Origin of the sequence: Burkholderia sp. Bp9004 (genome assembly GCF_003858025.1) — a bacterium.
Lineage (GTDB): Bacteria > Pseudomonadota > Gammaproteobacteria > Burkholderiales > Burkholderiaceae > Burkholderia > Burkholderia diffusa.
The window spans coordinates 1-111462 of the sequence record NZ_QTQD01000012.1; the positions used below are offsets into that span (position 1 = coordinate 1).

General features: G+C 68.0%; 109 protein-coding genes and 1 riboswitch (1 of these 110 only partly in view). Of the genes, 52 read left to right on the forward strand and 57 right to left on the reverse strand.

Going from position 1 to position 111462, the window contains the following annotated elements; all coding sequences use genetic code 11:
- The 3 genes from DIE08_RS15295 to phaR form a co-directional block, all read left to right on the forward strand.
- Positions 1-96 (forward strand): hypothetical protein (locus DIE08_RS15295; protein WP_146123790.1); only part of this gene is annotated, 96 nt, incomplete at its 5' end.
- 119 nt (positions 97-215) lie between these two features.
- On the forward strand, positions 216-956 hold the full coding sequence (locus tag DIE08_RS15300; RefSeq protein WP_059606930.1) for a 3-ketoacyl-ACP reductase: 741 nt from the start codon (positions 216-218) through the stop codon (positions 954-956).
- A gap of 118 nt (positions 957-1074) precedes the next feature.
- Positions 1075-1641, forward strand: a complete 567-nt coding sequence (phaR, locus tag DIE08_RS15305; RefSeq protein WP_011549704.1) for a polyhydroxyalkanoate synthesis repressor PhaR — start codon at positions 1075-1077, stop codon at positions 1639-1641.
- A gap of 355 nt (positions 1642-1996) precedes the next feature.
- Here the strand turns inward: phaR and DIE08_RS15310 are convergent, their stop codons facing one another.
- Positions 1997-2251, reverse strand: a complete 255-nt coding sequence (locus DIE08_RS15310; RefSeq protein ID WP_059537455.1) for a hypothetical protein — start codon at positions 2249-2251, stop codon at positions 1997-1999.
- Between the two features lie 281 nt (positions 2252-2532).
- Between DIE08_RS15310 and rimO the strand changes: the two genes are divergently transcribed.
- The 4 genes from rimO (at position 2533) to DIE08_RS15330 (ending at position 6777) form a co-directional block, all read left to right on the forward strand.
- The gene (gene rimO, locus DIE08_RS15315; protein ID WP_124629400.1) at positions 2533-3894 is read left to right on the forward strand and encodes a 30S ribosomal protein S12 methylthiotransferase RimO; all 1362 of its coding nucleotides are present in this window, start codon (positions 2533-2535) and stop codon (positions 3892-3894) included.
- 3 nt (positions 3895-3897) lie between these two features.
- The gene (locus DIE08_RS15320) at positions 3898-4824 is read left to right on the forward strand and encodes a sugar kinase (RefSeq protein WP_124902383.1); all 927 of its coding nucleotides are present in this window, start codon (positions 3898-3900) and stop codon (positions 4822-4824) included.
- A 111-nt stretch (positions 4825-4935) separates the two neighbouring features.
- On the forward strand, positions 4936-5478 hold the full coding sequence (locus DIE08_RS15325; RefSeq protein WP_124902384.1) for a hypothetical protein: 543 nt from the start codon (positions 4936-4938) through the stop codon (positions 5476-5478).
- A 114-nt stretch (positions 5479-5592) separates the two neighbouring features.
- Positions 5593-6777, forward strand: coding sequence for a cystathionine beta-lyase (locus tag DIE08_RS15330; protein ID WP_124902385.1), 1185 nt, complete (start codon positions 5593-5595; stop codon positions 6775-6777).
- Positions 6778-6861: 84 nt separating this feature from the next.
- Here DIE08_RS15330 and serB read toward each other — a convergent pair whose 3' ends face one another.
- Both serB and DIE08_RS15340 read right to left on the reverse strand, forming a co-directional pair.
- On the reverse strand, positions 6862-7707 hold the full coding sequence (serB, locus tag DIE08_RS15335) for a phosphoserine phosphatase SerB (protein ID WP_059606921.1): 846 nt from the start codon (positions 7705-7707) through the stop codon (positions 6862-6864).
- Between the two features lie 189 nt (positions 7708-7896).
- Positions 7897-8838, reverse strand: coding sequence for a LysR family transcriptional regulator (locus tag DIE08_RS15340; protein ID WP_124629403.1), 942 nt, complete (start codon positions 8836-8838; stop codon positions 7897-7899).
- 123 nt (positions 8839-8961) lie between these two features.
- On the opposite strand from DIE08_RS15340, the gene DIE08_RS15345 reads away from it, so the two are divergent.
- From DIE08_RS15345 to DIE08_RS15355, 3 genes are all read left to right on the forward strand, one after another.
- On the forward strand, positions 8962-9978 hold the full coding sequence (locus DIE08_RS15345; RefSeq protein ID WP_124902386.1) for a zinc-binding alcohol dehydrogenase family protein: 1017 nt from the start codon (positions 8962-8964) through the stop codon (positions 9976-9978).
- Between the two features lie 249 nt (positions 9979-10227).
- A complete protein-coding gene (locus DIE08_RS15350) occupies positions 10228-10779 on the forward strand; it encodes a DUF6013 family protein (protein ID WP_124629404.1) in 552 nt (183 codons plus the stop codon).
- Between the two features lie 250 nt (positions 10780-11029).
- The gene (locus tag DIE08_RS15355; protein ID WP_124902387.1) at positions 11030-11503 is read left to right on the forward strand and encodes a PliI family lysozyme inhibitor of I-type lysozyme; all 474 of its coding nucleotides are present in this window, start codon (positions 11030-11032) and stop codon (positions 11501-11503) included.
- 42 nt (positions 11504-11545) lie between these two features.
- On the opposite strand, the gene DIE08_RS15360 is transcribed toward DIE08_RS15355, so the two are convergent.
- Both DIE08_RS15360 and DIE08_RS15365 read right to left on the reverse strand, forming a co-directional pair.
- Positions 11546-12349: an ABC transporter permease gene (locus tag DIE08_RS15360; protein ID WP_059606916.1), complete on the reverse strand. Its 804-nt coding sequence runs from the start codon at positions 12347-12349 to the stop codon at positions 11546-11548.
- Positions 12346-13047: an ATP-binding cassette domain-containing protein gene (locus tag DIE08_RS15365; RefSeq protein ID WP_124902388.1), complete on the reverse strand. Its 702-nt coding sequence runs from the start codon at positions 13045-13047 to the stop codon at positions 12346-12348. Before DIE08_RS15365 ends, DIE08_RS15360 begins: the two co-directional genes overlap by 4 nt.
- A gap of 153 nt (positions 13048-13200) precedes the next feature.
- Here DIE08_RS15365 and DIE08_RS15370 point away from each other — a divergent pair, with 153 nt between their 5' ends.
- Positions 13201-15498 (forward strand): AsmA family protein, encoded by a 2298-nt coding sequence (locus DIE08_RS15370; protein ID WP_124902389.1) that lies wholly within the window; start codon positions 13201-13203, stop codon positions 15496-15498.
- A gap of 132 nt (positions 15499-15630) precedes the next feature.
- A complete protein-coding gene (locus tag DIE08_RS15375; protein ID WP_059683550.1) occupies positions 15631-17223 on the forward strand; it encodes an ABC-F family ATPase in 1593 nt (530 codons plus the stop codon).
- A 211-nt stretch (positions 17224-17434) separates the two neighbouring features.
- On the opposite strand, the gene DIE08_RS15380 is transcribed toward DIE08_RS15375, so the two are convergent.
- Positions 17435-18481: a zinc-dependent alcohol dehydrogenase family protein gene (locus tag DIE08_RS15380; protein WP_124629408.1), complete on the reverse strand. Its 1047-nt coding sequence runs from the start codon at positions 18479-18481 to the stop codon at positions 17435-17437.
- Between the two features lie 133 nt (positions 18482-18614).
- Between DIE08_RS15380 and DIE08_RS15385 the strand changes: the two genes are divergently transcribed.
- Positions 18615-19079: an Lrp/AsnC family transcriptional regulator gene (locus DIE08_RS15385; protein WP_059606908.1), complete on the forward strand. Its 465-nt coding sequence runs from the start codon at positions 18615-18617 to the stop codon at positions 19077-19079.
- A gap of 34 nt (positions 19080-19113) precedes the next feature.
- On the opposite strand, the gene DIE08_RS15390 is transcribed toward DIE08_RS15385, so the two are convergent.
- Positions 19114-19479 (reverse strand): hypothetical protein, encoded by a 366-nt coding sequence (locus DIE08_RS15390; RefSeq protein ID WP_059606906.1) that lies wholly within the window; start codon positions 19477-19479, stop codon positions 19114-19116.
- 268 nt (positions 19480-19747) lie between these two features.
- Here DIE08_RS15390 and DIE08_RS15395 point away from each other — a divergent pair, with 268 nt between their 5' ends.
- From DIE08_RS15395 to DIE08_RS15405, 3 genes are all read left to right on the forward strand, one after another.
- Positions 19748-21184, forward strand: a complete 1437-nt coding sequence (locus DIE08_RS15395; protein ID WP_124902390.1) for an aldehyde dehydrogenase family protein — start codon at positions 19748-19750, stop codon at positions 21182-21184.
- A 129-nt stretch (positions 21185-21313) separates the two neighbouring features.
- A complete protein-coding gene (locus DIE08_RS15400; protein ID WP_059606903.1) occupies positions 21314-22504 on the forward strand; it encodes a nitronate monooxygenase family protein in 1191 nt (396 codons plus the stop codon).
- A 66-nt stretch (positions 22505-22570) separates the two neighbouring features.
- Positions 22571-23212 carry an OmpW family protein gene (locus DIE08_RS15405; protein WP_059683537.1) on the forward strand — a complete coding sequence of 214 codons (642 nt, stop codon included), beginning with the start codon at positions 22571-22573 and terminating at the stop codon, positions 23210-23212.
- Positions 23213-23286: 74 nt separating this feature from the next.
- On the opposite strand, the gene DIE08_RS15410 is transcribed toward DIE08_RS15405, so the two are convergent.
- Entirely contained in the window at positions 23287-23490 is a 204-nt protein-coding gene (locus DIE08_RS15410) for a DUF1289 domain-containing protein (protein ID WP_027784516.1), read from the reverse strand.
- Between the two features lie 362 nt (positions 23491-23852).
- Here DIE08_RS15410 and DIE08_RS15415 point away from each other — a divergent pair, with 362 nt between their 5' ends.
- The 4 genes from DIE08_RS15415 to DIE08_RS15430 all read left to right on the forward strand — a co-directional run bounded on the left by DIE08_RS15415 (position 23853) and on the right by DIE08_RS15430 (position 27935).
- A complete protein-coding gene (locus DIE08_RS15415) occupies positions 23853-24947 on the forward strand; it encodes a polyamine ABC transporter substrate-binding protein (protein ID WP_059524232.1) in 1095 nt (364 codons plus the stop codon).
- A gap of 86 nt (positions 24948-25033) precedes the next feature.
- Positions 25034-26194: an ABC transporter ATP-binding protein gene (locus DIE08_RS15420; protein ID WP_124902391.1), complete on the forward strand. Its 1161-nt coding sequence runs from the start codon at positions 25034-25036 to the stop codon at positions 26192-26194.
- Positions 26191-27117 (forward strand): ABC transporter permease subunit, encoded by a 927-nt coding sequence (locus tag DIE08_RS15425; RefSeq protein ID WP_124902392.1) that lies wholly within the window; start codon positions 26191-26193, stop codon positions 27115-27117. The genes DIE08_RS15420 and DIE08_RS15425 overlap by 4 nt, the downstream gene beginning before the upstream one ends.
- Positions 27114-27935 carry an ABC transporter permease subunit gene (locus tag DIE08_RS15430; protein WP_059606893.1) on the forward strand — a complete coding sequence of 274 codons (822 nt, stop codon included), beginning with the start codon at positions 27114-27116 and terminating at the stop codon, positions 27933-27935. The genes DIE08_RS15425 and DIE08_RS15430 overlap by 4 nt, the downstream gene beginning before the upstream one ends.
- Before the next feature lie 96 nt (positions 27936-28031).
- Here the strand turns inward: DIE08_RS15430 and DIE08_RS15435 are convergent, their stop codons facing one another.
- Genes DIE08_RS15435 through DIE08_RS15445 form a run of 3 tightly spaced genes read right to left on the reverse strand, consistent with a single transcriptional unit; the run spans position 28032 to position 31447 of the window.
- Positions 28032-28838, reverse strand: a complete 807-nt coding sequence (locus DIE08_RS15435; RefSeq protein ID WP_124902393.1) for a sulfite exporter TauE/SafE family protein — start codon at positions 28836-28838, stop codon at positions 28032-28034.
- Between the two features lie 18 nt (positions 28839-28856).
- On the reverse strand, positions 28857-30548 hold the full coding sequence (locus tag DIE08_RS15440) for a bifunctional protein tyrosine phosphatase family protein/NAD(P)/FAD-dependent oxidoreductase (protein ID WP_124902394.1): 1692 nt from the start codon (positions 30546-30548) through the stop codon (positions 28857-28859).
- A gap of 29 nt (positions 30549-30577) precedes the next feature.
- A complete protein-coding gene (locus DIE08_RS15445) occupies positions 30578-31447 on the reverse strand; it encodes an MBL fold metallo-hydrolase (protein WP_409360398.1) in 870 nt (289 codons plus the stop codon).
- A gap of 264 nt (positions 31448-31711) precedes the next feature.
- On the opposite strand from DIE08_RS15445, the gene DIE08_RS15450 reads away from it, so the two are divergent.
- Positions 31712-33109, forward strand: coding sequence for a sigma-54-dependent Fis family transcriptional regulator (locus DIE08_RS15450; protein WP_124902396.1), 1398 nt, complete (start codon positions 31712-31714; stop codon positions 33107-33109).
- 68 nt (positions 33110-33177) lie between these two features.
- On the opposite strand, the gene DIE08_RS15455 is transcribed toward DIE08_RS15450, so the two are convergent.
- The 4 genes from DIE08_RS15455 to DIE08_RS15470 all read right to left on the reverse strand — a co-directional run bounded on the left by DIE08_RS15455 (position 33178) and on the right by DIE08_RS15470 (position 40187).
- Positions 33178-34206: a MerR family transcriptional regulator gene (locus tag DIE08_RS15455; protein WP_124902397.1), complete on the reverse strand. Its 1029-nt coding sequence runs from the start codon at positions 34204-34206 to the stop codon at positions 33178-33180.
- A gap of 124 nt (positions 34207-34330) precedes the next feature.
- Positions 34331-35929 (reverse strand): efflux transporter outer membrane subunit, encoded by a 1599-nt coding sequence (locus DIE08_RS15460; RefSeq protein WP_124902398.1) that lies wholly within the window; start codon positions 35927-35929, stop codon positions 34331-34333.
- Between the two features lie 2 nt (positions 35930-35931).
- Entirely contained in the window at positions 35932-39081 is a 3150-nt protein-coding gene (locus tag DIE08_RS15465) for an efflux RND transporter permease subunit (protein ID WP_124902399.1), read from the reverse strand.
- Positions 39078-40187, reverse strand: a complete 1110-nt coding sequence (locus DIE08_RS15470) for an efflux RND transporter periplasmic adaptor subunit (protein ID WP_124902400.1) — start codon at positions 40185-40187, stop codon at positions 39078-39080. Before DIE08_RS15470 ends, DIE08_RS15465 begins: the two co-directional genes overlap by 4 nt.
- A 191-nt stretch (positions 40188-40378) precedes the next feature.
- Here DIE08_RS15470 and DIE08_RS15475 point away from each other — a divergent pair, with 191 nt between their 5' ends.
- Positions 40379-40999, forward strand: coding sequence for a TetR/AcrR family transcriptional regulator (locus tag DIE08_RS15475; protein ID WP_059606875.1), 621 nt, complete (start codon positions 40379-40381; stop codon positions 40997-40999).
- Positions 41000-41080: 81 nt separating this feature from the next.
- Here DIE08_RS15475 and DIE08_RS15480 read toward each other — a convergent pair whose 3' ends face one another.
- A complete protein-coding gene (locus DIE08_RS15480) occupies positions 41081-42814 on the reverse strand; it encodes a ClcB-like voltage-gated chloride channel protein (protein ID WP_208450412.1) in 1734 nt (577 codons plus the stop codon).
- 115 nt (positions 42815-42929) lie between these two features.
- Positions 42930-44006, reverse strand: coding sequence for a YeiH family protein (locus DIE08_RS15485; RefSeq protein WP_124902402.1), 1077 nt, complete (start codon positions 44004-44006; stop codon positions 42930-42932).
- 111 nt (positions 44007-44117) lie between these two features.
- On the opposite strand from DIE08_RS15485, the gene DIE08_RS15490 reads away from it, so the two are divergent.
- The 8 genes from DIE08_RS15490 (at position 44118) to DIE08_RS15525 (ending at position 52134) form a co-directional block, all read left to right on the forward strand.
- The gene (locus tag DIE08_RS15490) at positions 44118-45011 is read left to right on the forward strand and encodes a LysR family transcriptional regulator (RefSeq protein WP_124902403.1); all 894 of its coding nucleotides are present in this window, start codon (positions 44118-44120) and stop codon (positions 45009-45011) included.
- Between the two features lie 153 nt (positions 45012-45164).
- Entirely contained in the window at positions 45165-45929 is a 765-nt protein-coding gene (locus tag DIE08_RS15495) for a TIM barrel protein (protein ID WP_124902404.1), read from the forward strand.
- Between the two features lie 28 nt (positions 45930-45957).
- The gene (locus DIE08_RS15500; RefSeq protein WP_124902405.1) at positions 45958-46950 is read left to right on the forward strand and encodes a sugar kinase; all 993 of its coding nucleotides are present in this window, start codon (positions 45958-45960) and stop codon (positions 46948-46950) included.
- 347 nt (positions 46951-47297) lie between these two features.
- Positions 47298-48578 (forward strand): MFS transporter, encoded by a 1281-nt coding sequence (locus tag DIE08_RS15505; protein ID WP_059606864.1) that lies wholly within the window; start codon positions 47298-47300, stop codon positions 48576-48578.
- A 5-nt stretch (positions 48579-48583) separates the two neighbouring features.
- Entirely contained in the window at positions 48584-49549 is a 966-nt protein-coding gene (locus tag DIE08_RS15510; protein ID WP_124902406.1) for a D-glycerate dehydrogenase, read from the forward strand.
- A gap of 322 nt (positions 49550-49871) precedes the next feature.
- Positions 49872-50915, forward strand: coding sequence for a LacI family DNA-binding transcriptional regulator (locus DIE08_RS15515; RefSeq protein ID WP_124902407.1), 1044 nt, complete (start codon positions 49872-49874; stop codon positions 50913-50915).
- A 54-nt stretch (positions 50916-50969) separates the two neighbouring features.
- The gene (locus DIE08_RS15520; RefSeq protein WP_124902408.1) at positions 50970-51758 is read left to right on the forward strand and encodes a YhfC family intramembrane metalloprotease; all 789 of its coding nucleotides are present in this window, start codon (positions 50970-50972) and stop codon (positions 51756-51758) included.
- Between the two features lie 13 nt (positions 51759-51771).
- Positions 51772-52134, forward strand: a complete 363-nt coding sequence (locus DIE08_RS15525; protein WP_124902409.1) for a DUF3022 domain-containing protein — start codon at positions 51772-51774, stop codon at positions 52132-52134.
- A gap of 52 nt (positions 52135-52186) precedes the next feature.
- Here the strand turns inward: DIE08_RS15525 and DIE08_RS15530 are convergent, their stop codons facing one another.
- Both DIE08_RS15530 and DIE08_RS15535 read right to left on the reverse strand, forming a co-directional pair.
- Positions 52187-52618, reverse strand: coding sequence for a PGDYG domain-containing protein (locus tag DIE08_RS15530; RefSeq protein ID WP_124629430.1), 432 nt, complete (start codon positions 52616-52618; stop codon positions 52187-52189).
- 129 nt (positions 52619-52747) lie between these two features.
- Complete coding sequence (locus tag DIE08_RS15535) at positions 52748-53293, reverse strand: Spy/CpxP family protein refolding chaperone (RefSeq protein ID WP_124902410.1); 546 nt, start codon at positions 53291-53293, stop codon at positions 52748-52750.
- Positions 53294-53619: 326 nt separating this feature from the next.
- Here DIE08_RS15535 and DIE08_RS15540 point away from each other — a divergent pair, with 326 nt between their 5' ends.
- Together DIE08_RS15540 and DIE08_RS15545 are read left to right on the forward strand one after the other, a co-directional pair.
- The gene (locus DIE08_RS15540; protein ID WP_006481526.1) at positions 53620-54084 is read left to right on the forward strand and encodes an Lrp/AsnC family transcriptional regulator; all 465 of its coding nucleotides are present in this window, start codon (positions 53620-53622) and stop codon (positions 54082-54084) included.
- A 442-nt stretch (positions 54085-54526) separates the two neighbouring features.
- Entirely contained in the window at positions 54527-55627 is a 1101-nt protein-coding gene (locus DIE08_RS15545; RefSeq protein ID WP_040144221.1) for a saccharopine dehydrogenase family protein, read from the forward strand.
- 108 nt (positions 55628-55735) lie between these two features.
- On the opposite strand, the gene DIE08_RS15550 is transcribed toward DIE08_RS15545, so the two are convergent.
- Both DIE08_RS15550 and cydX read right to left on the reverse strand, forming a co-directional pair.
- Positions 55736-56353, reverse strand: coding sequence for an ATP-binding protein (locus tag DIE08_RS15550; RefSeq protein WP_124902411.1), 618 nt, complete (start codon positions 56351-56353; stop codon positions 55736-55738).
- Positions 56350-56496: a cytochrome bd-I oxidase subunit CydX gene (gene cydX / locus DIE08_RS15555; protein WP_082729050.1), complete on the reverse strand. Its 147-nt coding sequence runs from the start codon at positions 56494-56496 to the stop codon at positions 56350-56352. Before cydX ends, DIE08_RS15550 begins: the two co-directional genes overlap by 4 nt.
- Positions 56497-56675: 179 nt before the next feature.
- On the opposite strand from cydX, the gene corA reads away from it, so the two are divergent.
- Positions 56676-57653 (forward strand): magnesium/cobalt transporter CorA, encoded by a 978-nt coding sequence (corA, locus tag DIE08_RS15560; protein ID WP_124629433.1) that lies wholly within the window; start codon positions 56676-56678, stop codon positions 57651-57653.
- A 12-nt stretch (positions 57654-57665) separates the two neighbouring features.
- On the opposite strand, the gene DIE08_RS15565 is transcribed toward corA, so the two are convergent.
- Positions 57666-57953 carry a YciI-like protein gene (locus DIE08_RS15565; RefSeq protein ID WP_059606847.1) on the reverse strand — a complete coding sequence of 96 codons (288 nt, stop codon included), beginning with the start codon at positions 57951-57953 and terminating at the stop codon, positions 57666-57668.
- 454 nt (positions 57954-58407) lie between these two features.
- Between DIE08_RS15565 and DIE08_RS15570 the strand changes: the two genes are divergently transcribed.
- The gene (locus tag DIE08_RS15570; RefSeq protein ID WP_044848239.1) at positions 58408-58896 is read left to right on the forward strand and encodes an aminoacyl-tRNA deacylase; all 489 of its coding nucleotides are present in this window, start codon (positions 58408-58410) and stop codon (positions 58894-58896) included.
- Positions 58897-59241: 345 nt separating this feature from the next.
- Here DIE08_RS15570 and DIE08_RS15575 read toward each other — a convergent pair whose 3' ends face one another.
- On the reverse strand, positions 59242-60015 hold the full coding sequence (locus tag DIE08_RS15575) for a HEAT repeat domain-containing protein (RefSeq protein WP_185715866.1): 774 nt from the start codon (positions 60013-60015) through the stop codon (positions 59242-59244).
- A 685-nt stretch (positions 60016-60700) separates the two neighbouring features.
- Here DIE08_RS15575 and DIE08_RS15580 point away from each other — a divergent pair.
- A complete protein-coding gene (locus DIE08_RS15580) occupies positions 60701-61414 on the forward strand; it encodes an SDR family NAD(P)-dependent oxidoreductase (protein ID WP_124626264.1) in 714 nt (237 codons plus the stop codon).
- 112 nt (positions 61415-61526) lie between these two features.
- On the opposite strand, the gene DIE08_RS15585 is transcribed toward DIE08_RS15580, so the two are convergent.
- Complete coding sequence (locus DIE08_RS15585; RefSeq protein WP_124902413.1) at positions 61527-62459, reverse strand: LysR family transcriptional regulator; 933 nt, start codon at positions 62457-62459, stop codon at positions 61527-61529.
- A 355-nt stretch (positions 62460-62814) separates the two neighbouring features.
- Between DIE08_RS15585 and DIE08_RS15590 the strand changes: the two genes are divergently transcribed.
- The 5 genes from DIE08_RS15590 (at position 62815) to DIE08_RS15610 (ending at position 65661) form a co-directional block, all read left to right on the forward strand.
- Positions 62815-63279 carry a RidA family protein gene (locus DIE08_RS15590; protein WP_124902414.1) on the forward strand — a complete coding sequence of 155 codons (465 nt, stop codon included), beginning with the start codon at positions 62815-62817 and terminating at the stop codon, positions 63277-63279.
- Between the two features lie 274 nt (positions 63280-63553).
- Entirely contained in the window at positions 63554-63973 is a 420-nt protein-coding gene (locus DIE08_RS15595; RefSeq protein ID WP_124626258.1) for an organic hydroperoxide resistance protein, read from the forward strand.
- A 66-nt stretch (positions 63974-64039) separates the two neighbouring features.
- Positions 64040-64366, forward strand: a complete 327-nt coding sequence (locus tag DIE08_RS15600) for a DUF4148 domain-containing protein (RefSeq protein ID WP_124626256.1) — start codon at positions 64040-64042, stop codon at positions 64364-64366.
- A 72-nt stretch (positions 64367-64438) separates the two neighbouring features.
- Positions 64439-64768: a DUF4148 domain-containing protein gene (locus tag DIE08_RS15605; RefSeq protein WP_124902415.1), complete on the forward strand. Its 330-nt coding sequence runs from the start codon at positions 64439-64441 to the stop codon at positions 64766-64768.
- A gap of 149 nt (positions 64769-64917) precedes the next feature.
- A complete protein-coding gene (locus DIE08_RS15610; RefSeq protein ID WP_124902416.1) occupies positions 64918-65661 on the forward strand; it encodes a GNAT family N-acetyltransferase in 744 nt (247 codons plus the stop codon).
- A 111-nt stretch (positions 65662-65772) separates the two neighbouring features.
- On the opposite strand, the gene DIE08_RS15615 is transcribed toward DIE08_RS15610, so the two are convergent.
- The 7 genes from DIE08_RS15615 to DIE08_RS15640 all read right to left on the reverse strand — a co-directional run bounded on the left by DIE08_RS15615 (position 65773) and on the right by DIE08_RS15640 (position 71897).
- On the reverse strand, positions 65773-66228 hold the full coding sequence (locus tag DIE08_RS15615) for a MarR family winged helix-turn-helix transcriptional regulator (protein WP_059606835.1): 456 nt from the start codon (positions 66226-66228) through the stop codon (positions 65773-65775).
- A gap of 120 nt (positions 66229-66348) precedes the next feature.
- A complete protein-coding gene (locus DIE08_RS35675) occupies positions 66349-66492 on the reverse strand; it encodes a hypothetical protein (RefSeq protein ID WP_170296424.1) in 144 nt (47 codons plus the stop codon).
- A complete protein-coding gene (locus DIE08_RS15620; RefSeq protein ID WP_124902417.1) occupies positions 66489-66860 on the reverse strand; it encodes a GFA family protein in 372 nt (123 codons plus the stop codon). The genes DIE08_RS35675 and DIE08_RS15620 overlap by 4 nt, the downstream gene beginning before the upstream one ends.
- 168 nt (positions 66861-67028) lie before the next feature.
- Entirely contained in the window at positions 67029-68129 is a 1101-nt protein-coding gene (locus tag DIE08_RS15625; protein WP_124902418.1) for a nitronate monooxygenase family protein, read from the reverse strand.
- Between the two features lie 264 nt (positions 68130-68393).
- Positions 68394-69653, reverse strand: coding sequence for an MFS transporter (locus DIE08_RS15630; protein ID WP_124902419.1), 1260 nt, complete (start codon positions 69651-69653; stop codon positions 68394-68396).
- Entirely contained in the window at positions 69650-70852 is a 1203-nt protein-coding gene (locus DIE08_RS15635) for a YbfB/YjiJ family MFS transporter (protein ID WP_124902420.1), read from the reverse strand. The genes DIE08_RS15630 and DIE08_RS15635 overlap by 4 nt, the downstream gene beginning before the upstream one ends.
- Positions 70853-70970: 118 nt before the next feature.
- Positions 70971-71897, reverse strand: coding sequence for a LysR family transcriptional regulator (locus DIE08_RS15640; protein ID WP_124902421.1), 927 nt, complete (start codon positions 71895-71897; stop codon positions 70971-70973).
- A gap of 296 nt (positions 71898-72193) precedes the next feature.
- Between DIE08_RS15640 and DIE08_RS15645 the strand changes: the two genes are divergently transcribed.
- Entirely contained in the window at positions 72194-73219 is a 1026-nt protein-coding gene (locus tag DIE08_RS15645; protein WP_260436530.1) for a hypothetical protein, read from the forward strand.
- A gap of 70 nt (positions 73220-73289) precedes the next feature.
- Here the strand turns inward: DIE08_RS15645 and DIE08_RS15650 are convergent, their stop codons facing one another.
- The 13 genes from DIE08_RS15650 to DIE08_RS15710 form a co-directional block, all read right to left on the reverse strand.
- Positions 73290-74117 carry an alpha/beta hydrolase gene (locus tag DIE08_RS15650; RefSeq protein WP_124902423.1) on the reverse strand — a complete coding sequence of 276 codons (828 nt, stop codon included), beginning with the start codon at positions 74115-74117 and terminating at the stop codon, positions 73290-73292.
- A 381-nt stretch (positions 74118-74498) separates the two neighbouring features.
- Positions 74499-74711, reverse strand: coding sequence for a hypothetical protein (locus tag DIE08_RS15655; RefSeq protein WP_059606822.1), 213 nt, complete (start codon positions 74709-74711; stop codon positions 74499-74501).
- A gap of 250 nt (positions 74712-74961) precedes the next feature.
- Positions 74962-75399 (reverse strand): hypothetical protein, encoded by a 438-nt coding sequence (locus tag DIE08_RS15660; protein ID WP_124626236.1) that lies wholly within the window; start codon positions 75397-75399, stop codon positions 74962-74964.
- Positions 75400-75590: 191 nt separating this feature from the next.
- On the reverse strand, positions 75591-76514 hold the full coding sequence (locus DIE08_RS15665; protein ID WP_059606820.1) for an ABC transporter permease: 924 nt from the start codon (positions 76512-76514) through the stop codon (positions 75591-75593).
- The gene (locus DIE08_RS15670) at positions 76514-77386 is read right to left on the reverse strand and encodes an ABC transporter permease (protein WP_059606956.1); all 873 of its coding nucleotides are present in this window, start codon (positions 77384-77386) and stop codon (positions 76514-76516) included. Before DIE08_RS15670 ends, DIE08_RS15665 begins: the two co-directional genes overlap by 1 nt.
- A 46-nt stretch (positions 77387-77432) precedes the next feature.
- Positions 77433-78512 carry an ABC transporter ATP-binding protein gene (locus DIE08_RS15675; RefSeq protein ID WP_124902424.1) on the reverse strand — a complete coding sequence of 360 codons (1080 nt, stop codon included), beginning with the start codon at positions 78510-78512 and terminating at the stop codon, positions 77433-77435.
- 49 nt (positions 78513-78561) lie between these two features.
- Positions 78562-79728, reverse strand: coding sequence for an ABC transporter substrate-binding protein (locus tag DIE08_RS15680; protein WP_059606816.1), 1167 nt, complete (start codon positions 79726-79728; stop codon positions 78562-78564).
- Positions 79729-79990: 262 nt separating this feature from the next.
- Entirely contained in the window at positions 79991-80566 is a 576-nt protein-coding gene (locus DIE08_RS15685) for an alpha/beta hydrolase (protein WP_124626230.1), read from the reverse strand.
- 22 nt (positions 80567-80588) lie between these two features.
- Positions 80589-81917, reverse strand: coding sequence for an MFS transporter (locus DIE08_RS15690; protein WP_124902425.1), 1329 nt, complete (start codon positions 81915-81917; stop codon positions 80589-80591).
- Positions 81918-82073: 156 nt separating this feature from the next.
- Positions 82074-83129: a 3-keto-5-aminohexanoate cleavage protein gene (locus tag DIE08_RS15695; protein ID WP_124626226.1), complete on the reverse strand. Its 1056-nt coding sequence runs from the start codon at positions 83127-83129 to the stop codon at positions 82074-82076.
- A 119-nt stretch (positions 83130-83248) separates the two neighbouring features.
- Positions 83249-84097: a TauD/TfdA family dioxygenase gene (locus tag DIE08_RS15700; protein ID WP_124902426.1), complete on the reverse strand. Its 849-nt coding sequence runs from the start codon at positions 84095-84097 to the stop codon at positions 83249-83251.
- 10 nt (positions 84098-84107) lie between these two features.
- The gene (locus tag DIE08_RS15705) at positions 84108-85088 is read right to left on the reverse strand and encodes a quinone oxidoreductase (RefSeq protein ID WP_124902427.1); all 981 of its coding nucleotides are present in this window, start codon (positions 85086-85088) and stop codon (positions 84108-84110) included.
- Between the two features lie 33 nt (positions 85089-85121).
- Positions 85122-86018, reverse strand: a complete 897-nt coding sequence (locus DIE08_RS15710; protein WP_124902428.1) for a universal stress protein — start codon at positions 86016-86018, stop codon at positions 85122-85124.
- A 253-nt stretch (positions 86019-86271) separates the two neighbouring features.
- Between DIE08_RS15710 and DIE08_RS15715 the strand changes: the two genes are divergently transcribed.
- From DIE08_RS15715 to DIE08_RS15725, 3 genes are all read left to right on the forward strand, one after another.
- Entirely contained in the window at positions 86272-88965 is a 2694-nt protein-coding gene (locus DIE08_RS15715; RefSeq protein WP_124902429.1) for a LuxR C-terminal-related transcriptional regulator, read from the forward strand.
- A 249-nt stretch (positions 88966-89214) separates the two neighbouring features.
- A complete protein-coding gene (locus DIE08_RS15720; protein WP_124902430.1) occupies positions 89215-90339 on the forward strand; it encodes a porin in 1125 nt (374 codons plus the stop codon).
- Between the two features lie 223 nt (positions 90340-90562).
- A complete protein-coding gene (locus tag DIE08_RS15725; RefSeq protein WP_124902431.1) occupies positions 90563-91267 on the forward strand; it encodes a glutathione S-transferase N-terminal domain-containing protein in 705 nt (234 codons plus the stop codon).
- Positions 91268-91401: 134 nt separating this feature from the next.
- Here the strand turns inward: DIE08_RS15725 and DIE08_RS15730 are convergent, their stop codons facing one another.
- Entirely contained in the window at positions 91402-91914 is a 513-nt protein-coding gene (locus DIE08_RS15730) for a MarR family winged helix-turn-helix transcriptional regulator (RefSeq protein ID WP_124902432.1), read from the reverse strand.
- Positions 91915-92045: 131 nt separating this feature from the next.
- Between DIE08_RS15730 and DIE08_RS15735 the strand changes: the two genes are divergently transcribed.
- Positions 92046-93230, forward strand: coding sequence for an MFS transporter (locus tag DIE08_RS15735; RefSeq protein ID WP_124902433.1), 1185 nt, complete (start codon positions 92046-92048; stop codon positions 93228-93230).
- Between the two features lie 208 nt (positions 93231-93438).
- Here DIE08_RS15735 and cobM read toward each other — a convergent pair whose 3' ends face one another.
- Genes cobM through cbiE form a run of 4 tightly spaced genes read right to left on the reverse strand, consistent with a single transcriptional unit; the run spans position 93439 to position 97262 of the window.
- Positions 93439-94167: a precorrin-4 C(11)-methyltransferase gene (gene cobM / locus DIE08_RS15740; RefSeq protein WP_124902434.1), complete on the reverse strand. Its 729-nt coding sequence runs from the start codon at positions 94165-94167 to the stop codon at positions 93439-93441.
- Between the two features lie 43 nt (positions 94168-94210).
- On the reverse strand, positions 94211-94942 hold the full coding sequence (locus tag DIE08_RS15745) for a cobalt-precorrin-6A reductase (RefSeq protein WP_124902435.1): 732 nt from the start codon (positions 94940-94942) through the stop codon (positions 94211-94213).
- Positions 94939-96027, reverse strand: coding sequence for a cobalt-precorrin-5B (C(1))-methyltransferase (locus DIE08_RS15750; RefSeq protein WP_059606787.1), 1089 nt, complete (start codon positions 96025-96027; stop codon positions 94939-94941). Before DIE08_RS15750 ends, DIE08_RS15745 begins: the two co-directional genes overlap by 4 nt.
- Positions 96027-97262, reverse strand: a complete 1236-nt coding sequence (gene cbiE, locus DIE08_RS15755; protein ID WP_124902481.1) for a precorrin-6y C5,15-methyltransferase (decarboxylating) subunit CbiE — start codon at positions 97260-97262, stop codon at positions 96027-96029. The genes DIE08_RS15750 and cbiE overlap by 1 nt, the downstream gene beginning before the upstream one ends.
- 204 nt (positions 97263-97466) lie before the next feature.
- A riboswitch (cobalamin riboswitch) is annotated at positions 97467-97659 on the forward strand.
- A 106-nt stretch (positions 97660-97765) separates the two neighbouring features.
- Between cbiE and cobG the strand changes: the two genes are divergently transcribed.
- From cobG to DIE08_RS15780, 5 genes are all read left to right on the forward strand, one after another.
- Positions 97766-99127, forward strand: coding sequence for a precorrin-3B synthase (cobG, locus tag DIE08_RS15760; protein WP_124902482.1), 1362 nt, complete (start codon positions 97766-97768; stop codon positions 99125-99127).
- Complete coding sequence (locus DIE08_RS15765) at positions 99120-99746, forward strand: precorrin-8X methylmutase (RefSeq protein WP_059606783.1); 627 nt, start codon at positions 99120-99122, stop codon at positions 99744-99746. Before cobG ends, DIE08_RS15765 begins: the two co-directional genes overlap by 8 nt.
- The gene (locus tag DIE08_RS15770) at positions 99743-100477 is read left to right on the forward strand and encodes a precorrin-2 C(20)-methyltransferase (protein WP_124902436.1); all 735 of its coding nucleotides are present in this window, start codon (positions 99743-99745) and stop codon (positions 100475-100477) included. Before DIE08_RS15765 ends, DIE08_RS15770 begins: the two co-directional genes overlap by 4 nt.
- Positions 100474-102198: a precorrin-3B C(17)-methyltransferase gene (gene cobJ / locus DIE08_RS15775; RefSeq protein WP_124902437.1), complete on the forward strand. Its 1725-nt coding sequence runs from the start codon at positions 100474-100476 to the stop codon at positions 102196-102198. Before DIE08_RS15770 ends, cobJ begins: the two co-directional genes overlap by 4 nt.
- A gap of 252 nt (positions 102199-102450) precedes the next feature.
- Positions 102451-103806, forward strand: a complete 1356-nt coding sequence (locus DIE08_RS15780; protein WP_185715867.1) for a chitinase — start codon at positions 102451-102453, stop codon at positions 103804-103806.
- Between the two features lie 109 nt (positions 103807-103915).
- On the opposite strand, the gene DIE08_RS15785 is transcribed toward DIE08_RS15780, so the two are convergent.
- From DIE08_RS15785 to DIE08_RS15800, 4 genes are all read right to left on the reverse strand, one after another.
- A complete protein-coding gene (locus DIE08_RS15785) occupies positions 103916-104659 on the reverse strand; it encodes an IclR family transcriptional regulator (RefSeq protein ID WP_124626201.1) in 744 nt (247 codons plus the stop codon).
- Positions 104660-104712: 53 nt separating this feature from the next.
- On the reverse strand, positions 104713-105879 hold the full coding sequence (locus DIE08_RS15790) for an acyl-CoA dehydrogenase family protein (protein ID WP_124902439.1): 1167 nt from the start codon (positions 105877-105879) through the stop codon (positions 104713-104715).
- A gap of 104 nt (positions 105880-105983) precedes the next feature.
- On the reverse strand, positions 105984-107285 hold the full coding sequence (locus tag DIE08_RS15795) for a CitMHS family transporter (RefSeq protein ID WP_124902440.1): 1302 nt from the start codon (positions 107283-107285) through the stop codon (positions 105984-105986).
- 102 nt (positions 107286-107387) lie between these two features.
- The gene (locus DIE08_RS15800; RefSeq protein WP_124626195.1) at positions 107388-108554 is read right to left on the reverse strand and encodes a CaiB/BaiF CoA-transferase family protein; all 1167 of its coding nucleotides are present in this window, start codon (positions 108552-108554) and stop codon (positions 107388-107390) included.
- Between the two features lie 270 nt (positions 108555-108824).
- Between DIE08_RS15800 and DIE08_RS15805 the strand changes: the two genes are divergently transcribed.
- Positions 108825-109070 (forward strand): hypothetical protein, encoded by a 246-nt coding sequence (locus tag DIE08_RS15805; protein WP_059606767.1) that lies wholly within the window; start codon positions 108825-108827, stop codon positions 109068-109070.
- Between the two features lie 160 nt (positions 109071-109230).
- Positions 109231-109659, forward strand: coding sequence for an NUDIX hydrolase (locus tag DIE08_RS15810; protein ID WP_124902441.1), 429 nt, complete (start codon positions 109231-109233; stop codon positions 109657-109659).
- Between the two features lie 15 nt (positions 109660-109674).
- Here DIE08_RS15810 and DIE08_RS15815 read toward each other — a convergent pair whose 3' ends face one another.
- The 4 genes from DIE08_RS15815 to DIE08_RS15830 all read right to left on the reverse strand — a co-directional run.
- Entirely contained in the window at positions 109675-110001 is a 327-nt protein-coding gene (locus tag DIE08_RS15815; RefSeq protein ID WP_059683377.1) for a low molecular weight protein tyrosine phosphatase family protein, read from the reverse strand.
- Between the two features lie 36 nt (positions 110002-110037).
- Positions 110038-110610, reverse strand: coding sequence for a DUF1993 family protein (locus DIE08_RS15820; protein WP_124902442.1), 573 nt, complete (start codon positions 110608-110610; stop codon positions 110038-110040).
- 120 nt (positions 110611-110730) lie between these two features.
- A complete protein-coding gene (locus DIE08_RS15825) occupies positions 110731-111183 on the reverse strand; it encodes a YaiI/YqxD family protein (protein WP_124902443.1) in 453 nt (150 codons plus the stop codon).
- Between the two features lie 75 nt (positions 111184-111258).
- A protein-coding gene (locus DIE08_RS15830) for a VWA domain-containing protein (protein ID WP_124902444.1) crosses the window boundary here: on the reverse strand, positions 111259-111462 show its end. The gene runs 405 nt beyond the window's last position; only the last 204 of its 609 coding nucleotides appear in the window; the start codon falls outside the window, past its right edge — the gene reads right to left on this strand; it ends in the stop codon at positions 111259-111261.

Here is a 111462-nt window from a genome sequence, read left to right on the forward strand (position 1 = left end):
CTGCACGAGATGGTCAAGCGCGATGCGAAGCGCGGGCTGGCGTCGCTGTGCATCGGCGGCGGGATGGGCGTCGCGCTTGCGGTCGAACGTCCGTAACCGGTCGTTGGTCACTGCCAAACCAATCCGTGCGCCGGCCGATTGCGGCTTCGGCCGGCGCACGTGAAGTCAGAGGGGGCCTCCGGCGGCTCTCGAAACCAAAAAATGGAGTGAGATTTATGTCTCAGCGAATTGCGTACGTAACGGGCGGGATGGGCGGCATCGGCACCAGCATCTGCCAGCGTCTGTCGAAAGACGGCTTCAAGGTGGTCGCGGGTTGCGGCCCGAATTCGCCGCGCCGGGTGAAATGGCTCGAGGAACAGAAGGCGCTCGGCTACGATTTCATCGCGTCGGAAGGCAACGTGGGCGACTGGGACTCGACCAAGGCAGCGTTCGACAAGGTCAAGGCCGAAGTCGGCGAGATCGACGTGCTGGTCAACAACGCGGGCATCACGCGCGACGTCGTGTTCCGCAAGATGACGCATGAAGACTGGACGGCCGTTATCGACACCAACCTGACGAGCCTGTTCAACGTGACGAAGCAGGTGATCGACGGGATGGTCGAGCGTGGCTGGGGCCGGATCATCAACATTTCGTCGGTGAACGGCCAGAAGGGGCAATTCGGCCAGACGAACTACTCGACCGCGAAGGCCGGCATCCACGGTTTCACGATGTCGCTCGCGCAGGAAGTCGCAACGAAAGGCGTGACGGTCAACACCGTGTCGCCCGGCTACATCGGCACCGACATGGTGAAGGCGATCCGGCCGGACGTGCTCGAGAAGATCGTCGCGACGATCCCGGTGCGTCGTCTCGGCGGGCCGGAGGAAATCGGTTCGATCGTCGCGTGGCTCGCGTCGAATGACTCCGGCTTCGCGACGGGCGCCGACTTCTCGCTGAACGGCGGCCTGCATATGGGCTGAACGTCCGGCCGCGCGCGCCGCTGCGGCCGCGCGGCCTGGCGTTTCCGAAGGCCCCCGCTTCCCGGATCCGGGAGGCGGGGATTTGTCACTTGCGCTACGCTGCACCGAAAGGCGTTACATGACTACTACAAAGAAAACGGCCGAGCGGCTCATCAAGAAGTACCCGAACCGCCGGCTCTACGATACCGAGACGAGCACGTACATCACGCTGACCGACGTCAAGCAGCTCGTGCTGGAACAGGAGGACTTCAAGGTCGTCGACGCGAAATCCAACGAGGACCTGACGCGGAGCATCCTGCTGCAGATCATCCTCGAGGAAGAGAGCGGTGGCGTGCCGATGTTCTCGTCGTCGATGCTGTCGCAGATCATCCGTTTCTACGGTCATGCGATGCAGGGCATGATGGGAACGTACCTGGAAAAGAACATCCAGGCGTTCATCGACATCCAGAACAAGCTCGCGGATCAATCGAAGAACCTGTACGAAGGCAACGCGATGAATCCGGAAGTCTGGTCGCAGTTCATGAACATGCAGGCGCCGATGATGCAAGGGATGATGACGAGCTACATCGAGCAGTCCAAGAACATGTTCGTGCAGATGCAGGAGCAGATGCAGAACCAGGCGAAGTCGATGTTCAGCACGTTCCCGTTCAAGCAACCAGGCGCGCCGGAGCCGGAGAAGAAGTAACGCGTGCGCGGCAGGCCGGTCGCGGCGGCACCCGCCGCCCGACGCCTGGTTTGGCGCCGCGACGCGCGGCTGTGCGATGCGGCCGATCGTGTGCCCGGGCACGACGATGGCCGCTGCCGCAAGATGTTGCCGACGGTCGCTCCTGATCGTCGGCACCGAATGCCCGTACCCTCGCGTGGGGGCGGGCATGATCGTGATCTGGTCGCCCCGACCTCATCCAGACAGTCATCAGCGAATCGATACCCGGGCGTGTCGCGCCTCATGGCGTGCGTTTGTGCCATTGCGGCCGATCGCCGTTGCGTCTGGCCTTGTGATGACGGGCAGCGGCAAAGTGCCCGCGGTTCGCCGGCTTACCTCAGAGTGCCGGATCGAAATCCTGGTGATCGTCTGCGGGAGGAAGGTCGAGCACGAGCTTCACCGCGCAGTAGTTCGCTTTCAGCGAAAACACCCGGCCGATCACGAGAAACGTCTGCCGCGAATTCTCGAGTTCGACGAAGTCGCCCGGCTGCGGCACGTGGGCGCCCTGGTCATAGGAAAAACTGGTGCTGGTCTGCTCGCCGATGGTCTCGGCGGCGTGCTCGGTGAATTCGATCGTGATGTGGGTGGTCATGCGAACCCCATTGGGTAAGTGAAGGGAGCGGATGCAGCGATTTTCGCATAGGGGCGAAGTGAGGCCGGGGCGATTGTCGTGCACGACGTGCGGTGATCGTGCCCATCGTTTCATCATCTCGGTCTGAAAGGACTGGATCACCCGCCGGTGGCGGTCCGATGCGCCTGCGTGCGCTGCGTATTGAGGGCGCCATCCACGGCGTCTTGATCGCCGGTTTTGCCTCGCGGACCCATAAATAGCTGTAAACTCACGCTTTTGCCGCCACGCCCCCCACATTCCAGATGTCCCAGTCCCCCAAAGTAGGCTTCGTGTCGCTCGGGTGCCCCAAGGCGCTCGTCGACTCCGAACAAATCATCACCCAACTGCGCGCCGAAGGTTATGAAATCTCCGGCACCTACGACGGTGCCGACCTCGTCGTCGTCAACACTTGCGGCTTCATCGACGAGGCCGTGCAGGAAAGCCTCGACGCGATCGGCGAAGCGCTGACCGAGAACGGCAAGGTGATCGTCACCGGCTGCCTCGGCGCGAAGTCGAGCGCCAGCGGCTCGAACCTCATCGAGGAAGTCCACCCGAAGGTGCTCGCCGTCACCGGCCCGCACGCGGTGGGTGAAGTGATGCAGGCCGTGCACTCGCATCTGCCGAAGCCGCACGACCCGTTCGTCGACCTCGTGCCGGCCGCCGGCATCAAGCTCACGCCGCGCCACTATGCGTACCTGAAGATTTCCGAAGGCTGCAACCACCGCTGCACGTTCTGCATCATTCCGTCGATGCGCGGCGACCTCGTGTCGCGCCCGGTCGCGGAAGTGATGCTCGAGGCGGAGAACCTGTTCAAGTCGGGCGTGAAGGAACTGCTCGTGATCTCGCAGGACACGAGCGCGTACGGCGTCGACGTGAAGTACCGCACGGGCTTCTGGAACGGCAAGCCGATCAAGACGCGCATGACCGACCTGGTCGCAGCGCTCGGCGAACTCGCCGCGCAGTACGGCGCATGGGTGCGCCTGCACTACGTGTATCCGTATCCGAGCGTCGACGAAGTCATTCCGCTGATGGCCGAAGGCCCGTTCAAGGGCCACGTGCTGCCGTATCTCGACGTGCCGTTCCAGCACGCGCATCCGGAAGTGCTGAAGCGCATGAAGCGCCCGGCGAACGCCGAGAAGGTGCTCGAGCGCGTGCAGAAGTGGCGCGAGATCTGTCCGGACCTGACGATTCGCAGCACGTTCATCGCCGGCTTCCCCGGCGAGACGGAAGAGCAGTTCGAAACGCTGCTCGACTTCATCCGCGAGGCGGAACTCGATCGCGTCGGCTGCTTTGCCTATTCGCCGGTCGAAGGCGCGACGGCGAACGACCTCGACGGCGCACTGCCGGACGACGTTCGCGAAGAGCGCCGCGCGCGCTTCATGGAAGTCGCCGAGGAAGTGTCGGCGCAGCGCATCCAGCGCAAGGTCGGCAAGACCCTCAAGGTGCTGATCGACGAAGTCAGCGAGGAAGGCGGCATCGGCCGCACGGCGGCGGATGCGCCGGAGATCGACGGGGTCGTTTACGTCGAACCGGCGACGAAGGCGTCGAAGCGCTACAAGGTCGGCGATTTCGTATCGGTGAAGATCACCGGCGCGGACGGCCACGACCTGTGGGGCGAGGTTTAAGCGATGACCGCTGCGTTTCCGCAGATCCTCGCGCTCGGCGAGGCGATGATCGAATTCAACCAGTCGCAGCCGGGGCGTCCGGAGTTCCTGCAGGGCTTCGGCGGCGACACGTCGAACTTCTGCATCGCCGCGGCGCGCCAGGGTGCGTCGACGGGCTTCGTGTCCGCGATCGGCGACGATCCGTTCGGCCGCTTGCTGGCCGACATGTGGGCGGCGGAGCGCGTCGACACGACGTACGTGCGGATCGACTGCTCGGCGCCGACCGGCGTGTATTTCGTCACGCACGGCGCCGAGGGTCACCAGTTCGACTATCTGCGCGCGGGCTCGGCGGCGAGCCGCTATGCGGTGGCCGACCTGCCGCTCGATGCGCTGGCGGCGGCGAAGGCCGTGCACCTGTCGGGCATCAGCCTCGCGATCAGCACGGCCGCATGCGACGCCGCGTTCGCGGCGATCGATCACGCGCGCAGCAACGGTGCGCAGGTCAGCTTCGATACGAACCTGCGCCTGAAGCTGTGGCCGCTGCCGCGTGCCCGCGCGGTGATGCGCGAAGCGCTGCGCCAGACGGACATCTGCCTGCCGAGCTGGGACGACGTCACGGCGCTCACGGGCGCGAACGATCGCGACGCGATCGTCGATGCGATGCTCGAACACGGGCCGCGGGTCGTCGCGCTGAAGCTCGGCAAGGAAGGCGCGTACGTGGCGACCCCGAACGAACGGCGTGTGGTGCCGGGCTTCGCGGTCGAGGCCGTCGACGCGACGGGCGCGGGCGACTGCTTCGGCGGCGCGTTCGTTGCACGGATCGTCGCGGGTGACGATCCGTTCGCGGCCGCGCGTTATGCGAACGCGGCGGCGGCACTGTCGACGACGGGTTACGGCGCGGTCGCACCGATTCCGTTGCGCGAGGCGGTGGAACGCCTGATGCAGGGCTGACGCGGCTCACGCATGCCGGTCGTGGCCTCGCGTACGTGACGATGGCCATCGGCGGCTGGCAGCATGCCGCCGCGTTTTTTCGAGCGAATCTGAAGCAAGGAGCAACACAAGGTGGGTCGATATTCCGAATGGCAACGGGCGCTGGTGATCGCCAGTGTGCTGGCGGCGGGCCTCGCGATGCCGGGCGTGGTCGCGGCGCAGGCCGTCGCGCCGGGCGCGCAGCAGGATGAAGCGGCGCCCGCGCGGCCGCTGCGGCCGAATCCGGAATTCGCCCGCCTGCCGCGCTACGAGGGCACCCTCGGCGACCGGCCGATCGTCGTGCATCTCGGGCCGAAGACGGACGAGGAAGGCGTGCACGGCGAATACCAGTTCGCGGACACGGGCGAGGTGGTGCTGCTCGCCGGCGATCGCGACGGAGACACGCTCGAAATCGAGGAATCGAACGACGGCACGAACATCACGGGCGTGTGGATTGGCCGCTTCGACGCGACGGGCGACCTGAAGGCCGACCGGATGAACTCGGACGAATCGGATCCGCAACCCGTCGTGCTGCGCCCGGCGCCGGGCAAGCGCGCGGCGCTGCAGGTGCGCGACGGCCGCGTACGGGAAATCGAGACGGTCGGCGGCATCGTCGACCTGCGCACCACCAACTGAGCGCGCGCTGGCTCGGTGCGCGCGGCGCGCATTGTACCGGGCCAAGCGCGCCGATTTTGGCTACTCTAGCGACATATTCCGCAACCGAACGGCCTTTCCCCCCGGTGTCCAGCCATGACTGCATCCACTTCGAAGCGCGCACTCCAGACCCGCATCGTTCAACCCGACGACATCATTCCGGAAGGCTTCCGTTCGTTCGTCCCACCGGTCGAGCGTGCATCGACGGTCGTGTTCCCCGATCTCGCGACGATGCGCGCGCTGGTCTGGCACAACGACAACCAGTGGCGCTATGGACTGCACGCAACGCCGACGTCGCTCGCGCTCGCGCAGCGGCTCGCCGAGATCGAGGGCGGCACGCATGCGCTGCTGCAGCCGTCGGGCCTCGCGGCGATCATGAACGTCTATTTCGGGATCGTGAAGGCGGGCGACGACGTGCTGATCCCGCACAACGTCTACGGGCCGAACGCCGATTTCGGCAACTGGCTCGCGAAGGATTTCGGCATCGTCGCGCGCTTCTACGACCCGCTCGTCGGCGCCGGCATCGCCGACCTGATCCAGCCGAACACGCGGTTGATCTGGATCGAGGCGCCGGGCTCGGTGACGATGGAAGTGCCCGACGTGCGCGCGATCACGACGGTCGCGCAGGCGCGCGGCATCGTCACCGCGATCGACAACACGTATTCGGCCGGCCTCGCGTTCAAGCCGTTCGAGCATGGCGTCGACATCTCGGTGCAGGCGCTGACCAAGTATCAATCGGGTGGCAGCGACGTACTGATGGGCGCGACCATCACCGCGAACGCGGACCTGCACGCGCAACTGAAGCTCGCACGGATGCGCTGCGGGATCGGCGTCTCGGTCGATGATTGCTCGCTCGTGCTGCGCAGCCTGCCGAGCATGCAGGTGCGTTTCGACGCGCACGGCAAGAGCGCGCTCGCGCTCGCGCAATGGCTGAAGGCGCGCCCGGAGATTGCGGCCGTGCTGCATCCGCAGCTGCCCGACTGTCCGGGGCACGCATCGTTCGTGCGCGACTTCACCGGCGCGGGCGGGCTGTTCTCGGTGGTGTTCGATGAGCGCTACAGCTGCGAGCAGATCGATCGTTTCGTCGAGGCGCTCGAGCTGTTCGCGATCGGCTGGAGCTGGGGCGGCGCATGCAGCCTCGCGATGCCTTACGACGTGGCGTCGATGCGTGCGGAGTGGCCGCATCGCGGCACGCTGGTGCGCTTCTATGTCGGTCTCGAGGACGAAGCCGACCTGCGTGCGGACATCGAGCGCGCGCTGCAGGCTACGCTCGGCCGATAACGGAACCGAAGCGGAAAACGAAACGCCCTCGCGATGCAACATCGCGCGGGCGTTTTTTCATGGGCGGTGCGCGCAGACCGGAAATCAGAACAGCCGCAGCAACCCGTCGAGACCCACGTGGTCGAATGCGACGGTGGCCGCGTCGCGCACGACGGGCTTTGCGTGGAACGCGACCGACAGCCCGGCTTCGGCCATCATCTTCAGATCGTTCGACCCGTCGCCCATCGCGATCGCGCGGCGCGGCTCGAGGCCGAGCGATGCACAGGTATCGCGCAGCATGCGCGCCTTCACGTCCGCGTTGACGATTTCGCCGAGCACCTTGCCGGTCAGCTTGCCGTCGACGATCTCGAGCGTGTTGGCGTGCGCGTAGTCGAGGCCGAGGCGCGCCTTCAAGCGCTCGGTGAAGAACGTGAAGCCGCCCGACACGAGCAGCGTTTTCAGTCCCGCGGCCTTCACGCCGGCGAGCATCGTCTCCGCGCCCGGCGACAATTGCAGCCGTTCCTCGTACACGCGCTCGAGCGCCTGCGCATCGAGCCCCGCGAGCAGCGCGACGCGACGCGTGAGGCTTTCGTTGAAGTCGCGGATCTCGCCGCGCATCGATGCCTCGGTGATCTCCGCGACCTGCGTCTTCAGCCCGCAGAAATCGGCGATCTCGTCGATGCATTCGATCGTGATCAGCGTCGAATCCATGTCCATCACGACGAGCCCGAACTCGCCGAGCGTACGGCCGGCTTCGACGAAGCCGAAGTCGAGCGCGTGCGTGCCGCAGTACGCGTCGATGTCGAGCCGCTGCGCGGGGTTTGCGTTTTCGATACGCAACGCGTGATCGTCGGTCTGCACGATGCGGGTGCCGCGCGAGAGCGCGAGCAGCGGTTTGTGATGCGCGTCCGACAACGGCGCGAGACTCTGGATGACGAGGTTGTGGGTCATGACGGAATGATTGGAAGCGAATGAAACGCGTGCGCGGCCGGCATGCGGCCGCCTGCGAACGCGGGCCCCGTCCGGCGTCGGGCCATCGCGTCGCGAACGCGCCATTGTAGCCGGTTGGTGTCCGGGCGCGGCCGGATCGCCGCGGATGCCCGTCCGGCGCCGCCGCGAGCTCCGCTCACGGGATGGCGCCTATCGTTCATCCGCGCGATCCCAGTAAGGCGGATCGCCGAAGTGTTCGGCCAGGAACGCGATGAACGCGAGCGTCTTGAGCGGCACGTGCGCGCGGCTCGGATAGACGGCCCAGATCGCGACGTCGTTCGCGAACGGGTAATCGTCGAGCACCGTGACGAGCGCGCCGCTCGCGAGCAGCGGGCCGACGTCCCAGGTCGACTTGATCGCGATGCCGAAGCCGTCGACGAGCGCTTCGCGGATCGCCTCGCCGTTGCTCGCGACGAGCCGGCCGCCGACCCGCACGGTGAGCGGGCCTTGCGGCGTGACGAACGACCAGTCGCGCTGGTCGCCGAGGATCACGCATTCGTGCTGCGCGAGATCGGCCGGATGGCGCGGCGTCCCGTGTTCGGCGAGATACGCGGGCGAGCAGCACAGCACGCGCCGGTTCGCGGCGAGCTTGCGCGCGACCAGCGTCGAGTCCTTCAGCGCGCCGAGGCGGATCGCGACGTCGTAGCCGTCGTCGACGAGGTCGACGATCTCGTCGGATAGCCGCAGGTCGAGCGACACGGACGGGTAGCGGCGCAGGAATGCGGGAATCACGGGCGCGACGTGCTGGCGGCCGAACGACGACGACATCGACACCTTCAGCCGTCCGTACGGCTCGCTGCGGCCGTGGCCGACTGACGCGCGCGCGGCGTCGGCCGCCGACAGCAGCGCCTCGGCGCGGGCCATGAAGACTTCGCCGTCCTGCGTGAGGCTAATGCGGCGCGTGGTGCGATGCAGCAACCGCGCGCCGAGCTGGCGCTCCAGCTGCGCGATGCGCGCGCTTGCGACCGCGGCCGACACGCCGAACTCGCGTCCGGCCGCGCTCACGTTCGCGAGCAGCGCCGCACGCACGAACAGGCCGACGTCGAGCAGGTCGAGCGGCTTGTCGGGGGCTGGAATCGGATCGGACGTCATTATTCTGAAATTCCTGAAAATGTTTCAGGAAATATAGCGGTTTTCTCGAATGATCGGGCCGCCTACGATGACATGCGTGGGGCTGCGCCGCAGCCCGCCCGATTTCCCTGAAGGAGTTTCGTGATGAAAGCTGTTGGGCTGACCCGTTATCTGCCGATCGACGACCCGCAGGCGCTCGTCGACGTGGAACTGCCGCAACCCGTGCCGGGCCCGCGCGACCTGCTGGTGAAGGTCGAGGCGATCTCCGTGAACCCGGTCGACACCAAGGTGCGCGCGCCGAAGCCGCAGGTCGAGGAGACCCCGCGCGTGCTCGGCTGGGACGCGGCCGGCACGGTCGTCGCGGTCGGCGCCGAGGTGACGATGTTCCGGTCCGGCGACGAGGTGTTCTACGCGGGCAGCATCACGCGCCCCGGCGCGAACAGCGCATTCCACACGGTCGACGAGCGGATCGCGGCGATCAAGCCGCGCTCGCTCGATTTCGCGGCGTCGGCTGCATTGCCGCTCACCGCGCTGACCGCGTGGGAGGCGCTGTTCGACCGGCTGCGCGTGTCGCCGCAGGGCGCGGACGCAGGCAAGTCGGTGCTGATCATCGGCGGTGCGGGCGGGGTGGGTTCGATCGCGATCCAGCTTGCGAAGACGCTCGGCAAGCTGCACGTGATCGCGACCGCGTCGCGGCCGGCGTCGGCCGAATGGGTGCGCTCGCTCGGCGCGGACGACATGGTCGACCATTTCGGCGACTTGCCTGCGCAACTGCGCGAGATCGGTCATGCGAACGTCGACTACGTGCTGATCTTCAACGACACGGATCGTCATTTCCCTGCTGCGGCGGAAGTAATCCGGCCGCAGGGCGGCATTTGCACGATCGTCGAGAACGAGAAACCGATTCCCGTCGAGCTGCTGAAGGCGAAGAGCGCCGCGTTTCACTGGGAGTTCATGTTCACGCGCGCAATGTTCGAGACGCCGGACATGATCGAGCAGCACAAGATCCTGAGCGAGGTGGCGAGGCTCGTCGACGGCGGCACGCTGCGTACGACGCTCGGCGAGCAGCTCGGCACGATCAACGCCGCGAACCTGCGGCGCGCGCACCAACTGCTCGAGGCCGGGCGCGCGATCGGCAAGCTGGTGCTGAGCGGCTTCTGAGTGCCCCCGAACCTGTCGCTTTGCGCCGGGCCCCCGAAGGTGCTTCCTTCGGGGCGGAAGACGCGAGGCGGCCCGGCGTTTTCTTGAGCGCCGGCATCGCACGTACGGGATACGGCTTCGCGAACGCAAGCGGGGTAACACCCGATGCGTTTGCGGCGCATTGCATGCCGCTTGGCGGTAGACTGGCAACGCATCATGCATCGAAAACCGCGCGGCACGCGCGTGCCGCCGCATTACAAGGAGGTCAGCATGAGCCAACGCAGCTTGTCAGTCGCCGCATCGTGGTCTGCCGTGTTCGCGGCGGCGTGCGTCAGCGCGAGCGTATTCGCGGCGCCGCCTGTCAAGGGCAGCCTGAAGGGCGGCGGGACGGGGCAGCTCGAATACACCGTCAAGGTCGACTCGAAGACCTTCGGCAATACGCAGGAGACCCGCAAGATCCGCTCGGGCGAAACGGATGACTTCAACTGGAAGTCGGTGCCGCCGGGCGGCGCGGTCGCGATGCCCGACGGTTGCCCGAACGCCGACAATCTGCCGCGCGACGCGAACGGCGCGATGGTGCGCCAGACCCAGGTGCGGCTGGCGCCGTCGGTCGACGCGAAGGGGGTCGCGAACGTGCAGATGAGCTTCCAGGCCGCCGCGCCGAAAGGCACGCGCAACGTGAGTGCGGGCGGCAAGTCGCTGCAGTGCCCGGACGTCGTGTCGGTGAGCCAGGTCAAGTGGGTGTCGATTTCGACCAATGGCGGGTCGAAGTCCGTCACGATGAGCGACGGCACGAAGGTGACGGTGTCGATCAAGCACTGAGCGGGGCGCGCGGCCGGTGAGGCGTCCGGTGCGCGCGCAACCATCGCGATGCGCATCCGGGCGATCCGGGGATGGTCGCGCGTGGCGGTTCGTGGCGCGTGGCTTCGGGCCTTCCCGTTGAGCGATGTTCGACTTCGTCGCGCCCGGCACGAGCCGGTTGCGCGGCCATTCGCGCGGCGGCCTGCGTGACGTCATGCGGATGCCACGCTATCCTTCCGGCATGCTCCATCTTCCCCCGAACGACATTTCGATGAAACATTGCATGCGCGTGCTGCTGTCGGCGGCTGCGTTCGTCGCTGTCCATGCGCAGGCAGCCGACGATTGCAGCTTCGTGAAGAAAGTCGAGCTGCCGTCGCGACAGCAGTCCGCCGTCGTGTCGAGCGGCGCGCTCGAACCGTGCTCGACCGGCAGTTATGCGGTGCGCGTGTATTCGACCGCGCATGCCGCACCCGGCTTCGATACGGACGACTACGTGACCGGTGTGCTGCATGCGCGTGACGGCACCGTCGCCGATGCATTCACGGCGGACCTCGGCGCGCGTGCGCCGCAGGCGCTCGTCGTTACGACGCGCTCGGCCGGCAGCGGCGGTTACGTCGGTGCGCAGGCCTATGTGACGACGCCGCGCGCGGTTCGGCTCGTCGCATCGGTCGACGGGCTGGCACCCGACGCCGACGTCACGGCCGCGTTGCGCCGGGCCATCGGCAAACGCCGCGCTGCCCGCTGACCGCATGCCACGCGGATGCCGCGTATGTCGCGGCGCCGCGGGTCAATGCACGCGTTCCTCGAGCCGCGATGCAAGAAACCGGTGATCGGCCGAGAACAACCGGCGATACGTCATCAGCACTGCGCCAACGGTGCCGAGCGCGGACGCCGCGGCGATCAGGAACATGATGACGATCTGATAGCGCACGGCCTGCAGCGGCGACTGGCCGGCCAGCACCTGGCCCGTCATCATCCCCGGCAGGCTCACGACGCCGACGACGGCCATCTGGTTGAGCGTCGGCAGCATGCCCGCGCGCACGGCCTGGCGCGCGGCGTCCTGCGCGGCTTCCCAGCGTGTCGCACCGAGCGCCAGTGCCGTCTCGACGCGGTCGCGTCGCGCGGTCAGTTCCTCCATCATCCGTTCGACGCCGAGCGACACGCCCGTGAGCGTATTTCCGAGGATCATCCCGAGGATCGGGATCGCATATTGCGGCGTGTACCACGGATGAATGCGGATCACGACGAACAGGCCGACGGCCGCGACGAACCAGCTGCTGAACCAGATCGACGCGATGCTGTCGACACGCTGTCCGCGATACGTGTGCTTGCCGCGGCCGGCGCCCGCGAAGCCTGCGATCAGCGTCATCAACGCGGTGAGTGGCAGCACGACGGTCCAGTGCGGATGACCGAACACCCAGCCGAGCACGTAGCCGATCGCCAGCAGCTGCACGACGGTGCGCACGGCGGCGAGCGCGAGCTTGCGCCCGAGGCCGAGCGACAGCGCGGCCGAGATCGCGCCGTTGACCGCGACGAGCGCGGCGGCGATCCCGACGTCGACGAGGCTCAGGTCCTGCAGTGCGGGGCTCATTGCTGCGCCTCCATCGCGTTCGCGGCGTGCAGCACGCCGGCCTGCATCACGAGCCGCATCGTGCCGATCCGGGCGGCTTGCGCCGGATCGTGCGAGATCCACATGTAGGCACGTGCATCGGGTGCCGCGTCGAACCAGGCGCCGACAAGCGCTTCGATCGCGCGCGTCGAGTCGGGGTCGAGCGCGGACGTCGGCTCGTCGAGCAACAGCACGTCGGGGTCGAGCTGCAGCACGCGCAGAAGCGCGGCGATCTGCGCTTCGCCGCCCGACAGTTCGCTCGCCCGCTTGCCGAGAAAATCGGCGCCGCGACCGGCGCGTGCCGCGAGCGCTTCGGCGCGTGCGCGGTCGAACGTCACGTCGCGGTAGATCGCGAGTGAATACGGGTAGCGCAATTGCGCTTCGACGGTCCCGTCCATCTGCGCGGGCCGCTGGCGCACGTAGGCAATGCTGCGCCGGTAGCGCGGAATCGCGCCGCGCCTGATCCGCTTGCCGCGCCACAGGATATGACCGCCGTCGAGCGGGTCGAGCAACGCGAGCGCGCGCAGCAGCACGCTCTTGCCGGAGCCCGACGGTCCCGTGATAGCAATTCGCGATCCCGCGGCGAGGCTGAAGTCGGTCGGCGCGAGCAGTGTCTTGCCGCTGCTGGCGTCGCGGCGCGTGATGTGCTGCGCATCGATGAGGCCGTTTGGGGCTGTCATGTCACAAATGAAAAAAAGCGTTAATGGCGCCGAAGCGTTGCTGCGGCGTGCGCCATAATACCGATTGAAAAGCCGCCGGTGTCGTGCTCCGTTCACTCACGCAAGTTGGCCCGACATTGTGCGCAAACTCTGCAGAACAACAACGGAACCGCCATGACGCTAGCACGAGCCATCGGCAAATCGGCTGCATGGATCGTCGGTATCGTCGCATTGGTCATTGCGGCGGCCGGCATCTTCATCTTCACGTTCGACTGGAACCACGCGAAACCGTGGGTCAACGAACATGTGAGTACCGCACTTGGCCGCCCGTTCGCGATCAATGGCGATCTCAAGGTCGGCTGGCGCCGCCCCGACGGCGAGACCGGCTGGCGCGCATGGGTGCCCTGGCCGAGTTTCTCCGCCACGCAACTCGAGATCGGCAACCCGGATTGGGCGAAGGGGCCCAAGTTCGTCACGCTCGATGCCGCGCATTTCGATCTCGCGATTCTTCCGCTCCTCGCGCACGAAATCGTCATTCCGTCGATCGATGTCGTCAATCCCGCGGTCGACCTCGAGCGGCTCGCCGACGGCCGCAATACGTGGACCTTCCAGTTCAAGCAATCGTCGCAGCCGTCGCCGTGGAAGGTGCGGCTCGACAGCTTCGGTTTCGCGAAGGGCGTCGTCACGTATCGCGATGCGATCACGAAGGCCGATCTCACGGTCGCGATCGATACGCTCGGCCAGCCGATTCCGCTCGGCGACGTGCTGAAGGAGCAGGAGCAAACGTCGCGCGCGGCGTCGGCGCAACGCGTCGGCAAGAGCGGTGCCGCGCGACTGAGCGCGACGGCGAGTGCCGAGGCCGCGTCGGGTGCGTCGGCGGCGCAAGGCGCGAGCGGGGCGTCCGCCGTCGCGGCGTCGGGTGCATCCGCGGCCGCTCCGGCTACTTCGGTTTCCTCCGCATCCACGGCCGTGCCGGCATCCGGCGCGAGCGGGGCGTCCGCTGCGTCGGGTGCCGCTGCCGCCGCGAAGCCGGCCGGCCCGACGTATGCGTTCGGGCTCAAGGTCGACGGCCGGTACAAGAACGTGCCGATCAGCGGCACCGGCAAGGTCGGCGGCGTGCTGGCGATCGAGAAGACGACGCAGCCGTTCCCGCTGCAGGCCGACGTGAAGGCCGGCGACACGCGGCTGGCGATCGTCGGCACGCTGACCGACCCGATGCATCTCGCGGCACTTGACCTGCGTCTGTGGCTGCAGGGCACGTCGATGTCGCACCTCTATCAGATCACGGGCATCACGCTGCCGGACACGCCGCCGTATGCGACCGAGGGGCGCCTGATCGGCAACATCAAGCAGCACGCGAGCACGTTCCGCTACGAGAATTTCAACGGCCGCGTCGGCGGCAGCGATCTCCGCGGCACGCTCACCTGGGCGCAGCGCGAACCGCGGCCGAAGCTGTCGGGCGAACTCGTGTCGAACCTGCTGCAGTTCTCCGACCTCGCACCGGTGATCGGTGCCGACTCGGCCGCAAGCAAGGCCAAGCGCGGCGACACGACGCGCCAGCCGCCGGACCGCGTGCTGCCGGTCGCGACGTTCCGCACCGAGCGCTGGAGCGCGATCGACGCGGACGTGAAGTTCACCGGGCGCAAGCTGATCAAGAGCCCGCAACTGCCGATCACCGACCTGTACACGCACATCCTGCTGCAGGACGGCGTGCTGTCGCTCGAACCGCTGCAGTTCGGCGTCGCGGGCGGCACGCTCGCGACGAACGCGCAACTCGACGGCAGCCGCACGCCGCTCAAGGGCCGCTTTACGCTGGCCGCGCGTCACCTGCGGCTGAAGCAGTTGTTCCCGACGCAGAAGGTGATGCAGACCGCGCTCGGCGAAATCAACGGCGATGCGTCGCTGTCGGCGACCGGCAACTCACCGGCCGCGCTCGCGGCGACGTCGACCGGCGAAGTGAAGGCGCTCATCACGGATGGCCGCATCAGCCTGCTGCTGATGGAGGCGGCGGGGCTGAACGTCGCGAACGTCGTCTACGAGAAGCTGTTCGGCACCCGCGACGTGAACATCAATTGCGCGGCGATCGACTTCGTCGCGAACGACGGCATGCTCGACCCGAAGGTGTTCGCGCTCGATACGGACGACGCGCTGATCAACGTCGACGGCCCGGTCAACCTGCGCGACGAATCGATCGACCTGAAGATCCATCCGCATACGAAGGGTTTCCGGGTCTTCTCGTTGCGTTCGCCGTTGTACGCGAAGGGCACGTTCAAGAATCCGAAGGTCGGCGTCGACGCCGGCGCGCTCGCGCTGCGCGCCGGCGCGATGGTCGGTCTGGGCCTGATCAATCCGTTCGCGGCGCTGATTCCGCTGATCGCGCCGAGCAATAACCGCGACGTGCCGTGCTCGGAGCTGTTCGGGCAGATGAAGGCCAAGGCGGCGCAGAAGGCGGCGGTGAAGGCCGGCAAGTGACGGTGCCCGAGGCAGGGCCGGTGCCGCGCGTGGCGGCCCGGCTGGCGGGGCCGGAACAGGGCGGTCGGCAGTTTCTCCGACACCTGCTAAAATACACGGTTTTCCGTCGATTTCTCTCTTACGGGACCTGCCGTGCTTTCTACTGCCAACATCACGATGCAATTCGGGCCGAAGCCCTTGTTCGAGAATATCTCGGTCAAATTCGGCGAGGGCAACCGCTATGGTCTGATCGGCGCGAACGGCTGCGGCAAGTCGACCTTCATGAAGATCCTGGGCGGCGACCTCGAGCCGAGCGCCGGCAACGTCGCGCTGGAGCCGAACGTGCGCCTGGGCAAGCTGCGCCAGGACCAGTTCGCGTATGAAGACGTGCGCGTGCTCGACGTCGTGATGATGGGCCACACCGAGATGTGGGCCGCGATGACCGAGCGCGACGCGATCTACGCGAACCCGGAAGCCACCGACGACGACTACATGCACGCGGCCGAACTCGAAGGCAAGTTCGCCGAATACGGCGGCTACGACGCCGAGGCGCGCGCGGGTGCGCTGCTGCTCGGCATCGGCATCGAGGAGAAGTTCCACAACGGCACGATGGCCGACGTCGCGCCGGGCTGGAAGCTGCGCGTGCTGCTCGCGCAGGCGCTGTTCTCGAAGCCGGACGTGCTGCTGCTCGACGAACCGACCAACAACCTGGACATCAACTCGATCCGTTGGCTCGAGCACACGCTCAACGAGTACAACTCGACGATGATCATCATCTCGCACGATCGTCACTTCCTGAACTCGGTGTGCACGCACATGGCCGACATGGACTACGGCACGCTGAAGGTCTGGCCGGGCAACTACGACGACTACATGCTCGCATCGGCACAGGCGCGCGAGCGCCAGGCCGCGGCGAACGCGCGTGCGAAGGAGCGCGTGGCCGAGCTGCAGGACTTCGTGCGCCGCTTCTCGGCGAACAAGTCGAAGGCCCGCCAGGCGACGAGCCGCGCGAAGCAGATCGACAAGATCAAGATCGAGGAATTCAAGCCGTCGTCGCGTCAGAACCCGTTCATCCGTTTCGAGTTCGAGAAGAAGCTGCACAACGTCGCGGTGGTTGCCGAAGACATCACGAAGAAGTACGAGCGCACGATCTTCCAGAACTTCAACCTGTCGGTGCAGCCGGGCGAGCGCATCGCGATCATCGGCGAGAACGGCGCGGGCAAGACGACGCTGCTGCGTTCGCTGCTTGGCGCGCTCGAGCTCGATCACGGCACGGTGAAGTGGTCCGAGAACGCGAATGTCGGCTACATGCCGCAGGACACGTACGAGGAGTTCCCGAACGACATCACGCTGATGGACTGGATCGACCAGTACCGCAAGGACGGCGACGACGAAACGATGGTGCGCGGCACGCTGGGCCGCCTGCTGTTCTCCTCGGACGACATCAAGAAGTCGGTGAAGGTGCTGTCGGGCGGCGAGAAGGGCCGCATGATCTGGGGCAAGCTGATGCTCGGCCGCCACAACGTGCTGCTGATGGACGAGCCGACCAACCACATGGACATGGAGTCGATCGAGTCGCTGCAGATCGCGCTCGAGCAGTTCGAAGGCACGCTGATCTTCGTTTCGCACGACCGCGAATTCGTGAGCGGGCTGGCGAACCGGATCATCGAAGTGCGTACGGACGGGACGCTGTTCGACTTCGGCGGGAATTACGAGGAGTTCCTGACGAGTCAGGGGCAGGAGTAATCGCCCGGGCAGCCATGCCCGACCTGATGTACTGGAAGCCCGCCAGGTGCAAGCCTGGCGGGCTTTTTCTTGTCGGGGCAAGCGCTCGCGGCCACGGTCGCCGGTTGCGGTCCCGCATCCGCAGCTTGGCGGCGGCGACGACCCGGGCAGCGGCACGTGCGGGGCGCCGGAACAGGCCACCACCACCGCCCGCGCGGTCAGCCCTGCGTCGTCAGCCCGAAAAATCCGTTACGACCGTCACACCGGCGCCTTCGAACCGGTTCATGTTCATCAGCGCATCAATCGATTGACCCAGACTGATTTCCTTGCCGATCAACCGGTTCGGCGCGAGCGTGCCGGCGTGCACCATGTCGAGCATCGCGTCGTAACGATGCGCCTGCATCCCGTGGCTACCGAGAATCTCCAGTTCGTGCGCGATGACTTTGCTCATCGGCACGGCCGGCGTTGCATGCTCGCCGAGCATCAGCCCGACCTGCACATGCTTGCCACGGCGGCGCAGATTGCTGATCGAGTTGAAGCAGGTGCTCGGATGGCCGAGCGCATCGAGCGACACGTGGGCGCCGCCGCGCGTGATCTCCTTCACCGCATCGACGACGTCGGCGACTTGCGACGCATTGACGGTCGCCGCTGCGCCGACCGATCGCGCGAGCGCGAGCGCCTGGTCCGAAATGTCGATCGCGACGACGTTCGCACCGATCGCATTCGCGATCATGATCGCCGACAGGCCGACGCCCCCGCAGCCGTGCACGGCCACCCACTGGCCGGCCGACGTGCGCCCCTGGTCGACCACCGCACGAAATGACGTCACGAAGCGGCATCCGAGGCTCGCTGCGGTCGGGAAATCGAGCGCGTCGGGCAGCCGCACGAGGTTGAGGTCCGCGTGATGGATGCCGACGAACTGGGCGAACGAGCCCCAGTGCGTGAAGCCGGGCTGAAACTGTTGCTCGCATACCTGCTGGTTGCCGGAGTGGCATTCCGGGCAGTGCCCGCAGCCGCCGACGAACGGCACCGTGACGCGGTCGCCGGCCTTCCAGCGCGTGACCGCCGCGCCCGCCGCGACCACGACGCCGGCGAGTTCGTGCCCCGGCACATGCGGCAGCACAATGTCCGGGTCGTGCCCCATCCAGCCGTGCCAGTCGCTGCGGCACACGCCGGTCGCCTTCACTTCGATCACGACGCCGTCGGGCGCCGGCGTCGGATCGTCGACATTCATCAACCGCGGCGCCGCGCCGAACGCTTCATAAACGACTGCTTTCACCATCTCCTCCTGGATCGAATGAGTCTTTCAATATAACCGGACGAAAGCGGATTTATCTTTCATTTTGCGATTGAGATACGGGTAATCTTGAGATAGCCTTGCGCTGATCGCGGAAATGCCGCAAGGAGCTTTCATGGAGCCACTGGACAAGATCGATCGCGGCATGCTCGACATGCTTCAGCAGGACGGGCGCGTGTCGAATGCGCGGCTCGCCGAAGCGTTCTCGCTGAGCGAGACGTCCTGCTGGCGCCGGCTCCGGCGGCTGGAGGAAGCGGGGTTGATCGCGGGCTATCACGCGCGGCTCGACCGCCGCAAGCTCGGGCTCGGCGTGATGGCGTTCGTGCAGATCGTCTGCACGCAGCATAGCGAGGAGGTGACGGCCGAGTTCGAGCGCCTGATCCAGGCGAGCCCCAACGTGCTTGCATGCGACAACACGACCGGCGAAGCGGATTTCCTGCTGCAGGTGGTAGCGGCCGACCTCGACGACTACAGTCATTTCGTCGAACGGGTGCTGCGCAGATTGCCGGGCGTGCTGAGCATCCGCTCGAACCTGTCGTTGCGGCAGTTGAAGTCGACGCAGCGGCTGCCGATAGCGTGATGGCGCAAGCCGGCGCTCGCGCATGCGCGAGCAGTCAGTCGGCCAGCCGCTTGTCGGCGAGCGCCTTGCAGCAGTCTTCGTACACCCATTGCACGAGTTTTGCCCGGTAGTCGAGATCGTCGGTATCGACGATTTCCTCGACCGCGTCGCGCGCCCACGATGCGTCGACGAAGTCGGCATGCCGCTTTGCGATGTCCTGCGCCAGCGCGGCCAGCTTCGCGATCGCGAGCCAGTCGGACTGCCGGTGGTGGCGGTCGAGCCAGCGATGCGCGGCCTGCACCTGGAACGATGCATCCGGCCAGGTTTCGTTCAGGTAAAACGCGCCGAGATTGCCGCAGGTGAGCCAGCACAGCAGCTCCAGGCGATCTTGCGAGCCGAGGATATGGGGTGCGTCGGTCATGGCAGCGCTCACGAAGGCATCGATTCCGGGTGGCGCGGCCTGCAGCAGCCGGCGCCGATAGTAAAAACATAGCACGATGCGGGGCACGAGGTGGGGCCTCGTGGCGCGCCGGCGTGGCGCGGATGCCGCCGTTGCGGGAAGCGGGCGTCCGGCGCCCGTTCGTCGGCGTCCGCGCGGGCCGTTCGGCGGCGCCTGAGGTCCCGTCAGGCGTCGTCGCGCAGCCGCGCCGCACTCGTTAGAATGGCCGTTTTCCGGGAGACAGGAAGCGATGAAAATCTACGATCAGTTCTATATCGACGGCGCATGGCGCAAGCCGGCCGGAACGGGCACGATCGACGTGATCGACTCGGGCACCGAGGCCGTGATCGGCCGGATCGCCGAGGGCGTGGCGTCGGACGCGCAGGACGCGATCCGTGCGGCGCGGGCGGCGTTCGACGCATGGGCCGCGACGCCGCCCGCGACGCGCGCGGGCTACCTGCGCAAGATCGTCGAGCGTCTGCAGGCGCGCAGTGAGGAGCTCGCGCAGTCGATTACCGGTGAAGTCGGCATGCCGATCAAGCTGTCGCGCGCGATCCAGGTCGGCGGTCCGATCTACAACTGGAAGGCATACGCGAAGCTCGCCGAATCGTTCGAATTCGAGGCGACGCTCGGCAACTCGCGGGTGGTGCGCGAGCCGGTCGGCGTCGTCGCGGCGATCACGCCGTGGAACTACCCGCTCAACCAGATCACGCTGAAGGTCGCGCCGGCGCTCGCGGCCGGCTGCACGGTCGTCCTGAAGCCATCCGAAGTCGCGCCCCTCAACGCGTTCATGCTTGCCGAAGCGATTCACGAAGCGGGCCTGCCGCCGGGTGTGTTCAATCTCGTGTGCGGTTATGGCCCGGTCGTCGGCGAGGTGCTGGCGACCGATCCGGACGTCGACATGGTGTCGTTCACGGGTTCGACCCGTGCCGGCAAGCGCGTGGCCGAACTCGCGGCCGCGAGCGTGAAGCGCGTCGCGCTCGAACTGGGCGGCAAGTCGGCGTCAGTGATCCTCGACGATGCCGACTTCGCGGCGGCAGTGAAGGGCACGGTCAACGCGTGCTACCTGAACGCGGGCCAGACCTGTTCGGCACATACGCGGATGCTGGTGCCCGAGGCGCGCTACGACGAGGCGCGCGCGATCGCGAAGGCGGCAGCCGAAGCGTATGTCGCGGGCGACCCGCGTCAGGAAACGACGCGTCTCGGCGCACTCGCATCGGCCGTGCAGCAGCAGCGCGTGCAGGCCTACATCCAGCGCGGAATCGACGACGGCGCGGAACTCGTGACCGGCGGCACGGGCCTGCCGGAAGGGCTCGCGAAGGGCTTCTTCGTGAAGCCGACGGTGTTCGGCCGCGTCGATCCGAAATCGGCGATCGCGCAGGAAGAGATCTTCGGACCGGTGCTGTCGATCATCACGTATCGCGACGAAGACGAGGCCGTGCGCATCGCGAACGATTCGCCGTATGGGCTCGGCGGCGCGGTGTGGGCGGGCAGCGACGAACGCGCGATGCGCGTCGCGCGCCGCATCCGCACGGGGCAGGTCGACATCAACGGCGGCACGTGGAACGGCGCCGCGCCGTTCGGCGGCTACAAGCAGTCGGGATACGGCCGCGAAAACGGCGTATACGGGCTCGAAGAGTATCTCGAGTACAAGTCGATGCAGCTCAAGCCGGCGAATCCGGTCTGAGCGTTTCACGCCGCATGACCCGGAACGGCACGCTCGCGTGCCGTTTTTTTATTGACGGCCGTCAAGGTGCGCGCCGGTGTATCCGTCGATCATCGCGTTTCCGATTTCCGATGTTTCGACGAGGTTCAGATGACCGCACGCACTTCCTTCCCGCCGCTCACGATTCGCGGCCGCACCTTGCTGCCCGTGGTGCAGGGCGGCATGGGCGTCGGCATCTCCGCGCACCGCCTCGCGGGCAGCGTCGCGCGCGAAGGCGCGCTCGGCACGATCGCGAGCATCGACCTGCGTCACCACCATGCAGACTTGCTCGCGCGCTGTCGCGCGAATCCCGATCGTGCGACGCTGGAGGCCGCGAACCTCGAAGCGCTGGCGCGCGAGATTCGCCTCGCGAAGACCTACAGCGAAGGACGCGGGATGATCGCGGTCAACGTGATGAAGGCGGTGAGCGCGCACGCGGAATACGTGCGCGTCGCGTGCGACGAAGGCGCGGACGCGATCGTGATGGGCGCCGGCCTGCCGCTCGATCTGCCCGATCTCACGCAGGGTCATGACATCGCGCTGATCCCGATCCTGTCGGACAGCCGCGGGATCGCGCTGGTGCTGAAGAAGTGGATGAAGAAGGGGCGGCTGCCCGATGCGATCGTGATCGAGCATCCCGCGCATGCGGGCGGCCACCTCGGCGTCACGCAGATCGACGACATGCACGATGCGCGCTTCGATTTCGCGCGCGTGCTCGACGAGACCGCGCAGGTGATGGCGTCGCTCGGTCTCGCGCGCGACACGATCCCGCTGATCGTCGCGGGCGGGATCAACAGTCACGACACGGTACGAGCGGCGCTCGCGGCCGGCGCGAACGGCGTACAGGTGGGAACGCCGTTCGCAGTGACGGAAGAGGGCGATGCGCATCCGAACTTCAAGCGCGTGCTGGCCGATGCGCTGCCCGAGGACATCGTCGAATTCGTCAGCGTGACGGGGCTCCCTGCGCGCGCTGTGAAGACCCCCTGGCTCGATCGTTACCTGCGCAACGAAACGCGCATTCGCGACAAGCTCGGCGCGTTCAAGCAGCGCTGCCCGACCGCGCTCGAGTGCCTGAGCGTCTGCGGGCTGCGCGACGGCATCGAAAAGTTCGGCCATTTCTGCATCGACACGCGGCTCGCGGCCGCGTTGCGCGGCGACGTCGCGAACGGCCTGTTCTTCCGCGGCCGCGAAGCGCTGCCGTTCGGCAGTGCGATCCGCAGCGTGCGCGATCTGCTCGACCTGCTGCTGACGGGCCGTGCGGCGGAGCCTGCGACAAACCGTCCAGTGTTTACGCTGGCTTGACGGATATCAAGGCGACGCAAAGACCCTACAGGGAGAATGGAATAAATTCTTCAAGGGGTCCGTACCATGCATAAAACGATTCGAACATGCGTCACCGCTGCCGCCGTGGCGGCAAGCCTCGTCATGATGCCCTCGCTGTCGCACGCGGCGTCGGCGGGAGACGGGATCAACCAGGGTGACGTCCTGGTCCGGTTGCGCGCGATCAGCATCCAGCCGAACGAGCGCGCGAGCGATACGCTCGGCGCGATCAACACCGGCGTGAACAACGCGATCGTGCCGGAGCTCGACTTCACCTACATGATCCGGGACTACCTGGGCGTGGAGCTGATCCTCGGCACGTCGCGGCACCAGATGACGTCGAGCCTCGGCAATCTCGGCGGTGTGGGCGTGCTGCCGCCGACGCTGTTGCTGCAGTACCACTTCAACCATGCCGGCAAGGTGCGTCCGTACGTCGGCGCGGGCCTGAACTACACGTACTTCTACAACAACGGGCTCAACGTCGGCGGCGAGGGCGTGTCGATCAACAAGAGCAGCTTCGGTCCCGCGCTGCAGTTCGGCGTCGACGTGCAGTTGACGAAGAAGGTGTTCATGAACGTCGACGTGAAGAAGATCTGGATGAGCACCGATGCGACGCTCGGCGACAAGGGCATCGGCACGTTGCACATCGATCCGCTGATCGTCGGCGTGGGCGTCGGGATGAAGTTCTAGACGCAAGCGAAAAGAACAGAGTTGGGGTTGGCGGCATGGCAGTCGGCATGCCGCTCTTTTTTTGTGCGGCGGATTTACAGCTTGTCGTACTGAAAGCGCATCGCGGTGCCTTCGCGCGTGATGCGCTCCCACACCGCGCGTTTCTCGTCGTCGCTCAGGAACACCCAGTTCGACACCTCGCCGGCCGTGCGGCCGCAGCCCTTGCAGACTTCGTCGAAGAGGGTCGAGCACACGCCGATGCAGGGGCTGTCGGGCAGGTCGTGGAGATTGGAGGCCATCGGAAGGGTTCGCGCGTTGAATCGTCAGGGCGTCATTTTAATGCATCGGGATGACGCGGCCCGGCCGCGATGCCGATGGCGCGACGCACCACCCGTCGGGACAGTTTCGCGGCCGCCTTCTTTTCCTGATGGACAGACGCCGATTACCCGATAGAATTCCCCCGGAATGCCCCGCTGCGCGGGCCGCCCGAGTGGCCGGCGGCGGGAATCTGTTCCGTTTGCGCGACACCGGCATGATTTTTTTGTGACGGAGCGCGAATGGTGGTAGCGTTCGGGGTTTTCGAGGGGCGGCGTGCCAGAATGCGCCGCCATGACGAGGCAGACGGCAGCCGGACACGAGGTCCGGCCGGAGGGAGAACGGGATGAAAGCAAAGGTAGTGGGCCGGTTCGCAGCGCTTGCGCTGTGCGTGGGTGCATCAGCGGCGGCGGCGAAGGATACGCAGCTCAATGTCTATAACTGGTCCGATTACATTGCGAAGGACACGATCCCGAACTTCGAGAAGCAGGCGGGCGTCAAGGTTCGCTACGACAACTACGACAGCGACGACACGCTGCAGGCGAAGCTGCTGACGGGCAGCTCGGGCTACGACATCGTCGTGCCGACCAGCAACTACGCGGGCAAGCAGATCGCCGCCGGCATCTTCACGCCGCTCGACAAGTCGAAGCTGCCGAACCTCAAGTACCTCGATCCGCAACTGATGGCGCTCGTCGCCGGCGCGGACCCGGGCAACAAGTATTCGGTGCCCTGGGCGTACGGCACGACCGGCCTCGCGTACAACCTGACGAAGGCGCAGCAGGCGCTCGGCAAGGTTCCGCTCGACAACTGGGACATCCTGTTCAAGCCGGAAAACATCTCGAAGCTGAAGACCTGCGGCGTGTCGGTGCTCGACGCTCCGGACCAGATGTTCGCGGCGGCGCTGCACTACATCGGCAAGGATCCGATGAGCACGAACCCGGCCGACTACAAGGCCGCGATGGAAGTGCTGAAGAAGATCCGCCCGTACATCACGCAATTCAACTCATCCGGCTACATCAACGACCTGGTCGGCGGCGACATCTGCTTCGCGTTCGGCTGGTCGGGCGACGTCGTGATCGCGAAGCATCGCGCGATCGAGGCGAAGAAGCCGTACAAGGTCGAGTACTACATTCCGAAGGGCGGCGCGCCGGTTTGGTTCGACGTGATGGCGATCCCGAAGGACGCGAAGAACAAGGACGCCGCGCTGCAGTGGATCAACTACATCGAGGATCCGAAGGTGCACGCGGCGATCACGAACGCCGTGTACTACCCGAGCGCGAACGCCGAGGCACGCAAGTACGTGCGGCCGGACGTCGCGAACGACCCGGCCGTCTACCCGCCGGCCGACGTCGTGAAGACGCTGTTCCTGCTCAAGCCGCTGCCGCCTGAAATCCAGCGTCTGCAGACGCGTCTGTGGACCGAGCTGAAATCGGGCCGCTGAAGCGAGCCGGAGCAGGCCAGCAGTCATGAAGCCCCTGGTGTCCCCGGGGGCTTTGTTCGTCAAACGCAGGAGAGAAGCAGCACATCATGAATAGCCAGTCGGGTGCGCCGGTCGCGGGCGTGCCGTCCTTCGTTCCTTCGTCCGGCGCCGATGCGCGCGCCGAGAACTTTGTCCAGATCGTCGACGTCGTCAAGAAATTCGGCGAGACCGAAGTGGTGCGCAACGTGAACCTGACGGTGCGCCAGGGCGAGCTGTTCGCGCTGCTCGGCAGCTCGGGTTCCGGCAAGTCGACGCTGCTGCGCATGCTCGCGGGCCTCGAGACGGTCACATCGGGCAAGATCCTGATCGACGGCGAGGACCTCGCGCAGATGCCGCCGTACAAGCGGCCCGTGAACATGATGTTCCAGTCGTATGCGCTGTTCCCGCACATGTCGGTCGAATCGAACGTCGCATACGGCCTGAAGCAGGAAGGCACGCCGAAGGCGGAACTGAAGGAGCGCGTCGCGGCGGCGCTCGAGCTCGTGCAGATGAGCAAGTACGCGAAGCGCAAGCCGCACCAGCTGTCGGGCGGCCAGCAGCAGCGCGTCGCGCTCGCGCGTTCGCTCGTCAAGCGTCCGAAGGTGCTGCTGCTCGACGAGCCGATGTCGGCGCTCGACAAGCAGATCCGCCAGCGCACGCAGATCGAGCTCGTCAACATCCTGAACAAGGTCGGCGTCACCTGCATCATGGTCACGCACGACCAGGAAGAGGCGATGACGATGGCGAACCGGCTCGCCGTGATGAGCGAAGGGCAGATCGTGCAAATCGGCTCGCCGAACGAAGTCTACGAATATCCGAACAGCCGCTTCTCGGCCGAGTTCATCGGCTCGACCAACCTGTTCGAAGGCGTCACCGTCGAGGACGAACCCGACCACGTGTACATCGAATCGCCGGAGGTGCCGAGCCGGCTGTACGTGAGCCACGGGATCTCGGGCCCGCTCGGGATGCCGGTCACGGTATCGGTGCGTCCCGAGCGGATCGCGCTCACGCGCAAGCCGCCCGAAGGCGCGTTCAACTGGGCGCGCGGCAAGATCACCAACGTCGCGTACATGGGCGGCTATTCGCTGTATCACGTGAAACTCGATGCGGGCAAGACGGTGATCGCGAACGTGTCGAGTCTCGCGATCACCGAGCTCGACACACCGGCGCTCGGCGACGAGATCTACGTGCGCTGGAGCGCGACCGCGGGCGTGGTGCTGACGTCATGAGCGCGCTCAAGTCCCTGCTCGCGTGGCCCGTGCGGCGCTTCAACCTGACCGGCGGCTCTGCGGTCGTCGCGGGGCCGTACACGTGGCTCGTGCTGTTCTTCCTCGTGCCGTTCGTGCTGGTCGTGAAGATCAGCTTCGCGGAGCTGCAGCTCGGCATTCCGCCGTATACGGAACTCGCATCGTACGCGGACGGCGTGGTGCACATCGCGCTGAACCTGTCGCACTATGCTTTCCTGCTCACCGACAGCCTGTATTTCGCGACCTACGTGAATTCGGTGCTGGTCGCGGCGATCACGACGCTGCTGTGCCTGCTGATCGGCTATCCGATGGCGTACTACATCGCGCGTTCGAACCCGGCGACGCGCAACCTGCTGATGATGGGCGTGATGCTGCCGTTCTGGACGTCGTTCCTGATCCGCGTGTACGCATGGATCGGGATCCTGAAGAACAACGGGCTGCTGAACAACTTCCTGATGTGGATCGGCCTGACCCATACGCCGATCGAGCTGTACCGCACGAACTACGCGGTGTATATCGGGATGGTGTATTCGTACCTGCCGTTCCTCGTGATGCCGCTCTACGCGCACCTCGTGAAGATGGACCTGCGTCTGCTCGAAGCCGCGTACGACCTCGGGGCCAAGCCGTGGAAGGCATTCGTGCAGATCACGCTGCCGCTGTCGAAAAACGGGATCATCGCGGGCTGCCTGCTGGTGTTCATTCCGGCGGTCGGCGAGTACGTGATTCCGGAACTGCTCGGCGGCGCGAACACGCTGATGATCGGCCGCGTGATGTGGAATGAATTCTTCAACAACGCAGACTGGCCGATGGCGTCGGCCGTGACCTGCGCGATGGTGCTGCTGCTGCTCGTGCCGATGGCGATGTTCCAGCACTTCCAGGCGAAGGAGCAGGAGGCCCGTCGATGAAGCCGAATCGCTACCTGCAGTTCGCGGCGCTGTTCGCCGGCTTCGCGTTCCTGTACATCCCGATCATCAGCCTGATCGTCTATTCGTTCAACGAGTCGAAGCTCGTCACCGTGTGGTCGGGTTTCTCGTTCCGCTGGTACTCGGCGCTCGTCGAGGACGACGAGCTGCTGACGGCTGCATGGCTGTCGCTGAAGATCGGCGTGCTGACCGCGTTCGCGTCGGTGTTCATCGGCACGTGGGCCGGCTTCGTGCTCGCGCGGATGGGGCGCTTTCGCGGCTTCGCGCTGTTCAGCGGGATGATCAACGCACCGCTGGTGATTCCGGAGGTGATCCAGGGGATCTCGCTGCTGCTGCTGTTCATCGAACTGGCGAAGTGGATCGGCTGGCCGGCCGAGCGCGGTGTGTTCACGATCTGGCTGGGCCACGTGATGCTGTGCATTTCGTACGTCGCGATCATCGTGCAGTCGCGCGTGCGCGAACTGAACCCGTCGCTCGAGGAAGCCGCGCTCGATCTGGGCGCGACGCCGCTGAAGGTGTTCTTCACGATCACGCTGCCGCTGATCTCGCAGGCGCTGATCGCGGGTTGGCTGCTCTCGTTCACGCTGTCGATCGACGACCTCGTGCTGTCGGCGTTCCTGTCGGGCCCCGGCTCGACGACGCTGCCGCTCGTCGTGTTCTCGCGCGTGCGCCTCGGCCTGAACCCGGAGATGAACGCGCTCGCGACGCTGTTCATCGTCGCGGTGACGGCCGGTGTGGTGATCGCGAACTTCGTGATGCTGCGCCAGGAGCGCAAGCGGACGGCCGCATTCGCGACCTGACGTCATCACGAACAGGTTGCCGACGCAACGAAAAACGCCCGGTGCCGACGACGAGTCGGGCCGGGCGTTTTGCTTCGGGGTGTGCGCCGCGGTGACTTATGCGCCGAACGCGGCCTTCGCGAGCAGCCCGAGCGCGACGCAGACGAGCACGGCAGCGAAGCCGGCCTGCACATGCCGCGCGGACAGGTGCCGGGAGGCATTGCGCCCGATCGCCATGCCAATCGCGGTCGCGACCGTGAACCACAGCATCATGTCGAGCGGCGCGCGCGTGCCCGACACGAGCGTCGCGAGCACACCACCGGTGCCGACCAGCGCGATCACCATCAGCGACGTCGCGACTACGCCGTGCATCGACACGTTCGTGAACTTGCGCAGCATCGGCACGATCACGAAGCCGCCGCCGACACCGAGCAAGCCCGTCATCAGCCCCGTCACCGCGCCGGTCGACGCAAGCGCGAGCCCGACCGGCCAGGACCATACGAGCCGGCCCGTATCGGGATTCACGCGGCCGACGCACAACCGCGACTCATCCGCGTCGCCGGGCGCGTGGCGCAGTGCCTGCCGCAGCAGGCGGCCCGCGACGATCAGCATCGTCAGCGCGAACAACGCCAGCAGCACGCGTTGCGGCAGCACGTGCGCAAGCTTCACGCCGAGCGTCGTGAGCGGCACGCCCGCCACGGCCATCAACAGCGCCGCGCGATAGCGCACGAGCCCGCGACGAAACCCTTCGAGCGCGCCGAGCGCGGCGCTGCCCGCGACAGCGACGAGCGCGACGGGCGTGGCCTGCTGCATCGGCCAGCCCATCCCGACGACGAGCGCGGGCACCGCGAGAATGCCGCCGCCTGCGCCGGTGAGGCCCAGCACGGCGCCGACGAGACTGCCGAGTACGAGGGAAATCAGCATGGTGTCATCGGGTTCCGGTCAACGTGCGATCGCGGGCTTCGCGAGCCATTCGCGGCCCTTGAGCATCGCCTTCCAGTAGAGCGGCGGCAGCAGGCGCTCCTTGAGCAGCCACGCGAGCCGGGACGGGCGCCGGCCGTCGATCAGCCACGCGGGGAAGGTCGGCGCGACCTTGCCGCCGTACAGGAATTCGGCGAGGACGATCTTGCCGCGCTCGACGGTGAGCGGGCACGACCCGTAGCCGTCGTACGCGGCGTCGCCGTGCGCGCGGCCCAGAGACGCGAGCACATTGTGCGCGACGACGGGCGCCTGCTTGCGCGCGGCCGCGGCGGTCTTCGCGTTGGTCGTGTTGGTGACGTCGCCGAGCGCGAAGATATCCGCGAACTGCTTGTGCCGCAGCGTCGCCGGATCGACGTCGATCCAGCCGGCCGCATCGGCGAGCGGGCTCGCGCGCACGAAATCGGGCGCCTTCTGCGGCGGCACGACGTGGATCATGTCGAACGCGCGTTCGACGGTTTCCGTGCCGCCGTCGGGCAAGGTGCGCCGGAACGTCGCGCGCCGCGCGGGCCCGTCGATCGCGACGAGGTTGTGGCCGAACGACAGCGCGATGTCGTAGCTTTTCACGTACTCCATCAGCGCGGGCACGTAGTCGGCGACTCCGAACAGCGCGGCGCCCGCATTCAGGAACTCGACGTTCGCGGCGCCCAGGCGGCCCGCGCGCCGCCAGTGATCGCACGACAGGTACATCGCCTTCTGCGGCGCGCCAGCGCACTTGATCGGCATCGGCGGCTGCGTGAACAGCGCGTTGCCGCCGCGGAACGCCTGCACCAGTTCCCACGTGTACGGCGCGAGGTCGTAGCGATAGTTCGACGTGACACCGTTGCGGCCGAGCGTTTCCGCGAGGCCGTCGATCGCGTGCCAGTCGAGCTTGAGCCCCGGGCACACAACAAGCTTGCGGTAGCCGATACGCCGGCAACCGTCGAGCACCACCGTGTGCGCGTCGGGCTCGAAGCCGGCGACGGCGGCCTGGATCCATTTCACGCCGCGCGGCAGCAGGTCGACGATCCGGCGCGCGGTCGTGTCGGGCCGGAACACGCCCGCGCCGACCATCGTCCAGCCGGGCTGGTAGTAGTGCGTATCGGCCGGGTCGATCACCGCGATATCGAGCGATGCGTCGCGCGCAAGCAGGCTCGACGCGACCGCGACACCGGCCGCACCCGCGCCGACGATCACGATGTCGTGCCGCGCGTCGATGGCTGGCGCGGGCTGGCGGCCGTCCTGCGCGAGTCCTTGCGTGGCACCTCGTGTGAGACGCGGCGCGAGCGCGCCGAGGTCATAGCCGGCCGCGGCGGCGATCGCGACGATGTCGCCGGCCGGACGCCTGTCGGCCTGCGACAGCGCCCACAGCGTCGCCGAACGCGTGCCGCTGCGGCAGTATGCGAGTACCGGGCCGGCGAGCGACGCGACGAGCGCGTCGAACTGCCTGGCCTGATCGTCGGTGACCTTGCCGGTATCGACCGGAAGGTAATGGACGGCGATGCCGAGCGGCGCGGCGGCGGCGCGGATCTCGTCGACGGTCGGCTGGTCTGCGCCTTCGCCGTCCGGGCGGTTGCAGACGATCGTGCGGATGCCGGCCGCGTGGAGCGCGGGCAGGTCGGTCGCGGCGATCTGGGGCGAGACCGACAGCAGGTCGGTCAGCGTGCGGATGGTCATGTCGGGGGTTCTCCGGTCGGGGCGGCGGCTCAGATCGCGTCGAGCGGGATCTTCAGGTAACGCACGCCATTGTTTTCGGGCTCGGGCAGGTGGCCGGCGCGCATGTTGACCTGCACGGACGGCAGCATCAGCACGGGCATGTCGAGCGTCGCGTCGCGCGCGGTGCGCATGGCGACGAAATCCTCCTCGGTCACGCCGTCCTTCACGTGCACGTTCGCGCGGCGCTGCTCGGCCACGGTCGTCACGAACTGCACGTCGCGGCCGCCCGGCTGGTAGTCGTGGCACAGGTACAGGCGCGTATCGGGCGGCAGGGCGAGCACGCGCGCGATCGAGCGGTACAGCGTGCGTGCGTCGCCGCCCGGGAAATCGCAGCGGGCGGTGCCGTAGTCGGGCATGAACAGCGTATCGCCGACGAACGCGGCACGCTGCGTCGCGTCGTCGATGCAGTAGGTCAGGCACGCGGGCGTGTGGCCCGGCGTGTGCAGCGCGCGGATCGTCAGCGCGCCGAGCGCAAGCGTGTCGCCGTCGTCGAGCAGACGATCGAACTGGCTGCCGTCCTGCGCGAAGCCCGGGCCGGCGTTGAACAGCGTGCCGAACACGTGCTGCACGCGGCACACGTGCGAGCCGATCGCGATCTGCCCGCCGACATGCGCCTTCAGGTAAGGCGCGGCCGACAGATGGTCGGCGTGCACGTGCGTTTCCAGCAGCCAGTGCACGGTCGCGCCGAGTTCCGCGACGCGGGCGATCAGCCGGTCGGCGCTGGCGGTGCGCGTGCGGCCGGATTTCGGGTCGTAGTCGAGCACGCTGTCGATCAGCGCGCACGCGCGGCTCGCGGTGTCGAGCAACAGGTAGCTGACGGTATGGGTCGCCGGGTCGAAAAAGCCTTCGACTGACAGCATGGGGGCATGGCTCACGGGATGTCCTCGATCGGGTTCTGCATCGGCAATCGGGGATCCCAAACTCAAGAAGCATGCCAGCCCGCGCCGCGACGCCGGACGAAATGGCAGGTACTTGATTCGGCTCGGATTTCTGGCCTGATCGCGGTGCGCCGCGAGCACGGCCTGTGGGGCGTCGTCGATGTCGACTGCCACATTTGGCAGTGTTGTGGCAGAATTGGCAGTCGGTCTGGCAGTCCGACTGTCCCTCCGTTCCCGAGCCGCCTCATGAATCCGCACGACACCATTCCGATCGTTCCCGCGCCGTCGCGCGACGTCATGCCCGACGTGCGTACGCTCGTCGCGTATCTCGAGCACGACCCGCAGCCGATGATCGTCGTCGATCCCGACTACCGCATCCTCGCGGCGAACGATGCGTACCGGCGCCAGTTCGGCGTGGCGGGTGTCGAGCACGTCGGCCGGCGCTGCTTCCAGGTCTCGCATCACTACGACGTGCCGTGCGACCAGGCCGGCGAGCATTGCCCGATGAAGCAGGCACTCGAGTCGCGCAGTCTGAACCGCGTGTTGCACATTCACCATACGCCGCGCGGCCCCGAGCACGTCGACGTGGAGTTGCGGCCGATCTTCGACGCGCGCGGCGACGTGATCGCGTACGTCGAGCGGCTGACGACGGTGCGCAGCGCGTCCGCGCAGCCGAGCGCGGAAGGGCTCGTCGGCGGCGCCGATGCGTTCAATGCGGCACTCGGCGCGCTGCAGCGCGTTGCGCCGTCGATGCTGCCCGTGCTGCTGCTCGGCGAATCGGGTACCGGCAAGGAGCTGTTCGCGCGGGCGCTGCACGAGGCGAGCGAACGTGCGATGGGGCCGTTCGTGGTCGTCGACTGTTCGGGTATCGCCGAGACGCTGTTCGAGAGCGAACTGTTCGGCTACGAGAAGGGGGCGTTTACCGGCGCCAACCAGCGCAAGCCGGGCCTCGTCGAGACCGCGCAGGGCGGCACGCTGTTTCTCGACGAGATCGGCGACGTGCCGCTGCCGATGCAGGTGAAGCTGCTGCGGCTGATCGAGTCGGGGACGTTCCGGCGCGTCGGCGGTGTCGAGGCGCTGCGCGCGGATTTTCGGCTCGTCGCGGCGACGCACAAGCCGCTGCGCGAGATGATCGACGACGGCCGGTTCCGGCAAGATCTCTATTACCGGATCAACGCGTTTCCGATTCCGCTGCCGCCGCTGCGCGAGCGGCGCGGCGACGTCGCGCTGCTGGCCGAATCGATCCTGCGGCGCATCGCGAACGCGCGTGCCGGCGCGGGCGATGCGAGCGCGCGACCGTTCGCGGCCCGGCCGTTCGTGCTGAGCGAGCAGGCGCGTGCGTGCCTCGACGCGTATGCATGGCCGGGCAATATCCGCGAGCTGCGCAACGTGCTGGAACGTGCATGCCTGTTCGCGGACGACGGGACGATCCGCGTCGAACATCTGCCGGCCGAACTGGTCGCGGCGTCGGCCACACCGCACGCGCATGCGGCGGACACGCGCGGCGTGCCGGATGCGGAACTCGTGCGGATTGCGGGCACGTTCGACGGTACGCGCAAGCAGCTGGCCGAGCACGTCGGGATGAGCGAGCGCACGCTGTACCGGCGGATGAAGGCGCTCGGGCTCGGGGTGCGCGACCGGTGAGCGAGAGCCGGACCGCTCGCGCGGGCAGCGCATGAAACCGACATGCACCGCCTGCGGGGGCTACGCCATCAACGCGCCGGCGCCAACTGGGCCATTGCCTCGCGGATGAAACCGAGCAGCGTGTCGTCGACCCACGAATCCTTCGTCAGCGCCGGCTCGGTCATCATCGCATCCCGGAATTTCGCGTGCGTGGCCGGGTCGTTGCCCGCATAGCTGCGGAACAGGTCGAGCCAGCGTTGCGCGAGCGCGCGGCCTTCCGGCGAATCGGGCCTTGCGCCCGCATCGATCGCGTCGCGCACGTCGCCCATCAATTGCGGCCATTCCATCGCGCGTTTGCCGTAGTGCGCCCGCATGAAGCGGATCTCGTCCGGCGCGAGATACTTCTCGAAGATCCGCATCTTCGTTTCGGCGGTCGCGCGCAGCACATAGTCGCGCAGTACGGTCGAAATGCCGATCTTCGACTGCATCGCCGGTTCGCGCTCGTGCATCAGGTTCAGTTTCGCGAGCAGCCGCGGATCGTTGTTCGTGTCGCGCACGAGCATCGTCATCCAGCGGCCGGCGAGTGCACGGACGCGTTCGTCCTCGGGCGGCACGCCCGCGTCGTGCAGCGCGCGCACGTCGGCGACGAGCGCGATCCATTCGGCGTCGCCCGCCTGGCTCTTGCGGTACATCGGCAGGCGCGCGAGTTCTTCCTCGGAAAAGTATTTGTCGTACACGGTCATCAACTCCAGTGTGGTGAGCCAATCGGCCAGTTCCGGCTCGGTGCCCGCGGCGAGTTGCGCGTGCAGGTGCACGAGCCGCTCGCGCAGCTGCGCGGCCTGCGCGAGCTGGTGGTCGAGCGACGCGATCTGCTTCGCGACGATCTCGACGAGCGGGGTGCCGGGCTGGTTCAGGTAGTCGCCGATTTCGGCGAGCGACAGTCCGAAGCGACGCAGGGCCTGGATCTGGTGGAGCCGGGCGATGTCGTCGCGGTCGTACAGCCGGTAGCCGTTGTCGGCACGCGCCGAAGGCTTGAGGAGGCCGATCGCGTGATAGTGATGAAGCGTGCGGACGGTCAGGCCGCTGCGTTTCGCCAGTTCTCCCACTTTCAGCCGCATGGTGTCCTCCGTTCGGTGCGCACGCTGGAGTCTCGAACGTTACGCTACGTGAGGGTCAAGCGGTAGATCGCGGATCGGCGCGTGGGGTGGTCCCGCGCGCCGTGCGTCCCGGGCAAGGGGCGCGCTACTGTGGCGACGGCGGTGACGGCGGCGCGTCGGGCGTGGCCGCGCGTGCCTGGGCGGCGAGGGCGCCTTGGCCCTCGTTGCCGGCGCGGCCTGCCGTGCCGACGTTTCCGGCTGTCGCTGCCTTGCCGGTCGGTTCGACCGGCGGCGTGCCCATTGCCTGATAGAGCCGCGCGGTATCCGCGAGGCGTGCGCCGGTCGCGCGAATTTCGTCGAGCCGCGCGTTGCGGTACTGCAGCTCGCTCGCGCGCGCGGCCGATGGCGGCAATGCGCCGAGCCGCACGCGGGCGGCCGCGTCGTCGTACGCGCCGCGCGCGGACAGCGCGGCCCGCGACGACGCATCAAGCGCCTCCGCATCGTGCTCGAGCGCGGCGAGCGAATCGGCGACGTTCTGGAACGCGCTCAGCACGGTCTGCCTGTACTGGTCGACCGCGGCCTCGTAGGTCGCCTTCGCCGCACGCCGCTGCGCGAGCAGCGCGCCACCGTGGAACAGCGGCTGGCTCAGCGACGCGCCGACGTTCCAGATCGCGCCGGCACCCGACAGCATCGTCGGCCAGCTGAAGCCGCCTTTGCCCATGGCCGCCGACAGCGACAGCTGCGGGAACAACTGCGCGGTCGCGACGCCGACTTCGGCGGCGGCCGCCTTCAGCCCCGCGTCGGCGGCCTGGATGTCGGGGCGACTTTGCAGCAGGTCCGACGGCACGACCACGGGCACCTGCGCGGGCAGGTTCAGGTCGGCGAGCGTGAGGTCGGCGGGCGGCCGGTCGGGCGTGCGGCCGACCAGCACCGCCAGCGCATGGCGCGCCGAGTCGCGCTGCTGGCGCAGCGCGGGCAGGCTCGCGGCGAAGGTGTCCGCGCTTTGCTGCGCGCTCAGCGCGTCGCTGTGCGACGCCGAGCCGAGCGCGTAGCGGCGTTGCGCGTCGTGGGCCTGGTCGTTCGCGAGCGCGACGAGCCGTTCGGTCGTCGCGATCTGCGCATTGAGCACCGACACCGTGATCGACGCCGTGACGATGTTCGCGGCGAGTGCCCGGCGCGCCGATTCGAGCTGGAACGCGCTGACGTCGACGCGTTTCGCGAGCGCGCGGTTCGCGAAGCGCGCCGCGCCGAACAGGTCGATCGTGTAGCTCGCCTGCAGTTGCCCGACGAATGTGTCGTACAACAGCGTCGGCGCGCCGAGCGCGGGGATCGGCACGCCGAGTGCGCGCTGGCGCGTGGCCTGGCCGCCCGCGTCGATCGACGGCAGCATCGAGCTGCCGATCTGTCCGCGCAGCTGCTCGCGCGCGGCATCCAGCGAATGTGACGCCGCGCTGAGCGTCGGGCTGTTGCGCAGGCCTTCGTCGACGAGCGCGTTCAGCGCCTCGGAGCGGTACTGCTTCCACCAGTCGGGCACGGGCTGCGCGCCGACTTCGAACTGTTGCGCGACGCCTTGCGCGGCGACGGTCTGCTGCACTTGCGGCACGGTGCCGTAGTGCGCGGGCGACGGCATCGCGGGCGGCTCGCCGCTCGGCGCGAACCACGCGCAGCCCGCGAGCGGGCCGGCGAGGCTCGCCACGGCAAACGCCCGCACGGCTTTCGTTTTCAGGTTCATCGATCCATCCATGGTCAGGCTCCCGACGGCGCGGCCGGTGCGCTGCCGCCTGGCGGCGGGCCGTCGCGCGGATCGCGTTCGTCGCGCTTCACCCGGAACCACGCGGCGTACAGCGCGGGCAGGTAGAACAGGGTCAGCACGGTCGCGCTCGTGATCCCGCCCATCAGCGCGGTCGCCATCGGCCCGAAGAAGTTCGAGCGCAACAGCGGAATGAGTGCGAGCACGGCGGCCGCGGCCGTGAGCGTGATCGGGCGGAAGCGCCGCACGGTCGCACCGACGATCGCGTCGAAGCGTCCGTGGCCGGCCGCGATGTCCTGCTCGATCTGATCGACGAGAATCACCGAGTTGCGCATGATGATCCCGAACATCGCGATCACGCCCAGCATCGCGACGAAGCCGAACGGCTGGCCGAACAGCAGCAGCGTGCCGACCACGCCGATCAGCCCGAGCGGTGCGGTCAGCACGACCATCAGCACGCGCGAGAAGCTCTGCAGCTGGATCATCAGCAACGTGAACACGGCGATCGCCATCAGCGGCATCTGCGCGTTGATCGACGCCTGCGCCTTCGCGCTTTCCTCGACCGATCCGCCGATGTTGATCTGGTAGCCGACCGGCAGTTGCGCGCGCAACGCATTCAGCTTGCCGTCGATCGCATGCGTGACGTCGATGCCTTGCGCGCCGGCGCGTACGTCGGACTGCACGGTAATGGTCGGCTGGCGATCGCGTTCCCACACCACGCCGTATTCGAGCGTGGGCGTGAAGCGGCCGAGCGAGCCGAGCGGCACGGGGCCGTTCGGCGTCGGCATCGCCAGGCCCGCGAGCTTCGCGGGGTCGACGCGATCGGGGCGCGGCGCACGCAGGTCGACCGCGATCAGCTTGTCGCGTTCGCGATACTGCGTGACGGTCGTGCCGGACAGCGTCATCGCGAGGAAGCTCGACACGTCCTGCGACGTGACGTTCAGCTCGCGCGCCTTCTTCTGGTCGAGCTCGAAGCGCACCGAGCGCTCGGCCGGCTCATCCCAGTCGAACTGCACGTTCACCGTGCGTGCGTCGCCGCGCATCGTCGCCGCGACCTTCTCGGCGATCGAGCGTACCGTCGCGATGTCGTCGCCGCTCACGCGGAACTGCACGGGGTAGCCGACGGGCGGGCCGTTCTCGAGCCGCGACAGGCGCCAGCGCACGGCCGGGAACTGGTCGCGCAGCGTGGTTTCGAGCCAGGTGGCGAGCTTCTCGCGATCCTTGACCGATTTCGCGGTGACGACGAACTGCGCGAAGTTCGGCAACTGCAGCTGCTGGTCGAGCGGCAGGTAGAAGCGCGGCGCGCCGCTGCCGACGAAATTCACCGAATGGTCGATCTCGGGCCGCTTGTCGAGCACCTTTTCGAGGCGTTCGGTCTCGCGCAGCGTCGCCGCGAACGACGCACCCTCGGGCAGCCGCAGGTCGACCAGCAGCTCGGGTCGATCGGAGCTCGGGAAGAACTGCTGCGGCACGAGCGAGAAACCCATCAGCGCGACGACGAAGAGCGCGCCGGTGATCAGCAGCACGACGAAGCGGCGCTCGATGCACCAGTCGATCCAGCCGCGCAAGCGCGTGTAGAAGCGCGTGTCGTAGATGTCGTGCTCGTGATCGTCCGGCAGGTGAGCTTCGTGCGCGTGCTTCTTGCGTTCGGGGAGCAGGTGATAGCCGAGCAGCGGAATCAGCACGACGGCCGCGAACCACGACGCGATCAGCGCGATCGCCGACACCTCGAAGATCGAGCGCGTGTACTCCCCGGTGCTCGATTTCGCGAGCGCGATCGGCAGGAAGCCCGACACCGTGACGAGCGTGCCGGTCAGCATCGGGAACGCGGTGCTCGTGTACGCGAACGCGGCGGCGCGCGCACGGCTGTAGCCCTGCTCGAGCTTCACGGCCATCATCTCGACGGCGATGATCGCGTCGTCGACGAGCAGCCCGAGCGCGAGCACGAGCGTGCCGAGCGACACCTTGTGCAGCCCGATGTCGAACAGGTACATGAAGAGTGCGGTCACCGCGAGCACGACCGGGATCGAGATCACGACGACCATCCCGGTGCGCAGGCCGAGCGACACGAGGCTCACGACCAGCACGATCGCAACGGCTTCGGCAACCGCTTCGAGGAAGTCGTCGACCGAATGCGCTACCGCATGCGGCATGCTCGACACCAGCGTCAGCTTGAGGCCGGCCGGCAGTTGCGCCTGCAGGTCCTTCGATTGGGCGTCGAGCGCCTTGCCGAGCCGGATCACGTCGCCGCCCGGCTGCATCGTCACGCCGATGCCGAGCACGGCATGGCCTTTCGTGCGCATCTGCGTGACGGGCGGATCGTCGTAGCCGCGCTTCACGGTGGCGAGATCGCCGAGCCGGAACGTGCGGCCGTTGATGCGGATCAGCGTGTCGGCGATCGCGGCGACGTTGTCGAACTGGCCGCTCGGCCGCACGAACACGCGATCGTCGGCGGTCGTGAGCACGCCGGCAGACGAGATGTCGTTCTGCGCGTTGATCGCCTGCCCGAGCTGCTGCGGCGAGATGCCGAGACGCGTGAGCTGCGTGTTGTCGGCCTCGATGAAGATCCGCTGGTCGGGGTCGCCGAAGTAGTCGACCTTGCCGACGCCCGGCACGCGCAGCAGCACCGTGCGCAGTTGGTCCGCATAGTCGTGGAGTTGCGCGGGCGTGAAGCCGTCGCCTTCGAGCGTCCAGATGTTGGTGTAGACGTCGCCGAACTCGTCGTTGAAGAACGGGCCCTGAACGCCTGGCGGCAGCGTATAGCCGATGTCGCCGACCTTCTTGCGGATCTGGTACCAGGTCTCGGGCACGTCCTTCACGGGCGCCGAGTCCTTCATCGTGAAGAAAATCAGCGATTCGCCGGGCCGCGAATAGCTGCGCAGGAAGTCGATGGCCGGCGTTTCCTGCAGCTTGCGGCCGATCCGGTCGGTGACCTGTTCCTGAACCTGCCGCGCGCTCGCGCCGGGCCAGAACGTGCGGATCACCATCACGCGGAACGTGAACGGCGGGTCTTCGGATTGCGCGAGCCGCGTGTACGCGAGGATGCCCGCGAGCGTCGCGAGCGCGATCAGGTAGACGACCAGCGCCTGGTGGCGCAGCGCCCATGCCGACAGGTTGAACCGACCTTCTTCGCGGGGGCCGCTCATGACGCGAAGTCCTCTGGGTGCAGCGGTGCGATCGGCCGCACCTTCTCGCCCGCGCTGACCGTATGCACGCCTTGCAGCACGACGCGCTCGCCAGGCTGCAGCCCGCTCGACACGGTGACGGTGCGTTCGTTGAAGCGCGCGACGTCGATGCGGCGCAGTTCGAGCGTGTCGTCCTTCGTGCGCACGACCCATACGGCCGGATGCGGGCCGTCGTGGAACAGCGCGGTCGCGGGCAGCGTGATGCTCGGCGCGTTGCCGGCAGCCGGCGCGCCGTCGAACGCGACGTTTGCGGTCATTCCGAGGCGCACGGCCGGATCGGGGGCGGCGAGCGTGAGCTTCACGCGGTAAGTGCGGCTTTGCGGATCGGCGGCCGGCGCGATTTCGCGTACCTTCGCGGCGAACTGGCGGCCCGGCAGCGACGGCAGCGTGACGCTCGCCGCGTGGCCGGGCGTGAGCGATGCGAGCGCGGCTTCGGGCACGTCGCTGACGACATCGACGTCGCCCGACCACGCGAGCTGGTAGACGGCCTGGCCGGCGGAAACGTTCTGGCCGGTGTCGGCCTGTTCGGCGGTGATGGTGCCCGCGTGATCGGCGACGAGCGTCGCATAGCGGAGCTGGTTCTTCGCGAGCGCGAGTTGCTGCTGCGCCTGGTCGCGCTGCGCGAGCGCCGACGTGTAGCTGTTCTGGGTCTGTTCGAGCTGCGCGGTCGCGATCAGGTTCTCGCGCGCCTGCGCGCGATCACGATCGAGCTGCTGCTTCGCGAACGCGAGGCCGTGCGATGCGGCATCGAGCTGCGCCTGCGCGCTCGCGGCGTTCTTCTCGACGTCGGACGGATCGAGCAGCGCGACGACCTGGCCGGCCTTGACCGTATCGCCGAGCCGCACCTTGCGTTCGACGATCTTGCCCGCGATGCGGAACGACAGCGGCGTCGCGTAACGCGGCTGGATCTCGCCGGGCAGCTTGGCGGCAGCCGCGGCGCCGTCGGCGTGCGCGGGCAGCGCGACAACCGGGCGCGGCGCAGGCGGCGCGGCTTCCTTCGGGTGGCAGGCGGCGAGGACGAGCGCGGTGCCGATCAGCAGCACGGCGCGGGAACCGGAGCGATTCACGAAACCCCCAGATGAGGTGAGAGCAAAACGAAGCCGGCAAGCGCGGCGGGCGCTTGCCCCGAGTGGCGCCGGCCCGGCGCCTACGAACACAGCCGAACAAGGTCGTTCGGAAACTGTGGCGGATTCTAATACACACCTGTATCTGAATGCAAAGATGAATCTGAAAGGGAGTTGGTGCTAGACTGCGCGCCATGAAACCACAGCGCTTAACTCGCGAGCAGAGCAGGGACCAGACGCGCGAACGTCTGCTGAATGCCGCGCATCGGATTTTTCTGAAGAAAGGCTATGTTGCCGCGAGCGTCGAGGACATCGCGGCGGCGGCCGGCTATACGCGCGGCGCGTTTTATTCGAATTTCCGCAGCAAGTCGGAACTGCTGCTCGAACTGCTCGAGCGCGACCATGATTCGGTGCGGGCCGATTTCGAGGCGATTTTCGAAGTAGGCGGCCCGCGCGAGCAGATGGAGTCGATGGCGCTCGCGTACTACCGCACGCTGTTTCGCGACGACGAATATTCGCTGCTGTGGGGCGAGGCGAAGCTGCAGGCGGCGCGCGACGCGAAGTTTCGCGTGCGCTTCAACCAGTTCCTGCATGGCAAGCGGCTGCAGATGGCCGAATTCATCCAGCGCTTCGCCGAGCGCGCGGGTACGCCGCTGCTGCTGCCGGCCGAGACGCTCGCGTTCGGGCTGATGTGCCTGTGCGACGGCGTGCAGTCGTACTATACGGCCGATCCGCAGCACGTGTCGGGCGACGTGGCCGAATCGGTGCTCGCGGGGTTTTTCGCACGGGTCGTGCTGGGGCGCGCGCCGGACTGAACGATCCGGCAGTCGGTCGGCGCCGACGGCGCCGCGAGCGAGGATGCGGCGCGCCGTATCACGCGCCGCACCCCGTATCTGTCAGCGCTCGCCGGTCATTCGCCGATACGCGTCGAGCAGCGATGTCTTGTAGACGACACCGGCGAGCGTCGGCTCGGCCTCGCTTTCGATCACCGGCAGCCGTTCGCCCTGGAACGCCATGAAGCGTTCGAGCGCGGTCGCGAGCGGCATGTCGGGCGTGAGCAGCGGAAACGGCGTATGCGCGTAGTGCGCGGCCGTCTTGTCGGTCGTGTCGCGCTTGTCGAGCAGGTCGGACGTGATGTCCTTCAATGCGACCGCGCCGCGGAAGCGCCCGGCGTCGTCGGTCACGTACAGGTACTTCACCGGATACTCGAGAAACACGCGCGTCATGTCGGCAACGCTCGCGGTGAGCGGCACGACCGTCTGCGCGGGCTGGATCAGCTCGCGCATCTGGGTGGTGCGCAGCCGCAGCCGTTCCTGCGCGTCCTGGTGGTGGCGCAGCGTGATCTCGTACATCGACGTCGTGCCGGTCGCACGCGCGACGAAATACGCGAACACGCATGACACCAGCAGCGGCAGCACGACCTGGTAACTCAGCGTCATCTCGAAGATCATCAGGATCGCCATCAGCGGCGCCTGCGTGGCGCCGGCCATGAACGCCCCCATTCCGACCATCGCATACGCGAAATACGCGGACGTGTGGCCGGGCCACAGCGCGTTCATCGCGAGCCCGAACAGCGAGCCGAACACGGCCCCGACGAACAGCGTCGGCGTGAACACGCCGCCGACCGCGCCCGAGCCGGCCGTCGCGGCGGTCGCGATCACCTTGAACACCAGCACCGCGACGAGCGCCTGCCAGGTCCACGGCGAATGCAGGATCTGGTTCACGACGCTATAGCCGTTGCCCCACACGTCCGGAATCCACACCGAGATCACGCCGACCACGAGGCCGCCGAGCGCGAGCCGCACCGGCAGCGGCACGGGCAGCCGCTTGAACTGGTTCTTCGATGCATCGAGCAGGTGCAGGAACTGCGGCGCGAGCACGCCGCACAGCGCGCCGAGCACGACGAACAGCAGCACCTCGGGGCCCGTCACGGCCGGAAACACCGGCATCTCGTATGGCGGCCGGTAGCCGGCGAATTCCCGCATCACGATGTTCGCGACGACGGATGCGACGACCATCGGCCCGAAGCTCTCCATCGCGATCGTGCCCAGCACGATTTCGGACACGAAGAACGCGCCGGCGATCGGCGCGTTGTATGCGGACGTGATGCCGGCTGCCGCGCCGCACGCGACGAGCAGCCGCAGGCGCGGCGGGTCGAAGTGCACGAAGCGGCCGACCAGCGACGCGGTGAGCGCCGCGAGCTGCACCATCGGGCCTTCGCGGCCGATCGAGCCGCCGCTGCCGATCGTCAGCAGCGACGACACGCTGCGCCACAGGCTCTGCCGCACCGGCACGACGCCGTCGCCGAGCGCGACGGCTTCCATGTAGTCGGTGTTGCCGGATTTCCGGACGCCGCGCGTCGCGAGCAGCAGCACGCAGCCGGCCAGGAAGCCGCCCGCGGCCGGCATCCAGAACCGCACGTACCACGGCAGGCTTCTCGCCATCTGCACGAAGCTGCCGCTGTGTCCGGAGATCAGGCGCTGCATCAGGTCGATGCCTTCGCGAAACGCGATGGTGGCGAAGGCGCCGCCGACACCGACGATGGCCGACCAGATCAGCATCGTATGGGCGTCCGACAGGCGGAACAGCGTCTGGGCGCGAGTGCGCAGCTTCAGCAGGAACGAGAGCACGGCTGAAAGAGGGTGATGAAGAGGACGAAGGAAAACGACGCGAAGCATAGCACTGCGCCGCGCCCGCGGGACCTTCCCGTCGAGCGCGGCGCGTGTTGCGGCACGGATGCGCGGCTCAGCCAAGCCAGTGCTGCACGGCCCAGGTGATCCCGTAGCCGCCGGCGATCAGCCAGACGTACAGGATCAGGCCGGTGGTCAGGGCCCGCGGGCCGGCCTCGCGGATCTGCGACACGCGGGTCTCGATGCCGAGCGCGGTCATCGCCATCGTCAGCGCGAAGGTGTCGAGCACGTTCAGCGTGTGCGTGACGTCGGCGGGCAGTACGTTCAGCGAATTGACGATCACGAAGCCGAGGAAGCCGAGCGCGAACCACGGCACCGCCACCTTGCGCTTGCCTTGCGCGCCGTCGGCGCGCGCACCGGCCGAGCGTGCGGAGCGGGCGAGCCACCAGCCGAGCGTGAGCAGCACCGGCACCAGCAGCATCACGCGGGTCATCTTCACGATCGTCGCGACGTGCGCGACCTGCGGGCTGATGTCGCTCGCCGCGCCGACCACCTGCGCGACCTCGTGGATCGTGCCGCCGAAGAACAGGCCGAGGCCGGTCGGGTCGAGATTGAGCAGGCCGGCGTGATACGCGAGCGGGTAGAGGAACATCGACAGCGTGCCGAACAGCACCACGCTGCCCACGGCCATCGCGCTCTGATGCGGCTTCGACTGCAGCGTCGACTCGAACGCGAGCACGGCGGCCGCGCCGCAGATCGCGCTGCCGGCGGCGGTCAGGAGCGCCGCGTCGCGATCGAGCTTCATCACCTTCATGCCGACCCAGGTGCCGATCGCGAGCGTGCTCACGACGACCAGCACCGACACCGTCAGGCCCGGCAGGCCGACCTGCGCGATCTCCTGCAGGCTCACGCGCAGGCCGAAGAACGCGACCGCGATGCGCAGCAGCTTGCGCGCGGAAAAGTTGACGCCGGCCGCCCAGCTCGCGGGCATGCCGTCACGCAGGGCGTTGCCGTACAGCGCGCCTGCGACGATGCCGACGATCAGCGGTGACAGGCCGAGCCCGGCGATCACCGGAAGTTGCGACAGGCTGGTGACGGCGGCGGCGAACAGCGCGACGAACAGAACGCCGTTCAACTGGCCGCGCGTCGACGGAGCGGCGTGGTTGAGATGGGGAGTCGGAGCAGTGGACATGGGGCACCGTGATGAAACAGGTTGCGATGGCCTAATCCTAAATTGGTTATATCGATATGAGAAATTGTGATTTGTGACGTAAACTATCCGGAAAGCCGATAATTAATTCCCATGACCCCGGATCAACTGATAACGTTCGCGGCCGTCGCCGAACACCTGAACATCAGCCGCGCTGCGCTGGCGCTGCATCTGTCGCAGCCGGCCGTGTCGGGCCAGCTGCGCCTGCTGCAGGACGAGTTCGGCGAGCCGCTGTACCAGCGCGAGGGCCGCGGCATCCGCCTGACGCCGGTCGGCGAACAGCTCGCGCAGTATGCCAAGGCGCAGCGCGACACATTCGCGCAGGCGCGCGCGTTTCGCGACGCCGTGCGCGGGCTCGAGGCCGGCACGCTGCGGATCGGCGCGAGCACGACGCCCGCGAGCTACCTGCTGCCGTACCTGATCGCGGCGTTCCAGCCGCGCGTGCCGCGGGTGGCGATTCACACGATGAGCGGCAATACGGCCGACGTGGTTGCGGCGCTGGCGTCGCTCGACATTGCGATGATCGAAGGGCCGCCCGGCGAGGCGCTTCCGCCCGGCACCGCCGTGCATGCGTGGCACGAGGACGAGATCGTCGCGGTCGTGCCGGCCGGACATCCGCTCGCCGCGCCGGAGTACGAAGCCGGCGTCACGCTCGACGCACTCGCCGCGCACCCGCTCGTGCTGCGCGAGGAGGGTTCCGGCGTGCGCCAGCTCGTCGAACGCGCGTTCGCGCATGGCGGCGCGCCGATGCGCGTCGCGTTCGAGATTGCGGGCGTCGAGGCCGTGAAGGAGGCCGTGCGCGCGGGGATGGGCGTCGGATTCGTCTCCGCGATGTCGCTGCGCCACGAGGACGCGGCGCTCGTGCCGCGCTCGCTGGCCCCCGCGCCGCTCACGCGCCATTTCTCGATCCTCGTGCCGCACGGCGCCGCGCCGTCGCGCGTGGCTGCCCGGTTCCTCGACATGTGCATCACGCACGACGAAAAATAGGCGCCGACGCGGGTCCCGAAACGCCGGATGCGCATGCCCAGGCGCGCGGCGGCGTGCCCTAGGGATTTCCTCTATGGCGTGCACCCGACGCGAAGCGCACCATCCGTCTCAAGCAAATGGAACCGGTTCCATTCAAGTGAAAAAAGGGCAGAAATGGCAGACATCGTGATCGTGGCGAGCGCATTCGGGATGGACCGCGTGCGTCAGGAGGGCCACCGTGCATTCATCGCGACCGCGGCCGCATCCGGGGCGACCGGCTTCGAGGTAAGGCGCGAGCTGTTCGCATCGGACGACGATGCGACGCCCGGCGCGCTGGCCGCGCTCGGCACGGCACTCGCCACGCACGGGCTCTGGTCGGTCTATTCGACGCCGGCCACGTTGTACACGGAAACCGGCGCGCTCGATGCCGACGCGTTGCGCGACACGCTCACGGAAGCCGACGCGCTCGGCGCGCGCTTCGTCAAGTTCCAGCTCGGCGGCTTCGCCGGCGACGCGCATGCATCCGAGATCGTCGCGCTGTCGCGCGGCGCGCGTGCCCGCGTGGTGGTCGAGAACGGCCAGCTGCCGGTGGGGGGTGCGCTCGCTCAATTCAGCGGGCTGTTCGCCGCGTTGACCGAAGCGGGCATGCCCGATGCGCTCGGCATGACGTTCGACATCGGCAACTGGCAGTGGCCGGGCGAAGCGCCGCTCGCGTGCGCGCACGCGCTGGCGCCGCATGTGGAATACATTCATTGCAAGGCAGTCGCTGGCGAGGGCGCACGCCGTTTCGCTGTGGCGCCGGCGCCGGGCGACACGCTCGTCTCGGGCGTGCTCGCGGCCCTGCCGCAAGCGGCGCCGCGCGGCATCGAATTCCCGTTCGATGCCAACGACCTGGCCGGCGATGCCGGCCGGCGCGTGGCGTGGCTCGCCGCCGCGTGACGCAGGAAGGATACGGAGGAATTCATTCATGAAGGCAGCACTCGATGTCGTGACCTACGGTGAAGCGATGGCGATGTTCGTCGCCGCCGAACCCGGCCACCTCGCGCACGCGGCGCAATTCACGAAGCGGATCGCGGGCGCGGACCTGAACGTCGCGATCGGCCTGTCGCGGCTCGGCTTCCGGGTCGGCTGGATGAGCCGGGTGGGCCGTGATTCGTTCGGCGGTTACGTGCTCGACACGCTTGCGCGCGAAGGCATCGACGCATCGTGCGTGACCGTCGATCCGCGCTATCCGACCGGTTTTCAGCTGAAGTCGCGCAACGACGACGGCAGCGACCCGACCGTCGAATATTTCCGCAAGGGCTCGGCCGCGAGCCACCTGTCGCGCGACGACTACGTGGCCGACTACGTGCTCGGCGCGCGTCACCTGCACTTGACGGGCGTCGCGCCGGCGATCTCCGCGACGTCCTGCGAACTCGCTTTCCAGCTGGCGCGCGAGATGCGTGCGGCCGGCAAGACGATCTCGTTCGATCCGAACCTGCGCCCGACGCTGTGGCCGTCCGCCGACGTGATGGCGAAGACGCTGAACGCGCTCGCGACGCTCGCCGACTGGGTGCTGCCGGGCCTCGCCGAAGGGCAGCAGCTCACCGGGCACGACACGCCGGCCGATATCGCGGGCTTCTACCTGGCACAGGGTGCGCGCGGCGTGGTGATCAAGCTGGGCGCCGAGGGTGCGTACTTCCGCACGGCCGATGGCCGCGAGGGCGTGGTCGCGGGCGAGCGCGTCGCGAACGTGGTCGACACGGTCGGCGCCGGCGACGGCTTCGCGGTCGGCGTGGTCAGTGCGCTGCTGGAAGGCCGGTCCGTCGAGCACGCGGTCGCGCGCGGCAACCGCATCGGGGCGCTCGCGATCCAGGTGATCGGCGATTCGGAAGGCTTGCCGACCCGCGAGGCACTCGATCTGCTCGAAAACGTCAGCAATCGCGCCGATCGCTTAGAGGAAAGCGTCACCGCGCAATGAGAGGCCGGACACGGCACAATCCGCGGACCCATTTCGTGCTTCGTGCACGGTTTTGCATGAGGCCGGAGCAGGCGCCGATGCGCCGACGCCGGTCGATTCCCGAAAGGACGGGACGGGAGTAGGCGCTAAAGCGCGAACTTCCGTCGACCGCCGCAGGGCAGGAGTAAGCGCTGAAGCGCTAACTCCTGCCAACAGCGGCATGGGACGGGAGTAGGCGCTGAAGCGCGAGCTTCCGTCGACCGCCGCAGGGCAGGAGTAAGCGCTGAAGCGCCAACTCTTGCCAACAGCGGCATGGGACGGGAGTAGGCGCTAAAGCGCCAACTCCCGTCGACACAGGAGACACACTGATGGCAGCCAATCTCGCAGCACGACGCTGGTGGACGATCATGCCGATCGTCTTCATCACCTACAGCCTCGCTTATCTCGACCGCGCAAACTACGGGTTCGCGGCAGCGGCCGGCATCAACCAGGACCTCGGGATCAGCAAGGGCCTGTCGTCGCTGATCGGCGCGCTGTTCTTCCTCGGCTACTTCTTCTTCCAGATTCCGGGCGCAATCTATGCGGAGCGCCGCAGCGTCAAGAAGCTCGTGTTCGCCAGCCTCGTCCTGTGGGGCGCGTGCGCCGCGCTCACGGGCGTCGTCACCAACATCCCGTCGCTGATGGCGATCCGCTTCATGCTCGGCGTGGTCGAAGCGGCCGTGATGCCGGCGATGCTCATCTATATCAGCAACTGGTTCACGAAGAACGAACGCTCGCGCGCGAACACGTTCCTGATCCTCGGCAATCCGGTCACCGTGCTGTGGATGTCGATCGTGTCAGGCTATCTCGTGCACGAATTCGGCTGGCGCCACATGTTCATCGCCGAAGGTGTGCCGGCCATCATCTGGGCCGTGTGCTGGTGGTTCCTCGTGCAGGACAAGCCAGCCGATTCGCCGTGGCTCAACGCGCAGGAAAAGAGCGACCTCGATGCCGCGCTCGCGGCCGAACAGGCAGCGATCAAGCCCGTGCGCAACTACGGCGAGGCGTTCCGTTCGCCAGCGGTGATCAAGCTGTGCGCACAATACTTCTGCTGGAGCATCGGCGTGTACGGCTTCGTGCTGTGGCTGCCGTCGATCGTCAAGAACGGCTCCGAGCTCGGCATGGTCGCGACCGGATGGCTGTCGGCGCTGCCGTACCTCGCGGCGACGATCGCGATGCTGGTCGCGTCGTGGGCGTCCGACAAGGTCGGTTCGCGCCGCGGCTTCGTGTGGCCGTTCCTGCTGGTCGGCGCGGCCGCGTTCGCCGCGTCGTATGCGCTCGGCTCGTCGCATTTCTGGATCTCGTATGCGCTGCTGGTCGTCGCGGGCGCCGCGATGTATGCGCCGTACGGCCCGTTTTTCGCGATCGTCCCGGAACTGCTGCCGAAGAACGTCGCCGGCGGCGCAATGGCGCTGATCAACAGCATGGGCGCGCTCGGCTCGTTCGTCGGCTCGTATTTCGTCGGCTACCTGAACGGGGCGACCGGGTCGCCCGTCGCATCGTATGCGTTCATGAGCGCCGCGCTCGTGGCCGCGGTGATCCTCACGCTGTCCGTCAAACCCCAGGCGCGCGATGCGCACCCGCTCGCGACGCCGCTGCAAGGAAAATGAAAACGATGAAGCCTCGTATCGTCGCGTACAAGCCGCTACCCGATGACGTGCTCGCGTACCTGCGCGAGCATGCGGAAGTCGTGCAGGCCGACGGCGCCGACGCGCTCGCCGATGCCCTCGGCGACGCGGACGGCGCGATCGGCGCGAGCCTGAAGGTCACGCCGCAGATGCTCGATCGCGCACCGCGGCTGAAGGCCTGGTCGACGATCTCGGTCGGCTACGACAACTTCGACGTCGCGGATCTCACGCGGCGCGGCATCGTGCTCGCGCATACGCCCGACGTGCTGACGGAATCGACCGCCGATACCGTGTTCTCGCTGATCCTCGCGTCCGCGCGGCGCGTGGTCGAACTGGCGGAATGGGTGAAGGCCGGCCACTGGCATCGCAGCATCGGCCCCGATCTGTACGGCACCGACGTGCAGGGCAAGACGCTCGGCATCGTCGGGCTCGGGCGGATCGGCGGCGCGGTCGCGCGCCGCGCGGCGCTCGGCTTCCGGATGCAGGTGCTGTACACGAACCGTTCCGCGCACGCCGAAGCCGAGACGCAGTACGGCGCCCGCCGCGTGACGCTCGACGAACTGCTCGCGCAGTCGGATTTCGTGTGCCTGCAAGTGCCGTTGTCGCCGGAAACGCGTCACCTGATCGGCGCGGCCGAATTCGCGAAGATGAAGCGCGGCGCGATCCTGATCAACGCATCGCGCGGGCAGGTGGTCGACGAGGCCGCACTGGTCGACGCGCTGCGCGCGGGCACGATCCGCGGCGCGGGGCTCGACGTGTTCGAGAAGGAGCCGTTGCCGGCGGATTCGCCGCTGCTGCGGATGAACAATGTCGTCGCGCTCCCACATATCGGCTCGGCGACGCACGAGACGCGCCATGCGATGGCGCGCTGCGCCGCGGAAAACCTGGTCGGCGCGCTGGCCGGGACGCTGCGCACAAACCTCGTCAATCCCGACGCGCTCGCGCGCACCTGAGCGGGGCCGGTCAGTCGGCGGGGCCGCCGGCTGGGTTAGAGGCGATGGTCTTGGTACCGGAGGGCAGGCTGCGTTATGATCGCCCGCTCGTCGCCTCGACGACCCGGCCACGCGGCCGGTGGCGTTCGGCGGCGGGCATCCGTGCCAGGTCCGGTGCGGCCGATCGCCATGCGTGTCAGGCGACCGAAGCGGGCGCGAACGCGCCGGCTTCGATCGACCGCGAAGCAGGGGAGCGGCGGCGTCCGCCGGGTGGCTTTCGTATCCAACAACAAAGGTCCGTCCGCACACGAAGCGGCGCGGATCGTACGTCGCGAGGCACGACTTGAGCGATTCGCAACCTTCCACGCAGCGTCCGGCGACGATCAGCGACGTCGCACGCGAAGCCGGCACGGGCAAGACCAGCGTTTCGCGCTATCTGAACGGCGAGACGCACGTGCTGTCCGCCGATCTGCGCCAGCGGATCGAGACGGCGATCGCGCGCCTCAACTACCGGCCGAACCAGATGGCGCGCGGGCTGAAGCGCGGCCGCAACCGGCTGCTCGGCATGCTCGCGGCCGACCTGACCAATCCGTATACCGTCGAAGTGCTGCAGGGCGTCGAGGCCGCGTGCCACGCGCTCGGCTACATGCCGCTCATCTGTCACGCGGCCAACGAGGTCGAGATGGAGCGGCGCTTCCTGCAGCTGCTCACGACCTACCGGGTCGAGGGGCTGATCGTCAACGCGCTCGGCGCGGAGGAAGACGTGCTGCGCCCGCTGCGCGGCGCCGGCATTCCGGCCGTGCTCGTCGACCGGACGGTCGAGGGCTTCGAGGCCGACCTGATCGGGCTCGACAATACCGATGCGATCGAGATGGCGATCGCGCACCTGGTCGCGCACGGCTTCGATGCGATCCATTTCGTCGTGCAGCCGTTCGAGCGTGTCAGCTCGCGGCGCCTGCGCGAGGCCGCGTTTCGCGCGGCGCTCGACGCGCGCGGGCTGCCGGTGCCGCCGACGGTCGTGCTCGACCTGAACGAGCCCGCCGCGGCTGCGGCGGCGCTTGCCGACCTCGACGCGCGCATCGACGACGCGGTGCGGCGCGGCGTGCGTGCGGCGCTGTTCGCCGCCAACGCGCCGGTCGCGCTCGCGATCGCGCGCCATCTGCGCGCGCGTTTCGGCGCGGCGTGGCAGGAAAAGGCCGCGCTGCTGTCGATCGACGATCCGGAGTGGGCCGAACTGATCGGCATCACGACGATTCGCCAGCCGACCTACGAGATCGGCTACAAGGCGGTCGAATTCGTGCACGAGCGCATCGACGGCGCGGCCGGCGACGTGCGCGTCGCGTTGCTGCCGGGCGAGCTGATTGCGCGCGCGTCGACCGCAAGCTGAGTATCATTCGGGGCACGGCGCGCGTCAGGTGCGCTGCCCCGAACAAGGAAATTCATGACTGTCGCTCCCGTCACGCTGGCGGTGCTGATCGCCGCCACGGTGATCATCGCGCTACTGCCGTTCGTTCTCTTCCGTATTCTGCGCAAGCCACTTTCGCTCGACCGCCGCGACACGATCGTCGGTGTCGCCGTCTTCACGCTGTTCGCGATGATCGTCGAACGCGCATTCCATGGCCTCGTGCTGAGCCAGACGCCCGCCGGCGGCTGGCTCACGCAGCCGCTCGCGTTCGTCGCGTACAGTGCGCTCGCGACTGCCGTGTTTGAGGAAGTCGGCCGCTATCTCGGGATCCGGTTCCTGAACCGCCGCTACGGCGCATCGGCCGGCGACGGGCGCGGCATCGGCTACGGGATCGGCCATGCCGGTGCCGAAGCCTGGTTCGTCGGCGTGCTCATATGGGGCCAGTGGTCGTATCTTGCGTGGCTCGCGAGCCGCGGCCAGCTCGAGACGCAGCTCGCGGACCTGCCGGGCGATACCGTCGTGCGGCTGCACGTGATGCTGGCGACGCTGTCGGCACAGTCGATCCTGCTGTTGCTGCTCGAGCGTTGCTCGGCGTTCGTGGTGCAACTCGCGCTGTCGGTGCTGGTCTGGCGCGGCGTGCGCGCCGGCCGCGCGGGCGTGCTGCCGCTCGCGATCGTGCTGCATGCGCTGGCGGTCGCGCCGGCGCTGCTGTATCAGGTGCGCGTGCTGCCGGCCGGATCGCTCGAGGCCGCGTATTTCGTGCTGGCCGCGATCCTGGTGGCCGTGCTGGCGAAGACGTGCCGGTCGCCGCGTGCGGCGGCCTGACGGGAGAGGCGGAATGGACGACTATCTGATCGAATGCCGGAGCGCCGAATTCGACGTGCTCGCGCGCGTGATCTGCGATCTCTTTCCGGAACAGACGCGCTTTGTCGAAAGCAGCGACGAACGCGGACGCTTCCTGTCAGTGCAGTGGCTGGCGATGCGTTTCGGTTCGACGCCGAAACGGATGACGCTCGACATCCGCATCGTGCCGGCCGCGCTGGCGCGTTATCTGGCGCTCAGGCCGATGCAGCGCGCCCGCAGCCATGCGGTGCTGCATGCGTACACGGAAGCGATGCTGGGCTCGCTCGAGGAGCGGCACGCGGCCGGCGAGGCCGTCGAGCGCGACGCGGAACTCGAACTCGACGAAGACTTTGCCTGACCCTTGACGTGAGCGAGCGCGCCGGCGCGATGCCGGCGTCGCGCGCTACGCGTTACGCGTCGCGGTAGACCTGCGCGAAACGCTGCGCCTGGACGACGCCGTAGTCGCCGGGCGCATACTGCATCACCCAGTCGCCGGCGATGCCGCGCAGCGTGTCGCCGTTTTCCGAGCGGGCGATCGTGAACGGTTCGTCCATCCGGCGGGCGAGCACGACGGCCGGACGGTTCCGGTAGGCGCCCGGCGCACCGTGCGCGAGCGCCGGATCGGCGGGCAGGTACTTCGCGTCGAAGCGTGCGCGCGACACGACCCAGCGGTCGCCGGTCGAGCCGGTGATCAGCGCGTCGCCCGCGATATAGCGGTTCGGGCCTTCGAGGCTCATCAGTTCGCCGTCGGCCTCCGCGAATGCGACCGTGACGGTTTCGTCCTTCACGACGCGACGGGCCTGCGGGTCGGTACGCAGATCGATGTGCTTGAGTTCGAGCATGGCGGGGGGAAGTGCGGGAAAAGCCGGGAGCTTATCCCGAATCCGGCGCGCCGTGTGACGCACCGGATTCCTGCGGGATGCGCGACGCCGTTCGCCCCGGACGGGCACCGTGGCGCCGGCAGGCGGACGTCAGGGTTGTGCGGGCGCGCTGGCGGCCGGCGCGGCGGCTGCCTTACCTTCCTTGCTCCGGGCCTTGCCCTTGCCGCGGTGTTCGCCGCCGTGATGCAGCCAGCTGCGGAACGTCGTGTCGGCGAGTGCCTTCTGGTCGGCCGGGAAGCTCTGGTAGAGCGGCGCGAATGCGTCGGCGAGCTTCTTCGCGCCGTCCGCGTTCGCCTGCGCGAGTTCCGCGTACTGCTTCATATCGTCGACCGCGGACACGTTCTGGCTTTCCATCCGCATGCGATAGAGGCGGCCCATCGTGTCGCCATTCTCACGCATCGTGTCGGCGAACGTCTTCCATTGCGGCTCCTGCGCCGACGTGATTTTCAGTTGATCGTGCAGGTACTTGATGCGCTGCTCGATGCGCGCTTCGTGGCGCGCCGCGCGCTGTTCGGCGCTCGGGGCCGACGCCGCAGCCGTCATTGACGGAGCGGGCGCTTGCGGCTGCGCCGGCGTTTGCGCGAACGCGCTGGCTGCAACGGCGAGCGTAGCGAGGGTGAGCGAGATTTTCTTCATGATTGGCTCTCCGAGTGGTGTCGTGCGAACGGGCGCGGCGGCAACCGCCGCAAGCGCGCCTCTCGCGTCGCACATTATTAGTAGCACGTTGCGTGCGGCGCGGCAGTGAATGCGACACTTGCTTACATCCGAAACGAATCGAAATTGAAAGGGACATAGTGGGCGGACGGCGTTCGATCGACGTCGGACGCCGCACGCGAACGAGGCAGGCGATACGAACGCGTAAGCCCGTGACTGCGTGCGATGCCGTTTGGGCGCACCGGCGTTCGGCGCTATCATCGCGTCACGTTCCATTTCGCCGGCGCGTTGCACGCCGGCCCAGCCTCATGCGTCCACCTCGTCTCGACCAACTCGACGACCTCGACCGGCAACTCGTCGCGCTGCTGCAAGCCGATGCGCGCGCAAGCGTCGCCGATCTCGCGCGACAGCTCGACGTCGCACGCACGACGGTCGTCGCGCGCATTGCGCGGCTCGAGCGCACCAACGTGATCGCCGGCTACAGCGTGCGGCTCGGACAGGACGTGCTCGATGCAAGCATTTATGCGTACGTCGGCATCATCCTCACGCCGAAGTTCGGCAAGGACGTGTTGCGCAAGCTCGACCGGATGCCTGAGGTGCAGCTGCTGTGCGCGGTGAGCGGCGAGTACGATTACGTCGCGTGGCTGCGCGCCGATTCGCCCGAACGGCTCAACGACCTGCTCGACCAGATCGGTACGCTCGAAGGCGTCGAACGCACGACCACGTCGATCATCCTGTCGCGCAAGATCGATCGCGGCACGATCGGCGGATGACGCATCGCATGCGGTGTCGCGTGTGACACCGCGGCGCGATTCGAATCGTCGCGCCGGTTTTTCCTCCTTTCCTTTCCCTTGATACCCGCCGCCGGCACTCGCCGCGGGGCGGGGCGTTGCGTCGCGCATCTGGACGCGAGCACGCATCGTTGCGTCGAATGCCGGCTTGCGCGCGAGCAACGATTCATTCGCGTACGCATCTTCCGCCTTGCATGTTCCTTCGTGCCCGTCCAAACGCGTCCATCGCGGCCCGTTTGCAGCGCGTCATATATGTGATTTTTAGACGATTTGGTCGTTGTGACGAAATACGTCGTCATATCGTCGAATTAAACGGTCGTTTCGCATCATTCTTCGTCTTGGAACTGATTTTGCGCGTCCCTAAACTGTGTTCATGGCTCGACGCCGTACACCAACACCAAACTCATCATCAGGAGATAAGCGCATGAAAATCGCCATCGTCGGCGCAGGTCTGATCGGTCACACCATTGCTCACATGCTGCGTGAAACGGGCGACTACGAAGTGGTCGCGTTCGACCGCGACGCGGATGCGCTCGCCAAGCTCTCGCGTGAAGGCATCGCGACGCAGCGTGTCGATTCGGCTGACGCCAATGCGATCCGCGAAGCCGTGAAGGGCTTCGATGCGCTCGTCAACGCGCTGCCGTACTACCTTGCGGTCAACGTCGCCGCGGCGGCCAAGGCTGCCGGCGTCCATTACTTCGACCTGACCGAAGACGTGCGCGCGACTCACGCGATCCGCGAACTGGCGGATGGTTCGGACCGTGCGTTCATGCCGCAGTGCGGCCTCGCGCCGGGCTTCATCGGCATCGCCGCACACGAGCTCGTGAACGGCTTCAGCGAAGTGCGCGACGTGAAGATGCGCGTCGGCGCGCTGCCCGAGTATCCGACCAACGCGCTCAAGTACAACCTGACGTGGAGCGTCGACGGCCTGATCAACGAATACTGCCAGCCGTGTGAAGCGATCCGTGACGGCCGCAAGCAGTGGGTGCAGCCGCTCGAAGGCCTCGAGCATTTCTCGCTCGACGGTACCGAATACGAAGCGTTCAACACGTCGGGCGGTCTGGGCACGCTGTGCGAGACGCTGTCGGGCAAGGTCGAGACGCTCGACTACAAGTCGGTGCGCTATCCGGGTCACCGCGAACTCGTGCAGTTCCTGCTCGAGGACCTGCGCCTGTCGAGCGACCGCGACACGCTGAAGTCGATCATGCGCCGCGCGGTGCCGTCGACGAAGCAGGACGTCGTGCTCGTGTTCGTCACGGTGACGGGCGTGAAGGACGGTCAGCTCGTGCAGGACGTGTTCACGCGCAAGATTTTCGCGAAGGACGTGTGCGGGATGCACATGAGCGCGATCCAGATCACGACGGCCGGCGCGATGTGCGCGGTGCTGGATCTGTTCCGCGAGAAGAAGCTGCCGCAGAGCGGTTTCATCCCGCAAGAAAAGGTGTCGCTGAAGGCATTCCTCGCGAACCGCTTCGGCAAGCTGTACGAAGGCGGCACGATGGAGCGCGTGCACGAAGTCGCCTGACGACGGGTCTCCGGCACGAGGGCCGTGCGACGCCGGGAGCGCAACAGCGCTTCCGGCGTTGTTTTTTGAGCGAGTCGAAGCGGGGAGGAGCAGGGCGATGCCTGCCGCTCAGGCGGGCAGCGGCGGGAGGATCGATGCCTGCGGCGCCGGCGGTGCGATGCGGTACAGCAGAGCATCGATGTCCGCGTCGGACGGCGCGGTGTTGTCGAACATCACGATGCCGTCGCATTCGTGGCCGGTCGGCACGAAGCGGCGTTGCCGGTATTCGTCCCAGTGCGCGAGCTTGTACGCGTCGTTCGGATTGCCGCGCGCGACGATTCGCTGGTGCGCGACGTCTTCCGCGGTATGGACCCACACGACCGTCAGCACGACGTCCGGCCCGATGCCGAGCCACGTGCGGTCGAGGATGCGCCGATCACGCACTTCGCGCGACAGCGGGCCGACCACCAGCACGCCGATGCCGAGCGCGAGGTTCTCGCGGGCTGTGTCGAGCAGGCCCTGGTATTCGGGATCGCGCAGGTGCTTCAGGTAGAGCGGGCTGTCACGATCGTTCGGATCGGAGGTGAGGGCACCCATCGCGGCCGAACTGTAGCGGCCGTAGAGCGTGTCCTTGTCGAGCAGGCAGAAGGCTTCGCCGGTCGCACGCATCAGCGGCCCGATCAGCCGCTTCGCGAGCGTGGTCTTGCCGGTGCCGGCATGACCGCAGAAGAACACCAGGTGCGTCACGAATACCGGCTCCCCGGATCCGCGCGCGATGCGTCGGTGCGCTTGTCGCCGCGCGAGAAGACTTCCGCCTCCAGCCACATCGCGTTGATGATGCCGAAGCCGAGCGCCACGCCGATGCCGAGTATCCACGAGAAATACCACATGGGTCTGTCTCCTTGACGGTTGGGCCGCACGGCCATGCCGTGCGTCTGTCGAAGCGATGCCGTGCGCATGCCGCGTCGCACGTAGTCCGATCATGACCAATATCGGCGTGTCGCGCAAGCCGGGCCGCCCGCGCGTCAAACCGGTAAACTGATGCGAAAACTGCAACAAGACGGACAACATGCTGATCAATTGTGCTGCATACCAGGACGGCCGCAAGCTGGCCGAAATCGATATCGACGCCATCAGCGACTACGTGTCCAAGCCCGAGTGTTTCGTGTGGGTCGCGCTGAAGGATCCGACGCCGGACGAGATCGACCTGATGGGCGAGGAATTCGGGTTGCACGAGCTCGCGCTCGAGGATGCCCGCAAGGGGCATCAGCGGCCGAAGATCGAGGAGTACGGCGATTCGCTGTTCGCGGTGCTCCATATGGTCGAGCTCGACGACGACGGCGAATTCAAGGTCGGCGAGCTGAACGTGTTCGTCGGCCCGAACTATGTGCTGTCGATTCGCAACCATACCGAGCAGGACTTCCGCGACGTGCGCAAGCGCTGCGAGCGCGAGCCGCATCTGCTGCAGGAAGGGTCGGCGTTCGTGTTCTATGCGCTGATGGACCAGGTCGTCGACCGCTATTTTCCGATCCTCGAGACGCTCGGCCTCGAGCTCGAGGAACTCGAGGACCGCATCTTCACGAAGGCCTCGCCCGCGTCGTCGCGCGTCATCATCGAGGATCTCTATTCGCTGAAACGCCGGCTCGTAACGCTGCACCAGCACACGGCGCCGCTGATCGAGCCGCTCGCGAAGCTCACCGGAGGACGCATTCCGCAGGTCTGTAGCGGGATGGAGCATTACTTCCGCGACGTGTACGACCACCTGCAGCGGATCGTGAAGACGATCGAAGGGCGGCGCGAGATGGTCGTGACCGCGATCCAGGTCAACCTCGGGATGATTTCGCTCGCGGAGAACGAAGTGACCAAGCGGCTCGGTTCGTTCGCCGCGCTGTTCGCGATACCGACGATGATCGCCGGCATCTACGGGATGAACTTCGCGAACATGCCCGAGTTGCACCTCAAGTACGGCTTCTACGGCTGCATCGGGGTGATGGTCGCCGCCGATCTCGCGTTGTGGTGGCGCTTCAAGCGGGCGGGGTGGCTGTAGCCGCGGGCGCTGCTAGCGCGGGGCGTGCTTGCCGACCACGACGCGCCACGGACGCACGTACCAGGATTTGACGAGGCCGTGCTGCACGTACGGATCCGCGCGGGCGAACGATTCGGCGGCTTCCGGCGAGTCGCCTTCGAAGACGAGCACGGCCCGGTCGGCTGGATCCTGCAATGCGCCGGCGAGCATGAGCTCGCCGCGCTCGGTTGCCGCCTGCGCGAGTGCGAGGTGCTCGGCGCGGTACTGCTCGCGCCGGGACAGGTAATCGTCGACGAGTTCGTAGATCAACTGGTAATGCATGGTCGCTCCCGGAATCGGTTGCCGCTGGATGGCGGGCGGTTGGCTCAGTATAGAGCGCGGTTCGGTCTTTGTCGGCGCGTGGCCGGCCGATTTCGGGCGACCACGAAGATGATTTTCAGGTCTCGATGCCCTTCCCTAAAATGCAACTAACGGTCTAGTTTGAATCCGCCGTCGCATGGATTCGCGTTATCACATTTGACCGGTTCTCGCCGGATTTGTCTTCAGGAAAGACGGATCCGGACGGCATGTTCCATGCGTATTCCGGGCCTGAATTTCGCATACCGGCAAGGGCGGCTAGGGCGGCCGCGCCGACCGGAAAAGGGGCCGAAGCCAGGTGTCGGGGCCGTCCGTCCGGGGGGGCGTGCGAGGGCGTTTCCATTGGCCGCAATGCGACCTATGCTGAACGAATCCGGAGCGAACTTCGTTCGCCCGATTCGTCGAGACGAGGTGTGCCATGCCTGTGTCAGCCACCCTGCAGGATTGCCTGCGCCAGAAGTCATCGCGGTACGAAGTCGTGTACCACCCGTATAGCCATACCAGCATGGAGACGGCCGCCGCCGCGCATATCCCCGGCGATCGCCTCGCGAAAACCGTGCTGCTCGAGGACGACGAAGGCTACGTCGCCGCCGTGCTGCCGACGTCGCATGCAGTGCGGCTGTCGGATCTCTGGGTCAAGACCGGTCGTCATCTCGTGCTTGCCAGGGAAATCGAACTGCGCGAACTGTTCAAGGATTGCGACCTCGGCGCGTTGCCGCCGGTGTGCATGGCGTACGGGATGAAGACGTTCCTCGAGGAACATCTCGCGCAGCAGCCGGAAGTGTATTTCGAGGCCGGCGACCACGAAGCGCTGATCCACATGATGCAGGACGAATTCCTGTCGCTGATGGAGACGGCCGAGCGCGCGCATTTCTCGCACAAGATGCAGGGGATGTGGTTGTCCTGATCGTCCTGTTGCGGGCAGTTTGCGGTGGTTGGAGACGGCGTCTGGCGGACGGCCGTCAGGGACGTTGCGTTTCGCCGGTTTTGCCGCAGCTGCGTTTACGCCGGAAATCGGTGCCGCGAGCGACCGGTGAGGCGGGATTCTGGTGGCGTCCCATCGGGATCTCAGTGGTGTCGTCGGGCGAATTTCGTATTTGACATAATCATAGTTATCAACAAAAATCTTTGTAGTAGCTTTCTAGAAATGTCGTGTTCCAGCCATTTAGAAATGTCGCTTCTGCGGCCGGTCTGCCGACCAACCACCGGATTCCCGGGTTCCAGCCGCAGGCTGCGCACGATGCGGCGGCGTTCAACCCGTCATCATGACGTCTCGCGCGTTCCGGACGACGTATTCGCGACCGTCTTCCTCGGCCAGCTTCACGTATTGCGCCAGCTTGCCGGATTTGACGTCCTTGAGCACCCACAACGCGGCAATCCGCCGATATTCATGTCCGGTGTGCCATGCGCGTTCCGCGAGCGTTTCGGCATAAGCGGACTTCAGCGCGCCCAACGCAAGCAAGGCACGCCGGCGCACGTATTCGTCCTCGTCGTTCACCAGGCGCAACAGCAGTGCTTCGGCCTCTGCGGCATGCGAACCCTGCCCGCCGAGTCGCGCGGCCAACTGCCATTTGGCGTTCGGCTCCGACGCGTCGATCGAGGCGCGCGCAAGTGCCAGCAACGCGTCGGGTTGCGTCCAGAGCATGCTCGAAATGTGTTCCAGCGCGTGGTCACGGGCAATCGCGTAAAGCAGATCGGCGCACGCGGTTACGGTCCAGGCGTCCGGCGCAAGCGAGTCGACGACGGCAAGCGACGCGTCCCACAGTGCTTCCCAATGGCCGTACTCGCATTCCCAGTCGGTACTTCGCTGGCGGACCGGGTATAGCGCCGCCCATTCCCTGAATTTTTCGACCTGTTCGTGCAGTGTGTTCAACGCGTGCATGGAAATTGTATTGATTGCGGCTTGCTTCACCGTGCGATTCACGCGGCGTGAAGCTGCGCCATCAGGCGCGGAGCGTCGCCCCGGCAGCCCGAAACCGGATGCTTCGAGCCGCCCGCTCGCCATGTTCGCCGCGCCGCGCGACATCCGGCATGCCGCGCCGGCTGTTGGGCGGCGCTCACGCGATCCTGCGCTTGGTGCAGGTGCTGCGCCGGCCGAAGCAAGTGTCCGGGACAAGCGGATCGGCGGTGTTCGCTGCCGGGCAATCGTCGGGCGATATCGGGCCGCATCTACGGCTGTGGGCACGATTGTGCCAGTTTTGGTCGTGTTCGGAGTGCCGGTTAGCGCACCGAGCATCCACGTGCGACGGCATGCCCTGCCCTGATTCGCTTGGGGAGCCGTTCGACGAAGCGTGTGACGGTCAGATCAGGCGCGTTTTCGCATCCGGGAGTTTCGGTGAAACATAGAGATATTGTGATAAGAAAAGTTATCCGGATAGTTTTGATAAAAATCAGAAGTGCCCGACGCGTGACGAACGATCCGGGATACGGCATTCACATCATTTCGCCGCGCAAACCTTCGAATTTGCAACGATCGACGCGTGTCGCCCTGTGTCAGTGACGGCGCGCTGGGGGCACGTCGACTCATCTCCGCCGGCATCCTCGCCGCTGCGTCGGTCCCCGCTCTTCCCCGCATTTGTTCCCGCGACGCAAGACTGTTGGTCCATGGTGGGTATTCGAACTCCGGCCCGGCGCGCCTAGAGTTGCGTCCATCGGATTCATCAATCCGGTCGGCGCTGAAGCCGAAAACCAGTCACCTGTCGAGGCAAATCATGAGCACTTCCAAAGTCATCATCGTCACCGGCGCATCGCAAGGCATCGGTGCCGAAACGGTCAACGCATTCCGCGCCCAGGGCCATCGCGTGGTCGCGACGTCCCGTTCGATCGGGCCGTCGGACGATCCCGATCTCGTCACCGTCGCGGGCGACATCGGCGACCCGGCTGTCGCGCGGCGCGTGGTCGACGCCGCCATCGAGCGCTTCGGCCGGGTCGACACGCTCGTCAACAACGCGGGCATCTTCATTGCGAAGCCGTTCACGCAATACACGGCGGACGACTACGCAGCTGTCACACGCGTGAACCTGGACGGCTTCTTCCATGTCACGCAGCGCGCGATTGCGGCGATGCAGCGAAACGGAAACGGCGGCGGTCATGTGGTCAGCATCACGACGAGCCTCGTCGACCACGCGAACAGCAACGTACCGTCAGTGCTCGCATCGCTGACGAAAGGCGGGCTCAATGCGGCGACGAAGTCGCTCGCGATCGAATATGCGAAGGCCGGCATCCGCGTGAACGCCGTGTCGCCCGGCATCATCAAGTCGCCGATGCACGCGCCCGACACGCACGCGACGCTCGCATCGCTGCATCCGGTCGGCCGGATGGGCGAGATGAGCGACATCGTCGGCGCGATCCTGTATCTCGATTCCGCGCCATTCGTCACCGGCGAGATCCTGCACGTGGACGGCGGCCAGAGCGCCGGGCACTGAGCGGCAACGTCGTGAACATGCGCCGGCGCGCAGGGTGCGCGGCACCCCGATGCCGGCGCAGGCGAGGCTTGCGCGCGCCGCTCTGCCCGGTTGCCGGCATGGCTGGCCGCGGCTAGCGAGTCCGCCTGCCGGGTGCCTGTTCGAGATGTTCGACGAGAAAGTCGACGAAGACGCGCACGCGCGACGACAGATAACGGGCATGCGGATACAGCAGCATGAACGGCCTTGATCGTCCGCCCTGGGCGGACAGCACCTCGGTGAGCGTGCCTTCCCGCAGATCCCGTTCGACGATGAAGCGATAGGTCTGGAACAGGCCCGCACCGCTGCGCGCGAGGGTGACGCCGGCGAGGACGTCGCCCGACGTGCCGTAGCCACCCGTCGTCGCGACGTCGATTTCCGCTGCTCCGTCGTTGAACAGCCATGGAATCGGCCTCCCGCTGCTCGGGAGCTCGAACTGGATGCATTCGTGCGCGTGCAGATCGTCGACCGTGCGCGGTACGCCGGCGCGCTTCAGATAGCCGGGCGTCGCGACGACGACGAGTTCGGCGTCCTCGAGCTTGCGTGCGACCAGGCTCGAATCCGCTGGCGCGCGGCCGCGGATCGCAAGGTCGAAACCCTCCTCGGCGAAGTCGATGTTGCGGTTGCTGAGATGCGTTTCGACGCGTACGTCCGGGTATCGCTCGCGAAACGCGGGCAGCAGCGGCAGCACGCGATAGTGTCCGTATGGCGTCGGCATGCTGATGCGCAGCACGCCGGCCGGTGTTGTCTGCTGCCCCGTCGCTTCGCGCTCCGCGTCGACGAGCTGCGACAGCGCATCACGACACTGCTCGAAATAGCGCCGCCCGGAATCGGTGAGGCGGATCTGGCGCGTTGTCCGTATGAACAGGCGTACACCGAGTCGCTCCTCGAGCCGCGCGACCGACCGGCTCACCGCAGCCGGCGTGACGCTCGCGGCCGTTGCGGCGAGCGTGAAGCTGCCGAGTTCGGCTGCCAGGCAGAACAGCTCGATGCTGCCGAGCAGGAGGTCATCGAATTTTCTCTGCATGGGGCGGCTCCTGCTTCCTCGTGCTGCCTTGAGCGGTTGCAAAACGGCGAATTCGGCTTGCGCCTGCAACGAGGCATCACGCTTCCGGCCCGCCAGCGCTGGTTGTTCCGTGGCGGGACGCCGAAGCACCGAGTGTGCATGAATCCCCGCTGGGAAACCAGCGGATCGGCGATACCGGAGTTACGCGTTCGCGCCGCGTTGCACCGCGGGCGATTCGTTACACCGTGTGTCGAGTCAATTGCGCGAACGATATTTACCGGCCCCTACCGCGTCACTAGAGTGATCGACAGAGGCCGTGGCGAGTTGCGCTCCACACCCGCGGCCAACTCATCAACGATCCCCGAAGGAGAATGCCATGATGATCGAACAGAAGCTGGCCGAACTGGGCTTCACGCTACCCGAACCGCCGCAACCGCTCGGCAGCTACACGGCCGTCAGTGAGGCCGGCAACCTGTTGTTCATTTCCGGGCAATTGCCGCTCGTCGACGGCAAGGTGGCTTATACGGGCCGCGTCGGCGAACAACGGGATGTCGATGACGGTCGGCACGCGGCGCAGCTCGCGGCGTTGAACGTGCTCGCGCAAATCAGAAAGCACCTCGGCGGGTTCGACCGCCTGCATCACATCGTGCGTGTCGAGGGGCACGTCGCGTCAGCCGACGGCTTCCACGGTCAGCCGGCCGTGATCGACGGCGCCTCCGACCTGTTCGCCAAGGTGCTGGGCAACAAGGCCGGACACGCGCGCTCGGCCTTTTCCCACCGTCAGTTGCCGGCCGACGCGACGGTGGTCCTGGTCGTGATCGCCGAGATCCGCTCGGCATGACCGGGTTGCCGCAAGCTCGGGCGGCCGCGAATCCGGCGGCCATCTGCCCTGCCACCGCTGAAAGTTTCGATCCGAGTCGTCTTTTAAATATAAGGGATACATCATCGAACAGCCTTGTCCGGCAAGGCTCGACACGATCCCGATACATTGCAATACAAAATATCGTATGCGAGTTAATCGAATGCGCTTGACGTGATTGGTCGCCTCGATCAAACTGCGTCGCATGCGATTTAATCGCATCAGACAACAACCTTCCTACCTGACGGAGTGAACGATGAGCAAGATCGAAAAAGTGCTGTACACGGGCAAGACGCATACGACTTCCGGCGGCCGCGACGGCGCGGCTCGCAGTTCCGACGGCCGCCTCGACATCCAGCTGTCGTCGCCGGGCAGTGCCGGTACCGGCACGAATCCGGAACAACTGTTCGCGGCCGGCTGGTCGGCCTGCTTCATCGGCGCGATGCAGCTCGCGGCGCGCGCGGCGAAGGTCACGCTGCCTGCTGATCTCGCGGTCGATGCCGAAGTGGACCTGGGCACGGGTGGTAACGCGTACTTCCTGCAGGCTCGCCTGAACGTGAGCGTGCCGGGGCTCGATCGTGACGTCGTGCAGCACATTGTCGACACCGCACACCAGACCTGCCCGTACTCGAAGGCGACGCGCGGCAACATCGACGTCGAGATCCGCATCGTCTGAGCAATGCCCCGGGCGGCCACGTGCTGCCTTCCCGAATGTTCTGCCATTTTCTTGTCGAGGTGAATGATGAAAACCCAACTGATCGCTGCCCTTCTCGTTGCCGTGTCCGCTGCTGCTGCCGTGCCGGCTTTTGCCCGTGATGCCGTTGTGACGCGTGCACAAGTGCGTGCCGAACTCGTCCAGCTGCAGCAGGCCGGCTATGTGCCGGGCCGCGCGAACGATCCGCACTACCCGGACGACCTGCAGGCGGCGCTGACGCGTATCCACGCGAACGACACAGTCGCAGCCGATACGGCGACGTCCGGTTATGGCGCCGACGCCGCAGCCGTCACGCAATCGGGCAGCCGTCCTGTCACGCGCATCGCCGAGCGCTCGATCTACTTCGGCCATTGAACGAAGTCGCGATCGACGCCGATTGCCGGCGCGCCGCGTTCACATTCCGATTACTCTTTTCTGTCGAGGTAAATGATGAAGACCCAACTGATTGCAGCCCTGCTCGTCGCCGTGTCGGCTTCCATTGCCGCACCGACCTTCGCAACCGAGAGCACCGTGACGCGTGCGCAAGTGCGGGCGGAACTGGCCGCGCTCCAGCAGGCCGGTTATCTGCCGAATCGCCCGAACGATCCCAACTATCCGGACAACCTGCAGGCAGCGCTGAAGCGGGTGCGCGACAACGATGCAACGGCGGCCGACACCCAGACGGCCGGTTACGGCAACAACGCCGACGGTGCGACGCAATCCGGCAGTCGCATGGCGATTCGCACGGCCGAGCGCTCGATCTATTTCGGTCGTTGAGCGTCGCGACGAAATCGACGACACCGTCCGCCAAATAAAGCGCATGCGATCGAATCGCATGCGCTTTTGCTTGTCAGTTTGTCTGCAACCTGCCCCGGGCGATCGCGTCTATGCTGTGCGACGAACGGCCTTCGATCAAGGAGCAGGCGATGCGGGAAGGAACGACGGAGCAGGAAGGAAGCGGATCGCATCCGCTCGACAATGCCGTATGGCATGCGCTCACCGGGGAGCAGCATCGTTTCGCCCTCGGCGACCTGCTTGCGCGTCGATTTCCTCCTGCGCTCGCACCGTTTGCGGGCATGGCCGACCGCAGCCCGACCGCGTTCGACGCGCTGCGCGGACTGATCGACGCGCATGGGCCTGCGGCACTCGTCACGCCGGACGAGATCCCGACGCCGCCCGGCTTTTCCGTGGTCTGGCGGGCGATGCTGCATCAGATGATCTGGCAGGGAACGCTCGACGGCGCGCCTGCTCTGGAGCATGTCCGGCTCACCGAAGCCGACGTGCCGGAGATGCTCGAATTGATCGCGGCGACGGAACCAGGCCCGTTCGGCACGCGCACGGTCGAATTCGGCGGCTATATCGGTGTCCGCCGGCAAGGCCGGCTCGTGGCGATGGCCGGTCAGCGGCTGAGGGCCGGCGGTCACGCGGAGATCAGCGCCGTGTGCGTGGATGCGGCTTTCCGGGGCCAAGGCCTCGCGGCCGGACTGATCCGGTCGCTGGTCGCGACCATCCGCGCGCGGGCGGAAACGCCGTTCCTGCACGTGCTCACGTCGAATCACGGTGCGATCGAGCGCTATCGCGCACTCGGCTTCGCGACGCGTCGCGACATGCATTTGCTGGTGCTGGGGCGCGAGGAGACCGGGACGGGCCAGCCGGCGCGCCGGCCATAAGGACCGGTCGCGGCGGTGCCTCGGGCCCGACTGCGGAAAATGTACTGAAATGGCGGAGGGAGCCGGCGGCAAGCGCATCGCAGGCTCGACATCGAGCCTGCGTTTGATCGTCTATTCGTTGATCGAATCGATCAGGTTGCCGCGCAGCGTGACGATGGCCTTCTGCATCTTCGCGAATTCGTCGGGTTTCAGGCCGGTGGCTTCGACCAGGTTCATGTCGAGCCCCTTCTCGCGCACGCGGCGGCCGCTTTTCGTCAGGCTCACGAGTACCTGGCGCTCGTCCGACGGATCGCGGTGCCGCTCCAGATAGCCCATCGCCTCGAGCTTCTTCAGGATCGGCGTCAGCGTGTTCGATTCGAGGAACAGCTTTTCGCCGAGCTGTCCGACCGTCTGGTTGCCCTCCTCCCACAGCGCGATGATCGTGATGTATTGCGTGTACGTGAGGCCGAGCTCTTCGAGGATCGGTTTGTATGCCTTGCCGAACGCGAGATTCGTCGAGTAGATCGCAAAACACAGGAACTCGGACAGCTTCGGCGTGGCGGGCGATTGTGCTTCGGTCGGTTTCATGAGCGTTCTCCAGCGACAGCGGTTCGTGTCGCAGACGAACGCATTATATATCGCGTGCGATCTTATCGGAGGCATGATTATCGCTTCCGATCAACACGATGCGACACCCGCGGCGCCTGCTCAATCTCGTCCGCTGTCGTTCCGACCCCGTCGGTCGCCGGTCCGCTGGCGGCTGATCGACAGAAGCGAACACTGCACCGGGTGCGCGATCTCGGTCGCGAGGCCGCCCGTGGCGAACAGCAGGATCATCAGCCAGCGCTTCATGCGTCCTCCACGACGGAAAGACTTGCGCCGTCGGCGACGGTCGCATCGAGCGCATACGGATCGACGCCGTCGAGGCAGCCGAGATTGACGCGCCAGCACGCGGGATCCTTGCGCGTCTGATGGAACGGATAGACGCCGCAGCGGCTGCAGAAATAGTGACGGGCCGTATGCGTGTTGAAGCGGTAGAGCGTCAGCGCGCCCTCGCCTTCGACGACCTTCAGGTCGGCCGCGGCGAACATCGGGCTCATCAGCGCGCCGCGACGGCGGCAGAGGCTGCAGTTGCAGCGAGCCGCCGGCGCAAGCGCGGTCCGGACTTCGAATTTCACGGCGCCGCAGTGGCAGGATCCGTTGAACCATGTAGCAGACATGTCGTGCTCCTCAAGAAGTCATGTCCGCTTTATAACGGGCCTTCGCCGACGCCGTGTATCACGCTGTATCCACGCCGCGCGCGGATACAGAACGTTGCAATTCTGTACCCGGCCATTCGCATTGCGGCGCATTCGCCGAACGCCGGCGCACCGCGTGCGGCCGCGAAATCAGTCAAATGCGTGCTGTAACCGTGCGATGGCCGCCCGTGTCTCGCGCTCGAGCGTCGCGAACAGTTCGGTCGCCGGCAGCGACCGGACGAGCGGCGCCGCTTGCCCGGCCCATTGCGCGCCGTAGCCGAACTCGCCGTTCGCCTTCGCGGCCACATGCAGCGCCTTGCCCGCATCGTATGCAATCGGATAGGCTGGTGTGGCCGGTGCGTGCGGATCGTCGCCGAGCGCGGTCAGCCGGTTCGCGATGCCGCGCGCGATCCGTCCGGAGATCGCGGTCGTCAATGTCGTGCGGCGCGCCGCGTCGCCGAGGATCGCTCGGCGATAACCGTCGTCGATCGACGTCTCCGGGCACGCGACGAAGGCGGTGCCGAGCTGCGCGGCCTGCGCACCGAGCGCGAGCGCCGCGGCGATACCGTCGCCGTCCATGATGCCGCCGGCGGCGATCACCGGCAACGCACATTCGCGCACCAGCAGTCGCGTCAGGGCGAATGTGCCGAGCCGGTCGTCGTGCGGCGTCGAGTCGAATACGCCACGGTGCCCGCCGGCTTCGATACCCTGCGCAACGATCGCGTCGATACCGGCCGCAGCGATCTGCCGGGCTTCGTCGGGATTCGTCGCGGACGCGAACAGCGTGATGCCCGCGCGCTTCAGCACGGCGATGGCCTCATCGGACGGCAACCCGAAATGAAAGCTGACGACCGCCGGTTTTTCTTCGACCAGCATCGCGAGCATCGCATCGTCCGCGACGAAGCTCGTGTAGATCTCCGACAACGACGCCGGCGGCGTCGCGCCATGTTCGCGGAACGCGGGTGCGAGCCACTCGAGCCACGCGCGTTCGACGGCGGCGTCGGCGCGGGCCGGCCGGTGGCAGAACAGATTGATGTTGAACGGCCGGTCGGTGAGCGCGCGCGTGTCGCGGATCATCGTGCGCGCGCCGTCGGCGTTCGTCGCGCCGACGCCCAGCGAGCCGAGCCCGCCCGCATTCGACACGGCGGCCGCCAGCGCGGGCGTGCTGACGCCGGCCATCGGCGCCTGGATGATCGGGGTGCGGATGCCGAGCGTGCGCAACAGCGTCCGGTTGTCGGTCGGTCGATTCATGTCGTTGCCTCCTGCAACGTCCGGGATCGGAATGCTGCGGCCAGATGCGGGCCGAAGCTGCTGGGTCGGGTCCGGTATACCGCATGTTCACGGCGCGTCGCGCGGAGCCGGTCACGGGAAAGCGGTGTCGAACTCGGCGGCCGATCGGGCAATGACGCGGCCGTCGCGCGGCGCGAGGCGCATCCGAACGGTGCGCGAAACAGCCCCCGGCAACCGCGCCCATGCTACGCCGGCCTGCCGCCCGCGCGCCAGCCCAACTTGCTTCTATCGCCTGCGTACCCGATAGGCGAGCCCCGCGCAGGCCGTCAGTAGCGCGGCTGTCACGAAGAACACCGCATGCAGGCCGAGCGCGACGCCGATCTGTCCGCCGATCACGGGGCCGATCACCTGCCCGCCGAACTGCGCGGATTGCAGGTAGCCGAGCATCTGGCCCGTCGCGCGCTCGTCGACGGACTGCCGGACCAGCTTGCCGATCGACGGCAGCAGCCCGGCGAGCGTCATCCCCATCAGCACGCGCAGTGCCGCGAGTTGCCACCAGTGCGAGACGAAGGCCTGCGGCACCATTACGAGCGCGGTCAGCAGCAGGCAGCCGACGATGACATTCCAGCTGCCGATCCGGTCGGCGAGCGCGCCGAGCCGCGCGGCGGTCAGCATGCTGCCCAGTGCGGAACAGGCCATCACGACGCCGGCGACGCGCGCCAGGTGGTTGCCGTCGACGCCGAGCCCGCCGATATAGACCGTGATGATCGGCTCGATCGACATGTTCGCGAGCAGGACCATCATTGCCGTCACCAGGAGCGCGGCGACCGCCGCAAGATCGGTGCGCCGGGCCGTGTCCGCGGTCGTTGCGCGGGCGTGTCGCGTCAGTGCGTCGGTGTCCGCGTGAAAGTCCTCCTTCACGAGCACGATCGTCAGCAGCGCGGCGACGGCGATCATCGCCCCACCCGCGAAAAATGTCCCGCGGATGCCGAGCCAGCCCGGCAGCAAGCCGCCGACGAGTGGCCCGACGAGGTTGCCCGCGAGTGCACCGGTCGACAGGATGCCGAGTGCCCAGCCCGCGCGTTCGCGCGGTGCCTGCGTGCCCACCATCACGGTCGATGCCGACGCATAGCCGCCGACGAGCCCGGCGACGAGCCTCAGTGCGACGAGTTCCTGAACGTTGTGAGCAACGCCGATCAGCGACATCACGACGGCCATTCCGAGCGCAGCGCGCACGAGCATTGGTTTGCGGCCAAAGCGATCCGCGAGGCGGCCCCACAGCGGCGCGGTGACTGCGGTGCCGAGAAACGTCGCGCCGAAGGCGACGCCGGACCACTCGATCACGGCCGATTGCGCATCGACGCCGAGCTGCCGCACGTATAGCGGCAGGAACGGCAGCAGCATGCTCAGGCTGACGAGCGTCGTGAACGAGCCGAACACGCACACGGCGAGATTGCGCTGCCAGTAGCGCGCGTTCCGTTCGGCATAGCTGGCGGCGGACCGGCCGGCGCGCGTCGTGTCAGGTGTCTGGATGGTCGTGCTCATCGCGCCCTCGCCGATGCGGCGACGTCGACCGCGAGCGCCAGCAGCAGCGCGGCGGCCCCGACGGCGAACAGCGTTTCGTATCGACCGCCGCTCGAGGCGAACAGGTACGACAGGCCGTAGGCAGCCATCGCCTGCATGATCGCGAAGCTGGTCGTCGCACTGCGCCATGCGCGTTTCGCAACCGACGGATGATGTGCGAGCAGTTCATTCACGCGGCCGAGTGCGAGCGGTACGATGCCGGGCGTGAACGCGCCGACCAGCACGCTCGATACGATCAGCGCGGCGGGCCCCATCCCGAGCAGCGGCAGCACGACGGCGACGGCCTCGATCGCGAATGCAATACGCAGTGCGCGACCGAATCCCGCTCGATCGGCGAGATGCCCACACGCGAGCGGCCCGACGATCGCACCGAGACCGTACAGCACCCAGTACTGCGCGCCCGCGTCCACGCCCTTGTCGAGTCCGCGCGCTACGTAGTCGACGAGGAAGATCATGTGCGGGACCAGCCCGACCGCGTTGAGCCCGTATTCGACGTACAGCGCGCGCAGGCTGCCGGTCGGGAGGTTGCGTGCGTGCGTGGCCGCCGACGCGACGGCCGCAGGCGGCGCATCGTCAGCCGGCCAGCCGCGCCACGCGACGGCGGTCAACAGCAGCGACACGATCGCGAGCCCCAGCCACGTCGCGGTGAGACTCTGCCGCAGCAGGATCGGCACGATCGTGCCCGACGCCGCGATGCCGAGACCGATTCCCGTGAAGATGCCGCCGCTCGCGAAACCGCGGCGCGCCGGCGGCACATGCGTGAGGATCGCCGGCGCGGCGAGCACCATCAGGGCGCCGCCGGACAGGCCGGACGCAAAGCGCCAGACGAAGAACCACAGGAACGACACGGGCACCGCACACGCGACGAACGCAAGCGTCGCGAGCAGCATCATCGCGCGCAGCACGGCGGTCGAGCCGGCGCGGCGCGCGAGCGCGCCGGCGACCAGCGCACCGGCCAGATAGCCGCCGAGGTTGGCCGCACCCAGATAGGCGGCCGTCGACGCGGGAAACCAGTGCGCGCCGATGATCGCGGGCAGCAGCGGCGTATACGAAAATCGTGCCAGACCGATGCCGATCAGGCTCGCACTGGCACCGGACACCGTGCCGCGCCACACGTTGAACGCCGGGGCGTTCTGCCGGTCGAGAAGCGCTTGTTGCATTGAAGGACCTCCATTCGCTGGGCGGACGCATACGCGCCCGACGGTTGAAGGAAGTCTAGATTGAACCGGGTTTCGGGAGAATCCACGCGTTGCGGAAGCCATTCTTCCGAAAGTCGGTTCAATCGTCGTCGGTGATGGTGGCCAGCCGTGCGAAGTGCTCGCGCAATCGTGGTGCGGCGAAATCGACGAACGTCCGCACTTTCGGCACCGACAGCCGTCCGTAAGGCGTGACGACGTGAATCGGCAGCGGCGCATGTTCGCTGTCGCGCAGCACGATTCGCAGCGCGCCGTCCCGAACCTGCTCGGCGACGTGATACGAGAAGAGGCGCGTGACGCCGTGGCCGGCGAGCGCCGATGCAAGCGCGCCGCGGATCGTGTTGACGATGAAGCGCGGCGCGAACTGGACCACCTGCGGCAGCGCCGACTGGCCCGACGGCGGGAAGCTCCATGAATCGAGCCCGAAGTGCGTCATCGAGATGATCCGGTGCCGTGCGAGATCGGCCGGCGCGGTGATCGGCGGATGCTTCGCCAGATAGTTGGGTGACGCGACGACGACACGCCGCACCGCGCCCACCGGAATCGCGACGAGCGTCGAATCCGCCAGATGTGCGATGCGCAGCGCGACGTCGATTCCTTCGTCGATCAGGCTGACGGGACGGTCGAGCAGTTGCAGGCGAATCGACACGGCCGGATGGCGGTCGATGAATTCGTCGATGAGCGCGCGCAGCACGTCCTCGCCGGCCGCGACCGGTGCCGTGATCGTCAGCAGGCCGCGCGGCGCCGAGCGTTCGTCCGCGATCAGCATGTCCGCTTCCTCGAGATCCGCGAGGATGCGGCGGCACGCTGCGGCGTAGCGTTCACCGGCTTCGCTGAGGCGAATCGTCCGGGTGGTCCGGTACAGCAGCGCGGTGCCCGTGTGCTCCTCGAGAAACGCGATCGCGCGGCTGACTGCCGCCGGCGAGCGGCCGAGACGGCGGCTCGCGCCAGCGAGACTGCCCTCGTCCAGCGTGGCGACGAACACCTTCATCGCATCGATTCGGTCCATGGCGTGTGAGCGTGCGAGAGTGGTCGTGTCATTGGCGGCGGGAAAAAGCCAGCGAGCAGTCTACCGTACGCGTCCCGCGATGCGTGGTCGGCCCCGTTGTGCCGCTTCGTGAAATACTGCGGCCACGCGTCCTCCGAAACCCCGCGATGACTGAAATGCCCGCCATGCCCTCGTTCTGTTGCCCGATCTTGCGTTCCGCACTGACGTGCGTCGTGGCGTTGCTGGTCGTCGGGCCGGCGACGGCCACTTCGGCCACGGAAGCCTCGCACTTGCCGGGCGGGTCGCCCGTACCGGCAATGCGCACGCCGCAACGCATCCTGTTCGTCGGCGACAGCCTCACGCACGGCCGTTACACGCCCGTGCGTTCGTACGGCGCGATGCGGCCCGGCAGCAAGGAGGTTGGCGGCACCGCGCGGGTCGTCGACGAAAACTTCGGGCAGACCGGGGCCCGCGCCGAACGCGAGCCGGGCCCATGGGGCGGGATTCCGGGGATTTTCGCGCGCTTCGCCGCCGAAGCCGGACTCGACTTCGAGGTTCATCTGGAAGCGATGTCGGCGACGAGTCTCGCGAAACATGACCGCGTCGCATCGGACGTGATCGACCGGCCCACGTGGGATGTGGTGGTCCTGCAGGAACTGAGCGCGAAGCCTCTGCCGGTCGCGCTCACGCACAGCCGCGCCAGCGATCCGGCCGGTTTCCGTGCGAGCGTCGCGAAGCTCGCACGCGGCATTCGCGCGGCGGCGCCGCAAGCGCGTGTTTATCTATATGAAACCTGGCCACGTGCCGATCTCGCGAAAGCGCTGGCGGGCGAGCCGGATAGCATCGGTTTTCACGCGCGCTACGTCGATCGCCTCACCGCCCTCGTTGCCGCATATCGCGATGCGTTCGATGGCGCGCGCCGGGGCGATCCGTCCATCGCCGCCGTCGTGCCGGTCGGCCGCGCGTGGCAGCGCGCGTGGACGACCGGCGTCGCCGATCCCGACCCGTACGCGCCGTCCGGCGCGCCGCTGCTGTGGTACGGGATGCGCGCGCAGAACGACCCGCCGATCTCGCGGCCAGACTATCTGCATCCGGGCGTGCTGGGCGCTTACCTGAGCGCGCTCGTGCTGTTCCAACAGATCGCCGGTGTCGACGTCCGTACGTTTGGCCCGCGGGAGCAAGCGGCCGCGCAGCTCGGCATCGCGCCGGACATGGCAGCAAGGTTGCAGGCAGTGGCGTCGGATACGGTCCGCCAGCAAGGCGCCGACGCCGCCCCTGCCCCCGATGTCGATGCCGGTCTGACGGCGGCAGCCGGATGCCCTGATCCGTGCGTGTCGCAATGAGCGGCAATGCGGCGGCCCTACCCGGCCGCGCGCGGCGCGAAATCACGCGACGCGACGCAATACGGCGCGGTCAATGCGGCGCGACCGCCTGCAACGCGGCGAGCATCGCGCTCCCCGGTTTCGCGAGATCGTCGAGCACCGTGAAGTGCTGCATGCCGGGTAGCCATGCGCGTGCGATCCGTTCGCCGGCCGCTTCGCATGCGTCCGCGTATTCGTGCGCGTGACGCACGAGCTCCGGCAGCTCGGCCGCACCGACCGCGACGACGGTCGGTGCGCCGGGCCCGATGTGAAGCAGTGGACTGTATGCGGTGATCTCTTGCGCGGTGAGCTTCAGCTTGTCGTCGAGCACGCACAGCGAGATCGGCTCGAGATCGACGAGCGGGCTGATCGCGAGCGCAGACACGACGGCCGGATGCGCGCGATGCATGGCCGTCAGGTGGCCGCCGGCCGAGTGACCGCTCAGGTGGATCGGTCGTCCTGCGGTGCCGATGCCGTCGGGGTCGGCCGCGAGATGGTCGAGCAACGCGCCGATCTCGCCGACGATGTCGGTCATCGATGCGGTCGGTGCGAGCGTGTATTCGGCGAGCACGACGTCGAAGCCGCGTGCGAGCGGCCCGGCGGCCGCGTACGCGAAATCCTCTTTCGCACAGTGCTGCCAGTAGCCGCCGTGAACGAACACGAACAGCGGCGCGTCGGGCCGGCCGCACCGCAGCCAGTCGAAGCGCTGCGCCGGACGCGCACCGTAACGCAGGTCGCGCTGCCCGGGCGTCGCATCGTAAAGCGCTGCGCTGCGTGCCTGGCAGGACGCGAGCACCGCGGGGAAATCGGGAATGGCCTTCGTGTTCAGGTAGGCGGCGTCGAGCGCCGCGCGGTCCATGCCGCGATAGAGGATCGTCATTCGGGAAGCGCCGGGTCGGATTGCGGATGCGCGGGACAGTCGCGGTGCCACGCTACGAAGGCGCCAAGCGGGCCGACGCCGTTGCACCATTATGCGCAGCGCAACAGGCGCCGGCTATCCGGAATCGGCGGGGGCGGCGTGCGCCTGTCCGCTTTCGGCGAAGGACTGTCGAGCAGCACGCACATCGTGCCGGCGCATGCGCGAACGAGCGCACCGGCGTGATGAAGCGGCATGACGCTCGCCGCAGCGGAATCCGGGAATCGGGGAAGCGGGGTTCAGTTCAGGCGATGCGCGACCGGAACCGGTGCGCGCGGGTGCGCGATGCGCGCCGCCGACGCGTGTCGGCGGGAATCAGCGCGGTGCGTCAGCGGGAGACGAGGCTCAGTAAGCGGACATCTCGACGCAAGGATCGACCTTGGACGGCGAGCAGATGACCGAATACTTGGCGCTTTCGCGCATCAGCGCTTCGCCTTCGTGCAGCGCGATCTTGATCTCGGGGTGACGCTCGTACGCGAGGAATGCGGAGCAGAAGACCGCGGACATCACGACCAGGGAGAACAGAAATTTTTCGAGAGATTGGAAACGTTCGGGCATGGTTCGACCTTTCTTCTAGCCCGCGATTATATCTCGAATTAAGGGTTTTCCCTATATTTCAGTCCGCATACCGAGGATGGCTTCGACCGATGGCAGGCCGTGTTTGCGCCCTTTTTCCCCGTTACGCAGGGTTCATGCATCGGACAAGACGGGATAACGGTTGCCTTCAAAGGAAGGCAGGCGACGGTGCCACACGCATCTTCCGCACGGTATTTCGGCAGCAGCGGTGACGAAGCCCGTCGCCGGCGCGTCACTGCGGTGCCGACGCGCCGCTGGCCGCATTGCCAGGCCATGCCTTGCCGATCTTGTCGATCAGCGACTTGGCGGCGCCGGTCGCGATGGCGGCGTCGACGCCCGAGGTCTGCCACGAACCGTCGGCGGCCTGCACGAAGGTCAGGTTCGCGCGCGACGGCGTGTAATCGCTGTTGCGCCAGGTGATCACGACGTCGCACGCGTAGGTGCGTTCGCCGGCCTTCCTGCAGTCGCCGGCGGGCTTCGCCGAGATCACATCGGCCGACACGGGCAGCGGCTGGCCGAACAGCGCGTTCAGGCCGCCGTGGTTTTCCGCTTCGAGCGCGCGGCGCACCGCGGCATCGACGTCGCTCGATCCGGGGCCGTCGTGGAGCAGGTGGCAGGCGGCGAGCAGCGTGGCGGCACAGCCGAGCGTCAGCAGCGTGGGAAACTTCATGGAACTCCGCGAATCGGGTGAACGTCGGGCGGCACGCAGCGATGCCAGTGAGCGCATCGCCGAGCCGGTATGCCGCGTAGTCTGCAACGTCCACGCGTCGTTCGCGGTATCCATTTGTAACCAATTGCACGGACGGCGTGAACGGCGTGATCGGTGCGAACGCCCCGCTGTCCCGCCGCTTTCGTGCGCGCCTACTGCCGCTCCTGCTTCACGCGACTCACGAGCTGCGTCGGGCTCACGAACTGCAGCGCGATCACGACCCACACGAGCGTGATGGCCATGTAGATCATCGCCATCGCGTCGATCGACTGCGGCGCGCGCACGCCCGTCGAGAACACCGCGTAATACAGCGCGACGACGAGCGTCTGCGTGCTGGGGCCCGCGGTGAAGAAGGTCAGCTCGAACATCCCGATCGTGCGCACCAGCACGAGCAGCCCCGCCGCGAGCATGCCGGGCACCAGCAGCGGCAGCAGAACGTAGCGGAAATAGCGCCACGTGTTCGCGCCGAAGATGCGCGCGGCGGCTTCGAGATTCGGATCGATCTGCTCGATGAACGGCGTCATCACGAGGATCACGAACGGCAGCGCCGGCACGAGGTTCGCGAGGATCACGCCTGGCAGCGTGCCCGCGAGCCCGACCTTGTACATCACGGTCGCCATCGGGATCCCGTACGTGACGGGCGGCACCATCAGCGGCAGCAGGAACACCAGCAGCGCGAAGCGCTTGCCGCGAAACTGCACGCGCGCGAGCGCGTAGGCGGCCGGCACGCCGAGCGCGACCGACAGCAGCACGACCGCGCCGACGACTTCGACGGTCACCCACAGCACGCTGGCGAGCTGGAAGTCTTCCCACGCCTTCGCATACCAGTGCAGCGTGAAGCCCTGCGGCAGCGGCGTGCCGAACCAGCGTGTCGCGACCGAGTTCACCGCGACCGTCGCGATCAGCAGCATCACGTTCAGCAGGAAGAACGCCATCAGCCCCCATACGAGCGCCTTCCACGCGCGGCCGGCGAGGCTGTCGCGTAGTTTCCGCGGCTTCATCGCGTTGACGGGCTGCGCGCCGGGCGGGCTATGCTTCGGCGGCCACGCCGGCGCCGCATGATTGTCGGTCGCCATCAGCCCTTGCCCCCCGTGACCGGACCGGTATAGAAGAAGCGGCGCGCGCCGAGCATCGACGCGACCACCAGCAACTGCACGAAGCCCATCACGATCGCGATCGCCGATGCGAGCGAATAGTCGTAGCTCTCGAACGCGGCTTCGGCGGCCGCGATCGAGATCACGCGCGTCGGCCCGGCCGGCGCGCCGAGGAGCACCGCCGACGGGAATACCGAGAACGCCTGCACGAACGACAGGCACGCGGCCATCGTCAGCCCCGGCACGAGCAGCGGCAGGTAGATCCGCCGGAACTGCTGCCACGGGTTCGCGCCGAGCGTGGCCGCGGCGCGCGCGAGCGTCGGGTCGATGCCGCTGATGTACGACAGCATCAGCAGGAACGCGAACGGAAAGCCCGACACGATCAGCGACAGCAGGACGCCCCAATAATTGTGCGTGAGGCGCACTTCGTCCGTGTACAGGTGCAGCCCCTGAAGCGCCTGCGGAAACCAGCCGTTCGGTCCGAAATACGTGAGCATCCCGTCGGCGACGAGCACCGTGCCGAGCGTGACCGGAATCACGAGCAGCGTCGTGACGAGCTTCTGGTACGGCGAGTTGCGGCGCAGCGCGAACGCGACGGGCACCGAGATGCCGACGTTGATCAGCGTCGCCGGCACCGCGAGCTTCAGCGTGACGAGCACGGTCGGCCACATCGCGGTGTCGGTGAAGAACTGCACGTAGTTTGCGAGCGCGCCGCCGCCGTTCATCGGCTGGAACGACAGCACGAGGCCGTACGCGAACGGATAGATGAACAGCGCGACGATGAACGCGATCGCCGGCGTGACGAGCCACGCCTTCGCGTCACGCGGCGCGCCGCCTGTCGCGAGCGTGCTCATGCGGCCTCCGGGCAGCGCGCTGCCGTGCACGCGGCGCAGCGGCCGTTCATGGTGCGTCGCCCGCATAGACGAGCGTGCGCGCCGGCGCCACGCGCAACCGCAACCGCTCGCCCTCGGCGAATTCGCCGGCGACCCGCGCCCAGATCGGGCCGAACGGCGTGATCACGCGGATGAGTGAGTCGCGGCCGCCGTATTCGACCGTTTCGACGGTCGCGTCGAATGCGTTGTCGGCGCCCTCTTCCGCACGCTCGATGTCGTCGGGGCGCAGTGCGACCACGACGTCCTTGCCGTCGAAACCGGCCATCGGCACACCGGTGATGCGCACGCCGGCCGCGGTGACGTTCACGTAGTCGCCGGCCATCCCTTCGAGCGTGAACGGCAGCACGTTGCGATAGCCCATGAAGCGTGCGACGTGCAGGTTGTGCGGGCGCGTGTACACGTCTTTCGGCGACGCCACCTGCTGCACGACGCCCTCCTTCATCACGACGATCCGGTCGGCCATCGACAGCGCTTCGTCCTGGTCGTGCGTCACGTAGATCGTCGCGCGTTCGAGCTGCGTGTGGATGCGGCGGATCTCGGCACGCATCTCGATGCGCAGCTTCGTGTCGAGGTTCGACAGCGGCTCGTCCATCAGCACGAGCGGCGGCTCGATGACGATCGCGCGCGCGATCGCGACGCGCTGCTGCTGCCCGCCCGACAGTTGCCCGGGCAGCTTGCCCTCGTGGCCGACGAGCTGCACGAGTTCGAGTGCCTGCTGCGCGCGCCGCCGCGCTTCCTGCTTCGGCACGCCGCGCATCTTCAGCCCGAAGCCGACGTTCTCGAGCACCGACATGTGCGGAAACAGCGCGTAGTTCTGGAACACCATGCCGAAGCCGCGGCGCTCGGGCGGCAACACGTCGATGCGCGTGTCGTCGAGCCAGATGCCGCCGCTCGTGAGCGGCTGCAGCCCGGCGATGCAGTTCAGCGCGGTCGACTTGCCGCAGCCCGACGGGCCGAGCAGCGCGATGAACTCGCCGCGCCTGATGTCGAGATCGAGCCCGTTCAGTGCGGCGACCTGCGCGCCCTCCGCATTGGTGAAGCTGCGGCACACGCCGTCGAGCCGCAACCGTTCGAAACTGTGCTTCATTACGCGAACTCCGTCGGCGCGGGCGCCGCGGCGCCCGCGGGTTCATGCGTCATTTCGACTTCTGCGAACCGATCTCGCGGTCCCACTTCTGGAACGCGGCGACCATCGCCTGGGCGTTGAGCGGCTGCACGTGCGGACGATCCGCGAGCAGCTTCGCGTATTCGGGGCGGCCGAACTTCCTGATCACCTCCTGGCTGTGCGCGGGCGCCATCTCGAGCGTCACGCCCTTCACCGCCGGGCCCGGATAGAAGTAGCCGTCGTCGTAGGTCATCGCCTGCTGCGCCGGTTCGAGCAGGAAGTTCATCAGCTTGAACAGCACGTCGAGCTTGTCCTTCGCCACGCCCTTCGGAATCACCATGAAGTGCGCATCGTTGACCCACGTCATGTTGTCGAATGCCTGGATCCTGAACTCGGCCGGCACGATGCCGAGCGCGCGCGGGTTGAGGTCCCAGCCGGTGACGGTCACCGTCATGTCGCGCGTGCCTTCGCCGAGCTCCTTCATCACGGCCGACGTGCCGCCCGGGTAGTACGGCACGCAGTCGTTGAGCTGCTTCAGGAACGCCCAAGTTTTGTCCCAGCCATTGATCGGGTCCTGCGGGTTCTTGTCGCCGAGCACGTACGGCAGCCCCATCAGGAAGGTGCGGCCGGGGCCCGAGTTCGCGGGGCGCGCGTAGATCAGCTTGTTCGGATGCGCCTTGCACCACGCGAGCAGCTGGTCGGGCGTCTTCGGCGGATCGCTGACCTTGGCCGGGTTGTATTCGAGCAGCGGGCCGGCCGGCATGTAGGTCACTTCGAGGCCGAAGCCCTGCGCGAGGTCCTGCATCTTGCGCGGGCCGGGCGCGTATCTGTCGAGCACGCCGGGAAACGCGCCCGCGTTGTCGGGCAGCAGCTTCAGCCACAGGTTCTGCTCGATGCCGGCGGCCAGCGCGTCGGTGCCCGTCAGCACGAGGTCGATGTCGGCGCGTCCCGCCGCCTGCATCGCCTTGATCTTGCCCGGCAACTGCGGCGCGGGCGCGTTCGTGAACGTCACGTTCGAGACGAGATTCGGGTTCTTCTCCTTGAACGCCTCGATGGCCTTCTGCGTGAGCTGCAGGTTGCCCGCGACGTCGACGACATTCAGCGATACGGGAGCCGCGACGGCGGCCGCGGCCGACAGCGTCAGGCCCAGCGCCAGGGCGATCCGGCGGACACGGCGCGCGATCGTGGTGGTGTTCATGTCTCCTCGCTTCGGTCGGTGGATGGGACCGTTCTTTCGGGAAATCATGACGGCGTTATACGATGTCGGTCAACAAAAAACCGACCCGCGCGGGGCGGGAATTTCCCTAACAAAAACCTTCCGTTTGTTGAGGATTTGCTGATTGGTCGATGCGACGGATAGGTCGCATGTTAGGACGTCGTATATCAACGGACGCTGAACCGAAATCGGTTCCGACGGACGCGCCGGCGTGAAATCGTGCGCGGCGCGTTGCAGACACCGCTCAGGCCGCACGGAGTGCGATCACCTCCCCGATCAGCCGCTCCGCATCCCGCCACTCGCCGTACCCGGACGCCGGGTTCAGGTGTCCGACTTCGCCGAGATCGACGAGCCGGCTGCCCCATCCCGCCGCCAGCGCCTGCGTTCGTTCGAATCGCGCGAGCGGATCGTTGCGGCTCGCGGCCACGATGCTCGGAAACGGCAGCGGCCGGGTCGGCACCGGCGTCCAGCCGTGCGCGTCGAGCGCATCCGGTGTCGGATAGCCTGCGGGCATCGGCGTATCGAGATCGGCCGGCGCGGCGAGCAGCGCGCCATCGATGGCACGCGTGGCCTGCAATGCCCAATGCACGGCGATCATGACACCCGCGCTGTGCGCGACGAGGATCACGGGGCCGTCGATCGCGGCCAAAGCCGCATCGAGCGCCGCGACGCGCGCGGCGCGGCTCAGCTTGTCGGCTTCGAGCGGCGCGACGGCGCGAGCGTTCGGCAGGCGCCGTTGCAGATGCGTCTGCCAATGATCTTCGACGTGATCGCGCAAGCCGGGCACGATCAGGATGGTGGGCGCGGTCGCCAGGGTCATGCTGCCTCCGGGAGGGTTCGGTTCAGGAAAGGTGTGACGCGCGCCGTTCGCGTTCGACGCGCGCGATATCGGCCGCGTAGCTCGCGCGTCCGATCGCGAACAGCACGGCGGCCGCGAGCGGCACGGCGGGAATCCATTGCAATGCGCCGACGAGGCCGGTGCGATCGGCGACCCACCCCGTCAGCAGCGGGCCCGGCGCCATGCCGAGCAGGTTGTTGGCGAGCGTGAGCGTTGCGAACGCCGATGCGTGGATCGCGGCCGGCGTGAGGTTCGCGACCATCGCGCCCGATGCGCCCGACGCACCAGCGCCGACCAGCATGCCCGCGCAGATCAGTGCGAGTTGCAGTGGCCCGGGCGGCAGCCGGAACGCGACCGCGAGGCACACTCCCGTCAGCACGCAATACGCGATCGCGGTCAGCCACTTGCGCTTGCCTTCGGTCTTGCCGACGCGGTCGGTGACGATCCCGCAGCCGACCATCCCGACGCCCGACAGCAGCACGAAGCCGGCCGCAAGCACGGCGGCGCGGTCCGGCGCCATCGCGTAATAGCGGTTCAGGTAGCTCGGCAACCAGGCGAACAGCGCGCCGGGCACGAACAGGTGCAGCCCGCTGCCGACGTACGCGCAGATCACCGAACGGGATGCGAACAACCCCGACATCAGCGCGCGCATGCTGCCGCGCAGGTCGCGCGGCGCGCTGGCGTCACGCCTGCACGGTTCGATGCGATAAGCGGCGAGCCGCCGTTCGGTCACGACGCAGCGATACGCGACGAGCAGCACGATGCCGAGCGCCGCCATCACGCCGAACGACCAGCGCCAGCCGAGATGCGCGCCGACGAGGCCGCCGAGCGCCATCCCGAACACGGAGCCGAACGCGCCGCCGGCCATGAACGCGCCGGTCAGCGTCGCGCGCAGGCGCGCCGGAAAGATGCTGAGGATCAGCGCGACGCCGACGCTGCCGTACGCGGCTTCGCCGAGGCCGACGAGCCCGCGCGCCACGAGCATTTCGGCGTAGTTGGTCGACAGCGCGCATCCGAGCGTCGCGACGCTCCACAGCGCGGCCATCAGCACGATGCTGCGTACGCGGCCGAAGCGGTCGGCGAGCACCGACAGCGGAAACGTCAACAGCCCGACGAGCAGCGCGACGACGCCGGACAGCGAACCGAGCTGCGTGTCCGACAGTCCCCACGCGTGCTTCAGCAGCGGAAACACGGCATTGAGCACCTGCCGCGACATGTAGTCCGACAGCAGCAGACCGACGGTCAGCCCGAACACGAGCCAGGCATAGGCCGGCGCGCGCCGCCCGGTGGCCGCCACGTCCTGCAGCGACGGCTCGACGTGATGAATCAGCATGCGTGTCTCCTCCGGCACCGGTGCGGCAATGCGCCGGCGCGGCTTGCGCGGCCCCGCTCCGTTCGTCGGAGCTTGCCTCGCGCACCGCGCGAGGGTGGGTGCCGCGCCACATCGATCGGCGGGCGGCGCTGGCGCGCCACCCGGATGCGCGGTGCGTCAGGCCGCGCGCAGCGGCACGTTCACCTGGCCCGGCCGGCGGTTCGGCGTCATCCCGAGCTGCGCGAGCGTCTCGTCGACGCCGTCGTACTGCACGCCGATCCGGTAGATCGCCTTCGCCTCCTTGCCGGTCGCGATGTCGCGGCCGAGTTCGCGCGCGATCCGCACGCACTGCTCGACCTGCTGCACCGACGTCATCCGGTTGCCCTTCTGGTCGATGATCGTGTCCTCGATCCCGCAGCGCGGATGCAGCCCCAGCGCCATCGCGACCGTGTTGATCGGCAGCACGTTCTTCATCAGCGATTCGAGCGTGATGCACGCGCCGTCCGGGCAGCGCCGCACGAATTCCATGAAGTTGTACGGGTTCGGGCCGTCGAAACCGCCACCGATGCCGACCCACGTGACGTTCAGCGGGCCGCGATAGACGCCGCGGCGGATGATCCGTTCGAGCGTTTCCAGCGCGTGCATGCCGGTGAGCTGGAAATGCGGCTGGATGCCGGCCGCCTGCAGCCGGCGCAGGTGCTCGTCGACCCAGCCGGGGCCGGCCGGCACGGTCATCTCGCGGTACGCGTCCCACAACGCGGCTTCGTTCAGCGACGTGCCGGCGATGTCCTTGCGGTTCATCAGCTCGGTGATGTTCATCTGCACGGTGTTGATCGCGACCGTCACCTGGTCGGGCTTCGGCGTCAGCTCGGCAAGCATGTGGCGCGTGTCGTCGGACAGCCATTTCGCTTCCGCGCCGTCGCCTTCCGGCGCGAACGAGATCGAGCCGCCGACCTGCAGGATCATGTCGGGCACCGCCTCGCGCAGCCGGCCGAGCAGCTCGTTGAATTTCGACAGCCGCTTGCTGCCCTTGCCGTCGAGCTCGCGCACATGCAGGTGTAGCACGGTCGCGCCCGCGTTGTAGCAGTCGACGGCCTTCTGCACGTGCTCGTCCATCGTCACCGGAATGTCTTCCGGAAAGTCCGCGGGCATCCATTCGGGGCCGTACGGCGCGACCGTGATGACTACCTTGTCCTGGTTTTCCGGGTGCAGCGAATCGTCGAGAAATTGCATGTCGTCCTCCAGATGGAATCGTTGTGTTCGGGGTGTACGGGCGTGCGTATCCCGTCGCGCCGGGCGGGCGGCCCGGCGCGTTGTTGCGTCGTTGCGGATCGGTTACGGTGCGGGCGCGCTCAGAACGGCACGTCGCCGACGATGCCCGCGCGCTCCATCCTGCGCACGCACGGTGGGTAGTCCATCACCGCGTAATGCTGCGTGCTGCGGTTGTCCCAGATCGCGACGCTGTTCTTCTTCCAGCGCCAGCGCACCTGGTATTCGGGGATATAGGCCTGGCTGATCAGGTACTGCAGCAGCTGGCCAGCGCCGGGATTCGCGTCCTGCCCGACACGCACGCGAGCGGGTGTGTGGAAGTTCGTGAAGTGCGTCGTGAACGCGTTCACGTACAGCACCTTCTCGCCGGTTTCGGGATGCGTGCGTACGACCGGATGCTCGGCGTCCGGGTACTGCGCCTTCAGCGCGAGGCGCTTGTCGATCGGCATCGCCGCGCCGAAGCTCGCCTCGATGCTGTGGCGCGCGCGCAAGTCGTCGATCTGCTGCTTCACGTACTCCGGCAGGCGTTCGTACGCGAGCACCATGTTCGCCCACATCGTGTCGCCGCCAACCGGCGGACCCTCGACGCAACGCAGCACGCAGCCGAGCGGCGGCGCCACGCGCCAGCTCGCATCGCTGTGCCACGCATTCTCGTAGCGGTCGTTCGGCTGGTCGGGCGACTTGTAGATCCGCACGAGCCCCGGGTGCTCGGGATCGCTGCCGGCGACCGGATGATCCTCGAGCTCGCCGAAACGCCGCGCGAACGCGACGTGCTCGGCGCGCGTGATGTCCTGGTCGCGCAGGAACAGCACGCGATGACGCAGCAGCTGCGCGCGGATCTCGGCGAACAGGCCGTCGTCGTGCACGGCGTCGGCGAGGCTCACGTCCAGCAGTTCCGCGCCGATCGCGCAGGTCAGGGGTTCGACTCGCATGCGCGTCTCCTCAGACGATGAACACCGACGAACCGGTCGTCTTGCGTGATTCGAGATCGCGATGCGCCTGCGCGGCGTCCTGCAGCGCATAGCGCTGATTGATCTCGATCTTGATGCGGCCGGCCGCGACGTGCGCGAACAGTTCGCCGGCCAGGTCGTTCTTCTCGGCCGGATCGGCAATGTAGTCGGCCAGCGCCGGGCGCGTCAGGTACAGCGAGCCCTTCATCGCGAGGCGCTGCGGGTCGAACGGCGGGATCGGGCCCGACGCGGTGCCGACGCAGACCATCAGCCCGCGCCGCTTCAGCGAATCGAGCGAGCCTTCGAAGGTGTCGCGGCCGACGCTGTCGAACACGACGTCGACGCCGAGGCCGTCCGTCAGTTCGCGCACGCGTTTCGCGACGTCTTCGCGGCTGTAGTCGATCGTGTGGTCGCAGCCGTGTGCGCGGGCGACCGCGGCCTTGTGTTCGCTCGACACGGTGCCGATCACCGTGAGCCCGAGCAGCTTTGCCCATTGCGACACGATCAGCCCGACGCCGCCCGCGGCCGCATGCAGCAGGATCGTGTCGCCCGGCGCGAACGCGTGGATGCGGCGCAGCAGGTAGGCCGACGTCAGCCCGCGCATCGTCATCGCAGCGGCCGTTTCGCATGCGATGCCGGCGGGCAGCTTCACGAGGGGCGCGGCCGGAATCAGCCGTTCGGTGCTGTACGCGCCGAGCGTGTTGAGGAAACCCGTGTAGGTCACGCGATCGCCGACGGCGACGTTCGTCACGCCGGGGCCGACGGCCTCGACAACACCGGCCGCCTCGACGCCGATGCCCGCCGGCAGCGGAACCGGGTACAGGCCGCTGCGGAAATACGTGTCGGCGAAATTCAGGCCGACGGCCTCGTGCCGCAGGCGAACCTGCCCGGCGCCCGGCTCGCCGACTTCGACCGCTTCCCAGCGCAGCACGTCGGGGCCGCCGGTTTCGTGGAATCGCACTGCATGTGCCATCTTGTTCTCCGTAAGTATTCAGTCGGATGCGCGTCACGCATCGTCGGGTTCGTCCGCGCCCGGCGTCGTCGCGGCTGCGCCGCTCGCCGGGGGCGTGTCCAGTTCGTTCCAGTCGGCGTCGCCCAGGTAGCGCCGCGCGGCCGGGAAAATCACGCCTTCCATGCGGCCCATCTGCTCGAACGCGCCGCGCGCGTAGTCGGCGAGCGCGGCATCGAACGCGGCCGACGGCAACCCGTCGGCGGCGAGCCGCGCCAGCGCGTCGAGTGCGTGCGCATCGCGGCGCCGCTGGCGGTTGAGCTCGTCGAGTTCGGCCGCGGTGCTCTCCGCCCGCATGCGCAATGCAGCGAACAGTCGTGCTTCGGCGGACGCGCCGAAGCGCGCGTTCTGCAGCGCCGCGAGCGATGCCAGCGCCGCCAGCGGGCCGTGCGCGTCGGCGGTCGGCCGCCTGGCCACGTCCGGGTCCTCGCTCGCCATCGTCAGTGCTTGCAGTCGCTCGCCGAGCGCGCGATGCGCCGCGAGACAGCGGGCCATCACGCGTGCCTCGGCCGGCGCACGCCGCGCCGGGCACACGAGCACCGGTACGCCGCTCGTCGCGAGCAGCACCCGCCGTTGTGCGGCTGCGGCGGCGCCGCAATCATGCGGCAGCGCCGCGACGCCGATCAGGTCGCAGCCGAGCTCGCCGGCGAGCGTGGCGGGTGAGGTGTCGCCGGCCGCCGCGATCGCATGGGACAGGCCCTGCGCCCGTGCGGCGGCTTCCACTTTCGCACCGTGTTCCGGCATCCGCGCTCCGGATAAACGCGAGTCCGGCGCGGCGGCGGACAGCACGAACGTGACCCGCGCACCGACCGCACGCGCCAGTTCGAGCGCATGGCCGATCGCATCGATGCCGCCGGGCACGCCGTCGACCGTCACGAGCAGATGGCGATACATCGTGCCGCTCCGCTTATCCGGCGCTCGGTGCGCTGCGTCGCGCGCCGGTCGATACGATGTTCATGGTCCCTCCTCGTTGCATTCGTCGGTTGCGTTCATCACGCATCGGAACCCATGCTATCGACCGGACGGCGGTGCGGCCCCACTCGTCGCGGGGGGGATTGACGCGCGAACGCGGTTCGGTCGATCCTTCCCCCACGCCCACCCCGGACGCTGGCCCGCACGGCATCGCCGGATTCCCACTCCTGCCCCGATGGCCCACCCACCCGATCGCGCCGACGCGCCCCCCACCGAACTCGTGCTGAAGACGACCGCGCCGCGCGTGCCGGCGCAGTTGCTCGCGCGTGCGCGGCTGAGCCTTGCCGCGCCGGCGTTCGACGCGCGGCCCGTCACGCTCGTGCAGGCGCCGGCCGGCTACGGCAAGACCTCGCTGCTCGCGCAATGGCGCCGCGAATCCCTTGCACTGGGCCGTGCCGTCGTGTGGCTGTCCGCCGACGAGCGCGACGACGCACCGCGCCTGCTGCAGGGGCTCGTGCAGGCGGTGCGCACCGGTTGCGCGCGGCCCGGCTTCGGGCGCCTGATTCCGGACGGTGCCGCCCGCGCGCTGGAGGGGCTGACCGCGTGGCTGGCCGAAGTCGCGCAACTGTCGATCGACGCGCTGCTGATCGTCGACGACGCGGAGCGGCTGCCACCCGCCGGCCTCGACGCGCTGACCTATGTGCTGCACAACGCGCCGCAGAACCTGCGGGTGGTCGTTGCGGCCCGGCGCGGGCTCGATCACGCGGCCGGCGACCTGCTCGCCGGCGGGCAATGCACGCTCGCGGGCCCCGACTGGCTGCGCTTCACGCTCGACGAGACGATCGCGCTGGTCGGCGCGCGCTTTGCGCAGCGGGTCGACGCCGACGCGTGCGCGCGCCTGTTCGAACGCGTCGACGGCTGGCCGCTCGGGCTGCAGCTCGCGATGGCCGCGATGGCACGCTCGGCCGATCCGCGACAGGCCGTCGACGCGCTTGCCGCGCGGATGGACGGCACCCGCGACCGGCTCGTCGAGCTGCTGCTCGCGAATTTGTCGGCCGACGACACCGCGTTCCTCACGCGCACGAGCGTCGCCGACCGCCTGCATCCGTCGCTGTGCGCCGCGCTGCTCGACGACGCAGACGCCCCCGACCGGCTCGCGCGGCTCACGCGCGACACGCCGCTGTTCATCGCGTCGGACGATTCCGACTGGTGCCGGCTGCATCCGCTCGTGCGCGATACGTTGCGCGACCGCCTCGCGGCGAGCCCGGACGCCGAGCGCAGCGCGCTGCACGCACGCGCGGCCGCGTGGCTCGACGCGCACGGGATGACGGAGGAAGCCGCGCGCCACGCGTATGCGGCCGGCCAGTTCGACACGGCATACGCGCTTGCGCAGCGCTGCCTCGAGGACGCGATCAAGCAGGGCCGCATCAACGACGTGCTCGACTGGCTCGCGCTGCTGCCCGACGCGGAACTCGACAAGCGTCCGACGCTGCGGATCGCGGTCGCCTGGGCGCTGGCGCTCGGCGAGCGCCATGTCGAGGCGCAGCGCCAGATCGCGGGCATCCTGGCCGACCCCGGCACGCCGGCCGCGATGCGCTACGAATGCGCGCTGATCCTCAGCGCGGCCGCGTATTACGCCGATGAAATCGATCGCTTCGTCGAACTGTTCGAACCGTGGGCCGACTTCACGCCGCCGGCGGCGACGTGGCTCGCGCAGATGCACGCGAACCGGCTGTCGGCGCGCGCGATCATCGTCGGCGAACCGGCGCAGGCGCGCCGCTTCCAGCAGGCCGCGCCGCGCGGCGAGACGGCGGCCGGGTTCGGCTACGTCGCGCGCTGGGGCGAGCTGATCACGGGCCTGAGCTACCTGCGCGAAGGCCAGATCCGGCTCGCGGACGATGCACTGTCGCCGGCGCTGGCGCGCGCGGAAGCCGATCTCGGGCGCCGCCATCCGCTGACCTGCATGCTCGCGGCGATGTGCGCGGCGATCGCGTACGAGGCCGACCGCGTCGACCAGGCCGCCGCGCTGCTCGCGAACCGGCTCGACGTGCTCGAACACACGGGCACGCCCGATACCGTGCTGCTCGGCTATCGCACCGCCGCGCGCATCGCGCTGCTGCGCGGCGTCGAGCATCGCGCGATCGACCTGCTCGAGGCGCTCGATGCGATGGGTGTCGCGCGCCGGCTGCCGCGCCTGTCGGTCGCGAGTCTCGCCGAGCAGGTGCGCATTCACGCGGCGCGCTATCGCGAGGCGACCTGCCATGCGCTCGTTGAACGGATCGACGCGATCGCCGCGGCCGAGTTTCCGTCGCACGGGCCGCTGTGGCGGCGCCCCGTCGTGCTGCTGCAGGCGACGGCGCACGCGGGCGCCGCGCTGGCCGCGCGCCGCTGGGACGATGCGTGCGCGGCGCTCGACGAAGCCGCCGTGCTGGCGCGCGAGATGAGCATGGGACGCGAGCGCATCGAGATCATGGCGCTCAGCGCGTTCGCGCTCGACCAGTCCGGGCACGGCGGCCGGGCGCTGCTCGACGAGGCGATGAACCTCGCGGACATGTTCGGCCTCATGCGCACGCTCGCCGACTTGCATCCGGCCGTCGCCGACTGGGCGCGCCGCATCGGCGACGAGGCGCCCGCCGGCGACGGGCCCGTGCGGCCCGCGCAGCCGCAGCCGCGCATCGTGCCGCCCGCGCCGCGCGGCCCGGCAAGCCCGCGCGCGGTGCCGAGCGTCGTGCTGACGCCCAAGGAGCGCGCGATTCTCGAACTGCTCGCGCGCAACCTCTCGAACAAGGAGATCGCGGTGGCGCTCGCCGTCGGCGAGGAAACCGTGAAGTGGCACCTGAAGAACCTGTTCGGCAAGCTCGACGCCAGCTCGCGCAAGCACGCGGTGCGCCGCGCGCTGGTGCTCGGATTGCTCGAAAGCGCGCCTTGAACGCCGCCTGACCACCTCTGTAGCGGCCTGGCCCTGCCGTTGACAGCAGCCTCGCTGCCGGCCGCCCTTCGATTCTCCGCAACCCTGCCCCCCGCGCATGGGGGGGAGCGGCCGCGCGCCGTTGCGTAACCTTTCCGCACGGCTCGCGCCGGCGTCGCATCATGCGCCTTCCCGCCTGCCTCGATGCTTCCCCCGCTTCACCCGCCCGGGCTCGATCCCGTGCGGTCCATTACGATCCTGGAGACTTCGATGAAGACGAAACTGGCCGCGCTCGCGGCGCTTGCCGGCTGTTCGGCGCTCGCGCATGCGCAATCCTCCGTCACGCTGTACGGCGTGGTCGACACGGGCCTGCTGTACCAGAGCACGTCGGCCGCGTCGTTCAGCCCGAATGCGCCGAACACCGGCAAGGTGTTCCGCATGAAGGACGGCGGCATCTATTCGAGCTTCTGGGGCATCAAGGGCAGCGAGGACCTGGGCGGCGGCTACAAGGTCAACTTCAAGCTGCAGGGTTCGTTCGACAGCGGCACCGGCAGGATGCAGCTGAGCGACACGCCGGGCGCCACCGCGATCTTCAACCAGATTGCGTCGCTCGGCGTGTCGGGGCCGTTCGGCACATTCACGGCCGGCCGCCAGATCGTGCCGATGATCTACGCGATGGCCGACACCGACGTGCGCAACGCGCAGTTCTTCGGCAGCGTGCTGACCGCGTGGCTCGGCCTGAACACCGCGGCCGGCTGGCCCGGGACGAGCACCAACGGCGCGATCGGCGCGCTGTACGACAGCAACGCGCTCGTCTATCAGTCGCCGACGTTCGCGGGCGCGTCGATCGCGCTCGAATACGCGCCCGGCGGCGTCGCCGGGCAGTTCCAGGGCGGCACGCGCGAGTCGGTCGTGCTGCGGTATTCGAACGACGGGCTCAATGCGTCGGCCGTGTACTACAACGGCCACGACACGAATCCGGCGCCGGGTGTCGCGCCGACCGGCGTCGACAACAACCGCTTCGTCTACGTCGGCGCGAGATACACGATCCGCGATTTCTCGGTGTCGGCGTCGTACGGCAACGGCCGGAATCCGTCGCATGCGGACAAGGTGAACCTCGACATGCTGTCGGCCGGCGTCGGCTATCGCTTCACGCCCGCGCTGCAGGTCGCCTCGGCCGTGTACTACCTGAAGGACCGCAACCGCGCCGAGAACCGGTCGACGGCTGTCGTGCTCACGGCCGACTACAGCCTGTCGAAGCGGACGATGGTGTATGCGCAGGTCGGCCACGTGAACAACCGCGGCACGATGGACCAGATGCTCGCGTACGGGCAGCCGGTCGCTCCCGGCGTCGGCACGACCGCCGCGATGCTCGGGCTGCGGCACAACTTCTGACGACGCGGCGACGCAGCGACGCGATGCGCGTGCGGCGGCGCCCGGGCACGGCTCGCGGCCGCCGTCTGCAGCGATCGCGGGGATCGGCTACAGTGGGCGTTTTCGGCGCGCCCCGCCCGCCTGTCGAAGTGCTCGTCCCGTTGCTGCCGCGGTGGCACGGGCGGTAAGCGATGCGCGGCAGGACGGCGGAGCGCGGATCCTCCACATTGACGAGCGAATCTCCATGCCCGATCTGTCAGCCTTCCCGATCACGAAGAAATGGCCTGCCCAGCATCCCGACCGTCTGCAGCTGTATTCGCTGCCGACGCCGAACGGCGTCAAGGTGTCGATCATGCTCGAGGAAACCGGCCTGCCGTACGAGCCGCACCTCGTGCGCTTCGACACCGACGACCAGCTGTCGCCCGAATTCCTGTCGCTGAACCCGAACAACAAGATCCCGGCGATCATCGATCCGAACGGCCCCGACGGCCGGCCGCTGCCGCTGTTCGAATCCGGCGCGATCCTGATCTATCTCGCGGACAAGACGGGCCAGTTGATCCCGAAGGATCCCGCGGGCCGGTACGAGACGATCCAGTGGGTGATGTTCCAGATGGGCGGCATCGGCCCGATGTTCGGGCAGGTCGGCTTCTTCCACAAGTTCGCGGGCCGCGATTACGAAGACAAGCGTCCGCGCGACCGCTACGTCGCCGAATCGAAGCGTCTGCTCGCCGTGCTCGACGCGCATCTCGCGAACCGCAAGTGGGTGATGGGCGACACGTACACGATCGCCGACATCGCGATCTTCCCGTGGGTGCGTAACCTCGTCGGCTTCTACGAAGCGGGCGACCTGGTCGGCTTCGCCGAATTCAAGCATGTCGCGCGGGCGCTCGACGCGTTCGTCGCGCGTCCGGCCGTCGCGCGCGGGCTCAACATCCCGGCACGCGGCTGAGCCGCGCAGCGGGCGCACCCTGCGGCCGCGCTCTGCGTGGCCCGCCGCATCGCGCGGCGGGCAATTCTTCCGCTTCCTTTCGGTGTTTTCGTTTTCCGCCTGCTGCGTTCATTCGACGTGACGATTCGGCGGCGCTATTTTTCGGCCGACGCCGACGCCGCTTCCCCCAATCCCGCCAGCAGCTTTTCCAGCAACGCCGAAAGTTGCGCCTGCTCGGCCTCCGACAGCGCGGCCAGCATCGCGCGCTGATTGTCGACGTGCGCGGCCACCGCATCGTCGATCAGCGCGCGGCCGGCGTCGGTCAGCGCGACGAGCGTGCCGCGACCGTCGGCCGGGTTCGGCCGGCGCTCGACCCAACCGGCCTTCTGCAGCCGGTCGATGCGCGCGGTCATCCCGCCCGACGACATCATCAGCGCGTCGTACAGCGCGGTCGGCGTCAGCGCGAACGGCGCGCCGCTGCGCCGCAGCGTCGCCAGCACGTCGAATTCGCCCGGCTGCATCCCGTAGCGCGCGAACAACGGATTGAGGCCGTCGCGTGCGACCACCAGCGCGGCCTCCTGCAGCCGTCCCATCACGAGCATCGACGACGCATCCAGATCCGGACGCTCGATGCGCCATTGCGCGAGCGCATGCGCGGCTCGATCCATTAACCCTCCTCGGTTCACCAGTTATCTTGACGTCGAGATAAATCCGCATTTATCTTGATATCGAGATACTTTACATGAAAACGCGCGGCCCTCTGACGGAGGTGTCGTGCACCGATAATGAGGGCCGCTCCATGAATCGCTTCACTTCCCCCGGATGGCGGCTTGCCGCGATCGTGCTGGTCGGACTGAACCTGCGGCCGGCGCTGGCCGCGATCGGTCCGCTGCTCGACATGATCCAGCGCGCGACCGGCATCGGCGACGGCGCGGCGAGCCTGCTGACCACGATCCCGATCCTGCTGATGGGGCTGGGCGCGCTGAGCGCGCGCCGGCTGCAGCGCGTGACGGGGATCACGGGCGGCGTCTGGCTGGGCGTCGCGCTGATCGGCTTCGCGTGCGCGTCGCGAATCGGCGCGCAGCACGCGTGGCTGCTGCTCGCGAGTGCATGCTGCGCGGGCCTCGGAATCGCGATGGTGCAGGCGTTGCTGCCGGGATTCGTGAAGGCGCATTTCGCGACGCGGATCGGCGGCGCGATGGGCGTCTATTCGACGTCGATCATGGGCGGCGCGGTGCTCGCGAGCGTCGTCGCGCCGTTGGCCGCGGCCCGCTGGGGCTGGCTGGTCGCGCTCGCGGGCTGGGCGCTGCCGGCCGCGGTCGCAGCGCTCGCGTGGCCGCTGGCCAGCCGTGGCGGCGATGCGCTGGTGTCCGGGCCGACGTCGGGGGCGATGGTGCAGGCGCGGCCGTCGCGCTCGCCGCGCGCGTGGCGGCTCGCGATGTTCTTCGGGATCGCGACGGGCGCCTATACCCTCGTGCTGGCATGGCTGCCGCCATACTACATGCGGCTCGGCTGGTCGCCGACCGCGGCCGGCAGCCTGCTCGGCGGCGTAACGCTCGCCGAAGTCGTCGCGGGGCTGGCGATCTCGGCGACGATCGACCGCCTGCCCGATCGCCGGCCCGCGCTGCACGCGGCGATCGCGTCGCTGTTCGCGGGGTTGCTGGTGATGCTGGCCGCGCCGGAGGCACTTGCGTTGCCGGCTGCGCTGCTGATGGGGGCCGGTATCGGCGCGCTGTTTCCGTTGTCGCTGATCGTCACGGTCGATCATGCGGCGACCCCGGCCGATGCGGCGACGTTGACGGGGTTCGTGCAGGGCGTCGGCTATCTGATCGCTGGGCTGTTTCCGTTCGCGGCGGGCATCGTGCGCCAGCATCTCGCGGATCTGTCGCCCGCGTGGCTCGCGATGGCTTGCCTGTGCGTCGTGCTGTTCGCGCTGGCGGCGGGGTTTGCGCCGCAGTTTGCGCGGCGTGTTGCGCGGGCTTAGCGCAGACTTAGCGCCGGTCGGACGCTGCGCGTGAAGGCGTTGACCCGGATCGTGGCCTTCGCGCGGTTGCCCGTTGTTGCTCAGTCACGCCGGATTGCACGGTTGGCGCCGTTCGACCGAGGGCGTTGATCAGCGGACCGGCTCGCGAGAAAACCCGTCGTCGCGATGCCGCGAAATGCGAAGTGCCTTGCGTTCCGTGCACGCGCAATCAGCTGCCGCTCGCATACAGCGTCGAATCCGCAAACTCTTCCGCATCGAGCACGCGCCCGATCAGGATCAGCGCGGTGCGCTCGATCCGCGTGCCCTGCACCTTGCCGACGATGTCGGCCAGCGTGCCGGTCACGCGTTCCTCGTCGGGCCAGCTCGCACGGTAGATCACCGCGACCGGGCACGCGGGCCCGTAATGCGGCAGCACTTCGTCGACGATCCGCGCGAGATGCCGCACGCCGAGATGGATCGCGAGCGTCGCGCGATGCGCGGCGAGCGCGCCGAGCGCTTCGCCTTCCGGCATCGTCGTCTTGCCCGCGAAGCGCGTGAGGATGACCGTCTGCGCGACACCGGGCAGCGTCAGCTCGACGCCGAGCGTCGCCGCGCACGCGGCCGTGGCCGTCACGCCGGGCACGATTTCATACGGAATCCCGAGCGCTTTCAGCCGGCGGATCTGTTCCCCGATCGCGCCGTACAGCGACGGATCGCCTGAATGCACGCGCGCGACGTCCTGGCCTTTCGCGTGCGCATCGGCGAGCAGCGCGACGATCGCATCGAGGTCGAGCTCGGCCGTATTGACGACCTGCTCCGCGCGATGGCCGTCGAGCACGGCCGGCGGCACGAGCGAGCCTGCGTAGAGAATCACCGGGCACGTGCGCACGAGACGCTGGCCCTTCACCGTGATCAGCTCCGGGTCGCCGGGGCCCGCGCCGATGAAATACACCGTCATCGAAAAATCTCCATCAATTCATGGGGCAGCCGGTCGCGCGGCATCACGCGCGCGCGGCAGGGTCGAGCGCATCGAGCAGCGCGGCGGCCGAGTCGAACACGCGATCGGCGTCGGGCAGCGTCGGCCGGCGCAGCATCACGACCGGAAGCCTGCGTTCACGCGCGACGTCGAGCTTGGCCTCGGTCGCGGCGCCGCCGCTGTTCTTGCTGACGACGACGTCGATGCCCGCGAGCGCGAACAGCGCGCGCTCGCCGTCGAGCGTGAACGGCCCGCGCGCGGCGAGGACCTGCGCGCGCGCGTTGCCGGGATGCGCATCGAGGCAGCGCACCAGCCAGAACTGGTGCGGCGGAATCTCGTCGAGATGCGCGAGCGGTTCGCGGCCGAGCGTGAACAGCGGCCGCCGGAATGGCGCGAGCGCGGCCTCGATGCCGGCCCAGTCGTCGACCATCCTCCAGTCGTCGCCGGGTTGCGGCGCCCACGGCGCGCGTCGCAGCGCCCACAGCGGCACGCCCGCGTCGCGCGCGGCGGCCGCCGCATTCGCGCTGATTCGCGCGGCATACGGATGCGTCGCGTCGATCACGAGGCCGATGCCGGCGCCATGCAGGTACGCGGCGAGCCCAGCCGCTCCGCCGAAGCCGCCGACGCGCACCTCGCAGCGCAAGTCGTCGGGCACCTTGCCGAGGCCCGCGAGGCTGTAGACGTGCCGCGGACCGAGCGCGCGTGCGATCTTCAGCGCGTCGCCCGTGCCGCCGAGCAGCAGGATGCGCGCGCTCATCGTGCGGTCCCGACGAAGCGGCCCTGCCGGTCGATCGCGAACATCTCGACCGAGACCGACGGCGGCACGATGTCGCGCGCGACCCGCAGCGCATGCGCGCAGACGATGTCGCCGAGCGGCACGCCGTCGGCCTGCGCGAGCTTCAGCGCTTCCTGGCTGGTGTTCGCCGCGCGCATCGCGGCCTGCAGCGCTGCGTTCGCGCCCGCCTCGGCCGCCCACTGCGCAAGCAGTGGCAGGTCGATGCTCGAATGGCGGCTGTGCAGGTCGAGATGGCCTGCCGCAAGCTTGCTGAGCTTGCCGAACCCGCCGCACATCGACAGGCGGGCGACCGGCGCGCGGCGCAGGTGCTTGAGCACCGCGCCGGCGAAATCGCCCATTTCGATCAGCGCCATGTCGGGCAGGCCGTAGTGCGCGCGCATCGCATCCTCGCTCGCGTTGCCGGTGCACGCGGCGATGTGCGCGATCCCGTTCGCGCGCGCGACGTCGATGCCCTGGTGGATCGACGCGATGTACGCCGAGCACGAGAACGGCCGCACGATGCCGGTCGTGCCGAGGATCGACAATCCGCCGACGATGCCCAGACGCGGGTTCATCGTCTTCAGCGCGAGCGCCTCGCCGCCCTCGACGCCGATCGTCACGTCGAAGCCGCCTGCGTAGGCGAATTCGGCCGCGAGCGCGTCGAGGTGCGTGGTCATCATCTGGCGCGGCACGGGATTGATCGCCGGTTCGCCGACCGGCAGCGTGAGTCCGGCGCGCGTGACGGTGCCGACACCCGGCCCCGCGTGAAAGCGCACGCCGGGCACCGCCGCGAGCGCGACGCGCGCGAAGACCAGCGCACCGTGCGTGACGTCCGGATCGTCGCCGGCATCCTTGATCGTACCGGCTTCCGCGCCGTCGGCAGTCGTCCTGCAGAACGCAAGCCGCATCATCACGTGCTGCCCCTTCGGCAGCACGATCTCGACGGCGTCGATCGCGCCCCCCGCGAGCAGCAGGCGCGCGGCCGCGAGCGACGTCGCGGTCGCGCAACTGCCGGTCGTATAGCCGAAGCGCAGCGGCGCCGGTTGTTCGGGGGTTTCGTCGCGCATCACGTGGGGTCCGCGAGATCCGTTGCCGTGGAATCGGGTTTGCGCACGTCGTACAGCGTGACGGGCAACGGCTGCCGCCACGTGTCGAAGCGGCCGAGTGGTTCGGCGTGCGCGAGCGACACGCGCGTGAGCGTGCCGCCGTGAATATCGCGCCACGCGGCGAGCGCCAGTTCGCCCTGCAGCGTGACTGCGTTCGCGACGAGCCGGCCGCCGGGCTTCAGCGCCGACCAGCACGCGGCGAGCACGCCGGGCGCGGTCGCGCCACCGCCGATGAAGATCGCGTCGGGCGTCGCAAGCCCGGCAAGCGCTGCGGGCGCGCGCCCCGCGACGAGTTGCAGGCCCGGCACGCCGAGCGCGTCGCGATTGTGTTCGATGAAGCGCTGCCGCTCCGCATGCGACTCGATCGCGATCGACTGGCACGACGGATGCGCGCGCATCCACTCGATGCCGATCGAGCCGCTACCCGCGCCGACGTCCCACAGCAGTTCGCCGGGTGCGGGCGCGAGGCGTCCGAGCGTCAGCGCGCGCATGTCGCGCTTGGTGAGCTGGCCGTCGTGGCGGTACGCGTCGTCGGGCAGGCCTGGCGTGAGTGCTCGGCGCGGCGCATCGGGGCCGGCCTGGCAGTCGAGCGCGACGAGATTGAGCGCGGCGGTTTCGTCGATGTTCCAGTCTTGCGCGAGACCGTCGATGCGCCGTTCGAGCGGCCCGCCGAGGTGTTCGAACACGCTGATGCGCGTCGGACCGAAGCCGCGCGCGGCGAGTTCGGCCGCGACCGTGGCCGGCGTGCGGCCGTCGGCGCTCAGCACGAACAGGCGCCGGCCCGGCAGCAGGTGGCGCGCGAGCGTCGCGAGCGGCCGGCCGACGAGCGACACCGCGCCGACGTCCTGCAACGCCCAGCCGAGCCGCGCGGCCGCCAGCGACAGCGATGACGGTGCGGGCAGCACGCGCCATTCGTCGGGAGATAGTTCGCGCGCGAGTGTCGCGCCGACGCCGAACAGCATCGGGTCGCCGCTCGCCAGCACGCAGACGGGCGAACCGCGCCGCGCGAGCAGGCCCGACAGGTCGAACGGCGACGGCCACGCGGTGCGTTCGGCCCGCAGCCGCGCGGGCAGCATGTCGAGGTGCCGCTTCGCGCCGACGACCTGCGTCGCTTCGAGCAGCGCGCGCCGCGCGCTACGCCCGAGCCCCGCGTAGCCGTCGTCGCCGATGCCCACTACCGTCAGCCACGCCGTCATGCACCCTTCCCCATCGTCCGGTTCCATCGAGTCGCCGCACGGCGGCCGTAATGGCGCCGGTGCGGCTGTCCGCATTGCGAAAGTCGGCATGGTACCGTGTTCCACCGCGCGTTTCATCTGCGGGGCCGCCGACGCCGGGCCGCATTTCGCTTCGGCCACGAAGCCCGCTCGGCGGTCGCGAAGCGCCGGTGAAATCGGGTATCCTACGGCCGTTCGTTCGCCGGTGCCCTTCGGGGCCGAAGAGGGAACACAGGGCGCGCACCGCGCCGCTGTGGCTGCCCCCGCAACTGTAGACAGCGAGCCGATCTCCCCCCTCATGCCACTGGTTTCACCGGGAAGGCCGGGAGCCGGCGCCGACCTGTCAGCCAGGAGACCTGCCGGCATGAAAGTGCGTGCGTGCCAGTCGGCGTCGGGCGGGGTGTACCGATACGTTGGCCGCGGCGTGACACTGCCCCGGTATCCCGTTGAGTTCCGCCCCCGATTCCATTCCTGCGTCGCCCGCCGTGCGCCCGTCGGCCTGCCCGGGGCTCGTGCGCGTCGTCGCGGCCGCCGACGGCGGGCTGTGCCGGATCAAGTTGCCGGGCGGCCGGCTCGACGCGCGGCAGGCGCGTGCGATCGCCGCCGCCGCGCGCGCCTGCGGCTCCGGCGCGATCGACGCGACCAATCGCGCGAATCTCCAGTTGCGCGGCATCCGCGACGGCGCGGCCGATACGCTGGCCGACGCATTGCTCGATGCGGGCCTGGGCCCGCGCGCGAGCGCCGCCGATGCCGCCGACGACCGGGCCGCGCTCGCCGCGCGCGACGACGTCCGCAACCTGATGCTCAGCCCGCTCGCGGGGCGCGATCCCGACGCACTGCTCGACAGCCGCGCTCTCGCGCTGCCGTTGCTCGACATGCTGACGCACGAGCCGCGCCGCGGCGAGGTGTCGCCGAAATTCTCGATCCAGCTCGACGGCGGCGAATCGGTCGCGGCGCTCGATCATCCGCACGACATCTGGCTCGCCGCGTGGCGTCGAGGCGACGGTGCGGTCCGCATCGCCGCGGGCCTGGCAGGCTGCCCGCCGGTCGCGCCGGGTGATCCGTCCGCTTCGTTCGACGTCGCGCCGGACCAGACCGTCGCGCTCGTTCGCGCGCTGCTGCTCGCGTTCCTCGATCTCGCACCGGCCGACGTCACGCGGATGCGTGCTTTGCTCGCGGCCGGCGGCGCATGCGCATTGCGCGCGCGCGCGCAGGATTACGCACCCTTCCCGCTCGAAGCCGATCCGGCACTGGCCGGCTGGCGGCGCAAGCAGGCGGACGCCGCGCTGCGTTTCGGTGCAAGGCCGTCGCGCGATGCGGATCGCTGCAGTGTCGGCGCGCAGTTCGTGCTCGGCCGGTTCGACGCAACACAACTGGAACAGCTTGCGGCACTCGCCGACGCGGAAGGCGACGGCACGCTGTCGATGACCCCGTGGCAAGGCGTGTTCGTGCACGGCGTGCGGCACGAACGCGCGCCAGCCGTGCTCGACGCGCTCGCGTCGATCGGCCTCGTGTGCACGACGTCCGACCCGCTGGCGGCGCTGGTCGCCTGCACCGGCAGCGCGGGCTGCGCGAAGTCGCGCGCCGATACGAAACACGATGCGCTCGCGCTGGCCGCGCGCGTCGGCCATCCGGTCGACGTGCACCTGACCGGCTGCGAGCGCCACTGCGCGCTGCCGCATCCCGCGATGCATACCCTCGTCGCGGTCGCGCCCGGACGCTACGACCTTTACCGGCGCGACGCCGCCGCGGGCCTCGGCGCCCCGCTCGCGCGCCATCTGACGATTGACCAGGCCGCGGACCGACTGACGGGCGCGCGGCACAGCCAGGACACCACCGATGCTTGACTATATTCGCGACGGGCAGGAAATCTACCGCCAGTCGTTCGCGACGATCCGCGCCGAGGCCGACCTGTCGCAGATTCCGCCCGATCTCGAGAAGCTCGCAGTGCGCGTGATCCACGCGTGCGGGATGGTCGACGTGGCCTACGACCTGCGCTTCTCGGCCGGCGCCGGCACGGCGGGCCGCGCGGCGCTCACGGCCGGCGCGCCGATCCTGTGCGACGCGCGCATGGTCGCCGAAGGCATCACGCGCGCGCGGCTGCCGGCCGGCAATCGCGTGATCTGCACGCTCGGCGAACCGGAAGTCCCCGACCTTGCGCGGCATCTCGGCAACACGCGCTCGGCCGCGGCGCTCGAACTGTGGCGCCCGCATCTGGCCGGCAGCGTCGTCGTGATCGGTAATGCGCCGACCGCGCTGTTCCACCTGCTCGACATGATCGACGCCGGTGCGCCGCGCCCCGCGTTGATCCTCGGATTTCCGGTCGGCTTCATCGGCGCCGCCGAATCCAAGGCGGCACTCGACGCCGACAGTCGCGGCGTGCCGTACGTCGCGCTGCTCGGCCGCCGCGGCGGCAGCGCGATGGCCGCAGCCGCCGTCAACGCACTCGCGACGGAGGCAGAATGACGGCCCCGCGCGGACGCCTGTTCGGGGTCGGCGTCGGCCCCGGCGACCCCGAACTGATGACGATCAAGGCGCTGCGCGTGCTGCAGGCCGCGCCGGTGGTCGCGTATTTCGTCGCGAAGGGCAAGAAGGGCAATGCCTACGGGATCGTCGAGGCGCACCTGCTCGATGCGCAGACGCAACTGCCGCTGGTCTATCCGGTGACGACCGAGGCGCTGCCGCCGCCGCTCTGCTACGAGACCGTGATCGCCGATTTCTACGACACCGCCGCCGAGATCGTCGCGTCGCATCTCGACGCCGGGCGCGACGTCGCGGTGATCTGCGAAGGCGATCCGTTCTTCTACGGGTCGTACATGTACCTGCACGATCGCCTCGCGTCGCGCTACGACACCGAAGTGATCCCGGGCGTGTGCGCGATGCTCGGCGGCACGGCCGTGCTCGGCCAGCCGCTCGTCTATCGCAACCAGAGCCTGTCGGTGCTGTCCGGCGTGCTGCCGGCGGACGAATTGCGCGCGCGGCTCGCGCAGGCCGACGCGGCCGTCGTGATGAAGCTCGGCCGCAACTTCGACAAGGTGCGGCGCGTGCTCGACGAACTGGGGCTCGCGAAGCGCGCGCTGTACGTCGAGCGCGCGACGATGGCGGCGCAGCGCATCGTGCCGCTCGACGAAGTCGATCCGATGGCGTCACCGTACTTCTCGCTGCTCGTCGTGCCGGGGGAAAAATGGCAAGGATGACGACTCCGCCCGCAATCGTGATTCTCGGCGCGGGCGCACTCGATACCGCGCGGCGCATCCAGGCGCGTTATCCGGGCGCAGTCGTGCACGGGCTCGCGTCGCGCGTCGAGGCCGACGTGCCGTTCGACGAACTCGGCGCGCACTTGCGCGAGCTTTACGCGCGCGGCCTGCCGATCGTCGCGCTGTGCGCGGCCGGCATCGTGATCCGTTGCGTCGCGCCGGCGCTGGCCGACAAGGGTGTCGAGCCGCCGGTGCTCGCGGTCGCGGAAGACGGTTCCGCCGTCGTGCCGCTGCTCGGCGGGCTGACGGGCGTCAACGTGATCGCGCGCGAAATCGCCGAATGCCTCGGCGTCGCGCCCGCGATCACGACGAGCGGCGAGCTGCGCTTCGGCGCGTGTGTGCTCAACCCGCCCGACGGCTATGCGCTCGCCGATCTCCAGCAAGGCAAGCGTTTCGTGTCCGATTTGCTCGCGGGTGCGGCGACGCGCATCGACGGCGCGGCGCCCTGGCTCGACGACGTCGCGCTGCCGCGTGACGACGCGGCCGCGCATGCGATCCGCGTGACGCCCGAAGCGTGGCGCGGCGCGCGCGACGAACTCGTGATCCATCCGCGCAGCGTGGTGGTCGGCATCGCGGCACGCGGCGTGCAGGCCGATGCGTCGCCATCGCTTGCCGGGCGCATCGACGCGCTGCTCGATACGCACGGACTCGCGCGGCTGGCGCTCGCCGCATTGGTCGCCTCGGCGTCGTTGCTCGGCGATGCGCGCGTCGAAGCGGCGGCACGGACGCTGGGCGTGCCGTTGCGCTTCGCCGATGTCGACGGCGACGAATGCGACGAAGACGCCGATGCCGCTGCCCTGCTGGGTTCGACGTTGCGCGTGACGCACACGCTGCGCGCAACGTCCGACGGCCTCGCGTGCGCGGTCGCGACGCAACCCGTCGATCCCGCGACGCTCGGCCGTGCACGCGGCCGCCTGACGGTGCTCGGCCTCGGCCCGGGCGATGCGGCGTGGCTCACGCCCGCCGCGCGCACCGCGCTCGCGCAAGCCACCGACATCCTCGGCTATACGACCTACGTGACGATGGCCGGCCCGTTCCGCGCGGACCAGCGCGTCCACGGCACGGACAATCGCGAGGAAATGCAGCGCGCGCGCCATGCGTTCGAACTGGCGGCCCAAGGCCGGCGCGTCGCGGTCGTCTCGTCGGGTGACCCGGGTGTGTTCGCGATGGCCGCGGCCGTGCTCGAAGCGCTCGACGAAGCACGCGACCCGCGATGGGCCGCGGTCGAACTGCGCGTCGAACCCGGCGTATCGGCATCGCTCGCGACCGCCGCGCGGGCCGGCGCGCCGCTCGGCCACGATTTCTGCGCGATCTCGCTGTCGGACAACCTGAAGCCGTGGGACGTGATCGAGACGCGCCTGCGGCACGCGGCGCAAGCCGATCTCGTGATGGCGTTCTACAACCCGATCTCGCGTGCACGGCCGTGGCAGCTCGACCGTGCGCTCGATGCGGTGCGCGCGCATCGCGCGGCCGACACGGTCGTCGTGCTCGGTCGCGATATCGGCCGGCCCGGCGCGACGCTCGCGACGACGACGCTCGGCGCGCTGCGCAGCGATCAGGTGGACATGCGCACGATGGTGATCGTCGGCTCGTCGACGACGCGGCGTTTCGCCATCGGCGACGGGCGTGAGTGGGTCTACACGCCGCGCTGGTATCGTTGAGCGTCGCTGCGCAACGCGCGGTTGACCATCCGGCCGAAACCAGGCGGAAAAATCGCCCGCTTCGCGTTTCGATATGCGATCGAATCGGCAAGATCGTTACGTGTCGAGAATCGAATAACGAAAAGAACACCTAAGTATTCACGATTCGGCACGAATCCTCCAAGATGAGCACGCCACCGGCCGGGCATACCCGATCGCCCGCCCGGCGGCGATACGCGGGCCAGCGTATCCCTCTTCCACTTGGAGAACACAATGAACAACAACGTGTTGCCGCGATTCAACCCGCGCGCGCTCGCCGCGGGCTGCCTGCTCGCCATGGCGAGCGTGTCCCACGGCGCCGGCGTCTATGCGCCCTTCGTCGACGTGACGCTCTACCCGACGCCGCTCGTCGACCGGATCGGCGTTCAGCAGGGCATCCAGCAGTTCACGCTCGCGTTCGTGGTCGCGGGCAGCGGCTGCGCGCCATCCTGGGGCGGCGTGCAGCCGATCGGCAACGGCGCGAGCGGCGACCTGCTCGCGTCGCTGTCGGCGTCGATCGCGAGCTATCGCGCGAAAGGCGGCGAGATTGCCGTCTCGTTCGGCGGTGCGAACGGCACACCGCTGATGCAGGCATGCTCGAGCGTCCCCGCGCTGAAGACGGCCTATCAGACCGTGATCGACACCTACGGCCTCACGCATGTCGATTTCGACATCGAGGGCGCATCGCAGCAGGACAGCGCTGCCGTTGCCCGCAACTTCCAGGCCGTCGCGCAACTGCAGTCCGACTACGCGGCGAAAGGCAAGCCGCTGCACGTCACGCTGACGCTGCCGACGATGCCGACCGGGCTCACGCAGGATGGCATGAACGTGGTCGCCGCGGCAATCGCGAACAAGGTTGCGTTCGACGCGGTGAACCTAATGACGATGGACTACGGCCCCGCGAACATCGACATGGGCGCGGCCGCGATCAGCGCCGCGCAAGCGCTCTATACGCAGCTCGATACGGCGTTCAAGTCGGCGGGCCAGCCGAAAACGGGCACGCAACTGTGGCAGATGGTGGGCGTCACGCCGATGATCGGGATGAACGACGTGCAGGGCGAAACCTTCACGCTCGCGAATGCGCAGAGCGTGTTGAATGCAGCGATCGGCAACGGCTACGGTTTCTTCGGCAACTGGTCGGTCGGCCGCGATCAGCCTTGCCCGAACGACGGCGCATATGTGGCGCCGACCTGCTCGGGTATCGCGCAGCAGCCGTACGCGTTCGCATCGATGTTCCGGAAACTCGACGGCAAGTGGGGCACGGGCGTCACGCAGGATCCGAACTACGGCGGCGGCTCGAACGGCGGAACGCCGCAACCCGGCGCACCTTGGTCGGCCGGCCAGGTCTATACGGCAGGCGCGACGGTGACCTACCAGGGAACGACGTACCAGGCGCAATGGTGGACGCAGGGCGACGTGCCCGGCCAGGCAGCGGTATGGAAGCCGGTCGGCGGCGGCACGCCCGTGTGGTCGGCTACGACCGCGTACCAGGGCGGCACGTGCGTCACGTACCAGGGCGCGAAATACTGCGCGAAATGGTGGACGCAGGGCGACAACCCGAGCGCGGGCGGCGTGTGGGTGAAGTCATGACGCCGCGGCGCACTACCGGCGCGTGACGCGCCACGGCCGTTCCCGGATGCCGCCCGGCATCGCGGCGAACGGCCGCCGAAACCGCCTGCGCCCTGCTTCGCGTTTTTTGCTAGCCCCGCCCCTGCTCGGCCAGCAGCCGCGCCTTTGCGTCGACCAGCAGCGCCGCATGCATGTCGCGATGCTGGCGGATCCGCTCGGTCGGCCCGACGACCGACAGCCCGTACCAGTCGCCGTCGAGCGTCAGCGCGACCGCGATCGCCGACAGCTCGGGCGCGCTCTCGCCGAGGTTCTCGGCCCAGCCGAGTTCGCGAAACCGCGCGGTCTGCGCGACGAGCGCCGGCAGGTCGGCCACCGTCGCATCGGTGAAGCGTTCGAACGACAGCTGCGCGCCGAGCGCCTGCTGCGCGTCGCTCGCGAGCTCCGCAAAGATCGCCTTGCCGATCGAGTTCGCATGCAGCGGACGCAGCTCGCCCGGCTGGCGCGTGTAGCGGATCGCCTGCTCGGACTCGACGACGTCGAGATACGTGACCGACGCGCCCTGGATCTTGCCGAGCACGGCCGTCTCGCGGCTCGCGTCGCGCAGCGCGACGAGATGCGGATGCACGATGTCGACGACGGGATCGGGCGCGTCGATCGCGGCGGCGATCGTCTGCAGGCGTCGCGTCGGATAGTAGCCGCCGCGCTTGCGCACCTCGTACAGATAGCCGCGGCTCACGAGCGTGCGCGCCATCGCCAGGCAGCTCGACGCCGGCACGTTGAGCAGGCGCGCGAGTTCGGTGAGCGGCAGCGGCCGCCGTTCGGCGGCGAACAGCTCGAACAGGTCGAGCGTGCGGGCAACGAGTTTGACGTCCATGACGAGCGCTTGATTCGGAACGGGAAATCGCGCGCCGGGCGGGCCGCCGCGCGTCAGTACGACTTCGGCAGCCCGAGCACCTTCTCCGCGATGTAGCACAGGATCAGTTGCGGACTCACGGGCGCGAGCCTCGGAATCATACACTCGCGCAGGTAGCGCTCGACGTGGTATTCCTTCGCATAGCCCATCCCGCCGTGCGTTGCGATCGCCGTCTGGCACGCCTGGAACGCGGCTTCCGCGCCGAGGTACTTCGCGGCGTTCGCCTCCGCGCCGCACGACTGCCCCGCGTCGTAGCGCGTCGCGGCTTTCATCACCATCAGCCACGCGGCCTCGAGCTGCATCCATGCCTGCGCGAGCGGATGCTGGATCGACTGGTTCTGCCCGATCGGCCGGCCGAATACGACGCGTTCGCACGCATACTGCGTTGCGCGCCGCAGCGCGGCCTGACCGAGGCCGATCGCCTCGGCGGCGATCAGGATCCGCTCGGGGTTCAGCCCGTGCAGCAGGTAGCGGAAACCGTCGCCCTCGTTGCCGATCAGGTCGTCGCGCGGCACGCGCAGGTTGTCGATGAACAGCATGTTCGAATCGACGGCCTTGCGGCCCATTTTCTCGATCTCGCGCACCTCGACGCGCGAACGGTCGAGGTCAGTGTAGAAGAGGCTCAAGCCGTCGGTTGGCTTCGCGACCTGGTCGAACGGCGTCGTGCGCGCGATGATCAGCATCTTGTTCGCGACCTGCGCGGTCGAGATCCAGATCTTGCGGCCGCTCAGCACGTAGTGGTCGCCGTCGCGACGCGCCTGCGTGGTCAGATGCGTCGTGTCGAGTCCGGCATCGGGCTCGGTCACCGCGAAGCAGGCCTTGTCGCGTCCGGCGATCAGCGGCGGCAGGAAGCGCGCCTTCTGCGCGTCGTTGCCGAACACCTGCACGGGGTTCAGCCCGAAGATGTTCATGTGGACGGCCGATGCGCCCGACAGGCCGGCACCCGACGCGCTGATCGTGCGCATCATCAGCGCAGCCTCGGTCATCCCGAGCCCGGCGCCGCCGTGGGCCGGGTCCATCGCGATGCCGAGCCAGCCGGCCTCGGCGAGCGCCGCGTGAAAGTCGGACGGAAACCCGCCCGCGCGATCGCGTTCGAGCCAGTAGTCGTCGCCGAAGCGCTCGCAGATTTTCTCGATCGCGCTTTCGATCGCGCGCTGGTCGTCGGTCAGGTCGAACTGCATGGATTGCCCTCCAGGAAAACGTGAGCGGCGCGCCGCGCGCGAGACAACGCCGGGTTTCGGAGCGGCCTTCTTGGTGGAGGCCGGCGCGACGGATACGCGGACGCTCACAACGGAAACACGCCCGTCGCGACTGCGGCGAAGACCATCAGCACGGTGGCGGCGAACAGGAACGGAATCGTGAATTTCTGGTGCTCGGCCAGCTCGACGCCGGTCAGGCCGACGATCAGGAACGTCGCTGGCGTGAGCGGACTGACCGGAAAACCGGTCGTCATCTGGCCGAGCAGCGCGGCCTGCGCCATCTGGATCGGCGGCACGCCGAGCAGCTTCGCGCTCTCCGCGAGCACCGGCAGCACGCCGAAGTAGAACGAGTCGGGATCGAACAGCAGGCTGAGCGGCATCGACAGCAGGCCGAGCACGAACGGCATGTGGCGCGCATGCTCGACCGGAACGTGCGCGACGACGACCTCGGCCATTGCCTTGAGCATCCCGGTGCCGGACATGATCCCGGTGAACGCGCCGGCCGCGAGCAGCACGCTCGCCATCATCAGCGCGGCCTTCGCATGCGCGTCGATCCGCTCGCGCTGCGCCTGCACGTCCGGATAGTTGATGACGAGCGCGGCCACCGTGCCGAGCATGAACATCACCATCGGGTCGACGATGCCCGACACGAGCGTGCCGAGCACGACGAGCGTCAGCGCCAGGTTGATCCGGAAACGGCCGGGCCGGCGCAGCGCGCGTTCGGCGTCGGTCAGCTCGCGCGGCGCGATCGCGAGCGATGCCGCGCCGGCGCGATCGAGCCCGAGCCGCTTCGCCTCGCGCACGCCGAGGACGTAGGCGGTGCCGAACACGAACGCGAGCCCGACGATCTGCACCGGGATCATCGGCATGAAGATCGCCGAACCGGGAATGTGCAAGGCGGCCGACGCGCGCAGCATCGGTCCGACCCACGGCAGGAAGTTGACGCCGGCCGCCATCGACGCGACGCACGCGAGGATCCGCCGGTCCATGCCGAGCCGTGTGTAGAGCGGCATCATCGCGGGCAGCGTGACGAGAAACGTGACGGCGCCCGAGCCGTCCAGATGGATCAGCAGCGCGAGCAGCGCCGAGCCCGTCACGATGCGCGGCGGATGGCAGCCGATCACGCGCAGCACGCCCGCGATGATCGGGTCGAGCATCCCCGCATCGGTGAGGATACCGAAAAAAAGAATTGCAAAAACGAACATCCCGGCGATGGGGCCGATATTCTGCACGCCGTGCACGATGAACTTGCCGGTCGAGAGTCCGAAGCCGGCCGCGAGCGACGCGGCCACCGGCACGACGATCAGCGCGACGAGCGGCGACAGCCGCTTCGTGATGATCAGGCCGAACAGCGCGACGATCGCGGTCGCGCCGATCCATGCGAGCATGATGTGTCTCCTCTTGCAGCGGCGCGTGTCCGGTGCGACGCGGTGTGATGTGCGAAGGGGGCGCGGGCGTGCGGTGCCGCACGCCGCCGGCCGCGATGCGGGTCAGTTGCGACGCGGGCCGTTGTCGTCGCGTGCGTCGTCCGCAAACACCTGCGCCGCGTGTTCGTTCAGCGCGGGCGGCGGCCGCCGGTACGTGGCCGGCGTGCGGCCGAGCTTGATCGGCGACGCGATGCCGCGATGCCGACCCAGTTCGACCTTCATCTGGCGATGCGCGACGTGCGGATGGTCGAGCGCCGCGTCGAGCCCGAGCACGGGCGCGCACGGCACGCCGCGGCGCATCAGCTGCTCGGCCAGTGCCGCGCCGTCGTGTTCGGCCAGTGCCGTTTCGAGCAGCGCGCGCAATGCGGCGCGGTTCGCGCTGCGCGCGCGGTTGTCGACGAAGCGCGGATCGTCGGGCCACTCGCGCGTGCCGAGGACGTCGCACAGCGCGGCGAACTGCCCGTTGTTGCCGACCGCGAGAAAGATGTCGACGCTCGCGGTCGGAAAGCTGTCGTAAGGCGTGATGTTCGGATGCGCGTTGCCGGTGCGCACCGGGGCCCGCCCCGAATGGAAGAAGTTCGGCGTATGCGGATGCAGGATCGACAGCGCGCAGTCGAACAGCGTCGATTCGACGAATTGGCCGCGCCCGCTCGCATCGCGTTCGCGCAGCGCCATCAGCACGCCGAGCGCCGCGTTCAGCCCGGTGACGAGATCGACGATCGGCACGCCGACGCGCAGCGGCGCGCCGCCCGCCTCGCCGTTTACGCTCATCAGCCCGGCCAGTGCCTGCACGGCCGCGTCGTAGCCGGGCAGCCCGCCGAGCGGGCCGTCCGCGCCGAAGCCCGACACGCGGCAATGGACGAGACGCGGAAAGCGTGCGTGCAGCGTATCGAAGCCGAGGCCCCAGCGCTCCATCGTGCCGATCTTGAAGTTTTCGACCAGCGCGTCGGCGTGCTCGAGCAGGCCGAGCAGCCGCTCGCGATCCTCCGGCTTCGTCAGGTCGAGCGCGATGCCGAGCTTGTTGCGGTTCACGCCGAGGAAATACGACGCGGTGTCGCCGTCGAACGGCGGCCCCCAGGTGCGCGTCTCGTCGCCCGACGGCGGTTCGACCTTGATCACCTCCGCGCCGTGGTCGGCGAGAATCTGCGTCGCGTACGGGCCGCCCAGCACCCGCGACAGATCGATGATGCGCAACCCCGCCAACGCGCCCTGCTGCTCCAGCTCCGCCATGCGTCTCGCTCCTGCTCCCGGTTGATCGGACCGTCTGTTCCGCCGTGCCGACAGCGGCGGCACGGGTTCCCGGACTCGAACGATAATTCCTGTATGTGAATTTATATTCACACTCAGGAATTTTATTGTCAAGCCGGATATGCCCGGCAGCCGTGTGAAGAACGCGGCCGCCCGCAAGTGGGGACGACACCGAACGCTGGCCGGTTGCGGCGCCGGGCCGCGGTTCGTTAAGCTGGCGCAAGGTGCTCACTGAATAAAGGCGGACCTTTCATGAAACACATGCTGCTCGCGGCCATCATGCTGGCGTCGACGCTGGGCGTCGCCCGCGCGCAAACCCAGACCTTCCATTTTGGCGAGGGACAATCACAGCCGCGAGCCGCCGCGCCGACGGCACGGCCCGCGCCCACGCGCCCGCACGTGACGCCGCCACCGCATCAGCACCGGCGTGCGATCCACAAGCGGCGTCGTGGGCGGTCCGGGAAACCGGCACGCACGGGGCTCTACACGCACGCGTGATGCGATGCGCGTTGCGCGCGACAACGCACGGAACTGTCATGAACGCCCGGTATGATCGGCGCGGCGGCTTGCATGCCGTCGTGCCCGACGATCGGGCGACAGGCCGGCAACGCCGGTCGACCTACATTTCCTCCACGATTCAGCACCTGTTTTGCCGAACATGAATATCGGGCCGGATACCGTCGCCAGCATCAAGGAACGCGCCACGATCGTGTGCCGCCAGCGCAGCAGCGTGCTGCTGGTCGCCCGCACCGCGGCGCGCTGGTCGCTGCCGGGCGGCACGATCCGGCGCGGCGAGACGCCGCTGGAGGCAGCGCAGCGGGAACTGGCGGAGGAAACGCGGCTGGAGGGGCTCGTGCTCGACTATGCGGTGCAGTTCGGCGGCCTCACGAAGCTCCATCATGTGTTCGTGGCCGACGTGCCGAAACACCTGACGCCGCGCGCGAGCAACGAGATTGCGCGCTGCAAGTGGTTCGACGTCGAACAGCTCGAGACGCTGCGCGCCAGCGTGCCGACCCGCAAGATCATCGAACTGCTGCACCTCGACCGCTTTCCCGCGCTCGCGGACGGGCGGCTCCGCGAGCGCTGAACCGGCCCGCGCGGCTCAGGTGCGCAGCAACGGACCGGCCTTGCGCTCGAGCAGCGCGACCAGTTCGGGCTGCATGTACGCGTAGCGGTCGGGAATGTCGAGGCAGACGATCTTCTTGTGCTTCAGCCGGATGCCGAATCGCGCGGACAGCTTCGCCTTGTGTGCACGCTCCATCACGAACACGATCTCGGCCCATTCGAGTTGCTCGGCGGACAAGCGCGTCTGCGCGTCGGGCGCGAGGCCCGCGGAGTCGGTTTCGACGCCCGGCCACGCGGCGAACACCGCCTCGGCCGTGGGGCTGCGCAGCCGGTTGCGGCTACAGATGAACAGGGCCCGTGTCATGCCGGTGCACGGCGGCCGGATCGTCCGCTCGACCGTTCAACCCTGCGGAATCGTGCCGGGCCGCACGTAGGCCAGCATGTGCGGCACGTAGTCGGCCTTGCCGAGCTCGACGCCGTGATGGCGCAGGATCGCGTACGCGGCGATCGCGTGAAAGTAGAACTGCGGCAGCGCCCAGTCGCGCGCGTACTGTTCGCCCGTCATGTCGAACGCGATGCCGTTCGGCAGTTCGAGCGCGATCGGCAGCGCGGCGCCGCCATCGAGTGCGTCGGGCGCGAGTTCGCCGAGGAATGCGATCGTGCCGGCGACGATCCCTTGCGCGTCGCTCAGCGTGCCGGGCTGCGCGTCGGCATGCCAGCCGGCTTCCCGCAACGCCAGCAGCGCGTCCGGCAGCGCTTCGCCGCGCAGACGATAGACCGGTTCCATTGCCTGGAAGCACGAAAACCTCACCTGGGCGGCGAGCGGATACATGTCGGGCGCGAGCTTGAGCGTCAGCAATGCATCGGGCGCGCTGTCCTCGGCCTGCCGGTGCGCGGCGGCCTTGTCGAGCCACGCGGATTGCGCGCGCAGCATCTGGGTGAAGGTCGGAACGAGAAGTTGGGTCGGTGACATCCATGCTCTCCGATGAGGCGTTCGCGCCACGACATCAATGTCGGGGCGAATCCGTATTCTGCCGTAGCCGACGTTTCGACGCGACACCGGTGACGTGTCACGCGATCGACGCCCGGTATGTCACGGCTTGCCGTGGCGTGCCAGGAACCGATCGAATTGCGACGCGAACGTCTTGCCGTCGCGTACGCTGAACGGGGCCGGGCCGCCTGTATCGATGCCTGCACTGCGCAGCTGTTCCATCATCGCGCGAGTCGACAGCCGTTCCTCGATGTTCTCGCGGCTGAACCAGTTGCCGCGCGGGTCGAGCGCATGCGCGCCCTTGTCGAGGACGGCAGCTGCCAGCGGGATGTCGGCGGTGATGACGAGATCGCCGGCTTCCGCGAGTTCGACGATCCGCGCATCGGCCACGTCGAAGCCGGCCGGCACCTGCAACGCCTTGATGAACGGAGACGGCGGCGTGCGCAGGAACTGGTTCGCGACCAGCGTCACGCAGATCTCGGCACGACGCGCGGCGCGAAACAGCATGTCCTTGATGACGGCGGGACACGCGTCGGCATCGACGAGTACTTGCATGGCAGGCATTCCGGTGGGGAGAAAAGGCGATCATAGCGCAGCGCCGGCGATCGCCGCGCACGGCTGACCACGCGATCAGCCGGCCGGCCCGGGGCACAGTGATGCGGCCGTCATCCATTGCGCGTCCCATGCATCGGCGAGCCGTCTGCCCTGCCCGATTCGCACGGCCGCGTCGTCGAAGTCGACGAACACGACGTGATCGGCGGCCGTCGGTCTCGACGGCGTTTCGCGCGTGCGGCCGTCGGACAGTACCCATAGCCAGCGCTGCCGGTCCGGCGT

Excerpts from the sequence above, each read along its gene's own strand:
- DIE08_RS15300 (WP_059606930.1), top strand. The coding sequence starts at position 216 with ATGTCTCAGCGAATTGCGTACGTAACGGGCGGGATGGGCGGCATCGGC.
- phaR (WP_011549704.1), top strand. The coding sequence starts at position 1,075 with ATGACTACTACAAAGAAAACGGCCGAGCGGCTCATCAAGAAGTACCCG.
- DIE08_RS15310 (WP_059537455.1), bottom strand. The coding sequence starts at position 2,251 with ATGACCACCCACATCACGATCGAATTCACCGAGCACGCCGCCGAGACC.
- rimO (WP_124629400.1), top strand. The coding sequence starts at position 2,533 with ATGTCCCAGTCCCCCAAAGTAGGCTTCGTGTCGCTCGGGTGCCCCAAG.
- DIE08_RS15320 (WP_124902383.1), top strand. The coding sequence starts at position 3,898 with ATGACCGCTGCGTTTCCGCAGATCCTCGCGCTCGGCGAGGCGATGATC.
- DIE08_RS15330 (WP_124902385.1), top strand. The coding sequence starts at position 5,593 with ATGACTGCATCCACTTCGAAGCGCGCACTCCAGACCCGCATCGTTCAA.
- serB (WP_059606921.1), bottom strand. The coding sequence starts at position 7,707 with ATGACCCACAACCTCGTCATCCAGAGTCTCGCGCCGTTGTCGGACGCG.
- DIE08_RS15340 (WP_124629403.1), bottom strand. The coding sequence starts at position 8,838 with ATGACGTCCGATCCGATTCCAGCCCCCGACAAGCCGCTCGACCTGCTC.
- DIE08_RS15345 (WP_124902386.1), top strand. The coding sequence starts at position 8,962 with ATGAAAGCTGTTGGGCTGACCCGTTATCTGCCGATCGACGACCCGCAG.
- DIE08_RS15350 (WP_124629404.1), top strand. The coding sequence starts at position 10,228 with ATGAGCCAACGCAGCTTGTCAGTCGCCGCATCGTGGTCTGCCGTGTTC.
- DIE08_RS15355 (WP_124902387.1), top strand. The coding sequence starts at position 11,030 with ATGAAACATTGCATGCGCGTGCTGCTGTCGGCGGCTGCGTTCGTCGCT.
- DIE08_RS15360 (WP_059606916.1), bottom strand. The coding sequence starts at position 12,349 with ATGAGCCCCGCACTGCAGGACCTGAGCCTCGTCGACGTCGGGATCGCC.
- DIE08_RS15365 (WP_124902388.1), bottom strand. The coding sequence starts at position 13,047 with ATGACAGCCCCAAACGGCCTCATCGATGCGCAGCACATCACGCGCCGC.
- DIE08_RS15370 (WP_124902389.1), top strand. The coding sequence starts at position 13,201 with ATGACGCTAGCACGAGCCATCGGCAAATCGGCTGCATGGATCGTCGGT.
- DIE08_RS15385 (WP_059606908.1), top strand. The coding sequence starts at position 18,615 with ATGGAGCCACTGGACAAGATCGATCGCGGCATGCTCGACATGCTTCAG.
- DIE08_RS15390 (WP_059606906.1), bottom strand. The coding sequence starts at position 19,479 with ATGACCGACGCACCCCATATCCTCGGCTCGCAAGATCGCCTGGAGCTG.
- DIE08_RS15395 (WP_124902390.1), top strand. The coding sequence starts at position 19,748 with ATGAAAATCTACGATCAGTTCTATATCGACGGCGCATGGCGCAAGCCG.
- DIE08_RS15400 (WP_059606903.1), top strand. The coding sequence starts at position 21,314 with ATGACCGCACGCACTTCCTTCCCGCCGCTCACGATTCGCGGCCGCACC.
- DIE08_RS15405 (WP_059683537.1), top strand. The coding sequence starts at position 22,571 with ATGCATAAAACGATTCGAACATGCGTCACCGCTGCCGCCGTGGCGGCA.
- DIE08_RS15410 (WP_027784516.1), bottom strand. The coding sequence starts at position 23,490 with ATGGCCTCCAATCTCCACGACCTGCCCGACAGCCCCTGCATCGGCGTG.
- DIE08_RS15415 (WP_059524232.1), top strand. The coding sequence starts at position 23,853 with ATGAAAGCAAAGGTAGTGGGCCGGTTCGCAGCGCTTGCGCTGTGCGTG.
- DIE08_RS15420 (WP_124902391.1), top strand. The coding sequence starts at position 25,034 with ATGAATAGCCAGTCGGGTGCGCCGGTCGCGGGCGTGCCGTCCTTCGTT.
- DIE08_RS15425 (WP_124902392.1), top strand. The coding sequence starts at position 26,191 with ATGAGCGCGCTCAAGTCCCTGCTCGCGTGGCCCGTGCGGCGCTTCAAC.
- DIE08_RS15430 (WP_059606893.1), top strand. The coding sequence starts at position 27,114 with ATGAAGCCGAATCGCTACCTGCAGTTCGCGGCGCTGTTCGCCGGCTTC.
- DIE08_RS15435 (WP_124902393.1), bottom strand. The coding sequence starts at position 28,838 with ATGCTGATTTCCCTCGTACTCGGCAGTCTCGTCGGCGCCGTGCTGGGC.
- DIE08_RS15440 (WP_124902394.1), bottom strand. The coding sequence starts at position 30,548 with ATGACCATCCGCACGCTGACCGACCTGCTGTCGGTCTCGCCCCAGATC.
- DIE08_RS15445 (WP_409360398.1), bottom strand. The coding sequence starts at position 31,447 with ATGCTGTCAGTCGAAGGCTTTTTCGACCCGGCGACCCATACCGTCAGC.
- DIE08_RS15450 (WP_124902396.1), top strand. The coding sequence starts at position 31,712 with ATGAATCCGCACGACACCATTCCGATCGTTCCCGCGCCGTCGCGCGAC.
- DIE08_RS15455 (WP_124902397.1), bottom strand. The coding sequence starts at position 34,206 with ATGCGGCTGAAAGTGGGAGAACTGGCGAAACGCAGCGGCCTGACCGTC.
- DIE08_RS15460 (WP_124902398.1), bottom strand. The coding sequence starts at position 35,929 with ATGGATGGATCGATGAACCTGAAAACGAAAGCCGTGCGGGCGTTTGCC.
- DIE08_RS15465 (WP_124902399.1), bottom strand. The coding sequence starts at position 39,081 with ATGAGCGGCCCCCGCGAAGAAGGTCGGTTCAACCTGTCGGCATGGGCG.
- DIE08_RS15475 (WP_059606875.1), top strand. The coding sequence starts at position 40,379 with ATGAAACCACAGCGCTTAACTCGCGAGCAGAGCAGGGACCAGACGCGC.
- DIE08_RS15485 (WP_124902402.1), bottom strand. The coding sequence starts at position 44,006 with ATGTCCACTGCTCCGACTCCCCATCTCAACCACGCCGCTCCGTCGACG.
- DIE08_RS15490 (WP_124902403.1), top strand. The coding sequence starts at position 44,118 with ATGACCCCGGATCAACTGATAACGTTCGCGGCCGTCGCCGAACACCTG.
- DIE08_RS15495 (WP_124902404.1), top strand. The coding sequence starts at position 45,165 with ATGGCAGACATCGTGATCGTGGCGAGCGCATTCGGGATGGACCGCGTG.
- DIE08_RS15500 (WP_124902405.1), top strand. The coding sequence starts at position 45,958 with ATGAAGGCAGCACTCGATGTCGTGACCTACGGTGAAGCGATGGCGATG.
- DIE08_RS15505 (WP_059606864.1), top strand. The coding sequence starts at position 47,298 with ATGGCAGCCAATCTCGCAGCACGACGCTGGTGGACGATCATGCCGATC.
- DIE08_RS15510 (WP_124902406.1), top strand. The coding sequence starts at position 48,584 with ATGAAGCCTCGTATCGTCGCGTACAAGCCGCTACCCGATGACGTGCTC.
- DIE08_RS15520 (WP_124902408.1), top strand. The coding sequence starts at position 50,970 with ATGACTGTCGCTCCCGTCACGCTGGCGGTGCTGATCGCCGCCACGGTG.
- DIE08_RS15525 (WP_124902409.1), top strand. The coding sequence starts at position 51,772 with ATGGACGACTATCTGATCGAATGCCGGAGCGCCGAATTCGACGTGCTC.
- DIE08_RS15530 (WP_124629430.1), bottom strand. The coding sequence starts at position 52,618 with ATGCTCGAACTCAAGCACATCGATCTGCGTACCGACCCGCAGGCCCGT.
- DIE08_RS15535 (WP_124902410.1), bottom strand. The coding sequence starts at position 53,293 with ATGAAGAAAATCTCGCTCACCCTCGCTACGCTCGCCGTTGCAGCCAGC.
- DIE08_RS15540 (WP_006481526.1), top strand. The coding sequence starts at position 53,620 with ATGCGTCCACCTCGTCTCGACCAACTCGACGACCTCGACCGGCAACTC.
- DIE08_RS15545 (WP_040144221.1), top strand. The coding sequence starts at position 54,527 with ATGAAAATCGCCATCGTCGGCGCAGGTCTGATCGGTCACACCATTGCT.
- cydX (WP_082729050.1), bottom strand. The coding sequence starts at position 56,496 with ATGTGGTATTTCTCGTGGATACTCGGCATCGGCGTGGCGCTCGGCTTC.
- corA (WP_124629433.1), top strand. The coding sequence starts at position 56,676 with ATGCTGATCAATTGTGCTGCATACCAGGACGGCCGCAAGCTGGCCGAA.
- DIE08_RS15565 (WP_059606847.1), bottom strand. The coding sequence starts at position 57,953 with ATGCATTACCAGTTGATCTACGAACTCGTCGACGATTACCTGTCCCGG.
- DIE08_RS15570 (WP_044848239.1), top strand. The coding sequence starts at position 58,408 with ATGCCTGTGTCAGCCACCCTGCAGGATTGCCTGCGCCAGAAGTCATCG.
- DIE08_RS15575 (WP_185715866.1), bottom strand. The coding sequence starts at position 60,015 with ATGTCGCGCGGCGCGGCGAACATGGCGAGCGGGCGGCTCGAAGCATCC.
- DIE08_RS15580 (WP_124626264.1), top strand. The coding sequence starts at position 60,701 with ATGAGCACTTCCAAAGTCATCATCGTCACCGGCGCATCGCAAGGCATC.
- DIE08_RS15585 (WP_124902413.1), bottom strand. The coding sequence starts at position 62,459 with ATGCAGAGAAAATTCGATGACCTCCTGCTCGGCAGCATCGAGCTGTTC.
- DIE08_RS15590 (WP_124902414.1), top strand. The coding sequence starts at position 62,815 with ATGATGATCGAACAGAAGCTGGCCGAACTGGGCTTCACGCTACCCGAA.
- DIE08_RS15595 (WP_124626258.1), top strand. The coding sequence starts at position 63,554 with ATGAGCAAGATCGAAAAAGTGCTGTACACGGGCAAGACGCATACGACT.
- DIE08_RS15600 (WP_124626256.1), top strand. The coding sequence starts at position 64,040 with ATGAAAACCCAACTGATCGCTGCCCTTCTCGTTGCCGTGTCCGCTGCT.
- DIE08_RS15605 (WP_124902415.1), top strand. The coding sequence starts at position 64,439 with ATGATGAAGACCCAACTGATTGCAGCCCTGCTCGTCGCCGTGTCGGCT.
- DIE08_RS15610 (WP_124902416.1), top strand. The coding sequence starts at position 64,918 with ATGCGGGAAGGAACGACGGAGCAGGAAGGAAGCGGATCGCATCCGCTC.
- DIE08_RS15615 (WP_059606835.1), bottom strand. The coding sequence starts at position 66,228 with ATGAAACCGACCGAAGCACAATCGCCCGCCACGCCGAAGCTGTCCGAG.
- DIE08_RS35675 (WP_170296424.1), bottom strand. The coding sequence starts at position 66,492 with ATGAAGCGCTGGCTGATGATCCTGCTGTTCGCCACGGGCGGCCTCGCG.
- DIE08_RS15620 (WP_124902417.1), bottom strand. The coding sequence starts at position 66,860 with ATGTCTGCTACATGGTTCAACGGATCCTGCCACTGCGGCGCCGTGAAA.
- DIE08_RS15625 (WP_124902418.1), bottom strand. The coding sequence starts at position 68,129 with ATGAATCGACCGACCGACAACCGGACGCTGTTGCGCACGCTCGGCATC.
- DIE08_RS15630 (WP_124902419.1), bottom strand. The coding sequence starts at position 69,653 with ATGAGCACGACCATCCAGACACCTGACACGACGCGCGCCGGCCGGTCC.
- DIE08_RS15635 (WP_124902420.1), bottom strand. The coding sequence starts at position 70,852 with ATGCAACAAGCGCTTCTCGACCGGCAGAACGCCCCGGCGTTCAACGTG.
- DIE08_RS15640 (WP_124902421.1), bottom strand. The coding sequence starts at position 71,897 with ATGGACCGAATCGATGCGATGAAGGTGTTCGTCGCCACGCTGGACGAG.
- DIE08_RS15645 (WP_260436530.1), top strand. The coding sequence starts at position 72,194 with ATGCGCACGCCGCAACGCATCCTGTTCGTCGGCGACAGCCTCACGCAC.
- DIE08_RS15650 (WP_124902423.1), bottom strand. The coding sequence starts at position 74,117 with ATGACGATCCTCTATCGCGGCATGGACCGCGCGGCGCTCGACGCCGCC.
- DIE08_RS15655 (WP_059606822.1), bottom strand. The coding sequence starts at position 74,711 with ATGCCCGAACGTTTCCAATCTCTCGAAAAATTTCTGTTCTCCCTGGTC.
- DIE08_RS15660 (WP_124626236.1), bottom strand. The coding sequence starts at position 75,399 with ATGAAGTTTCCCACGCTGCTGACGCTCGGCTGTGCCGCCACGCTGCTC.
- DIE08_RS15665 (WP_059606820.1), bottom strand. The coding sequence starts at position 76,514 with ATGGCGACCGACAATCATGCGGCGCCGGCGTGGCCGCCGAAGCATAGC.
- DIE08_RS15670 (WP_059606956.1), bottom strand. The coding sequence starts at position 77,386 with ATGAGCACGCTCGCGACAGGCGGCGCGCCGCGTGACGCGAAGGCGTGG.
- DIE08_RS15675 (WP_124902424.1), bottom strand. The coding sequence starts at position 78,512 with ATGAAGCACAGTTTCGAACGGTTGCGGCTCGACGGCGTGTGCCGCAGC.
- DIE08_RS15680 (WP_059606816.1), bottom strand. The coding sequence starts at position 79,728 with ATGAACACCACCACGATCGCGCGCCGTGTCCGCCGGATCGCCCTGGCG.
- DIE08_RS15685 (WP_124626230.1), bottom strand. The coding sequence starts at position 80,566 with ATGACCCTGGCGACCGCGCCCACCATCCTGATCGTGCCCGGCTTGCGC.
- DIE08_RS15690 (WP_124902425.1), bottom strand. The coding sequence starts at position 81,917 with ATGCTGATTCATCACGTCGAGCCGTCGCTGCAGGACGTGGCGGCCACC.
- DIE08_RS15695 (WP_124626226.1), bottom strand. The coding sequence starts at position 83,129 with ATGCAATTTCTCGACGATTCGCTGCACCCGGAAAACCAGGACAAGGTA.
- DIE08_RS15700 (WP_124902426.1), bottom strand. The coding sequence starts at position 84,097 with ATGCGAGTCGAACCCCTGACCTGCGCGATCGGCGCGGAACTGCTGGAC.
- DIE08_RS15705 (WP_124902427.1), bottom strand. The coding sequence starts at position 85,088 with ATGGCACATGCAGTGCGATTCCACGAAACCGGCGGCCCCGACGTGCTG.
- DIE08_RS15710 (WP_124902428.1), bottom strand. The coding sequence starts at position 86,018 with ATGTATCGCCATCTGCTCGTGACGGTCGACGGCGTGCCCGGCGGCATC.
- DIE08_RS15715 (WP_124902429.1), top strand. The coding sequence starts at position 86,272 with ATGGCCCACCCACCCGATCGCGCCGACGCGCCCCCCACCGAACTCGTG.
- DIE08_RS15720 (WP_124902430.1), top strand. The coding sequence starts at position 89,215 with ATGAAGACGAAACTGGCCGCGCTCGCGGCGCTTGCCGGCTGTTCGGCG.
- DIE08_RS15725 (WP_124902431.1), top strand. The coding sequence starts at position 90,563 with ATGCCCGATCTGTCAGCCTTCCCGATCACGAAGAAATGGCCTGCCCAG.
- DIE08_RS15730 (WP_124902432.1), bottom strand. The coding sequence starts at position 91,914 with ATGGATCGAGCCGCGCATGCGCTCGCGCAATGGCGCATCGAGCGTCCG.
- DIE08_RS15735 (WP_124902433.1), top strand. The coding sequence starts at position 92,046 with ATGAATCGCTTCACTTCCCCCGGATGGCGGCTTGCCGCGATCGTGCTG.
- cobM (WP_124902434.1), bottom strand. The coding sequence starts at position 94,167 with ATGACGGTGTATTTCATCGGCGCGGGCCCCGGCGACCCGGAGCTGATC.
- DIE08_RS15745 (WP_124902435.1), bottom strand. The coding sequence starts at position 94,942 with ATGAGCGCGCGCATCCTGCTGCTCGGCGGCACGGGCGACGCGCTGAAG.
- DIE08_RS15750 (WP_059606787.1), bottom strand. The coding sequence starts at position 96,027 with ATGCGCGACGAAACCCCCGAACAACCGGCGCCGCTGCGCTTCGGCTAT.
- cbiE (WP_124902481.1), bottom strand. The coding sequence starts at position 97,262 with ATGACGGCGTGGCTGACGGTAGTGGGCATCGGCGACGACGGCTACGCG.
- DIE08_RS15765 (WP_059606783.1), top strand. The coding sequence starts at position 99,120 with ATGCTTGACTATATTCGCGACGGGCAGGAAATCTACCGCCAGTCGTTC.
- DIE08_RS15770 (WP_124902436.1), top strand. The coding sequence starts at position 99,743 with ATGACGGCCCCGCGCGGACGCCTGTTCGGGGTCGGCGTCGGCCCCGGC.
- cobJ (WP_124902437.1), top strand. The coding sequence starts at position 100,474 with ATGACGACTCCGCCCGCAATCGTGATTCTCGGCGCGGGCGCACTCGAT.
- DIE08_RS15780 (WP_185715867.1), top strand. The coding sequence starts at position 102,451 with ATGAACAACAACGTGTTGCCGCGATTCAACCCGCGCGCGCTCGCCGCG.
- DIE08_RS15785 (WP_124626201.1), bottom strand. The coding sequence starts at position 104,659 with ATGGACGTCAAACTCGTTGCCCGCACGCTCGACCTGTTCGAGCTGTTC.
- DIE08_RS15790 (WP_124902439.1), bottom strand. The coding sequence starts at position 105,879 with ATGCAGTTCGACCTGACCGACGACCAGCGCGCGATCGAAAGCGCGATC.
- DIE08_RS15795 (WP_124902440.1), bottom strand. The coding sequence starts at position 107,285 with ATGCTCGCATGGATCGGCGCGACCGCGATCGTCGCGCTGTTCGGCCTG.
- DIE08_RS15800 (WP_124626195.1), bottom strand. The coding sequence starts at position 108,554 with ATGGCGGAGCTGGAGCAGCAGGGCGCGTTGGCGGGGTTGCGCATCATC.
- DIE08_RS15805 (WP_059606767.1), top strand. The coding sequence starts at position 108,825 with ATGAAACACATGCTGCTCGCGGCCATCATGCTGGCGTCGACGCTGGGC.
- DIE08_RS15810 (WP_124902441.1), top strand. The coding sequence starts at position 109,231 with ATGAATATCGGGCCGGATACCGTCGCCAGCATCAAGGAACGCGCCACG.
- DIE08_RS15815 (WP_059683377.1), bottom strand. The coding sequence starts at position 110,001 with ATGACACGGGCCCTGTTCATCTGTAGCCGCAACCGGCTGCGCAGCCCC.
- DIE08_RS15820 (WP_124902442.1), bottom strand. The coding sequence starts at position 110,610 with ATGTCACCGACCCAACTTCTCGTTCCGACCTTCACCCAGATGCTGCGC.
- DIE08_RS15825 (WP_124902443.1), bottom strand. The coding sequence starts at position 111,183 with ATGCAAGTACTCGTCGATGCCGACGCGTGTCCCGCCGTCATCAAGGAC.